The organism is Acinetobacter sp. F-1 (genome assembly GCF_022869025.1).
In the GTDB taxonomy this organism is placed as follows: Bacteria; Pseudomonadota; Gammaproteobacteria; order Pseudomonadales; family Moraxellaceae; genus Acinetobacter; species Acinetobacter pseudolwoffii.
The window spans coordinates 1-114,587 of sequence record NZ_JAJKFX010000002.1 but is presented as its reverse complement, the minus strand read 5'-3'; the positions used below and the strand labels follow the sequence as shown (position 1 = coordinate 114,587).

Sequence of the window (114,587 nt, the reverse complement as noted above, 5' to 3'; positions counted from 1 at the left end):
ATAGTCCAGCGTGAAATGCAGGCCACGAGATTCTTTACGCTGCATGGCACAGCGCACAATCATTTCTGAGACCAGCACCAGATTGCGAAGCTCGATCAGGTTTTTGCTGACCTGATAATCTTGGTAATACTCGGTGATTTCTTTTTTCAGCATTTCAATACGATGCAAGGCACGTTCCAGACGTTTGGTGCTGCGCACAATACCGACATAGTTCCACATGGTCTGACGTAGCTCATCCCAGTTTTGCAGAATCACCACATCTTCATCCGGATTGGTTACCTGTGAGTCATCCCAGATGGGTATGGGCGGAAAGGCATAGTCAGCATTGAAATGAGATTCGATATGCTTGGCTGCACTCATGCCATACACAAAGCATTCTAAAAGTGAGTTACTGGCCATTCGGTTAGCACCGTGCAGACCAGTATAAGAGGTTTCCCCAATTGCATATAGACCTGCGATATCAGTCTGGCTATGTTCATCGACCACAACGCCACCACAGGTGTAATGGGCTGCAGGTACCACTGGAATCATATCTTTGGTGATATCAATACCCAGTTCCAGCAGGCGGGCATAAAGCGTAGGAAAATGTTCTCTAACAAAGCTTTCATCCTTATGGGTAATATCCAGCCAGACATGCCGAATACCCAAGCGCTTAATTTCATAGTCGATTGCGCGTGCGACAATATCGCGTGGTGCAAGTTCGGCGCGCTCGTCAAAACGCAGCATAAAGCGTTCGCCATCGGGCAGACGCAGATAAGCCCCTTCGCCGCGCATTGCTTCAGTGATGAGGAAGGAGCGCGCTTGTGGATGATAGAGACAGGTCGGATGGAACTGGTTAAATTCCATGTTAGCCACCCGGCAGCCGGCACGATAGGCCATGGCAATGCCGTCACCTGTGGCAATATCCGGATTTGATGTATAAAGATAGGCTTTCATGGCACCGCCACAGGCAAGGGCGGTAAAGGGCGCTAAAAAAGTATGTACTTTTTCATTTTTTTCATCCAGCACATATAAACCTAGCGCGCGGTTTTCACCGTCTAGGCCAAGTTTATGTGAACAGATCAGATCAATCGCAATATAATTTTCAAAAATAGTGATATTTGATTTTTCTTGGGCGCGTTGTACCAAAGTAGTCGAAATTGCACGACCTGTGGCATCGGCAGCATGAATAATCCGGCGCTGTGAATGGCCGCCTTCACGGGTGAGATGCAACTGTTCCTGTTCATCCAGGGTAAATTGCACACCGTGTTTTAGCAGAAAGTCAACTGATGGTTTGCCCCCTTCTACCGTCTGTTTGACTGCGTCCATTTCACATAGCTGTGCACCTGCAATCATGGTGTCATCAATATGCTGTTCAATCGAATCCATTTTATCGAGTACTGCAGCAACACCGCCTTGCGCATAAAAGGTGCTGGCATCTGTCAGGGTGGATTTCGCTAAAACTGCAATATTAAAATGGTCCGGGAGCGATAAGGCTAAACTTAAACCGGCACCGCCACTGCCCACAATAATGACGTCAAATTGATGGGTAAGGGATGAATTAGACATGTCCATCAGCTAATTTTAAAAAAAGTTTGGTAATAACAGCGCTTTTTTGTGCAAAAGGCAAGCGTTGAAATGCTCATTTATTAATGAAAAAAATTAATCAAAGCCTTAACTTAGTGTTTTAATGATGAGACATTGTCCAGCGTGAAGCATTGAAACATATTATTACTTAAACTTTACAATGTTTGTGATAAAACCTATTTACATAAATTTATCAACAATTTGAGTGAATAATTTATATGAAAATTCTAGACTTAAAAAAAGGATTATTTGCAGCGACCCTGACCATGAGTGCTGCACAGTTGCAGGCTGTCACACCGGTTGATTTTTCAAATCTGGTCGAGCAGGTCAGTCCTGCCGTGGTCAGTGTCAATGTCGTTAAAAAAATGAGCGAAGAAGAACTCTTACAACAACAAGTTCCGGAAATTCTACGTCGCTTCTTTGGCAATCAGGTGATTATCCCTCAGCAGCGCATGCCACAGGAAAAAACCGGCTATGGCAGTGCATTTTTTATCAGTAAAGATGGCTATCTGCTGACCAACCATCATGTGGTTGAGGATGCATCTAAAGTCACCATTACCCTGAATGATCGCCGTGAAATTGATGCCACTGTGGTGGGAAGTGATGCACGTACCGACGTAGCTTTACTTAAGGTCACAGGTTCGAATTTTCCAGAATTGCGTACCGGGGATGTAGGCCGCTTACGTGTCGGTGAGCCTGTGCTCGCGATTGGTTCGCCATTTGGTTTTGATTATTCGGCCTCTGCCGGAATCGTCAGTGCCAAAATGCGCAACATGATGGGTGAAACAGCAGTGCCTTTTATCCAGACAGACGTGGCCCTCAACCCGGGTAACTCTGGTGGGCCTTTATTTAACCAGCATGGTGAAGTAGTCGGGGTGAACTCGCGGATCTTCAGTGGAACCGGCGGTTATATGGGGCTCTCCTTCTCGATTCCGATTGATGTGGCCATGGAAGTGGCAGAGCAGCTGAAAAAGAATGGTAAAGTGACCCGTTCCTATCTGGGGGTCAGCTTGCAGGATATCGACCGTAATCTGGCAGAGTCTTACAACCTTTCTAAGCCTGAAGGCTCCTTAATTACTCAGGTTGCACCAAATTCACCCGCCGCACGTGCCGGTCTACGTGTCAGTGACGTGATTTTAAAATATAACGGCACTGCGATTTCACGCACCAGTGAATTATTAAACTATCTCAACCGTACTGCACCTCAGCAACAGGTACAGCTGGAGGTTTTACGTGATGATAAGCGCCGTAATATTTCAGCAACCTTAAGTACCGCACCGGATGATACCCCTGCAAAAGCCGGAGCACAGGCGCAGCCGAGCAAAGGACCTGTAATTGGTGTGGCTATTCGTGATTTAAGTTCGCTAGAAAAGGATCGACTGGAGATCAAAGGCGGGGTCATGATTCAGGATGTTCGTTCAGGTGGCATTGCCGCACAGGCGCGTATCATGCCAAACGATGTGGTGACGCATATTAATAACAAGGCAGTATTGAACGCAGAGCAATTTGTACAAGAAGTTTCTGAGTTGAAGAAGGGCAATGTGGCACGCGTTACGCTCATGCGCCAAGGGCAGCGTGCGATTGTCGGAATGCGTATCTAATTCTATTCAGATTTTTAAATATAAAAAACCGCTTTTGATGGGCGGTTTTTTATTATTTGCAATTTACCCAGCCTATAAATTCGGTAGACTCTATTCAGTTGAAAATAATGGAAAGGATAAGAGAAAAGTGACAGCTATTTTTGATCTTGCGTTAAAGGTGCAAGCTGAACATATCGATGGCTTGGGCCATGTCAATAATGTGGTCTATGTACAGTGGATGCAGGAGGTCGCCACAGCCCATATTGAAAAATTGGGATTGGGGTTAAAGGAATATGTGGAACTGAAACATGCCATGGTGGCAGTTGAGCATCAGGTGCAATATCGCAAGGCTGCTTTCGAGGGCGATGAAATTATTTTGCGAACCTGGTTGAACGATATCAATGCACTGTATTCATTTCGCCAATATGCATTTTATCGACCACAGGATCAAAACCTGTTATTTACAGGTAGTACGCAGTGGGCCTGTATTGAAATGGCCACTGGGCGTCCTAAACGCATGTCGCCTACCTTTACCCAAGCCTATCAACCTCTTTCTGATCAGATCAATCCTTATGATTTTTCAATAGTGTATCTAGATCAATAAGCGCTCGCTTCTTTGGCACAGAGTTAGATATTTCAATCAGGTTTAGCAAAAATATGGCGTGATTTTCAAAGCTTCATTGCAGTGATTGAGCTTGAGATCGCTGGACAGGTATTTTGGCAGAGTGGACAAAGCTAAAAATATAATTCTTTTTCTAGATCACCATTCTGCTATAATCCTTCGCAATTTCTATTCGGCTTTTGTTATGTAATATTTTTAAATTACATAGCGCGTTTTTTCTCAAGGTAACCCATGGCGCAAGCTAAAAAATCTGTTGATATTAAAAACATTCGTAACTTCTCGATTATTGCGCATATTGACCACGGTAAATCGACCCTCGCAGATCGCTTTATTCAGACCTGTGGTGGTTTGCAAGATCGTGAAATGCAGGCTCAAGTCCTCGATTCTATGGAGCTTGAGCGCGAACGTGGGATTACCATTAAAGCCACTTCGGTGACGCTAAACTATACCCATCCAAATGGTGAAGTTTATCAGCTGAACTTTATTGATACGCCGGGACACGTTGACTTCTCGTATGAAGTGTCGCGCTCGCTCGCAGCCTGTGAAGGTGCTTTATTAGTCGTTGATGCGGCGCAAGGTGTGGAAGCACAGTCTGTCGCCAACTGCTATACCGCGATTGAGCAAGGTCTGGAAGTACTGCCCGTACTGAACAAGATCGATTTGCCGCAAGCTGAACCTGAGCGTGTGATTCACGAGATTGAAGAAATTATCGGCATTGAAGCGACAGAAGCACCGACATGTTCAGCCAAAACCGGTCTGGGCATTGAAAATGTTTTAGAAACCCTGGTGAATGTGATTCCGGCACCGGTCGGTGATCGCGAAGCGCCGTTGCAAGCCCTGATTGTAGATTCATGGTTTGACAACTACCTTGGGGTAGTTTCTCTGGTACGTGTAAAGCAGGGTCGTGTGCGTAAAGGCGACAAGATGTTGATGAAATCAACAGGTCAAACGCACATCATTACTTCTGTTGGGATCTTTAATCCGAAACATACTGAAACAGGCATGTTGGAAGCAGGCGAAGTCGGCTTCGTGATTGCCGGTATTAAAGATATTTTCGGTGCGCCGGTGGGTGATACCATTACCTTGGCAACCACACCTGAAGTTGCAACGCTACCGGGCTTTAAAAAAGTAAAACCGCAGGTTTATGCCGGTTTATTCCCGATTGATGCCAGTGACTTTGAACCGTTTCGTGAAGCTTTACATAAACTGCAAATTAATGACTCGGCCTTGTTCTTTGAACCGGAAAGTTCGGATGCACTCGGTTTTGGTTTCCGCTGTGGCTTCTTGGGCATGCTACACATGGAGATTGTACAAGAGCGTTTAGAACGCGAGTATGATCTTGATCTGATTTCTTCTGCGCCCACCGTAATTTATGAAGCGGTGATGAAAAATGGCCAGACGATTTATATCGACAGCCCGTCTAAAATGCCGGATGGTTCAACCGTAGAAGATTTACGTGAACCGATTGCCGAATGTCATATTTTAGTACCGCAAGAATATCTGGGTAATGTCATGACCTTGTGTATCGAGCGCCGTGGCATACAAAAAGACATGAAATTCCTCGGCAATCAGGTGTCGATTACTTTTGAAATTCCAATGGCAGAAGTGGTCATGGATTTCTTCGATAAATTGAAGTCTTGTTCACGTGGTTTTGCATCCCTCGACTATAACTTTGTCCGTTTTGAAAGTTCTTCATTGGTAAAAGTGGATGTGCTGATCAATGGGGAAAAAGTCGATGCTCTGGCGATGATCTGTCATCGTAATGACGCGCGTCATCGTGGCATTGCGCTGGTGGAAAAAATGAAAGACCTGATTCCGCGTCAAATGTTTGATGTGGCAATTCAGGCGGCAATTGGTGCGCAAATCATTGCACGTTCCACTGTAAAAGCCATGCGTAAAAACGTATTGGCCAAATGTTATGGTGGTGACGTGTCACGTAAGAAAAAACTTCTGTCTAAACAGAAAGAAGGTAAGAAACGCATGAAGCAGGTGGGTAGTGTTGAAATCCCGCAAGAAGCGTTCCTCGCTGTGTTAAAAGTCGAACGCTAGAAGAATAAGGATATAAGCCCATGGATTTTGATTTTAATTTGATTCTTGTTCCTGCGACGCTGTTTTTTGTCGCACTGTGGTTGCTTGACAAGTTTGTCCTGAAACAAAGACAAACTCGCGGCAAGGGCAATGAAAATTTTATCATTACCTGGGCTTATGACTTTTGGCCAGTACTGATGATTGTACTGGTGCTGCGTTCGTTCTTGTTTGAACCGTTTAATATTCCATCGGATTCAATGGTGCCAACCCTGGAAACTGGGGACTTTATTCTGGTGAATAAATTTGACTATGGGGTGAAACTGCCTATGGTCAACACTAAAATTATTGATACTGGCAGTCCAGAGCGTGGTGATGTGGCAGTATTCCGTTATCCACCACAACCGACCATCAGTTATATCAAGCGTATTATTGGTTTACCCGGTGATCATATTGTCTATGATCATGGTCAGTTGAGCATCAATGGTGAACAAGTAGCGAAAGTTCCAGTGGAATTTAGCCGTGAAAAAGATCGTCTGGATACACCCAATGCCATTTATCATAAAGAAACTTTAGGTCAGCATAGCTTTACCATGCGTGAGCTGGAAGGGGTCAATGTCGCGCGTCAGGCGCCTTATATTAACTTTGTGGAAAATGGTAAATATTCAAGTGAAAATGGTTTATATTGGGAAGTAAAGGTGCCAGAAGGTCATTACTTTGCGATGGGGGATAATCGCGATCAGAGTGCTGACAGCCGTTTCTGGGGGCTTGTTCCGGAAGAAAACTTAACAGGTCGTGCATTCTATATCTGGATGCATAAAGAACCTGGCTTTAAATTGCCATCGTTTGGTCGCAACGGGACAATCGATTAATTGTTTCAATCAGGAAAATAAAAAATGAGACATCAACAAGGTGCTTCGTATATTGGGATTTTATTTGCAATCGTGGGGTTTGCATTTCTAGCCAAAGTAGCGATTGCAGTGTGGGGACCCTACTTTGATGATCGTATGGTCGATGGTGAAATTGAGGCGCTGTTAAAAAGTGCGCCAGCCAATATAACACCAGAAAAATTCCGTCAGCAGATGGATCAGCGTTTATCAATGAATAATATTCGCGATCTGAAGTTTGATGAAATTGCCAAAGTTATCCATACCGATGGTTTGCAGATACACAAGAATTATGAAATTCGTAAAAATTTCATAATGAATATCGATTTAGTGATGAAGTTTGAGAAAAATTTTGATCAAAGCGCAGTCAAAACTCAATGATGAACGTCTTGCCAGACGGATCGGTTATCAGTTTAAACAAGCTGAACTGCTCAAGCTGGCACTGACCCATCGTTCAGTCAGTCATAAACAAAACTATGAACGCCTAGAATTTCTAGGCGATTCTCTTTTAGGGATGATCATTGCGAATTATCTCTTCACTGCCTACCCAAGCGAAAACGAAGGCCGGCTGACGCGTATGCGTGCCACCTTGGTTCGACAGGAAGCATTGGGGAAAATCGCCAATGATTTAAAACTCAGTCAGAGTTTAATTCTCAGTACCGGTGAATTGAAATCTGGCGGTCATCATCGCGAGTCTATACTGGCAGATACTGTAGAAGCCATTATTGGCGCAATCTATGTGGATTGCGCTGATCTCACTGTGTTAGAGCCGATTGTGTTAAAATGGTATGAACCGTATTTGGATCATATTGAGCCGACCGATCAGCTTAAAGACCCTAAATCACGTTTACAAGAGTATCTACAAGCACGTAAGAAACCTCTCCCAGTTTACGAGGTTGTAGATATTCAAGGTGATGCCCCTAATCAGCATTTTAAAGTGGAATGTGAGATTGAGGGATTACCGACCATGCAGGGTGAAGGCGCCAGCCGACGTTTTGCTGAACAAGCCGTTGCGGCAGATATTTTAAAACTTTTGGAGCATAAGTCTTAATGACTACTCATTCCGATCACATTGATGCTGATCACGAGTCGCAAAGCGACAGTCACGACCTGGTAAATCAATTTTTTAGCGCACAAGGCACCGAAATTCCGTCGGATTATCGCAGTGGTTTTGTCGCTATTGTAGGTCGCCCGAATGTGGGTAAATCTACCTTAATGAACCATATTTTGGGTCAGAAACTCTCAATTACCTCACGTAAACCGCAAACTACACGGCATAAAATTGTCGGGATTGATTCGCGTGAAAAGTCTCAGGCGGTATTCGTGGATACGCCGGGGATGCATAAAAAGGAAGTACGTGCCATCAATAAAATGATGAACCGTGCTGCCCATTCGGCTTTACGTGATGTGAATCTGGTTTTGTTTGTGGTGGATGCACAGAAGTGGACGCCGAATGATGATCTGGTACTGGAAAAGCTGAAAAATGCTGAAATGCCGGTGATTCTGGTGATCAACAAATTAGATACTTTTGAGAACAAGAACGAAGCTTTACCACTGATTCGTGAGCGCGAAAAGCTGATGAACTTTGCGGAAATCGTACCTGTTTCTGCACTTCGTGGTGCCAATCTTGAGCATTTACGTGACACGATTGCCAAGTATCTGCCGTTCCAGCCGCCATTGTACTCCCTGGATCAACTAACTGACCGTTCAGAGCGTTTCCTGGCTTCTGAAATTATTCGTGAAAAGATCATGCGTCAGCTGGGTGAAGAACTGCCATATGATTTAACCGTGCAGATTGAATCATTCAAAACTGAACAGCCAGTGATGAATGAAAAGACTGGTCGTATGAAGCCGGCCTGTACCTATATTGATGCTACGATTTTTGTCGATCGTCCAAGCCAAAAAGCCATTGTGATTGGTGAGAAAGGCGTTAAGCTGAAAAAAATCGGTATGGATGCACGTCTCGACATGGAAAAAATGTTCGAACAGAAAATCATGCTGACCCTTTGGGTGAAAGTCAAAGGCGGCTGGTCTGATGATGAACGTGCATTGAAAAGCTTAGGTTATAGCGATATCTAAGTTATAAAATTAATAAGCCCCTTTAAGGAATTTCGTGATGATGAAAGTGTTGGCAGTGCTTGCATGTGTTTTATTCTTGCAAGGCTGTATCCATAAAGTGGTCACGGTTCCTGTCAAGGTGGCTTATAAAACCACAAAAGTCGCAGTCAAAGGCACTGCGGCTGTTGTGGGCGCAGTCATCCCGGATGGAGATGACGACGATGATAAAAAATCAAAAAAAGATAAGGATTAAAGTGTCCGCTTATGCGTAACGAAGTACTGCATGGTTATCTGATTCATCATCGTAAGTACCGTGAGCGCAGCCATATTGTGCATTTATTTACCCAGGAATACGGTCGTATGGATGGCATTCTCCGGCAAACACCGCCGCCGCAATATCAGCCCATCAGTTTGCAAGCCACCGGAAAATCAGAACTCAAAAACTTTACCAAACTGGAAATTGTCAATCAGCCGATTTTCTTTTTTGGCGATGCCTTTTTTTCAGGCTTTTATCTGAATGAAGTCCTGTTGCGTTTGTGCCCCCTAGAAGTGGAAATGCCGCAAACCTTTGCCAAATATGCAGAGACATTAACTGCATTGCAGCAATTATCAGAACAATCTAATCCCAATTTATACTTAAAACAGATTTTGCGGCAATTTGAACATATCTTGCTGGAAGAACTCGGTTATGGTCTGGATTTTTCCCTAGATGCTCATCAGGTACAAATCGATCCGTTACAACACTATTATTTTCAGCTCAATGCCGGTTTTATGCCATCGGCCAAAGCATTACGCTCTACCATGTCAGGTCAGCAGATTTTAAGTATGCTAGATCATGAAAATGGTGGGGATTTTAATCCGGAACAGTTACAATTGTTGACGAAACTGTATCGACAGGTGATCACGGCCTTATTGGGTGATCGGCCATTAAAAAGTCGGCAACTCTGGATTCAAAACTCTCAATCTCAAACGTAGTTAGGAAAAGATTATGGCTGCATTACTTGGTGTCAATATTGACCATGTCGCAACATTAAGACAAGCACGTGGTACAACGTACCCAGACCCAGTCAATGCTGCATTGATCTGTGAGCAGGCCGGGGCAGAGGGCATTACCTTGCACTTGCGTGAAGACCGTCGTCACATTCAGGATGAAGATGTTCGTCGTATGCGTCCTGCACTGAAAACCCGTATGAACCTCGAGCTGGCGGTAACAGATGAGATGGTCGCTTTTGCCAAGGAAATTAAACCGCATCATGTCTGTTTTGTCCCTGAAAAACGTCAGGAAGTCACCACTGAAGGTGGTCTGGATGTGGTGACCCATTTCGAATCAGTCAAAGCAGCTACGCAAGAACTGGCGGCGATTGGTTGTGATGTGTCTTTGTTTATTGATGCCGACTTTGCCCAAATTGATGCAGCAGTTGCTTGTGGTGCACCGACCATCGAGATTCATACTGGGGCTTATGCCGATGCAGAAACGCCTGAAGCCCAGCAGACTGAGCTTGAGCGCATTATTAAAGGCGCTGAATATGCCGCATCGAAAGGTCTGGTAGTGAATGCCGGTCATGGTTTAAACCTCGATAATGTAACGCCAATTGCGGCGATTCCACAAATTCATGAACTTAATATTGGCCACTCATTAATTGCAGATGCTGTATTTGTAGGTCTGGCACAAGCCGTTCAGCAAATGAAAGCTGTGATTAAGTCAGCACGTTAAGATCAGAATCGTTATGTCGAATATTAATTATGATGAACTGATGCAGCCGGTGATTGCTTTCTTGGGGTGTGAAACGCCCAAGGCATGGCTGGATGTGGCGGTCGAAAATCTTGAAATCTTGATGCAAGATCATGCCAACTGTGAAAAAAAAGCAGCCAGCACGGCCATGAATCTGATGTTTCGCTATAGTTACTTTGTCGATTTACAGGTGAAGCTTGCGCAGTTAGTGCGTGAAGAAATGCTGCATTATGAACAAGTGCTTGAACTGATGAACAAGCGCGGTCAGGCCTGGCAGAATTTGAGTGCAGGGCGTTATGCCGGTGGCTTGCGCAAAGAAATCCGGACTTTTGAACCTGAAGCCTTGATTGATGTCTTGGTGATTGGTGCTTTTGTGGAAGCACGCTCTTGTGAGCGTTTCTACGCGCTGGCTTCGCGTGTGGATGATGAGTTGGCACGTTATTACCGTTACTTGCTTAAGTCTGAATCTCGTCACTTTGAGGACTATCTGGCTTTGGCGATGGATGTGGCGACCACGGCAAAATTGAAAAATCCGCAAGAGGATATTCAAAGCCGGATTGATCATATTCGTAACGTTGAAAAGCAGCTGATTCTGACACCAGATGACACTTTCCGTTTCCATAGCGGTGTTCCGGCTCAAGCGGCTTAATTGCAGTGAACATTTAAAAATCCTCCGTTCATGGGGGATTTTTTATATCCAGAGCAAATATATAAATGAGAATTATTTACATCTACAGACTTAATCCATAAAATACAGCAGATTTCTTAATAACGATGATGAAATAATGAATAAGCTGGTAAAAGTCATGCCTTTTTTGATCTTTGGAGTGATCAGCAGTACAGCCTTTGCACACTATCCTTATGTTGCCCCACTAAGTTATCAAACTTTTAACAATCACACTGCGATTGTATCTGGCTTTTATGACAATCCATTTGCCTCGGAAGTGGCGATTAAAAACTTTAAGTTTCATTATCATACGCCTACAGGCCAAAAGATTTATCTTGCAGATGATGCATGGACCAAAACACAAACCCTAAGTAGTTATAGTCTGGAAAATAAACAAGAGGGTACCTATCGGATTCGTGGCGAGAAACAGGGGAATAGCCTAAAGTATGCACAGGTTGCTCAAAAATGGAAAATGGTTCTAAGTGCTGTTCCAAAAGCCAATCAAGCCGCCAATCAAAATGTGATTTATCAGCAAGCGCTGAAGAAAAACATGCCACAGAAAACTGTGCAGACTATCGATATTATTGAAACCTTTGTCTCACGGCGTGTGACGTTGAATCAGGTCATTCAGCATATCCATGCTGGCTTTGATGTTCAATTTATCACGCATCCAAATGCATTTAAAAAATCTCAAGCGATTCAATTGAAAGTACTGGATGATAAAAAAGGAGTTGCGAATTTAAACGTTGAGATTTTGGCACAAACGACAGATTTTAGTCGTGATAAAAAAATCTATAAAGCGCTCACAACAGATGCGCAAGGGTTACTCAACTTTAATATGCAGGAAAAAGGCCAGTACTTAATGAAAATTGATTATCAGCAGCCTTTCGAAATAAAAAAGAATGATTTAAAGCGTTATAAATATACCTTGGCTTTTAATGTAATGGATTAAGCCAAAACGAGCCTGAAATCATTCAGGCTTGTTTTATAAAATATTAAACGAAAAAAAGCCCACTTCGTTATGAGTGGGCTTTTTAGTATTTGGCTCTCCAACCTGGGCTCGAACCAGGGACCTGCGGATTAACAGTCCGTCGCTCTACCGACTGAGCTATTGGAGAATCTGAAAGCGATTATAGAGGGATTTTGACAGGGGTCAAGCAAAAACTGTCATATTTATAACAAATTCAGCCTGTCTGTTTTTAATTTAGACAATTGCATAAATTTTACGAAAAATACTTGTCAGAATAAATTTCACTTGCTAGATTAAAACCATAAAGTCGTTTGACCAAATGGTCAAACAGTGTGGATTTAAACCTACTTGCCAGCACAAAAATGGCTAAACCGGAGACAGCGAATGAATACGCTCAGCATCCCTCAAATTTTCTCTCAACTCACTTATTATCAAGAAAACTATCTGCAGATTATTGCAGATCCAGCACAGTATTATATTCCTGTTACAGATGCTCATATCAAGCTATGGCCCTTGGCGCAACAGTCCTTGTATCTAGGTGATTTGCTGCAATTGTGGTTTGCAGAAAAATGGTTGGTAGAAACTGAACGTCAATTTAGCTTTGAAGTGTTTTTGAATGCCGATTATCTGAAAGAGCAAAGCAAAGAATTATATATCTATGCCATTTCAGGTAATCTTTTGACCGGTACCAATCAATCCAAAGCTTGGCAGGCATCGACAGCGCAAATACAAGATGTAGAGCTGGCCAATGTGTCCAAGCATTATTTTGAGTTTCAGGGCTTAAGCCGACCACAGATCGCTTGTGTTCAAGCCGGACAGACGAAGGGCAATATTGCTTAGGTCATCGATTGAATGCTGGCCATAGGTTCTCTTGGTTATTCAGGGCGAATAATCATACAGGTCGCAGTGGCATGGGCATATAAACGGCCTTCTTCATCCAGAATCCGACCTTCAGCAATACCCAGATTTTTACTGAGGTTAATTGATTGTCCGGTCGCTTTAAGCTGCTGGTCTTGAGGAATCGGTCGGCACATTTTAACATTCAGATCAATCGTGCCATAACCGACCCCTGCTTCGAGTAAAGTATGAATCGCACAGCCTGTCACCGTGTCTAAAACAGTTGCTGCAAAACCACCATGCACGCCACCAAGCGGATTTAAATGCCGGTGATCGGCTTTGACTTTAAATTCTACGTATCCGCTTTGGATAACGGCAGGTTGCATCGACATGGTTTCGCTAATGCTTGGAGCGGGAATTTTCCCATCTCGCATCGCTTGTAATAAGGCCAAACCGTTCATTTGTTTTGGATTCATTCTGCTTTTCCTGTGATTATTCTTTAGCTGTTTCGATTTTATTTAAAAGTGAAACATCAATAATAGCAAGTGACATATTTTGATGTAATGTTGCTCATAGCAATAGTTATATTAGATGGTTAAAAGTTATTGTGGTTAAAATATTTATTTTTTTCAATGCTATTGCAGATAGCAGGAGAGTACTATTTCTACCGGAAATAGAGATACTTTAGATATTCAGGAATTTCGATCAATGCTATGTGTGGCATACACTTTGGCTGCGATCATTTGTTTGATCTGCTTAAAATGCGTTATCAAAAGCATCTTGGAATGGCATAAAAAAACCCGCGATCAACGCGGGTTTTTAAATCAAGCGAGTTGATTATTGTGCCGCTTTTTCAGCTTCGATTGAAGCAATCGCAGCGTCAACGCCTTCGATTGAATCAGCAGCTTTCTTGATGCGCGCAAGTGCATCAACCAACACTTCATCTGCAGTTGCATAAGAAATACGCATGAAACCGCCCAGACCGAATGCATCGCCAGGAACAACGGCAACGCCAGTTTCTTCCAGTAACCAAGCAGAGAATTCTGTGCAAGATTTCAAACCTTTGGCACGAATCAACGGCTTGATGTTTGCGTATGCATAGAATGCACCATCCGCAGGTAAGCAAGAAATACCATTGATGTCATTCAAGCCTTTCACAACCAGGTCATGACGACGTTTGAATGCTTCAATCATTGGCTCAAGAACATCTTGAGGACCATTCAATGCAGCTTCGGCAGCAACTTGTGAAATTGAAGTTGGATTTGAAGTGGATTGTGACTGGATTTTTTTCATCGCACCGATCAGTTTAGCAGGGCCCGCTGCATAGCCAATACGCCAGCCAGTCATTGCATAGGCTTTAGATACACCGTTTAACACGATTGTGCGGTCATACAGGTCTGGTGCAATAGTGGCGATGTTATAGAACTCATCTTCCCAACGAATCGGTTCATACATGTCATCAGACGCGATGAATACTTCAGGGTATTTACGCAGTACCTCAGCCAAAGCAAGAAGTTCTTCTTTGGTGTAGATCATGCCAGTCGGGTTAGAGGGACTGTTCAATACCACTAAACGTGTTTTGTCAGTGATCGCAGCTTCTAGTTGTTCAGGTGTGATTTTGAAACGCTGTTCTTCACCACATTTCACAATCACAGGTACGCCTTCAGCGATGATTACCATATCCGGGTAGCTGACCCAGAAAGGTGCAGGAATGATGACTTCATCACCTTTGTTCAACAAAGCCAAAGACAGGTTAAAGAATGATTGTTTACCACCACAAGAAACCAGAATCTGGTTTGCTGCGTAGTCTAGGTGATTGTCACGTTTCAATTTAGCAATAATGGCTTTTTTAAGACCTGGCGTACCGTCAACAGCGGTGTATTTGGTGAAACCGTTGTTAATCGCTGCAATTGCTGCATCTTTGATGTGTTGCGGTGTATCAAAATCTGGCTCACCTGCGCCCAAACCAATAACATTATGACCTGCAGCTTTTAATTCAGCAGCTTTGTTGGTCACAGCAAGCGTTGGGGACGGTTTGATGGCATTTACACGATCAGAGAGACGTACGTCCACGGCAGTATTCCTTCTTATAGGGATTAAAAAATAAAAAGCACATTATCTTAGCTTAAAATGCGAGGCATGGGGCAAAAGAATTTGGAAAACTTTGAGGAAAAAATGGTGTACTTGCAGAGCTTTATCTTGAACTCCGATGCCAAGGGACAACAGTTAAAAGGCTTGAGTTATCCAGTAAACCCCCATAAGCCAGTCAATATAAACTAAAAATGGCCACTTTATAGTGACCATTTTGTGGTGTTGTCTTGGTACTTATTTATTAAAGCGTGACAGATCTTCATCCGGACGCGCGGTTAAGATTTCAACCCCTGTTTTAGTGACGAGCAGGGTATGTTCATACTGTGCTGACAATGAATGGTCTTTGGTGACCACCGTCCATTTATCACCCAGTAATTTGGTTTTCCAGTCGCCCCCATTCACCATAGGCTCAATGGTAAAAGTCATGCCTTCTTCTAAAATCATCCCGGTATCTGGCTGGCCGTAATGCAATACTTGCGGTTCGTCATGGAAAGTCGTGCCAATTCCATGACCACAATATTCACGTACTACACCAAAACGTTCAGATTCGACATATTTTTGAATCACGTGGCCAATATCACCAATGGTTGACCCTGGTTTTACAGTTTCAATACCCCGGTACATGGCTTCTTGCGCTACTTTACATAGACGGTTAGCAAGAATAGACGTTTCACCACCGACGATGTACATCATGTTGGTATCGCCATGATAGCCATCTTTAATCACAGTGACATCGATATTCAGAATGTCACCTTTTTTCAATTTTTTGCTATCCGATGGAATGCCGTGACACACCACATGATTCACAGAAGTGCAAATCACATGCTGGAAAGCAGGCCGACCTGGTGCTGCACCATAACCTAAGCAGGCTGGAATGGCTTGTTGTTGGTTAACAATATAGTCATGACAAATCGTATCAAGTTCTAGCGTAGTAACACCTGGAACAATATGCGGTTTGATCATATCCAATACTTCTGCCGCCAGTCGCCCTGCCACACGCATTTTTTCAATTTCGTCAGGGGTTTTGATAAGTCGACGTGGCGCTTGGTAAGTGTTGTTCATGATCTCTAAAAACTTTTGGAAATTTGTGTGTGACTATGGTATAAATAGCCGCCCATTTTATCAAATGCTTTTTCGTGAATAAATTTCACGGGCTTTGTGCGATGGGACAAAAAATCCGCACATATATCGACACATTACTCTGGGTGCTTCTAGGGATTGTTGTCACTTTATATGTGAGTTGCGTTGTCAGCTAAAATTTCGTCATGCGAGGCATGAAACGATGGTAATGGTATTCCCTTATCGAGTTTCATAACGAAGTATGAGGGGATTTTAGCTACAACCCTTCGGGACAGGGACGTTTTTTGACGCTACTGCGTTATGAATAGTTTATTTAGAATGTTAAATCTCACTATTCATGCCTTGTATCGCTAAAAAATGTCCTCTGTCGCAACCACTGATAAAATGACAGCAATCCCTTGGGTGGAGAATGCGGGTATATGGAGGCCTAACCCAAACTTTAAGGTAAAGAAAATGGCAGATTACAACGTAGGCATGCGCGACCTTCTACAAGCAGGCGCACACTTTGGTCACCAAACACGTTTTTGGAACCCAAAAATGCGCGATTACATCTTTGGTGCGCGTAACAAAATTCACATCATCAACCTTGAGCACACTGTTCCTGCGTTAAATGATGCTTTGAACTTTGCTAACAACTTGGCGAGCAAAAAGAACAAAGTTTTGTTTGTTGGTACTAAGCGCGCAGCTTCTGCAATCATCCGTGAACAAGCGCAACGTGCTGGTCAACCATATGTTGATCACCGCTGGTTAGGTGGTATGTTGACGAACTGGAAAACACTTCGCCAATCTATCAATCGTCTAAAAGACCTTCAAACTCAATCTCAAGACGGTACTTTCCTTAAGCTAACTAAACGTGAAGCTTTAGAACGTACTCGTGAGATGGAAAAACTTGAACGCGGTCTTGGCGGCGTGAAAAACATGGGTGGTTTACCTGACGCATTATTCGTAATCGACGTTGATCACGAAGCAATTGCAATCAAAGAAGCGAAGAACCTTGGTATTCCTGTAATCGGTATCGTTGATACAAACTCTAACCCAGACAACGTAGATTACGTTATTCCGGGTAACGATGATGCGATCCGTGCAGTAACACTGTATGCTTCTGCTATGGCTGATGCGATTCTTGCTGGTAAAGAATATGCTCAATCACAAGCGAATGCACAAGCTAAAGCAGAAGAAGCTCCAGCTTCTGAGGCTTAATGCGTTTGACGCAAGCTTGTCATTTTTGCGACATGTGATGGTGGCAAAGTAAGCGTTATGTATGCAGGCGGCCCATGAGAACTCCTCTGGGCCGTTTCTGTTCTAAAAAGAATTCATTTTCTACCGAATTTAGGAGATAAACATGACTGCAGTTACAGCAAGCATGGTTAAAGAATTGCGCGATCGTACTGGTCTTGCAATGATGGAATGTAAAAAAGCTTTGACAGAAGCGGGCGGCGACGTTGAATTAGCGATCGATAACCTACGTAAATCTGGTCAAGCGAAAGCTGCTAAAAAAGCGGGTAACATCGCTGCTGATGGCGCGATCACGATTGCTCAAGAAGGCAACAAAGCACTTCTTTTAGAAGTAAACTGCCAGACTGACTTCGTTGCGAAAGATGAAAACTTTGCTGGTTTCTCTGCGAAAGTTGCGGCTGCTGCACTTGCTGCAAACGTAACTGATCCTGCTCAAATCGCTGAATTGAAACTAGAAGATGGTGCAACTGTAGAAGAAGCGCGTATCGCTCTTGTTCAAAAAATCGGTGAAAACATCCAAGTACGTCGTGCGAAAATTGTTGAAGGTGCTAACCTTGCAGTTTACAAACACGGTCTTCGTATCGGTGTTGTTGTTTCTTATACTGGTGATGAAGCAACTGGTAAAGGCTTGGCAATGCACGTTGCTGCGTTCAACCCAGTCGCTGTAAATGCTGAAGGCGTTTCTGCTGAGCTTATCGCGAAAGAGAAAGAAATTGCTGAAGCGAAAGCACTTGAATCTGGCAAGCCAGCAAACATCGTTGAGAAGATGGTTGTGGGTTCTGTCGAGAAATACTTGAACGAAGTTGTTCTTGAGCGTCAAATGTACGTAATCGACAACGACAAGAAAGTTGCTGACGTTCTTAAAGCAACAGGTACTACTGTAGCTGAATTCGTTCGTTTCGAAGTTGGTGAAGGTATCGAGAAGAAAGCTGAAATGAGTTTCGCAGAAGAAGTTGCTGCTGCTCAGGCTGCTGCTCAATAATTCGGTAACGAATTATAAAGAAGCTCCACTTTGTGGGGCTTTTTTTATATCTGCATAAAAATACAATAAGTCGAAAGCGGTAGTTTTTCTTGGAAAATGCGAGTTTGCTTAGAAAGTGCGCGTGATAAAATCAACGAAATTTAAAGAATTGAAAATCATTAATAGCGCATATAAAACCGACATGGGTATTGGGGCGATGATTGCTTATTGATTGCTGTATATCTGTGTTGATACCTAGCAAAACCAGTTTGAGTGGAGCTCCTTAACACAAAGTCAGCCAAGTCGCCACACCGACACTCATTTTGAAGCTATGTCTCAAGATGATCTCAATAAAATTCAGACTGCTTTTCAACATCATCAGGGTGATATTGGGGTTCGATCTTATCGAGCAATGATTGCAACGTTAGGTGATGATCATAAAGGATCACGCTATTAAGAGTTCATGCTTGAATGATCAAATTGTATTGGTGACATATTCGATTCCGCACCCGGCATTGGTTCGATTCAAAAAGATGATATTGTCGAATTTTATAGTGAATATAAATAGCGAGAAGGGGGATGTGGCGCACTGGATGCATCATGATTGTGCCCGAAAACATGTGTATGGCCGGTTAAAACATCAAGGAAGAACCTATCAAGAAGGTTCTTCTCATTAGAAAAAATGAAGAATGCTGCTAAATGCTCTTCATGTCTCGTATCTGGCGACTTTTCCAGGAAGGTGCTACTTTAGCTAAATAAGCATCCATGCACCAAATCGGGCCAATAAGAAGGAATTGAAGGTCTTTAAAGAAAGATGGCTTTTTGCCTTCCACTTTGTGGCCATAAAACTGACCAATCCAGGCAAAAACAAATAGGCCAATATAAAAACCGGCACCGACTGGCAGAATCCAGATTAGCCAGGCCATGATCAATGTTAAAGCAGCCATTGCAACTGCCAAAACAATATCTAGTCGGGCATAGAAAATAAAAGCCAGAGCCAGCAGAAGGGCGGTCAGTAAAGCACTAAAGTGCGCAATAATGCCAATAATCGAAAAATAGATAGTCGGTACGCAGACCCAGTGAATCAGCTTATTGGTTTTGTTTTGATGACTGTCACTATATTCATCCAGCCATTCAGATATTGTTTTCATTATTCGCTCCATTCCATGAATACGTTGTGCTTGCCTGAAAATATAAAGCAGAATCTAGGTTTGGTCAAAAGTTAATCGTGCCAAAACGTGAATTTTATTTGGCGAATTTGCAACATTCAAGCTGTAATGGACAGGTAGCTGGAGATAAGAGGAACTATAGATTGATTGTCATTTTTCTATAACTTGAAGTTAATAAAAAAGCCACATTACTGTGGCTTTTGGTTAAATGTATTGCAAGCTAAATCTTAAGAATTTGGACCAGCGACACGCTCAATACTGACATTGCCAACACCGGCATTGGTAATGCCGAGTTTCTTCGCTGCGCCATAAGATAAATCGACGACACGGTTACCATGGAATGGGCCGCGGTCATTGACTTTAACCACTACGCTTTTACCATTATTTCTATTGGTTACACGAATATAACAGTTCAATGGTAGGCTACGATGAGCAGCAGTCATTGCATTCATGTCAAAGGTTTCACCGCTTGCAGTTTTACGGCCGTGGAACTGGCGACCATACCAAGAGGCTGTACCTGTCTGACTGAACTTGCGTACAGTATTAGAAGCCACGGTATTCAGTTTTTCAATCACTGAAGGCTCTTCTGCAGGAATTTCAATTTTCGCTGCAATGGTTTCACGGCGAACTTTATCGCCAGAACGCTCAGTGATTGAAAGGCTGTTCAAATTGGTGAAATTTGAATTGAAGCTTTGAGCTTCTTTATTTAATACACGCGTTGCAAGGCGCGAATTGTCATTTTCGTGATTAAACGAAGATGACGGAACCATATCTGCCTGCGATTGCGTCAGTGTGACTATCGTGGCAATGGCCATAAAATACTTCAAAATTGAAGAATGCATCGAATCAACTCCTAACAGCATATCGCATGGATTTGTTCATAAGTAACTGAAAAACCATGTAAACACGCCTGATATTTAACTTATGCAACTACATTTAACGAAATGGATAATATTCATGCCTGCAATATCCTGTCTAGTGTTTAATTAAAATAGTTTAAAAAAGAACTTAAAATAAACAATGAGTGATTAAAATATGATCAATATTGTAACATGATATTAAAATTGATCAATATTTGCTCATAATCACTCATAAAAATGTTGACTTTAATAATTTGTATTAAATTCTCATGTTAACGGCTGGTAATTTCTGTACCTAATAACCACAATGCAGTGGCATACATTCGGCTGCGATTATAAGTAGTAATCACTTGAAAATTTGGATAAGTAATATAGTAAATATGCCCATAATTTTCTTGTAATTGAATTACATTGACCAAGTCTAGATCGTCAATTTGAACAATAGGATTCATTGAGCTAATCCCTTGTGTTTTTAACACACCATATGGGCTAGGTTGAGTCAGATCTTTGGCAATTACCGCATCCGGGTTCGAGCCACTATAACGGGCCGGAAAAGCAATCGGTTGATTACGCTGCCAGCCATGCTGGGCTAAATAGTTGGCAATCGAGCCAATCGCATCTACTGCTGAATTACGCAGGTCAATATGTCCGTTACCATCGTAGTCCACGCCGAATTTTGGAATATTACTTGGCATGAATTGTGGATAACCGACCGCACCTGCATAAGAGCCGACGATAGAAGAAGCTGAAACGCCATCTTTATAAGACCAGGCAATTAATGCCGCCAGTTCATCTTGAAAATACTGGGCACGACGCTCATAACCAAAACCTAAGGTGGCCAGCGCATCACGGGTGACAAAAGAACCCTTATTGGTTCCAAAGCCGGTTTCTACCCCTAAAATTCCGAGAATGATTGACTGTGGTACACCAAACTGCTGTTCAGCGCGATTCAGCGTTTCCGCATATTGCTGTTTAAAGCGCACACCGCGTTGAATGGTCGACTCAGCCAGAAAGTTGGTTTTATAAGAATACCAAGGCTTGCTTTCACCTGGACGATTCATAATATTGATGATATTGGGCAGGTTGCGCGCCCCGTTCATGGCTGAATCGACTTGCTGGGCACTCAGCCCATAATTTTGCATGGCAGTCTGTTTAAAACTGGCATAAGAGGGATGAGATTGGAAATCGTTGGCCAGACTGAAACTGCTGAGACCTAATGCGGTCAATGCGATTGAAAGCTGTTTAAATTTTTTATAAAAATTCGATTTCAACATCTTGGTACGATTTCCAATTTTTGATAAGTTGCGGGCAATGTTATTTGAATCATGCCATGAAAAAGATTGAGAAATTTTTTCAATCATGAGGCTGTAAAAACCAGATTAAAGATAACATTCGGATGATTAAGAGACCTAGATGCATATACAAAAATAGTGAAAGACTGGTTATTTTTGCGTCAGTTTGCCTTGTGGAGCTGCTTATCTGTAACAAGCTATTTCATTGAACATAAAAAAGCCTGACCGAAGTCAGGCTAATTTTAAAAAATCACTCTTAGATGATTCTATGCAAACCTATTCTGTATAGAACAAGGTGTCATGATATTCAGCCATGGCGCGAAGCTCATCCTTGTTCAGATTGAGAATGATTTTATCTGCAGCCATATTGATGGCCTTAATTACTGCAGAAGCACCAATATCTGCTGCCTTGCGTTTGATCATGCCGAGATCCAAGGTTTTATTAAAATCGACCATAAAGTGACGTACCGTCGCTTCACCAAACTGCTTATACAGGTTGCTAAACATTTGTTTGTCGATACTCTGACCGGCTTTTAGTTCCGCATAATGATGTTTTAAATTGGTCACCAGATTGGCATCCAGCGACTCACCAATACGGATTTGTCCTTCAGGGTCTTTAAACAGACTACGTTCAGAGAAAGCAATAGATTGCTTCACCACATCATTCGGCGCTTTACTCAATAACTGTTTCAGCAATACCGCCACAGTTGACTTGATATAGCCCGCCAGTTTTTCCGCAGTATCGCGCTTATCACTTGCAGGAAAACGACGCACCAGTTCCGTGAGAATCGCATCAATAATTTCATCATTAATCATCAATGCGGTTTTATCACGGAGTGGGTAAAGCGGCTCATTTGAATTTTTATTTTGTTGTGCAGTCTGAATTGTATTTAAAAGCTCTGCAGAAGGAATAAAACCAAAAAATGGCATTGTTAAACCTCAATGTTTTTATTGTCGCGCTAATCGAATAGGGCGAGGCATCCATGTTAAATCCGATACACGGCAAGGGTTGATATCCAATCCACCACGGCGTGTATAGGTTGCGTAGACCATCAGCTTTTCCGGTTTCAGTTGTTGCCAGAGATCGGCAAACATCTGCTCCACGCATTGTTCGTGAAAACCGTTATGCTGACGATAAGAAATAATATAAGCCAAAATACTCTTATAACAAGGTTTTTTGCCCTGATAGCGTATAAATACTGTACCCCAATCCGGTTGTCCAGTGACTGGGCAGTTACTTCTTAATAAATGTGAATACAGCTGGATTTCAACTTCTTCGGTATGGTTCGCATCCAGAGCCAAAAGACTCGCATCAGGATGATTTTCCAGACGTTCCGGAATTAGTTCATCAATGCAGATGCCTTCAGGCTTGGTAACTTCCAAGTCATCAACCTGAAATAAATCTAACGTAATCTCTGCGCCAGCCGCAGCAGATAAATCTTTTTCCACCGTGGCGATAAAGTCAGCTTGAGATTCAAATTTGGCAAAATTCAAACTATTAAAGTAGAGCTTGAGTGATTTGGATTCAATCAGATTCGGCGAAGAAGCAGGCAGGCTGATCCGTCCAATTGCGACTTGGGGTACGCCGGTTGAATTTAACCAGGAAATTTCAAAAACATGCCACCAGTCGGAGCCTTGCTGAATCGCGTCGACATGCGCGTATTGTTCACGAGCAGGTGCGCGCGAAATCGGAAACAGAACATCCGGCTGATATTCTGTCGGGTAATTGGTGTCTTTACCAAGGAGAGATTGTTCTACACTCATTATTCACGCATTCCTGAACCACGGGAGAGTAAATGATAGGCCAATGCATAGAGCAGGCCGCAACATAAGGTGACCACTGCAAGTGAAACAGTTACATTGACATCGCTATGTCCTAAAATGCCATAGCGGAAGGCATTGACCATATACACCACAGGGTTGATCAAAGATAAATTTTGCCAGAATGGACTTAAGGCAGAAATTGCATAAAACACACCGCCTAAATAAGTCAGTGGCGTTAAAACAAAGGTCGGGATAATCGAAATATCATCAAAAGATTTGGCATAGACGGCATTGATAAAACCACCCAAAGAAAACAGCAGGGAGGTAATCAATACGGTATAAATCGTCACAAACCAGTTGGTAATGTATAGATCTGCAAAAAACAAACTCACGGCACTAACAATAATCGCCACCAGTACTCCACGAATCACACCGCCCAGCACATGTCCCCAAAGAATGGCATGCATCGGTACCGGACTCATGACCAGCTCTTCAATACTCTTTTGAAATTTTGAACTGAAAAAACTGGAAGAGACGTTGGCATAGCTGTTGGTAATCACGGCCATCATGATCAGACCGGGCACAATGAACTCCATATAGCTATAGCCGCCCATGTCTCCAATCCGCGAACCGATCAGATTGCCGAAAATCACAAAATACAAGCTCATGGTGATGGCAGGTGGTAACAAGGTTTGCGGCCAGATCCGCATAAAACGGCGGACTTCTTTATATACAATGGTATATAAAGCTACGCTGAGTTGATTAATGTTCATTGCGCAGCTCCATCCAGATTTTTTTCGACCATTTTGACAAAAAGCTCTTCCAGACGATTGGATTTGTTACGCATACTGCGTACCTGAATATTCTGTGACTCCAATAGCTGGAACAGATCATTCATGCTATGTGCCTTGTCCATGGTAATTTCTAAGGTCATCGGGTCGATTAAATTAAAACGTACCCCGATAATCTCCAGATGCAAAGGTTCAATCGGTGCTGCAAGATCAAAAATAAAGGATTCTTCATTCAGCTGACTTAGGAAGCTCTTCATGCTGGTGTCTTCTTTAATCACACCACGATCAATAATCGCAATGCGGCGACACAGCATTTCGGCTTCTTCTAAATAGTGGGTGGTGAGAATGATGGATGTCCCTTGCTCATTCATCTCGTTCAAAAACTCCCACATTGAACGACGTAATTCGATGTCGACACCCGCAGTTGGCTCATCCAGAATCAAAAGTTTCGGTTCATGCATCATGGCACGTGCAATCATCAAGCGACGTTTCATACCGCCCGACAGCATACGCGCCTGCGTTGAACGTTTTTCCCATAGGCCCAGCTTGGTCAGATAGAGTTCAGCCCGTTGCTGTGCAATTTTTTTAGGAATCCCGTAATAGCCGGCTTGCGTCACCAGAATGTCGAAAGTTTTTTCAAACTGGGCGAAGTTAAATTCCTGAGGAACCACACCTAAACACTGTTTGGCTTGGGAGGGGTGGGTATCCAGGTTGTGACCGAAAATTTCGACTGTGCCGGCGGTTTTTTTTGTTAATGAACTGATAATACCGATGGTGGTGGATTTTCCGGCGCCATTTGGCCCCAGAAGTGCATAAAACTCACCTTCTGGTACATTTAAGTTGATTCCTTTTAATGCCTGAAAGCCATTGCGATAGGTCTTTGACACATCTCTTAAGATCAGTGCATCAGTCATGAATATCTCAAATGGTGAAAAGTTGAGATATTGTGAGTGATCTTGGAAAATAAGCCAAGTGATTCACATGGAATTCTGTGTTGCTGTTTTGGAACATTGTATAAAGTCTAAGCATAAAATGACGAAGTTATAGATAGTTGCTTTACCTTATGATTTTTTTTGTTATGATGTGCATCGCGCGCTCATAGCTCAACTGGATAGAGTACAGGTCTCCGAAGCCTGTGGCGTGGGTTCGAGTCCCGCTGAGCGCACCATTTTCTTATTTCTTACAACATAAAAATCTCTTTAAATTAAATCTTTATACCAGATCGCTTTTCATAAAACTTTTTATTCAGTGCCACCATTAGATTGCATTGCTTAAATCGAATCTCAAACTCTGTCTTTTCACTTTATTCGATACTGCTCAAAAATAATCTTAAAAGTTTTCAGACAAACAAATGACATGCTCATTTTCTTTTACTTATTCTGATTCTATATTTTGAGTTGATACGCTAATTCACAACAGCTTTAGGTGTTTTAAATACGAGAACTGATTGCAATGCAGAGTACGATTCTTGAATATCTTGAGGATGAAATAACTCAAATGTTTTTAATAAACCGATTTTTGAACAGATTATTTGTTGAGTAAAATTCATTAAAATAATTTAAAAGTGAAAATATTGAAGTGAGCATCCTGAAATAGATTATGCTATTCACCAAGCTTGAGTAGCTGATTTCTGTATTTTTTTGGGTAAGCCATATGATAGAACTACGACATTTAAAAACACTGACAGCGCTAAGAGAACATGGATCACTGGTTGCAGCGGCAGGAGATCTCTGTTTAACACCTTCAGCTTTGTCTCACCAATTGCGCGAACTCGATCAATGGTTCGGGGTTGAAGTGGTCAATCGCCGTAGTCGCCCTGTGAGTTTTTCTAATGTAGGTTTACGTTTGTTGAAACTAGCTGATGATGTGCTACCACAAGTACAGATAGCGCAAAGTGATATCACACGTATTGTGCATGGACAGACAGGCCGTATTATATTCTCGTCAGAGTGTCATAGTTGTTTTGACTGGCTAATGCCACTTTTGAATCAGTATCGTATCCAATATCCAGATGTTGATTTGGATTTTGCTTCGGGCTTTGAAGCCAATCCGCATGAATTGTTACAAACGGGCGAGTTTGACTTACTGATTACTGCCGATCCGATTGCACTCAAAGGTGTGGAATATTTCCCGGTATTTGAATATGAATCACGTTTGGTGTTGTCTAATACACATCCTTTAGTACGTGCCCAAGAGATTACGGTGCAGGAACTGGCAGAAGAAACATTAGTAACTTATCCGGTAGATAAGCATCGTCTGGATATCATGTCACGCTTGTTTATTCCTGCGAATATTTTGCCAAAACAGATTCGGACGACCGATTTGACTCAAATGCTGATTCAGCTTGTTGCCAGTGGTCGTGGGATTGCGGCATTGCCAGATTGGGTGGTAAATGAATATGAACAGAAGGGCTGGGTGACTTCGCGCCGTCTGGATTGTGTAGCCCCTGAAGGCTTACGCCGTACTTTATATGCAGGTTATCGAACTGAAGAAAAACAGAAAGATTACTTTGAGGGATTCTTAAAGCAGCTTGACCGATTTTCTAAAAAGCGGGCACAGTATTACACTTGATCCTAATCTCAAAGGAGCAGACTCAATAATATGAATATTAAGGATTCTGTTCCTCTTCATCCTGATGTTGTTGACGGATTTGGTCTCTTTTTACCTGAGGGTCTTTATCTACGCCCAGCTGACCGCGCTGCATCTCTCGATCCTGTTTTTCTTGTGGATCCAATTCCTCTTCTGGAAATTCTTCATTAATTTTTTCATCTGAATGAGTCATCGCAATATACCTTTTTTTAAAATATAGATTTTTTTTTGATCGATTTAAGATCGGGTTTGAGTACATTTGTTTATTGTATATGAGCGACTTTATTACACTGTTGTTTTATAACTGATTTGATTTTATAAATTGTTATGCTTGTAAGTGTGTTTATACAGTACATTTTAAATAAAAATTAGTGCTTTATGTTCAAAATAACAATGGATTATATCTATAAGAAAATTACTTTTAATTCGGCTAATTACAGCGGTTCCTGTAGAGGTTTGCTAATTTTTGAGTAGCGCTTATTATTCTCAATAATTTAAAAAAATAAATTTTAAAAAACTGAATAAATTAATAAAGGATGATGTGAACACATATTGAGCTAAATTAACTTAAATTAAAATTTTATAGAAATCATATATTTATTCTAAAAATATTTCCTTCTAAAAAATAATAATATTGGAAATTAATAAGCCTGAAATATCATAATTTAGTTTTGAAAAATGACAATTTAAATCTTGTATGAGTCTTCTTTTAGAAGTGTAAAGAGGGCTTGTAGGTCTGAAAAATGTTGCTATATTGAACTCATGGTAGGTCGTAAAACCAATAAGACGCTACCGATAAGTTGGACGGATCAATGACAGTTAGTTGAGTTTGATGTTGATCACCAAACAATAAATCTAGCACTAGCCATCCAACACAGAGCTCGCAGCAATGCGAGCTTTTTTAATGTCTGTTATAAAGCTTTGTTTAATGATTCCAGATGATTTCTTTTCTAATTGATTCCTATAAAAAAAGTTTACATTGCCAAATTCGCTAACATCTTGACCCTAAATAAGCGATTTAAGTGTGATATAAAAAATGGAAACTTAGGAAATAGAAAGGAGAGAGAAATGTCAAAGATTATTGATATAAAGGTGAAAGACCAATTTAGCAAGGTCATTGAGGCGAAAGCTTTATTACGTTCATTTGCAGAGCAACATCAGCATGATGCAATTGATCTGGTAAAAAAAATTGAACATATCGTGGTAGATGGCGAAACTATTTTACCGAGTATTGAACTGTTATTTGAAAGTCAAAAGTCTTCAAATATTTATAAAGTCGTAGAATAACTGGATCAATACGTTATACAAAGGTGAAAAAATTGAGTCCATCTATCCGATATTACAGGTTTAGCCATTAAAAACTCACCTTCCTGGTGAGTTTTTAATGAATGCAGAAAAGCAAAATTTATCCCCTATTAATAAAAAAGCCCACCGAGGTGAGCCAGAAATTAGATGTGCTTAAGTTGTACATTCACATCATATTTTTCAAATTCTTGCAGAATCTGTTTTAAGGTTTTCTGAGCGGTGATATGTTCGGGGCTTAAAGAAATTTCCTGACGAGTATTACTGTCAAAACATTCAATGGCTTGAATCAGCCAATGGTGCTCGATAGAGCTTTTTTGAATCACTACACGTCGCGGTTGTAAACTGTCACTGAGCTGGCGGGGCAGTACATAGGTAATTGCCAGTTGCACAAGTTCTAGTTCTTCAGCCGGACTTAAAAAGGTAATGACCCAATTGCCCACCTTGCTCAGTTGCATGGGGTTATCAAACGCATCGAATTCTAAATAATGTGGCATATAGCAACCAAGCGGATTTTAATGATCACTATATGGCGAGATTTTCAGGTTTTTTCTATCCCGCTTAAGTCTGATATTTCAGGATTTAAATTTAGAGATAATATAAATATGATATAAAATCAATTATCTATATTTGAAATCCAAATCTGCTTGATTGCTAAAGTTACTCATTTAAGAGTTTAAAAGACTAAGACATGCTTATTCATGAGCTTGATTTTGCTGTAATTGTGCCAAAGAGAAATTGATCTGTTTTAGAATGTGATTCAATTCTTGCGGAGGAAGTCGGCTTTCCTGCAATGAGGTGATCCACTGTATTTGGCACATTTTTAAACTGCGCACATCCTGTACCTGTAAAATATGCTGAATTTGCTGTTTGGCCATCAAGCCACAATATTTTTGTAAGCTTTCCATCATCAGATATTTGAGGTCTTCAAAAGATAAAGCTTGCGGTTCAGGTAGATGAGGTTGATTGTCTGGATTTGTTTCAATAGATGAATTTTCTTTCAGCTCTTCGATAGGAACTAGGAGGTTTTTGCGGTTCTCGGTTACACAAGGTAGGGGCAGAGGTGAATTTAAGGGACGGTAAATCTCGGAATGCGCCAAATTGATTTTGGTATCGACTTCTGTGCCGGTCTGATGTGGACTGTTTGATATTATGCTGGTGTGAGCCGGAACAATTAAAGCCATTTCACAAAGTTGCTCTAAAAGCTCGGCGGGAGCAAGTTGCTGCTTTAATCTCTCATGTAACAGATCAAAATCTTTGCTGCCGATTAGCACCAATAAGCGGCGTTGGCGTGCGGTCAAGGGGATAGAGCGATTCTGTAGCACCTCGACCCCACGTTGAGTTTTATAAAAATGCATCATAGCTGAATGAGTTGTTCCCTAAATTCAGCTAGAGCATAGTCTGGGATAATTACAATAATATGAAGAATATATTAAAAAACAGATACTTGTTTTAAGGAGTTTGAAGCGTGCTAATCGCTGTATTTTCGAGAGCCTTACGCAAATAAGGATCCAGTTCATCTTGGCGCAATAGCCATTGCACATAGTCGGCAGGAAGCTCTGCAATTGCGCTACCGCGATGTTTACCAAAGTTAATCGTACGTGGAATTCGGGCATCTTCAGAAGCATCGAACAGCTCCTGCATACTGTTAATTTTCAAATGATGCACGATATGCATCAGGATGTTGGCAGTTAAAATAATATCCATATCGGCACGATGCGCTTTACGGATCATTTCACGTGCTCGTTTACTGCCTTTGGTAATCATATAAATCAGTGCAGAAATATTATGTGCTTCTGCATCTGGCCAGACCCGACGTGCTAAAGCCAGTGTACAAATCGCTTTAATTTTCGAGGTATCTACCCCACATTTTTCGACAGCACGAACGTCATAATCAATATTATGACCAATCATATAAATCGTTTCATCTGGCAGGCGAAAGGTACTGTAATGTGGCTGACCTTCCAGGTCAGACTCCAGAATATGATGCACCGCCATGGCGGCAAAAGAAATGGGTTCGTCACATGAATAGAGCTGATCAAACAGGCGGCTTTTATCCATACTGATTTTATGGTCTACAATTGCGACAGGCGCATAGGCAATTTCAATGGGTTGACCATTTAAAGTATGCGTTTCGGTATCAAGAATAATGGCCTGCATGCGTTGAGCACCATGAAAGAAGAGACAGACTCATATTAACGATAAATTGGGAAAAAGATTAGGCTGAATATTAAAAAATATACTTTTTAGCGCAAAGAATGCTGTCAATAAATCCAATCTTGCTGCAGGTTAAGGTTCAGAACTCTCATGCAGGAAAAGAGTTAGCGGTACACCTGAAATGTTCTAGGGATTAACACGAAGTCGCTGCTCTAGGTTTATAGGGGATAAAAAGGGTAAGCAGAACTTAGCTTGAATCTCATTTTAAAATGCTTGCGGAGCGCTCGAGAAAACCAGTCTTTTCACATTTTAAACAAGACTAGATAGTGAAGGAATAAAAAATGCTCAAAATTTTAAAAGTTAAAAACTTTAACGCCAATTCAATAATTTGATTTTACTTAAATTGGTCATGATTTCTAAAGACTGGAGCAATATTTATAAAAAACTGCAGAAAGTTCATGATCGAAAATGCAAAACTTCATGCTACAATACGCGCCAATCTTAGCACGGCTTAAAAGCCCTAAATCAATAGGACCTCGCTAATGTTTGCCAATATCTCTATTGCTGAATTTGATCCAGAATTAGCTCAAGCAATCTCGAATGAAGATGCTCGTCAAGAAGCTCATATTGAGCTAATCGCTTCTGAAAACTACTGCTCACCAGCAGTCATGGAAGCTCAAGGTTCAAAACTCACTAACAAATATGCGGAAGGCTACCCAGGTAAACGCTACTATGGCGGTTGCGAATACGTAGACGTGATCGAACAATTGGCGATTGACCGTGCTAAAGAACTCTTTGGTGCTGATTATGCTAACGTTCAGCCACATGCTGGTTCACAAGCAAACTCAGCGGTTTACTTAGCGCTTCTTAACCCTGGCGATACAGTTTTGGGTATGAGCCTTGCTCACGGTGGTCACTTGACTCACGGTGCAAAAGTAAGCTTCTCTGGTAAAACATATAACGCGATTCAATATGGTTTAAACCCAGAAACTGGCGAAATCGACTATGAAGAAGTTGAACGTTTAGCGGTGGAACACAAGCCACGTATGATCGTTGCAGGTTTTTCTGCATACAGCCAAATCGTAGACTGGCAGCGTTTCCGTGACATCGCGGACAAAGTGGGTGCTTACCTGTTTGTTGATATGGCGCACGTTGCAGGTCTGGTTGCTGCTGGCGTTTACCCAAGCCCAGTGCAAATTGCTGACGTAACAACGACAACGACTCACAAAACACTTCGTGGTCCACGTTCTGGTTTAATCCTTGCGAAAGCAAACGAAGAAATCGAGAAAAAATTACAGTCTGCTGTATTCCCGGGTAACCAAGGTGGTCCTTTGGTTCACGCGATTGCAGCGAAAGCGATCTGCTTTAAAGAAGCGATGGCGCCTGAATACAAAGAATATCAAAAGCAAGTTGTGGTGAATGCAAAAGCCATGGCTGAAGTGCTAATCGCTCGTGGTTATGATATTGTGTCTGGCGGTACTGAGAACCACTTGTTCTTGTTGTCGTTAATCAAACAAGATATCACAGGTAAAGAAGCGGATGCCTGGTTAGGTGCTGCGCACATTACTGTGAACAAAAACTCTGTACCAAACGATCCACGTTCTCCGTTCGTGACTTCAGGTATCCGTATCGGCACACCTGCAGTAACAACCCGTGGTTTCGGTGAAGCTGAAGTACGTGACCTTGCGGGCTGGATTGCTGACATCCTGGATGCGAAAGGTGATGAAACGGTCATTAACGCGGTGAAAGCGAAGGTTGAAACTGTATGTGCTAAATTCCCAGTTTATGCATAATCAGTTTTAATCGGAAAGGAGCTCCCAACCGGGAGCTTTTTTTATAGCTGTTAAAATGACGAGACAAAAATCAGGATTTGGTTTAGCGCAATTCGAGTTGAACTATATCTATATCGCACCATGATTCAGGCTTAATATTTTATAGCTGATGTTGATAGGACAAGAAAATGAGTCATCAACAAAATCATATTGCGTTTTTCTGAATCTGGCTTAAAGTCTTTTATAGACCAATCTCATTTTTAAATATTTAAAAGAACAGATTTATTCATTGCCAGCTTTTTAGATCCACCCTGTACATTCTGCTTAGTACCTGAAAATTTTTATGCAAATTTCAGACGAGTTCAGGTGTTGGTGCAATAAGCGCTATGTATGAGATCATTTTCTTTAAATTTGAACATTGTATTTATAGGAATCATTCAAATATGGGTACAACCTGTATTTGGTGTTCCTGTTGGCTGTTGATTCATTAATTTTTTATTTAGGTATTTAACAAAGGTAATCAGGATGAATAAAACCACTATTATTTTATCTCAGCAGGATTTAGATCGTCTGGAAACCATGCTTGAGCATCAGACCAAGCTGAGCGAAACCATGATTCGTTTGGAAGATGAACTGGCACGTGCTGAAATAGTTGGCCCCGCGGAGATCGCAAGTAATATTGTCACCATGCATTCGCGTGTGTTACTGACTATTGCACCGTCTCCAGAGCCTGTGGAAGTCACACTGGTTTACCCACATGAGTTTAAAGGTGATAAAGGTCAGGTGAATGTGATTGCACCGATAGGCGCAGCCATTCTGGGCTTAGCCGAAGGTCAAACCATTGAATGGCCACAGCCAGATGGCCACACCATGAAAGTGACCATTGAAAAAGTGCTTTATCAGCCAGAGAGTACCGGGGATTATCTCTGATACTGTCTTGAACGCATGCTCAAAAGCCATAGTAATATGGCTTTTTTGATCTATGACTGATGTTCAAGAGTTTCACCTGGCTAAACTAGCAGTACAGCAAAATTTATCAAACACATTTGCTTTCATTGTAAAAAATATAATTAAAATAAAGATAAAACATGGATTTAGTTAAAGTGATGTAACGAATTTCTGGATAAATATACACAACGTGGTCTGTTTTTTTGCTACATTCGTGGATATTCAAGATTTTTATTTAATCTCTCTAAAAGGATACAGTCTCCGTCATGTCGCGATTTGAAGCTTTACCCGCCTTGACTGACATGTCTTTTGATCGTGAAGAAATACTGGCGATCAAACGTAATGAACTTGTGCCTGTACTGAGCCATCAATATGGACTGAATCATTATGCGGATTCTCTGATTCAGGCACAATCGGTGTTATTAAATGGGGTCGATCCGCATTTGACCCAACAGCTGAGCCAGACCATTGAGCAATTGATTCAGGCTTTGGCAGAATCTAAAAAATATCTGAAAAAACGTAAATTTAATGCACTACAAAAATGGCTTGGGATCGATCTGGATTATGGTTCGAGTCAGGTTGAATATTATCAGCGACTGGACCGTTTACTCGATCAAGCCGATCACTTAAGTCGTAAGTTACAGATTGAAATCCAGAAATCTCAGGCCCGTTTTCAGCAGCTTTTGGGTCTACGTGAGCAGATGGCCAAGCATATTGTCGCGGCAGACGAGTTTTTATCAGAATATCCGCTGTTCATCAAAAACCAGCATCCACTGGATAACTTTTCTGAACGGCTTTCCAAGAAAATCAATACACTGCGTACCTTGCAAAGCAGTAATGACATTGCCATTACCCAGATGCAGCTTTCACAGCAGCTGTCCTTTAGCTTATTGGACCGCTTTAAAGAAGCGCAACAGGTCTTGATTCCGGCCTGGCAATATCATGTCCAACAAAGCCAGAGCAAGCACTCGACAAGTGATCTGGAAAAACTTGATAATAGCCGTGAAAGTCTGATTAAAACGTTAAAAAAATCCCTCGAGAAACCCTCGAAAACATAACAATATAAGGTGAACCATGACCAAGTCTGATTTAGTAAATTTACCTGTTGAAAGCTCGAATGAACTGGTCGAACAAAAATTTCAGCAAATGGATCTGAAAGAACTGGGCTTGCAACCTGCTGACTTTCAGGAAGTACTGGCAGCACGTAAAGAATTGCAGGATATGAGTCATAACAGCGTGGCTGAGTATGGTAAAAATATTGCGACCAAAACCTCGACCTATACTGATGAATTACTGAATCTGGTCCAAAATAGAGATCTGGATGCGACAGGACAGAAACTGAATCAGGTGGTGCAGGTGGCCCAGCAACTGAATACCAGCAGCATTTTAAGTCAAAAGAAAAGTTCAGGTTTTTTTGGCAATATCATCAGCAAGTTCAAAGGCGCAAAAGGCAACTTTGATGCACATTTCAATACCACCAAAGAGCAGCTCGATGTGCTGGTCAAAGAAATTGAAACCTCGCAGTCCGGTTTGAAAGCGCGTGTAGATACCCTGGATAAAATGTTTGACGGGGTACAGGATGAATATAAACAGCTCGGGGTACATATTGCTGCCGGCCGTTTACGTGAGCAGGAGCTACAGCAGGAAATCTCCGCTTTAACCGCTTTGCCACAAGATCAAACCACAACACAGAAAATTTATGATCTGAACCATCTGGCCAATAATCTGGAAAAACGGGTCAGCGATTTGCAGGTTTTACAGCAATCTGCCATGCAAACCTTGCCGATGATCCGGATTATCCAGTCCAACAACCTGATGCTGGTCGACAAGTTTTATGCGATTAAAAATATTACTTTACCGGCATGGAAAAACCAGATCAGTCTGGCCATTTCTCTGAGTGAACAAAAGAACAGTGTCCAGCTGGCCAATACCATTGATGATGCCACCAATGAACTGCTGCGCCGTAATGCAGATCTATTGCATCAGAACTCTGTCGATACCGCAAAAGCCAATCAGCGCTCCGTAATTGATATCGAAACGCTTGAACATGTGCAAAACACCCTCATTAAAACAGTCAATGATGTGATACAGATTCAGAAAGAAGGTGTACAAAAACGCACAGAAGCAACCGTGCGTTTAAAGGCTTTACAGGATAATCTGAATCACTTGGTGATTGAATCAAGTACGAGCGGATCAAAGCCCAACTAAATATTGTGGTTGAAGATCTAAAAGGAGTAAAGATTGCCTCCCTTAGATGAATATGCGGTGTCTCCTGGTGAGATCAAGCAAGGTGTGGTTGCGCTCAAGAAACGTCAACGCAATTTGATGTTATTGGGTATCACCAGTTCTACGGTATTTATTGCCTCCATCATTGGTCTGTTTTTTCAGCAGGAACTGGTCTATGGCTTTTTTGGCCTGAGTACCGAAGTGCAGCAGTTACATTTACCGGTCAGTGTAGATGCCACGCTGGCCAGCATTGGTGATAGTCCGGATTATTTTTTTAGTTTGCTGAGCTGGTTTGGCTGGCTGATTATTAAAATTTTTGCTTCTTTTATCGGTGCATTTTTTATCATTGGCCTATTAAAGAAACTGCGTTTCTTTTATGTGCGCTTTCAGTCTTTTGTGCTGAAATTTGTCGCCTGGCTAATTGTCTTTATCGTGATCTGGTCGGGATTAACTTACTGGCAGCATGATTTACGGAATGACCGGGATGATGCTTATCAGCAGGTGGTGTATTACGATAGCAATATCAATGACAGTGAAATTGCACGATACCTCGCCGATTCAGAGATTGCCGCACCGGTAAAATCTTATTTACTGGCACAAACAGCACTTTTGCATAAACCGCAAGATTTATCGGCTGCAAAACCTTATGTATTCAATCTGGTAGAAGCAGAAAAGCAGGATGCAAAATTTGAGCAATATGGCTTTAAGCCAGAACAACTCTGGACCATGCAGCAACAGATCTATGGTCAAGCCATGACACCGGTTGCCAAGAGTGTAAATACGCAAGTACAACAGGCAAACCAGTTGAGTCAGATCACTTATCTGGTGATTATTGGAGTGGCCATTTTATCGGCATTTCTGAGTTTGGTTCTGTTCTTCTTGGCCAATTCAATCAAAGGCCGATCCTTGCGTATCGAGCAACGGATAAATTAATGTTTTAGAAATGCTCCTGTTTAGGAGCATTTTTTATCTGCTGATGAAACAGTATAAAAATTAAAAGCTGAAATACCAAAAATAATTATCAAACCAGTGATCTAAAAAAACGATTTATAATATAAAAACAAACCGTTTTACCTATTTTGATTTATGCACTAATATCGCTTTATCAAATAAATATTTATTCCTTTGGAGACGTTAGCCATGTTAGACCAAAATACTTCAGCCCAATTAAAAACACTACTCGAACGTCTGGAAAGCCCGATTGAACTGGTTGCGACTTTAAATGATTCCGACAAATCTGCAAAAATCAAAGAACTGGTTGAGGAGGTGGCTGCATTATCTGATTTAGTCACTGCACGCTTTGACGGTACAAACCAACGTGCACCAAGCTTTGGTATTGCCAAAGCAGGTGAAGAACCACGTGTCTACTTCGCAGGTCTGCCAATGGGGCATGAATTCACCTCACTGATTCTGGCTTTACTGCAAAGCTCTGGTTATGCACCGAAAGTATCTGCTGAAGTTTTAGAGTCGATTAAAGGCTTAGGAATCAAATCTGATTTCGATGTATTCGTATCACTCAGCTGTCATAACTGTCCGGATGTGGTTCAAGCCTTAAACCTGATTGCAATTTACAACCCGGGCACAACAGCCACCATGATTGATGGGGCATTCTTCCAGGATGAAGTGGAAGAACGCAAAATCATGGCAGTTCCAATGGTGTTCCAGGACAACCAGCATATCGGTCAAGGTCGTATGACTTTGGAAGAAATCGTGGCAAAACTGGACACCAACTCTGCAGCAAAAGAGGCTGAAAAGCTCAATGCCAAAGATGCTTTTGATGTACTGGTGATTGGTGGTGGCCCCGCCGGGAATACCTCTGCGATCTATGCTGCACGTAAAGGCATTAAAACCGGGATCGTGGCTGAACGCATGGGTGGTCAGGTCATGGACACCATGGACATCGAAAACTATACCTCGATTCAAAAAACCCAAGGACCTAAGTTTGCTGCTGAAATGGAAGCACATGTACGGGAATACGGTGTTGACATCATGAACCTGCAACGTGTATCCAACATCAAAGGTGCTTCTGAGACTGCAAATGGCTTGGTTGAAGTCACTTTAGAGAATGGTGCCAAACTGGAATCGAAAACCGTGATTCTGTCGACCGGTGCACGCTGGAGAGAAATGAATGTTCCGGGTGAGCAGGAATACAAAACCCGTGGTGTGGCCTATTGCCCACACTGTGATGGCCCTCTGTTTAAAGGCAAACGTGTTGCGGTAATCGGTGGGGGTAACTCAGGTGTTGAAGCTGCGATTGACCTTGCAGGGATTGTAGAGCATGTGACTTTGGTTGAGTTTGATAGCAAACTGCGTGCGGATCAGGTATTGCAAGACAAATTAACAAGCTTGCCAAACACCACGGTGATTAAAAATGCCTTGTCGACTGAAGTGGTGGGTGACGGTTCACAAGTGACTGCACTGAAATACAAAGACCGTGTAACAGATGAAGAGCACACTGTTGAATTGGCTGGTATCTTCGTACAGATTGGTTTGTTGCCGAATACTGATTTCTTAAAAGCAACAGCGGTTGAATTGTCAAATCGTGGTGAGATCCTGATTAACGAACGCAACGAAACCAATGTGAAAGGTGTATTTGCTGCGGGTGACTGTACTACTGTTCCGTATAAGCAGATCATCATTGCCACAGGTGAAGGTGCGAAAGCATCACTGTCTGCATTTGATTACATCATCCGTTCAGGTCAGTAAAAAATAACACCAAGGTTCCCCAAAACCTTGGTGTTCGATCTCGATTATCTTTGTTATACCTTTTTATAGGAACTCCGGACGCTAACACCAGAGTTCCTTTTTTTATTGTTATATTTGCTTCCTTTTTTAGATCAGCCAGAAGCATCCCCAATTGCTTCTGGCTGTTTCTTTCCTCTGTACTGTTTTTGTTCTGACTCTTATTATTCAGCCTTCCCCAAGGTTGTCTTTATTCAATGCAATATTTATTCCAATGTTTGATCAGTACTTAAGACTGGAACAAATTCAAGACTTTAAATTTTTCTAACAGTTGCTCTTGCGTCTCTACATGCTCAGGATGTGGCACAATGCACTCAATTGGGCATACATCTACACAGGTTTGGCGCTCATAAAAGCCGACACATTCCGTACAACGGTTCACATCAATCTCATAGACTTTCGCACCCTCATAAATCGCATCATTTGGACATTCTGCTAAACACATATCGCAATTGATGCATTTGTCGGTAATCAGCAGCGCCATGTTTAACTCGCCTGATAAGCCAGTGACGATGCCGAAACATCTATAGTCGATGTCGGCAGATTGCGGATGAGCAGTGCATATTGCATATCTACATCTGCCGGAACCGGAATCTCGACGATATGACCTGAGCCTTTAGCCTCAGAAATCAGATTGCCTTTTTTGTCTTTCATTTCGGTTAAAACAAAGCTGATATTGCCTTGCGTCGTCATCAGCTCTAAGGAATCACCCACGACAAAACGGTTTTTTACATCAATTTTGATGGAGTTACCGTTACGTTCTAAGACTTCACCGCAGAACTGTTGATGGTCAAAACTTGAAGAGCCATTTTCATAATTGTGATATTCACTGTGCACATGACGGCGCAGGAAACCTTCGGTATACCCACGATTGGCCAGACCTTCTAATTGCGTCATCAATGCTGGGTCAAATGGTTGGCCCGCAAGCGCATCATCAATGGCCTTACGATAGATTTGTGCGGTACGGGCACAGTAAAAATAGGATTTGGTCCGGCCTTCAATCTTCAAGGAATGTACCCCGACCTTGATCAGACGCTCGATATGTTGTACCGCACGTAAGTCTTTAGAATTCATGAAATAAGTGCCGTGTTCATCTTCTTCGGCAGCAAACATGTCTTCATCATTACGCTGTAATAATATCGGTTCATCAAATTGATGCTGTGCTTGCATATGTGCTTCGTCGGCATCTTGAGAGCAGCAGCCTGAATCCAGATTTTTCACTGGAATCACATCACCAGTTTCATCTTCCTTCGCATCCAGAACTTTGTATTCCCAGCGGCAGGCATTGGTACACGCACCCTGATTGGCATCACGTTTATTCATATAACCAGACAGCATGCAACGGCCGGAATAAGCCATGCACAGCGCACCATGTACGAAAACCTCAATCTCCATATCCGGTACTTGCTGTTTAATCTCAGCAATTTCTTCAATCGATAATTCACGTGACAGAATCACGCGCGTGAGTCCCATATTTTTCCAGAATTTTACCGTTGCCCAATTCACTGCATTGGCTTGCACAGACAGATGAATATCCATTTCTGGAAAATGTTCACGCACCATCATGATCAGGCCCGGATCAGACATGATCAGCGCATCCGGCTGCATCGCCACCACAGGTTCCAGATCACGAATAAAATTTTTCAGTTTGGAATTATGCGGCTGGATATTGACGACCACATAGAATTTTTTACCTAGCTCATGGGCTTCTTGAATGCCAATCGCCAGATTGTCATGATCAAATTCATTATTACGAACGCGCAAACTATAACGCGGCTGACCTGCATAGACTGCATCTGCACCATAGGCGAAGGCATAGCGCATATTTTTCAGTGAACCGGCAGGTGAGAGGAGTTCAGTAACGGTCGTCAGGCTCATGATGGAATCGAAAGACATATAAAAAGTACGGCTTTATTCTAACCATCTAAAATTTGGATTCAACCCAGTAAATTACTCGGAAATAAGCCATTTAGAATAAAAAGAATGTTTTATTTTGAGTGAAATGAAGCACTAAAATTATTCAATATTCAATTATTTTCAGTCTGTTCGAGCATTTTTAAAATCTGACAATGATCAATGGTGGTCGGGACATTACAACTTTTGCGAAGTGCAATCAGCTGTTGTTCGAATAGCTGTAATTCCCTAATTTTTTTGGAGATATCTTCTAAATGCTGGTTGATGAGCTGATTCACTGCACCGCATTCCTGCTGCGGATTCTGTTCGAGTTTAATCAGGGCTTCAATCTCTTTTAAGGACATGTCCAAAGCACGACAGCGTTTGATAAAAAGCAGCCTTTTCAGGGCTTCTTCACCATAATAACGATAGCGATTACTTGCTCGAAAATTCGGCTGTATCAAGCCTTTCTTCTCATAAAAGCGAATGCTATCTGTGCTTAAAGCAGTCTTTTTGGCTATTTCTGAAATTAAATAGACTGACATTGCTCGCTCCTGCTTGACCTTGGAGTTAGTCCATAGTTTCTAATTATTTTAACTCATTTTTTGCACGAAAGTATGGAAGATCAACATGGCCTGTAGCTGTAGTCATGAACCTGCTCCACCCAAACCTGACAGTAAGTTTAGAACGGCGTTATGGATTGCCTTGGTGGTGAACCTGACTTTATTTGTGGTAGAACTGATTGGTGGGGCCTATGCACATTCATCGGCTTTGTGGGCAGATGCCTTGGACTTCTTTGGTGATGCCGTCAATTATGGCGTCTCTTTGGCGGTCATCGGTGCAAGTCTGTACTGGCGCGCAACAGTCGCTTTACTCAAGGGAATGACCATGGCCTTATTTGGCCTGGTGATCATGGGAAAAGTCATTTATGCCTATCTGCAAGGCATTCCGCCAGAGGCACTGACCATGGGCTTGATTGGCGTACTGGCATTGCTGGCAAATGTATTTACGGCAGTCATTCTCTATGCCTTTCGCGAAGGTGATTCCAATATGCGGTCAGTCTGGCTGTGTAGCCGAAATGATGCCATTGGCAATGCTGCCGTGATTCTGGCAGCAGTCGGGGTTTTTGGTACAGGCAGTCTGTGGCCAGATATAATAGTGGCGATGATTATGGCGAGTCTTGGTTTAACTGCGGGTTATCAGATTGTGAAGCAGGCACTGGCAGAACGGGCATTAGGACATGAGTCAGCCTGATTCTGAATATTTAAGTTTAATCCTAAAAAAGCTGCTTAACGGGCAGCTTTTTTATGGCCTGTATATTTTAAATAGATGAAAAATAAAGCTTTACAAATCCACTAATTTTAGAAAGAATCATCCGCGAAATTTATAGAATAGCAATATAACTTAACCATTTAATTTTTATTGTTTTTGAGGGGGGACAATGAACTTCATAAAACTACTTTCACTTGCGGCCATGGTGCTGATGACGGGCTGTAGCTCTATGGTCATCACTTATGATGCCACCGGTCAGGTGATTGGATCATGTAAAGCAACACGCGGTCTGCTTTCAACTGCAAGTGCCCATTGTGGTGGTTCAGGTAATGCGATGGGTGTGAATTACAATAGCGTGGATGCCAAGACGGGTTTGTTGCCAGCACTGCCAAGTCAAAACCAGATTAATTTAAAGCCATAAAGAATACAGGGGAATATCATGAAATTATCAGCACTTATTGCACTGGCACTGGCACTGGTATTAACAGGCTGTGCATCGACAGTGACTACATTTGACTCGCATGGCCGTATGATCGGTTCATGTAAGGCAGAAAGCGGTTTTATCATTGGTGGTGGCGCAGGCTGTTCAGGTTCTGCCAATCAGGAAGGTCGTGATCGTTAATTTTTTAACGCCGATTCAAATAAAAAACCGAAGCTTGAAGCTTCGGTTTTTTTAATTCTGATCATCTAAAATCAGATTTTATTTTTCCACGAATGCACGTTCAATCACGTAATCGCCTAGAACACCCATTTTAGGTGACTCTTTTAGACCGTGTTGGTCTAGAAGTGCAGCAACATCGTCGAGGAAGGCTGGGCTACCACACAGCATAGCGCGATCCGTTTCCGGGTTAAAACGTGGCAGACCAATTTTTTCAAACAGTTCGCCGGTTTCAATTGCAGTCGTAACGCGACCTTGGTTCGGATATTCTTCACGCGTCACAGTCGGGTAGTACACTAATTTTTCTTTTGCACCAAGCTCTGAGAAGAATTCGTGATTTGGTACTTCATTCAAAATCAAATCTTGATAAGCCAGTTCAGAAATGAAACGGGTACCATGCACGATAATGATTTTTTCAAAACGTTCATAAGTTTCAGGATCACGGATGGTCGCCAAGAATGGTGCAAGGCCAGTGCCTGAAGACAGAAGATACAAGTTTTTACCTGGGTTCAGGTCATCTAGCACCAAAGTACCTGTCGGTTTTTTAGAAATCAGGATGTCATCGCCGACTTTTACTTTTTGTAGAATGGAAGTCAGTGGGCCATCCGGCACTTTAATTGAGAAAAACTCTAACTCTTCTTCGTAGTTGGCACTTGCAATTGAATATGCACGCATTAAGGGCTTGCCATTGACTTCAAGGCCGATCATTACAAACTGACCGTTTTTAAAACGTAAAGCAGTGTCACGAGTCGTTTTAAAAGAGAATAAAGTATCATTCCAGTGGTGGACGTGAGTAATCTTTTCGACGTTAAAAGCAGCCATTAAAGGTCTCAATAAGTTATCAAATTAGAACAACTTGCTATTCTAAACTAAATCCATTCTCTATAAACTGAATATATTTAATTGAGCTTATCAAAAAAAGTGATGATGACTGAAATTAAGTTGCCGATTATTGGTTATATGCAATCACCCTACAAAGAAAAATTTGGTATTCCACGGCAGCCCAATCTGGTGCAGGTCGAAAGTTATATCGAAATGGTCGGCCCCTATAATGATTTGCTGGCATTTGAAGGAATTGAGGCTTTTAGTCATCTCTGGCTGATCTGGCAGTTTCATGATAATAAATATCAGGAGAATGCGAAATTCCGTCCTCAAGTACGCCCACCACGTTTGGGCGGCAATCAGAAGATTGGCGTTTTTGCGACACGGAGCATGTATCGTCCAGCACCGATTGGCTTGTCAGTCGTTCAACTCAAAGAAGTCAAGAAGGTCGGCAAGAATGTACGTGTGTATCTAAATGGAAGTGATTTGCTGGATGGAACGCCGATTGTAGATATCAAGCCCTATATTCAGTATTCAGATGCCGTGATTGAGGCACAAAGTGGTTATGCACAGGATGAGCCACAACGTAAATCGGTAATTTGGACAGAAGAGGCGGAGCAGCAAAAACAGCAGTTCATGAATAAGGGAAAAGTTTCTCCACAAATACTGCAAGAACTCGAAGAAGTTCTCTCTTTAGATCCGAGACCTGCTTATCAGGATGATGAGGAACGGGTTTATGGAATGAAGTTTGCGGATTTAGATGTGAGGTTTAAAATAGTCGGTGATAGGGTAAAAATACAGGAACTTTAAGTTCCTGTACCTCCGACTTAGCTATTAATCAAGTAAACGATGAAAACTATTTACTGATCACGTTATTCATTTGTTTTCTAATTTCGCTTGAAGCTACATCATTAAATGCATTACATGCATTTTGAGTCAAATCATAAAGTTCTTGGCGAACTTGTTTCTCATGATTATCTTTTGCAGAAGTTATCAAACTTTGAAGTTCTGATAATAAGTTTTTGAAATCATATTCCTTTCCTGCTGGATGGTAATCCACTTCATAATATTTACTTTTATATTCTGCTAGACCCCATTGCTGATCTTCTCGGAGATCTAAATAAGCAATTGCATCTTTAAAGGTTTTTTTAGAATAGTTTTTACTATCAGTGGATACATCGGCCCATTCTGTTTTTAAGTAATCTTGTATATCTTCTTCAAGTGAATATTTATATAACTCAATATATTCTTTTGAATTTGAAATATCTTGAAATTGAATACATTTTGAGTTTGCTGGGAATTTTGCATTACTTGTTAAGGTGTAGAATTTTTCACCTAACTCCCCCATTGTATAGGTATCAAGTAAATTATATTTAAGTGTTAAATAATTATTGGGACTAAGTATTGGAGCAATATTTTTACCACTAATATCAATTTCTTTAAATTTAATTATAGTTTGAAGATCTTTTGAGTTAATAGAGGAGTAGGGTGCTAGTTGCCATGTAGTGGCATTTGTTTTTATTATTCCATTTAACTGTCCATATTTAGGATGCATATTACCTGTATCGTATAATCCATTTTCGGTTAAAGAGAATGTATTGCTCTCATCCCAACCTGTGGTTTCTTCGACTTTAAAGTATAAGTTTCCTTGATCAAAAGTATTTTGCTCAATTTCATAATCTAAAGTTTCATCAGAATATTCATCAACAAAAAATGTAGTCCATTGTTGAAATGATGGGGTGGTAAGATTAAGGCTACCTGTACCTGTACCAGGGTTTGAATCAGAAGATGAGCCCCCACCACAAGCACTTAGCATGAATGCACTAAAAATTGCGAGTGATAAATTCTTAAATTTCATAAAAATCCCTATAAAAAATCATAGTAATAAAATTGTTTTTTAAAATAAAGCAGACTAATTATAGCGAATAAATATCAAAATTAAATTTGCAAAATATATAAAAATTAACTATTTAAATATATTTAACAATCAAAATACCATCCACCACAAAATACCAATCAACACCGCCATATGCAAAATCTGTACTGGCGCAAAGTACAGAGAAAATTTGAAACCACCCGTTACAGCAGCATTGACTGACTTGGCTACAGCATGTGCGCCCAGCCCCAAAAGCAGGGCATAGATCAGCCGGGTATTGGATGGATCTCCTTGAATGACCACGCTTGCCATTGCGGCATGAATTTCAAATAAAGATGCGAACAAGGTACCTGCCAGCAAACCTGCATCTCCCAGTAATAGCTCTAGCCCATAAATTCCAGCCTGAATCAATGTCAAGGTGACGGCAATAATTACCGCCTCCTTCAGGCTAAACATCTGACTATCTTCTTCCTTTGCACAGTTCTCCGCTGGCTTGGCTTTACGTAATAGCAGAAATGCACAAGCAGCCAAAATGGCCATCGCAACCAGAGAGGGTAAAATCAGAATTTTCAGCCAGCTCCACGACACCCCTCCAACGACAATAAATAACAATATCAGGGTCGAAATACAGGACATGAGTGCTGCGCCTGCATTGGATTTAGCATCGACCTCACCTTTGCGTACCTGTAGACCTAAATGGGCAATGGTCGCAGTACTGGAGACAAAACCTGAAGCGAGGGAGGATAGCAGGAGGGCATTTTTACTGGATAAAAGCCGTTTGGCCACGTGAGCAAGTGCCTGTACCACCAGAATTAAAGTCAATAGTCTCAAGATCAGGTGCGGGTTGAGGACTTCTCCCCATAAAGGCGTGTCGGGTGTTAGTGGCAGGCCGATCAGAATCAGGGCAAGTAATAATAGCCCATCTCTAAACTCTGCTTCGGTAATCCATTGTCCGGCAATATTATGCAGGGAGTGTTTGGCCATCAGAATAGTCGTCAGCATGACCGCGAGCCCTGCGGCCAAGGGGATATTCCAAAGACAGATTGCCCCAATAAAATACGTCATGAGAAAGGCGAGTTCTGTGGTAATGCCAGGATCTTCAGGCTGATTTCGGATTGAAAAAATCACCATGCCACCCACAATCAGCGCACCAGCAAGTCCAATACTCATACCGAACAGGAAGCATAGCGCACCCAATAAGGCACAGATGGCAAAAGAGCGTAAACCGGCAAAACTGGGTTGATGTTCACGTTGTTTATGACGCTCTCGTTCCAGTCCAATTAACAAGCCACAGCCTAAAGCCGCCATCAGGATGGCCAGAAGCTCCTGAAAAGAGCTACTGCTATTCAGGGGTACCGCGCTAAAATCCAAGTTTCACCTCACCCACCTAACAAAACATGCTGTTTGAAATATAGGCGATTCTTCTAGAGCGCGACAAGCTGGAAATACAGTAAAGATTGAATAACGGTCGAGGCATCCCAGTATTTTTAAATCCATTCAGCAAAAGTCACTGACATTGCTAACTGGGTAATGCGAAAAATAACAAAAACTTGTTATAGTGAAGGCAGATTTGGGGATTGATAACAATGAAATTTGACTTTGAAATTGATACTGCCTGGTGTTTAGACCAACTGTTTAAAGATGGCAAAATCAGTGAACGTGACCGGATGCTGGTACAGACCACCCATCGTCAACGTGAACAATTAAAATGGCATCCTTTACAGTGGCTGGCCAACTTCAATCTTATTGATCAATCCCATCCGCAAACCACATTGACCTTGAACCGCTTATGTCAGTGGCTGGCCGAAAAAACCGGATTAATGTTCTATATCATCGATCCTTTAAAAGCCGACGTACAGGCATTGACCCATGTCATGTCACAGGAATATGCACTACGTAACCATATTCTGGCCGTTGAGATTCAGGCCGATAAAGTTCTGATCGCGACCGATCAGCCGTATAAGACTGAATGGGTCTCTAATCTTGAACAGAATATTTCCCCGAAAAAAATCCAACGGGTGCTGCTGAATCCAGAACAGTTACAACGATATATTGTCGAATATTATCAGGTCAGCCGTGCAGTCAGTGGCTCACAAAAATCCTCGGCCTATGACCGGGAAAATAAAGGCGTCGAAGCCTTGCTACAACTGGGTGATTCGCAAAATCCGGATGCCAATGACCAGCATATTGTCAAACTGGTGGACTGGGTGCTGCAATTTGCCTTTGAACAGGGTGCCAGTGATATTCATATGGAACCGCGCAAAGGTACGGGCAAGATTCGCTTTCGAATCGATGGGGTGTTGCATACCATTTATAACATGCCGGCCAATACGCTGACAGCGGTAATTTCCCGGATCAAGATTCTGGGCCGGATGAATGTGGCAGAAAAGCGTAAACCACAAGATGGCCGTCTGAAAACCCGAACGCCGAAAGGACAGGAAACCGAATTGCGTCTGTCGACCTTGCCGACCGCATTTGGCGAAAAACTGGTGATGCGGATTTTTGATCCGGAAGTTCTGGTCAGAAGTTTTCAGCAACTCGGTTTTGAAGGGCATTTACTCAATGACTGGAATAATCTGACCAGTCACAGTCACGGCATCATTCTGGTCACCGGGCCAACTGGTTCTGGTAAAACCACAACACTGTATTCGACCTTGAAGCAGCTGGCGACGGAACAGGTCAACGTCTGTACCATTGAAGATCCGATCGAGATGCTGGAACCGAGTTTCAACCAGATGCAGGTCAATAACGGTATTGAACTGGGCTTCGCCGATGGCGTGCGCGCGCTGATGCGTCAGGATCCGGACATTATCATGGTCGGTGAGATTCGTGATCAGGATACTGCCAATATGGCGATCCAGGCGGCACTCACCGGGCATCTGGTGTTATCTACCCTACATACCAATGATGCGCCGTCGAGTCTGACCCGTTTGCATGATCTGGGCGTGCAACCTTTTCTGACCGCAGCCACCATTCTCGGGGTATTGGCGCAGCGTCTGGTGCGTAAACTCTGCCCACACTGCAAGCAGGAAAGCTTCCTGAATGAACAGGAATGGCAGCATCTGGCGGCAGACTATCCTTTACCGCGTCCGGAATTTGTTTTTAAAGCCGTAGGTTGTGAGGAATGCCGTCATACCGGTTATAAAGGTCGTGTCGGGATTTATGAATTTATGCCCCTGAGTCTGGAAACCAAGCAGTTGATTGGGGCCGATGCCAATTTGAACCAGTTACGCCAGCAGGCCAAAAAAGAAGGGGTAGAACCATTGCGTATTGCCGGCGCACGTAAAGTCATGGAAGGAATGACCACACTGGAAGAAGTCTTGAGAGTGGTGCCCTTAAATTAATTTTTGAAAATGAGGGTTTCTTAAGATTCAGCTCATCTTCGGCTGTTTTAATTGCATTATCGAAACCAAGCACAGATACACATAGAGGTATATGTAATGAAAATGATGATGAATACCGTTTTAGCAGCCACCCTGATGGGTTCAATCGCGACAGCAGCTGTAGCGAGTAACGAAACTGTGAATCAGCCCGTGGTAAATCAGGCCGCTTTTGCTCAAGTCACTACCGTTAAACAGGCTTTGGGCATGAAAGATGATAGCAATGTTCAGCTTAAAGGCTATGTGGTTAAAGCGGTCGGTGATGAAAAATATCAGTTCCGTGACAGCACAGGCAGCATTACCGTAGAAATTGATGATGAACTGTGGCAAGGCAAACCGATTTCAGCCAAAACGCCAGTGACCATTATCGGTGAAGTGGATATTGACTATAAACCGGCAAAACGAGTTGAAATTGATGTCGAGCAGCTTCGTTTCTAATTCTAATATGAGCAGATGAATTGAATCTGAAGCTTGCTCTGGATTCAAAAACTGTAAAAAACCACATGCAAATCATACAAAAAAGCATGTGGTTTTTTTGAGTCTGGAGATTTTTCAGGGCAAGATAGAGAGATTGGCAAAGCGGAGCACAGCATGCGTATTCTTTTGGCAGAAGATGATCAGTCTCAGGCAGAAAGTATTCAGACCTGGCTGGAAATGGACGGCTATGTGATTGACTGGGTCGAGCGTGGCGATCATGCCATTTTGGCCATCGAACAGCATCAATATGACTGCGTATTACTGGATCGCGGACTACCACATGCGACTGGAGATGACATTCTAAAAAGCTTACGCAGCACACAGAAAGATACACCGGTGATTTTTATTACTGCCCGGGACAGTATTGATGACCGGGTTGAAGGTCTGGATTTGGGTGCCAATGATTATCTGGTCAAACCTTTTAGTCTGGAAGAGCTTTCTGCCAGGGTGCGCGCGCAGTTAAGACTGAAACAGCAAACGCCAAATCATATTCTGAAATGGCAGGATTTAAGTCTGGATACCCAGGCCAAGGCCCTGAACAAGGCTGGACAGCCGATTGATCTGACTGCGAAAGAATTTCAGATTTTATATAAACTGATGCAGCAGCCGGAACATGTCATTACCCGCGAGCAACTGGAGGAATCGCTATATGCCTGGGGGGATGAAATTGAAAGTAATGCCATTGAAGTGTTTATTTACCAGTTACGTAAAAAAATTGGCAGCCAGATGATTAAAACCATCCGTGGTTTGGGTTATCGCATGCATAAACCCGAGGCATAAATATGTCTGCACCAGTCTCCCTGCAAACTCGCCTGATCAAGAATGCCATGCTGAGCTCCATGCTGGCAGGATTGTTGGCGTGGTTGCTGTTACTCGGGGTTTCAAGTTATCAAGCCATTCAGCTGCATGATGATTTGATGGAACAGATTTCCGAGCTCTTACTTGGTGATATCAGACAGGCCAAAGGTGATCAGGTCGATGAAATCAGCGAGCAATTCGATATTCAATATGCGCTATTGCTCAATCAGGATATTTTGACCACGTCCATCGATGATGATTTGATTAACAGTGTGCGGGTTAATGAACACAGTGGCTTTCAGTTTGCTTATAAAAATGGCCGTTTTATCCGGATTTTAACTGCTAAAGAGGATGGCTTGCAGGCCAAAGTACTGCAGCCTTTATCGGTACGTTTTAACGAGTTATGGCAAACCACCTTCAGTTTTGCCGGAATTTTACTGATACTCTGGTTATTGCAATGGCTGATTTTACATGTGGTCGTGAAACGTCAATTACAACCTCTAAATAATATTTCCCGCGCCATAGGTTCCAAGTCGGCCGAAGATTTAAGTCCGGTCAACAGTCCAGATCCTGAAATCACGGAATTGCAACCGATTGTGCAGCAGTTAAATGCCATGCTGAACCGGCTGGAAAAATCACTGCTGGCCGAACAGCGCTTTACTGCCGATGCATCGCATGAATTACGCTCGCCGCTTTCTGCCATTCAGATGCGTTTGCAGGTATTGAAACGTCAATATCAGCACGATGCCCAGTTGCCGCAAGCCCTGCAACTGATTCAGAATGATGTCAATCGTGGTACGCAAGTGCTGGAGAATTTACTCTTATTGGCACGTCTGGATCCTGAAAAAGCAGAGCAGTTGCCGCAACAGGCCGTAAATCTGAAAATGATTGTTCAGGAGGTATTACAGGCGTTGCAGCCTTTTGCCGCAGAGAAACAGATCAAATGGCAGCTGAGCATAGACGACGGCCAGATCATGGCAAATGCAGAATTAATTTTTAGCTGCATTCGTAACTTGGTGGATAATGCAATTCGCTATACCCCAGAACGAGGTAGGATTGAGATAAAAACAGATGTTGATGCCGCAGGGCGTTTGCGCTTAGTGATTGAAAATTCGGGAACAGGCATAGCACGGGAAGTATTGGTACATCTGGGAGAACGGTTTTATCGTGCTTTAGGCACACGTACCTCAGGGTCGGGTTTGGGGTTGTCGATTTGCCGTAAAATTATGCAATTACACGCAGCAGAAATTGAGATTGCGGCCTCTGATTTGGGTGGACTGAAAGTTATACTCAGTTTTGCCAAATCTTAATTCAGTTCGCTAAAAAAGCAGTATGCGCTGATTCATACTGCTGGTTCCCACGTTTATTATGATTAGAGTGTTATCGTTATTTTGTGAGGATCAGGCGATTATTACGGGTCAGGCGTAAACGGTATTCTTCACCAGCATGCATAATTCTAATTTCACGCCCAAGTGCGAAAAGATTATTTGAGTGCAGCATGGGTAGTGCATGATGGCTATCGTTATTACGGCTAAACAAGCTAAAAGGTGCGTTCATTCCATCGACTCCGTGGTATCTGTTTTGGATTGATTTAAATGATAATCATTATCGAATAGGTCTGTCAATGAATAATTCTGTAATTTATAAAATAGAGCAATTTGCTTACAATCTGTAAAACTTCGAGTGCAGTAAAATGATGTCTAAACCCAATATTCATGTTGCGATTGCAATCTTATTTCATCAAAATCAAGTTCTTGTGGGGTGGCGAGAGGCCAGTCAGCATCAAGGCAACAAATATGAATTTCCAGGTGGAAAAGTAGAATCGGGTGAGCAACCGGTTGAAGCCTGTCGACGTGAGGTGCTGGAAGAGGTCGGGATTGATCTGGATCAGTGGCATGCATTCGATTTTATCTGTCATGAATATGAAGATGTCATTGTCAACCTACATATATTTCATGCGTCAGTGTCTGAGTCACAATTGTCAGGAATTCAACCACCCTGGAGCTGGTATGCGCGTGAACAGCTGAGCAGTCTGAATTTTCCCAAAGCCAACCAGTCCATGCTACAAAAGCTGCAATGGCCACAACGTATCAAGATCGCAGATGATCTGGCGATTTTACATCAACTTGATCCAGATCAGATGCTATATTGGCGCGTTGAAATCACACCTGAACGGGTCATACAATTACAACAGCTTCCGATTGAACAGCTTTCCAAGCTTATTGTTAATCAGGAACTCTGGTCACAGCTCAATGAATTACAGCAGCAAACGATTCGAAGCATTCACTTGAAACAATCGCAATTAATGGCTGTGCAACCCGGCCAGTTGATGCGAGGTTATCGTTATATTGCAGCCTGTCATGATCTGGCGGCATTACAGCAGGCTGAGCAGGTGGGCTGTGAAGCGGCTTTGCTCAGTCCTGTACTTGCAACACAAACGCACCCGAATACTTCACCACTAGGCTGGGAACAATTTAAACAGATGGCAGCACAGGTACAGATTCCGGTATTCGCTTTGGGCGGGCTGAAAACAGAAGATCTGAGCTATGCGCAGAGCCAGCATGCTTACGGTATTGCCGGTATACGCAATATCTAGGTAAGCTGCTTTCCATTAGTAAGTACTTAGACAGAGACTAAAGTCCTTTTAAAGCCTGCTGGGCGTTTTGAATCGCTTTGGTATTTTTTTGCTGTTGTGCTGCTTTTAAACGGACCTGCCAAAGCTGTTTCTTCATCGCATTGGATTGTGCATAACTCAAGCCACGCAAGGCAAATGCATCTGCACGTGCAGCTTGATTTTTACGATTAGCGATCATACCCAAATACAGGTAAGTTTCAGGTGCTTGAGGTGCCAGACGTTGGGCTTGTACAGCTGAGGTTTCAGCTTGGGAAAATTGCTGTTTGGCGTATGCCTGCTGGGTTTGCTGCATAAGGTGCTTGAAAGCAGGCAGATTACGGCCATCATCAAATTTCTGGTTTTTAGGCTTTTGCTCAGGAATTACAATTTTCTGGCGTTTGATTTCAGGACGGTCATAAGGCGTAATCACGACGCCGTCTGGGGTCTGTGGTTTAGGCTTTTCTGTTGCAGGTTTGGCTGGAGCAGCTGGCTCTGGCTCAGGAAAGCTTTGGCAGCCCACCAAACTGAGGATGAGCAGGCCAGGGATGATTTTTTGTAACATAAACATAGACTCAATTAATGGCTATAACTTCCACTCGAGATAATACGGGTTTCATTCGCGAGATCTCGTTCTATTTCTGTTTCACTTTCTTGTATATAACGACTGATATCGTCCTGTTCGGCATCAGATGACTGAGGTTCTGAATCGATATCGTAAGGTTCAGTCACATATTGGGAGATACCGCAGGCGGTGGCCTGATTTGGCAAGGCATGACGTGAAATCGGAATATACATGGCACCTTCACAACCTTGGGCAGATAAATGACCGGTATAACGATCCAGCCAATGCCATTGAATTTCATTGGGTTGTGGCAGATTGACAGGTTTCTGGCGGAGCTGTTTCATGACATTGATCCAGACCGGAAGAGCACCCGAGGAACCGGTTAGGCCAGTGACTTTATTGTCATCCAGACCGAGCCAGACCACCGTCATATAGTTACCTGAATAACCGGCAAACCATGAATCACGGCTATCATTGGTGGTGCCTGATTTACCTGCAAGATTCAGATTACTCGGCAGACTGTTATAAGCTGCGCGGCCTGTACCACTCGACATGACCTGTTGCAGACCATAATTCAGGGCATAGGCTGAAGCCGGATCAATGGTTGGTTGTACGCTTAAGCTATAACGGTCGAGTATCCGTCCATTGGCATCGACCACAGAACGAATTGACTTGGTTGGATATTTAAAGCCACCTGTGGCGAAGTTACCATAAATATTCATCACCTCCATTGGCGACATATCCACCGCGCCTAAATAAATAGACGGATAGGATGGAATATCAGAAGTGACACCAAATTTTTTCAGATGATTAATGAAGGTAGACAGACCAAATTCTTGTCCTAAACGTACAGTAGACAGGTTATAGGATTGTGACAGCGCTTGTGACATCGGTACGACACCATGTCCACGGCCACTGTAGTTTTTCGGCGTCCAGGTCTTACCATCACTTTGCACACTAATTTCACTGTCTTCAATCGGACTGGCCCAATGGTAACGATTTGATTCCAGTGCACTCAGGTAAATCACAGGCTTTAATAATGAACCCACCTGACGTTTGGCATCTACTGTACGGTTAAAGCCGGTAAAGTCTTGAGTCGAGCCGACTGCTGCAACCAGTTCACCATTTTCCGGATGCGATACCAAAACTGCACCCTGCAAGTCTTTTAAACGGCCCGGATTAGATTTGGTTAAACGTGCGACTGTCTGCTTAAAACTGTCCTGAATTCGGGTTTGAGCCAAAGGATCCAGCGTGGTGAAAATACGCAGACCCTGATTGGTCAGGTCAGTTTCCTGATAGTCAGTGCGTAATTGACGACGCACAATATCCAGGAAGTCCGGGAAACGTGCAGGGCCCAATGTTGGTTTTGAAATCACGTTCAATGGACGTGCGGTTTCTTTTTCATATTGTTCTTGGCTTAGATAGCCCATCACCAGCATATTATTCAGGACGATATCACGGCGTTTTTTCGCACTTTCAGGATTACGCCATGGGTTATATAGACTCGGGCCTTGTACCAGACCGACTAAAAAAGCCTGCTGGGAAATATTCAGTTCACGCAGTGGCAGACCAAAATAAAACTGAGAAGCCAAGCCATAACCATTAATTGAATAGTTACCATTTTGGCCGAGATTCACTTCATTTAGATAAGCTTCCAGAATTTCATTCTTGTCATAATGTAATTCAACCAGCATGGCCATAAAGGCTTCATTGACTTTACGCTTTAAGGTACGCTCAGGCGTTAAATAGAAATTTTTCACCAGTTGCTGGGTTAAAGTCGAGCCACCCTGACGTTTGCCACCGGTAATATTACTGACAACAGCACGTGCAATACCGCGTGGAGATACGCCATGGTGTTCATAGAATTTACGGTCTTCAGTTGCGATGAGCGCTTCGATCAATGGTTTAGGCACTTTATTCAGTTTGATCAGTACCCGGTCTTCGTTATGCTGTGGATAAATTCCACCAATCAATAAGGGTTCCAGTCGGGCAATACCGCTAGAAGATGGCTTGGTGGCGCTGACCTCAGTCACTTGGTTAGCATTAAAACTCACTTTCAGAACTTGTTCCGGTTCAACCCGATCACCAAAATCAAAGCCACGGGTATGTACATATAAAGTATTTCCCGTAGTGACAAAATTGCCCGACTTGGCATAACTATCCGAGTTTTTATAACCGAGTAATTTTAATTCTTGTTGGAAATCCTGCTGACTGACTGGGGCATTGACGTACACTTCCATTGGACGTGCGAAAACTTTCGCCGGAATATCCCAGCGTTGACCTTCAAATTTTTCGCGTACAATATTATCTAATTTAATCAGGTAAATACTAAATACGACAAAGATGGAAATGACTAAAATCGAGAAAATTAAGGCAAAAAACCCCATGCCACGTTCAGATTTCATAAATACTTATAAGATCCTGTGAAATTGTGCTAATCATGCGAAGCTTTTAATCATTTTGCAATATTTAATCAATAAATGCGCTTAAAATTAAAATCAAAGCCCACAATTTCTCCTTAATTCAAATATATTTCAAATAATTTGCGACGAGCTAGCATCCTGTTATAAATTATCATCCAGGTATAGCTTAATGCTATGATATGCAAGATCCGTAGCGGAGCGACGACACTGGTGCAAATTTCCCATAAAACCTTTCGAAATATCGGGTTAATAGGACGTCCTGATAAATCATCGGTGGTTGAAACCTTATGTCTTATTCATGATCATCTTCTGAATTTAGGCTTACATCCTGTTTTTGATGCAGCGACAGCTGAACTCGTTCCATATAACAATACCCAAACTGTCAGTCGTGCTTTACTTGGTGAAGTCGTTGATCTGGTCATTGTGGTAGGAGGGGATGGTTCGCTTTTGCATGCAGCACGCGCACTGGTCAAGTACAATACTCCTGTGATCGGCGTTAACCGGGGGCGTCTGGGATTCTTAACCGACATTAAGCCAACCGAAGTCATCTTTAAGTTGGATCAGGTGTTAAAAGGTGATTTTCAGACTGAGCGACGTTTTTTACTCGAAGTCGAAATTCGCTCCAAAGGCGAAGTGATTTACGATGCGATTGCACTGAACGATGTGGTACTGCATTCAGGAAAATCGGTGCATATGATCGATTTTGAACTGAATATTGACGGACAGTATGTCTATCGTCAGCACAGTGATGGCCTGATTGTATCGACGCCGACCGGCTCTACGGCTTATGCACTTTCTGGGGGCGGGCCAATTGTCCATCCGAGTATGGATGCGATTGCGCTGGTGCCGATGCATCCGCATACCTTGTCTTCACGCCCGATTGTGGTCGGTGGACACAGCGAAATTAAATTACTGATTCGTGAAAATCGCGTACTGCCGATGGTCAGTGCGGATGGACAACACAGTGTGTCTTTGAATGTTGGCGATAGCGTCCATATTCGCAAGCATCCCTTTAAACTGAATCTTCTGCATCCACCGGGCTATGACTTTTATAATGCCTGTCGAACCAAACTGGGGTGGAATCAGGACTTTGATTATTTTAAGCAGGATTAAATCATGAATATTGAACAAATGCTTGCCGTACTCAATCCTGAGATTGTTGAACGCCTAAGAACAGCAATTGAAATTGGAAAGTGGCCAAATGGTGTAGCCCTAACTCAGGAACAACGCCAGACTTGTATGCAGGCAGTCTATGCCTGGGAAATGAAAAACTTGCCTGAAAATGAGCGCAGCGGTTTTATCGATCGCGGTACTAAAGAAGAAGGCGAGGAATGTGATGATGATCATCACAAGAATGAACCGGAATTCAAGCCAATTCGTTTTGTCTAAGCACTGAGGTCGAGTCAGTCGAAAGATATTTAAAAAAGCATTGTTCAATGAAGGAACAATGCTTTTTTTCTACACATTTCAAAGTTTAAACGGTGTGACGATTCACCCATAATTCTTTGGCTTTTTGCATCGCAACTTCATAGCTTTTACATGCACCCATGCTATACAACGCAATGCCCATGGTTTCCGTAACCGCAATCTCGCCATATTCATGGCTTTGCTGACCATCCCATACTGCTTTAAATAAGGCCAGATCCAGTTCTTCCTCAACCGGACTACGATTGTCAGTCAGTTTCGGTAGTTCATATTCGTACAGTTCGCCATCTTTAATACCGCAGATCAGGGTTTTGGCATCCGGATTACGCTCAAATTCGCCCCCTTCACCTTTAATCACCGCACTATTTTTATAACCTAAGCGGAAAGCCGCCTGTTGGTGCGAACCCCGATAAGCCGGATGGAAAATTGCTTGCAGCGTTGCTTTGGCATTAAACGGGTTAATTAAACGAGCCAGCGTATGAATCGGGGAGCGCAGTCCCATTACATTTCGTAGGCCAATCAGATCTGCCAGAATCGGAGAAATCACCTCTAACGGGATATAGGCAAAATGTCGTTGCTGTAATTGCTGCTCCACTTCATCATCATTTTGACAGATTGGATAGCCTAAGCAAGTTAACACTTGTTCGGTATAAACCCGGTTCATGGTATGACCAGCGGCACCATGCATCACAATAGTATAACCATGCTTGGCCAACGTCAGTGCTGCCAGAATAAACCATGGATAATGCTTGCGCTTGCCTGCATAAGAGGACCAGTCCAGATCGACATCCAGCTGCTTAAAGTCAAGCTGGTCGCGTGTGGCCTGAACAAAACCGGCTAACTCATCTACAGACTCTTCTTTGACCCGCAATAACATCAAGAACGCCCCTAGCTGCACATCGAGCACTTCATCTTTCAGAATCATGCTAAAGGCTTGATAGGCTTCATCATAGCTGAGGGAGCGGGCGCCATTTTTTCCTTTCCCCACGATGCGTACATATTGGGCAAAGGGATGTTCGAAATCTTTATAAATATTTCTTTTGGTATTCATAACTTATACAGCTTGCAGCAAATATTGGGGTCAATGAGGAGGGTCTAAAATTAACAAAGCTTTCAGTATACGGAAAACAGGCATTTAAATCTGATTATCGACTAATGTCTAATTCAATGCGAGCAAAAAGCAGGCAATTGCATAAGACTTTATGCACATTTAATGGGATTTTTCAGTAAAATTCAGACAATTTTTAGAGTTTGTTTAAGTTTTCTTAATCTCTTTCTCCCATTTAATACTTTGGTCTGATGCTGCGCGTCAGATTGAATGCGTGGCTGATTTTCATTTTGAACATTCTCTTGAGCCTATTGAGATTTGATCCAGTTCATCTTCAGAGCAGATGAACAGATCAGTGCATTTCTCAAAATGGTCTTTTTATTTTCAGATATCGTTCAAGTAGATTTATTATGGCGAAAAAACCGATTTATAAGTCACTGTATTTTCAAGTGATTGTGGCTATTATTGCAGGTATTCTGGTCGGGCATTTCTCGCCGAGTGGTACGCAAATTATCAATGGTGTAGAACAGTATGTTCCTGGCTTGGGTGAACAGCTTAAACCGCTGGGTGATGCATTTATCCGCCTGATCAAAATGATCATCGCACCGGTGATTTTCTGTACCGTGGTCAGCGGTATTGCGGGTATGGAAAGCATGAAATCAGTGGGTAAAACTGGTGGTGTTGCTTTACTTTACTTCGAAATCGTCTCCACGATTGCGTTGGTCATCGGTCTGGTGGTGATTAACATCGTCAAGCCAGGTGTAGGCATGAACGTTGATCCTGCATCACTGGATACCACGGGCATCAGCAAATATGTCGCTACAAGTGAGTCACAGTCGACGATCGACTTCCTGATGAATATCATTCCAAATACGGTGGTAGGTGCATTTGCGGAAGGCGAAATTCTACAGGTTCTGTTGTTCGCGATCATTTTTGGTTTCGCGCTGCATAAGCTGGGTGATCAAGGCAAGCCAGTCCTGAAGCTCATCGACCAGATTTCACATGTATTCTTCAATATTGTGAACATGATAATGAAACTGGCGCCAATCGGTGCATTTGGTGCGATGGCCTTTACCATTGGTAAATATGGTATTGGTTCGCTTGCTCAGCTGGCACAGTTGATCATTTGTTTCTATATCACCTGCGTACTGTTTATTTTCATCGTACTGGGTTCAATTGCGCGTTTTGCGGGTTTCAGTATCATGAAGATGATTCGCCTGATCCGTGAAGAACTGCTGATTGTACTGGGTACTTCTTCTTCAGAATCAGTATTGCCACGTATGTTGAAAAAACTGGAACTTGCTGGTGCTGAAAAATCAGTGGTAGGTCTGGTGATTCCAACCGGTTATTCATTTAACCTAGATGGAACTTCAATCTATTTGACCATGGCTGCGATCTTTATTGCGCAGGCGACCAATACACAACTTGATTTGTCTCATCAGATTACCCTTCTTCTGGTACTGTTGATTTCATCTAAAGGTGCGGCAGGTGTCACGGGTTCTGGCTTTATTGTGATGGCGGCAACCTTGGCTGCTGTGGGCAATATTCCTGTTGCAGGTCTGGCCTTGATTCTCGGTATTGACCGTTTCATGTCTGAAGCGCGTGCCTTGACCAATCTGGTGGGTAACTCTTTGGCGACTTTGGTTGTTGCAAAATGGGTAGGCCAGCTCGATATGGACAAGCTGAACTATGCATTGGCAAATCCATCAGAAATTGATGAAAAAATGGCGCAAGAAGGCAATAACGCCCATTAATTCTAATGTTTGAAAGAAAAAGGAAGCTTCGGCTTCCTTTTTTATTGACTGCAAAGTTAGTAAAAGATAGATGCCAGTACATGACAGTAAAGCTGAAAGTAGATAGTCTGTAAAACAGGAAATAAAACGATAAACAGTATAAGGACAACCGAATGCTTGCCTACGATGCCGATCTAGAATTATTCCGCGACAATTTTAAACGCTTTATGAATGAACATGTCGCACCGTATTATCAACAATGGGAGCACGAAGGCCTGATGCCACGTTCAGTCTGGAATGCACTTGGTGAAAATGGTTTCTTGTGTGTCGATGTTCCGGAGGAATATGGCGGCTATGGGGTGCCAACCGATTATTCATTGATGCTGATTGAAGAGTCTGCACGTGCCGGATACAGTGCCATTTCTACAGGATTGTCCTGTCATTCGGATATTGCTGCACCCTATATCTTGCACATTGGAACTGAAGAGCAGAAGAAACACTGGTTGCCGAAAATGGTGAGCGGTGAAGTGGTCGGTGCGATTGGTATGACCGAGCCAGGTGCCGGCTCAGACTTGCAAGCCATGCGTACCAGTGCCATCTTGCAGGATGATTACTATGTATTAAATGGCTCAAAAACCTTTATTTCCAATGGTCAGCATGCCGACCTGGTGGTACTGGCAGTCAAAACCGATCCGCAAGCGCGTGCCAAAGGCGTTTCTTTGTTACTGGCCGACACGCATCTGGAAGGCTTTAAAAAAGGCACTAATCTGGACAAGATTGGCCTGCATGCGCAAGATACTTCGGAACTGTTCTTTGACAATGTCAAGGTGCCGAAAGACCAGTTACTCGGTCAACCGGGGCAGGGTTTTACTTATTTGATGCAGGAATTACCGCGTGAGCGTACCGCCATCGCAGCAACAGCCTTGGGTGCAATTCGTGGTTCTATTGATGTGACCACGCAATATGTGAAAGAGCGTCAGGCTTTTGGTCAGGCCATCGGTCAATTCCAGAATACTCGTTTTGTTTTGGCACAAGCGAAAATTGATGAATTGGCGACCGCAGCTTTTTATAACCAGAATCTTGAGCTTTATATGCAAGGGAAACTGGATGTCGAAACTGCAGCGGCATTGAAAAGTTTTTCTACCGATATGCAGATGAAGATTGCTGACAATCTGCTTCAGCTCTTTGGTGGTTATGGCTACATGACTGAATATCCAATTTCACGCTTCTTTGTCGATGCCCGTATTCAACGGATTTATGGTGGTACCAATGAAATCATGAAAGAAATTGTAGCGCGTGGTCTGTTAGGACGTTAATTTATTGATAAAAAAAAGAGTCCTGTTAAGGACTCTTTTTTACAGGCAAAGTATAGCAAAGAGACAGTGATTCTGTTTTAAATTTTATGATTTTAAGACATTCAAACATTCATGAATAAAAATGGGCAAATCGTTGGGCAGGCGCGATGAGATCAACTGGTTATTATCATTTACCAGTTCTACATCATAATAGGTTCCACCCGCATGCTGTACGCGACTCGCATGCGCCCGGATACTGGTAATAATCCGATTTTTCAGCACATCTGCTTCACACAGTAATAAGGATGCATCACATAAACTGAAAATAGCTTTTTTGGCCTGATTGAAGGCATGGATGAACTGTAGCACCCGAACATCGGTAGAGAGAGAAACCGCAGATTCGCCCCCTGGAATCAGCAAGGCATCAAAGTCATCAATACTGATTTGTTCGATGCCACGGTCGATGGTCACGGCAGAACAGCCATGCAGCCCATAGACCACTTTGCCTGCGTTAAGTTCGATATTGCAGACGCTATGATGGGCAGCCAGCAAGGCAGCCACTGGCTCTAGGTATTCTTGGTCTTCAAAATTATTTGTTATAAGTACTGCTATTCTTTTTGGCATGATTGATCCCCCCAACTCATGATTTAAATTAGACTAGCTGTTAAAGGTTGAAAAAACGTCTCTACTTTGTAACAGAGTAGTAATTTCATGTAAAAAATTTAGGAAAATCAATATTAAATAAGAGAGATGAGCGTGAGGAGCGTGCATTTTATTGTGAAAGATATCTCAGATTTTAATAGGTCAAAAAAGACAAGTACAAAGCTATTATTTTAATTTTCTTATGCTTAAAACCGCTATATAGATTAAGAAATAGTGATATTTCATATTCATTAAAATCAGTTAAGATGGACAGGCTAAGTTTACAATTTGATAATGTAAATCAAGCCAAAATGCTGAACTAAATGTTACCAGATATGACTAAAAGCGATGAGTGGTTAAAACCAACTGTCTGTTTTTAAGACTTAATCTAGCAATGTCATATTGCGTAACATTTTAAAGCTCACTATTGTTATACTGAACAGATAAGGTTTATGAAGGGCGACATAACAATGATCAACGACGATCAAAACACCACGACTTCTCTTGATTTGGCAAAAATTCGTGAGGATATCGATTCTGTTGATCAGCAAATCCAGCAATTGATTAACCGCCGGGCACGTTTGGCTGAAGCAGTTGCAAAAGCAAAGTTTGCTTCAGAAGAAAGTCCGCTGTTTTACCGCCCAGAACGTGAAGCACAGGTGTTGCGCAATGTCATGGAGCGTAATGAAGGGCCATTGTCCGACACCACCATGGCACGTCTGTTCCGTGAAATCATGTCCGCTTGTCTTGCGCTTGAAGCTCCGCAAAGTATTGCGTTTCTAGGGCCAGTCGGAACCTATACCCATTCTGCGGTACTCAAGCACTTTGGTCATGATGCGGTGGTTCGACCTTTACCGACAATTGATGAAGTCTTCCGTGAAGTCGAGGCGGGCAGTGCCCATTATGGTTTGGTGCCGGTGGAAAATTCCTCTGAAGGTGTAGTCAATCATACCCTGGACTGTTTTAAAACTTCGAACCTGAATGTGATTGGCGAAGTTGAATTGCCGATTCATCATCAATTTCTGATTTCTGAAAATACCCGTAAAGACAGTATTAAACAGATTTATGCACATCAGCAGACTTTGGCGCAATGTCGTAAATGGCTAGACGCGCATTATCCGGGTGTAGAACGTGTGGCTTTAAATTCTAATGCTGAGGCTGCGCGCCGTATTCAAAATGAATGGCATTCTGCTGCGATTGCTTCTGAAATTGCATCAAGTATTTATAATCTTGAAATTATGCATGGCAATATTGAGGACAATCCGGAAAATACCACACGTTTCTTGGTGATTGGCCGTGAAAAAGTGCCTCAAAGTGGCAATGATAAAACCTCATTACTGATTTCTGCACATGACCGTGCTGGTGCATTGCTGGAAATTCTGGCGCCATTTGCCAAGCACAATATCAGCTTGACCAGTATTGAAACGCGTCCAGCACTTCCGGAAAAATGGGCTTATGTGTTCTTCATTGATCTTGAAGGTCATATTGAGCAGGAACATGTCAAAGCTGCAATTGCAGAAATTCGTCCTTTGGTGAAAGAAGTTCGCGTGCTTGGTTCATATCCTGCCGCTGTACTTTAAGTCAGCTATCCGTGGTCAGGGCGAGGGTGCTGACCACTGTTTTATACCTAAAATTGGAAGTCTAAAATGTCGTTTGTTCCAGCCAATTCAGGCATCTCAAAATTAAAGCCATATCAGCCAGGTAAACCGATCAGTGAACTTGAGCGTGAGTTGGGTCTTACCGATATCGTCAAACTGGCATCCAATGAAAACCCGCTGGGTTGTTCAGATAAAGTCAAAGAAGCAGTCGCTGCGGAAATTGCTGAAATTGGCCGTTATCCAGATGGAGGTGGCTTTATCCTGAAAGATCAGATTAAAACTCAGTTTGGTTTTAATCATGATCAGATTACGCTGGGCAATGGTTCAAACGACTTGCTAGAAATGTTTGCCCGTGCCTTCGTTTCTTCAAGCGATTCTGTGGTATATAGCCAGCACGCATTTGCGGTTTATGCACTGGTCACTCAAGCCATTAATGCACAAGCGATTGAAGTACCTGCCCAAGGTTTTTCACATGACCTTGAAGCGATGGCAGCAGCAATTCAGGACAATACCAAACTCGTCTTCATTGCCAATCCGAACAATCCGACCGGAACCTGGTTCGAAGAAGCTGAATTTGAAGCTTTCATGCAAAAAGTCCCTGCAAATGTAATTGTGGTGCTAGACGAAGCGTATGTGGAATATTTCCCGGAAAATTTCAATAGCCTGAAATTCCTGCAACAATATCCAAATCTGATTGTCAGCCGTACTTTATCGAAGTGCTATGGTCTGGCTGCACTGCGTGTTGGTTTTGCCTTGGCATCGGTTGAAGTGACCGATTATTTAAACCGTATTCGTCAGCCATTTAATGTCAATCATTTGGCCATGGTCGCTGCGGTGGCTGCACTGAAAGATGAAGACTTTATCGCGCGTTCTCGCGAAGTAAATAAAGCCGGTATGGCGCAACTTGAAGCAGGTTTTAAGGCTTTGGGTCTGAACTATGTGCCTTCTCGTGCTAACTTTATTCTGGTTGATGTACAGGCAGACCCCGCAGCAACCTTCAACGGTTTGCTGAAACAAGGGGTGATTGTACGTCCGGTCGGTATTTCCAGCCACATTCGTGTATCGATTGGTACTGAAGCAGAAAACGCGAAATTCTTAAGCGCGCTTGCTACAGTATTGGGTTTAGAGGCAAAAGCTTAATTCATGTCGCAGCCATTGTTTGAAAAAGTTGCATTTATCGGGCTTGGACTGATTGGTTCAAGTCTGGCGCGTGTCATTCAAGCCGAGCACTTGGCCAATGACATTGTGGCATCGACACGTTCGTCCAAGACTTTGGAAGATGCCAAGGCACTTGGTCTGATTTCTGAAGGCTATGCCGATCCTGTAGATGCAGTCAAAGGTGCAGATCTGATTGTTCTGGCTTTGCCGGTACGTGCCACACAAAAAGTACTTGAGCTGATTCAGCCGTATTTGACAGAAAATGTCATTATTACTGATGTGGGAAGTACCAAAGGTAATGTGGTCGATGCGGCTAAAGCGGTCTTTGGTGACCAGCTTCCAGCAGGTTTTGTGCCGGGTCATCCGATTGCAGGTGCAGAGCATACCGGTGTACATGCAGGAAAAGTCGATCTATTTGCCAATCACAAGGTAATTTTGACGCCACTGCCAAGCAGTAGCGATTGGGCCGTGGAGAAGCTGATTCAACTGTGGCAAGCGGCCAAAGCCGAAGTGATTTGCATGGATGTGGACAAGCACGATGAAGTGCTGGCACATACCAGTCATCTTCCGCATTTAATGGCGTTTAATCTGGTCGAACAACTGGCCAAACGTGAAGACAACTTAGACATATTTCGTTATGCTGCCGGTGGCTTCCGTGATTTCTCGCGGATTGCCGCCAGTGATCCACAAATGTGGCATGACATCTTTTTTGCCAACAAAAAAGCAGTTCTGAATGCCGTAGATGGCTTTGAACAGCAGCTCGCGATGATTCGCAAATTGATCGAAGATGAAGATTCCCAAGCATTGATGGGCTTATTGGGTCATGCGCAGGCAGCTCGCCAGCATTTCAACCATATGCTCGCCAAGAAACCTTTCATGGAGAAAAATAAAGTGACACAACAATTTACCATTCAGCCGGGTGCCAAGACATTTCAAGGTAAATTTACCGTGCCAGGTGACAAATCTGTGTCACATCGCTCGATCATGTTTGGTGCCATCGCTGAAGGTACAACACATGTGACTGGTTTCCTTGAAGGTGAAGATGCACTGGCAACTTTGCAGGCTTTTCGTGACATGGGCGTCAGCATCGAAGGCCCTAAAAATGGTGAAGTCACCATTCATGGCGTCGGTATGCATGGTCTTAAAGCGCCACAGTCTGCCATTTATATGGGCAACTCAGGTACTTCAATGCGTTTACTGTCCGGTATGCTGGCAGCGCAGAAATTTGATTCAGTGATGACCGGTGATGCATCCCTATCTAAACGCCCAATGGAACGTATTGCCAAGCCTTTACGTGAAATGGGTGCACTGATTCAGACCACGGGTGAACGTGGAACTCCGCCTGTCTCGATTACAGGTAACCAGCAACTACAAGGCATTCAGTACGATTTGCCAATGGCATCAGCGCAGGTAAAATCAGGTATTTTGCTGGCGGGCCTATGGGCAAATGGCGAAACCGCAGTGACTGAACCTGAACCAACCCGCGACCATACTGAGCGTATGTTGCGTGCATTTGGTTATGAAGTGAAAACTGAAGGCAACCGGATTTCATTACAAGGTGGCGGTAAATTGGTCGGTACTAATATCCAAGTACCTTCGGATATCTCATCGGCAGCGTTTTTTATGGTCGGCGCTGCGATTACTGAAAATTCGGATGTGACCTTAGAGGCTGTTGGTATCAACCCGACCCGTACTGGCGTGATCGAAATCCTGAAACAGATGGGTGCGGACATTACCGTTGAAAATGAACGCATTGCTGGCGGTGAACCGATTGCAGATATCCGTATTCGTGGTACGCGTACGCTTAAAGGCATTCATATGCCTGAAGATCAGGTGCCATTGGCGATTGATGAATTCCCGGCGCTGTTTATTGCTGCTGCCTGTGCCGAAGGTCAGACGATTTTGACCGGTGCTGCCGAGCTTCGCGTAAAAGAATCGGACCGTATTCAGGTGATGGCAGATGGCCTGCAAACCATGGGCATTGACTGTACCCCAACTGAAGATGGCATTATTATCGAAGGGAAGGGCAAATCAGGTGACTGGTCGCCAATCTTTACCGGTGGTGAAATTGAATCGCATCATGATCATCGCATTGCAATGAGTTTTTCGATTGCCGGTTTACGTAATTCGGAGCAGATCAAGATTGTCGGTACGGAAACGGTAGCCACCAGTTTCCCGACCTTTACAGAACTGACCTCAATTGCAGGTTTGCCTATTCAAGTTTCAGAATAATTTTTAAAATTATGTGAAACAGCCAAGCTTTTGCTTGGCTGTTTTGTTTATATTGCTTATGCTAAACCCATACAAGAAAAAAGCCATTAGGATGTAGCGATGCGAAAATTAAAATTCATGGCCAATACACAAAGCCAGCAGCCCCGGGATGGTCAGGAAACCCAGGAATATGTAGCGCATTTTCTTGCCGAAACATTAGGTAAACATGGCTTTCAGACCTTAAGTCAAAGTGGTGCTCAGGTTGCGGTGAGCGTGGATGAACATGCATTGCCCTTATCTGTGAGTTGTGAAACCAGAGATGAGCAGGGGCATCTGGTCTGTGAAATTGCCTCATATCCTGAAGAAGAACAAGATTGGCTCGATCGTATTACCGAACGAAGTCTGCTCAATCAGCTTGCACAAGCAGTAGAAACCTCGCTCAAAGAGCAGGAAAGCTTTAGCGAGTTTGAATGGAAGAACTAATTCATAACTCCACTATAATTTGATCTCAACGCCAAAGTGAGTGTCTGATACTCAGCTAGTTTCGTGCATCAGATGCCTGAGAAGCTTATGCCGCGATTATCCCAAGTTTGACGCGTTTTATGACATGGGGTCTGCCAGAATCTGAACAAGCATTTGCAACAATATGGCAAAAATGGCTAGAGAATATGGCAGCTCATGAAGAATATGTGTTTGTGATACGCCATGCGGAAAGTCTGAAATTTATGGGGCTTTGTGGTTTAGATCGTTTAAAGGATGAAGTGCCATAGCTTGGAATTTGGATCAAGGAAAGCCCGCATGGTCATAAATATGGTTGTGAAACGGTTGATGCTCTGGTTGGTTATGCCCTTGATGACTTAAATCGTCAGCGATTAATTTATCCTGTAGCCGAAGAAAATTGAGCGAGCCGAAAAGTCGTTGAACGTTTGGGTGGAAAGATTGTTGATATAGTACAACAAGCTAAATGTCGGGCAATGATTTATCACTTAGCTGAAAAACTGCTGTGAGAAGCATAAAAAAACCCATCATCTGACGGGTTTTATTATTTAGCCAAGCGCTAAGTAGCGGGTCATTGCAATCCGCAATTGCTTTAAATAGCCAGTAAAGAAATGATTGGCACCAGGCAATACGGTCACTAAATGACGCTGTGGTTTTGCCCATTCAATCATATCCGACAGCAGGGTTACTTCATCACCCTCACCATGAATGAACAGAATATCACCTTTAATTGCTGGCGTAACATAATGGCGAATACCGGCAACTGTTGCAGTTGGCAGGCCACATAAAATAGTTTGTTTGGGTTGCAGTTCTACAGGTAAGGCTGCATAGCTCTTTGCCATGACATGCGCACCAAAACTAAAACCGCCCGCATAAAAAGACAGCCCAATATGCTGACTGCGAGCAAACCGAATGATTTCTAATACATCATCCGTCTCACCGAAGCCCTCGTCGTGTATACCTTCACTTTGACCAGAACCGCGAAAACTCGGACGATACACAACACAGCCACGTTCCATATACATTTGTGCCAATAGAACGGGAACCTTGTGCTGGGGCGTACCACCTTGCAAGGGATGGGGGTGACAAACTACCGCGAATCCTTTCACTTCACCCTGAGGATAATCCACAAAAACTTCAATCTGACCCGCAGGTCCTTGAAGGAAAATTTGCTCGGACATATAAATACCGATGATTAACAGGAGAATCGCGCATTTTAACGATTATGGTGAATAAAAACATGAATTGGAATTAAAATAAGCAGACTGATATAGTTTGATTAATCATTTTTTGACCAGGTTGCCATGCTCGCTTTAATTTCTCCAGCCAAAACGCTCGATTACGATACCCCATTACCCACTGACCAATTTACTCAAGCCAGATTATTAGAACATTCGCAGGATTTGATCAAAGCTTGTCGCACACTTTCTGCAACAGAAATTTCCAGTTTGATGAGTGTCAGTGAAAAAATTGCCAATTTAAATACAGCACGTTTCCAGGACTGGCAACCAGATTTTAATTTAGCCAATGCACGTCAGGCTATTTTTGCCTTTAAAGGAGATGTCTATACCGGTCTGGATGCTTATAGCTTAAAGCAGGAAGATCTGCACTTTGCACAACAGCATTTGCGTATGTTGTCTGGTTTATATGGGCTTTTGCGTCCCTTGGATCTGATGATGCCCTATCGTCTGGAAATGGGAACCAAATTGGCCAATTCTCGCGGGCATAACTTATACGACTTCTGGGCACATCACATCACTGATCTGATCAATCAAGATTTAGCAGCAGCCCAGTCTGAGATCTTGGTGAATATTGCTTCTGATGAATATTATAAATCGGTGAACGAGCGCAAAATTCAGGCAGAGATTATTAAGCCAGTATTTCTGGATCAGAAAAATGGCAAATATAAAGTGATTAGTTTCTATGCTAAAAAAGCACGTGGTTTGATGGCACGTTTTATTGTTGAAAATAGAATTGAACGTGCCGAAGAACTCAAAGCATTCAATACCGATGGTTATTATTTTGATGCCGATAGTTCACTTAAAGGTGAATTGGTATTTAAACGTGATGAACAAATCAGTGCATAAATAACGTTATTCCGCTACCGCATAGAATAATTGGTTTCTAGGCGGTATTGGGAGCTATGAGTATTGAAATGTTATTTATCCAGCTTTAATCGTTTTTTAAATATTGAGTGTCACGGGGGAGTTGATTGGCTGCACTTCGGTACAAATGTGGTTTTTAGCGTCTTTCGCAAATTTTAAGCGAGATAAAAAATTAGAATTATCGCTGAACTCATTGAAATAATGCGTAAAATCTCATTTATCGAGTCGTTTTTTACAGAAAATTGAAACTGATATTTCTGGGAAAAGCTGAATAAAATAGCTCAAGTTAATATATTTTAAATCAGGGAATTTTCATTAATTTTTATATTTTTATATTTTTATTTTCAATAGAAATTTTTATTTAAACAAATAAGTATTTAATATTCAAATATTTAATTTATTAACTTTGGGGAGCATTTAGCGCAATAGATTTTTGAGAAAGAATGAAAAATTAATTAAGTAATAATAAATAAAACGATAGAAAAATATCGCTAAACGGTTTAAGAAGTGCATTCTATCGGGTTAAATGTAAAGTAAGTCACAAGTTTATTAGGTTTTTTGTTAGCATAATTGCACAGTGTTACAAAGCAGAATAATAAAAATGAAAATACATGCTATTCCTGTTTTTGTGTTAATGGTCAGTGTATTAGGATTCTGCGTGCATAAACAGGCAGAAATCAGAAAATACGAAAAAATCCGTCATGTCTTGAATGAAGCGCGTGACTCCAGCAAATTGTTAGACTCTAATCGGCATCGACATTAACACATGCATCAATTTTCTTTTTTTTCAATTTAGCGTAATTAATAAAATTAACTCAATAATAAATATAATAAAATATTAAAAATATTCGAATTAAATAGATTGATTTTAAATAAAGTATAAAATCAAAGAAGCAATCAGAAATCAATGTGTTATAATTTGCCACCTATAAAGATGAAGCAAACTTCATCTTTCTAAGCATTTGATTTATATCATTAAATAGAGCTGCATAAAAGTTATGCAGCTTTTTTGTTTAGATTTTTTGGGGTTTTTATAGCATAGCCCTGGGGCTGTAAGCTGTTCAAACATTTGAACCCGTCAAATGGCTATACTGGCATATTCGTTGCTAACACATCCTCAAAATAAATGAATTTTTTGTGAAATTTCATTTATTTGACGGCGTGCTTGAAGCATAAAGTTTACTCAATAGGGGCTAGGTCATGACGACTCCTAATCCATCTTCAGAAAATATGCTTGAACGTCTGTTTAAACTGAGTGAAAACAAAACCAGTTTCCGTACAGAAGTTCTGGCTGGTGTAACTACATTCTTAACCATGTGTTACATCATTATTGTCAATCCAATGATCTTGTCCGAAACAGGAATGGATCATGGGGCTGTCTTTGTAGCAACCTGTCTTGCAGCTGCGATTGGCTGTTTAGTCATGGGCCTGATTGCGAATTATCCAATTGCGCTGGCACCAGGCATGGGCTTAAATGCCTTCTTTACCTATTCTGTATGTCTGGGAATGGGGGTGCCTTGGCAAACCGCCTTGGGTGCAGTTTTTGTTTCAGGTCTGGTCTTTATTGCCATTAGCCTGTTTAAAATACGTGAAGCCATTGTCAATGCAATTCCAATGTCGCTCAAGCTCGCGATTGGTGGTGGTATTGGCTTGTTCCTGGCATTGGTTGCACTGAAAAATGCCGGAATTATTGTGGATAATCCAGCCACACTGGTGGGCTTGGGTGATCTGAAACAACCTTCTGTATTATTAGCACTTTTTGGCTTTTTGTTGGTTGTGGTAATGCACCAGTTTAAAGTCCGTGGTGCGATTATCATCAGTATTCTGGTGGTGACTGCCATTGCAACGGCACTAGGTTATAACGAATTCCAGGGTGTAGTGGGTCATATTCCATCGCTGGCTCCAACATTCATGCAAATGGATTTTGAAGGCCTCTTTACTGCCAGTTTAATTGGGGTGATTTTTGTTTTCTTCCTGGTCGATCTGTTTGACTCTACCGGGACGTTGGTCGGTGTTTCGCATCGTGCAGGTCTGTTAAAAGACGGGAAATTACCACGTTTGAAGAAAGCCTTATTTGCTGACTCATCAGCGATTGTTGCTGGTGCGGCACTGGGTACTTCTTCAACTACGCCTTATATTGAATCTTCTGCGGGTGTGGCAGCAGGTGGTCGTACCGGTCTAACCGCCGTGGTGGTTGGATTACTATTTATTGCCTGTTTATTCCTGGCACCGCTTGCACAATCAGTTCCGAGTTTTGCCACTGCGCCAGCATTGTTATTTGTTGGTGTGTTGATGATTCAGGGTATCGTCCATATTGACTGGGAAGATATTACTGAGGCAGTACCGGCATTTTTAACCATCGTATTTATGCCATTTACTTATTCGATTGCGGATGGTATTGCGATGGGCTTTATCAGCTATGCACTGATCAAGTTGTTGACTGGTAAGGCTGCGACTGTACCGTATATGGTCTGGATTATTGCCGTTCTATGGACGCTTAAATTCGCACTGTTTGGTGGCTAATTTTTCTACATTCAGAAAGGGTGTAAACTGAGTTTGCGCCCTTTTTTATTATTTAAAGGTTTCACGAGGAGAAGTGATGAACCGTCTTGAGTTGATTCGCGCTTTGCCAAAAGCCGAGCTTCATGTTCATATTGAAGGCACTTTTGAGCCTGAGCTAATGTTTGCAATCGCTCAGCGTAATCAGATTGCCATCCCGTATAAATCTGTCGAGGAAGTTAAGCAGGCTTATAATTTCCATAATCTTCAGTCCTTCCTGGATATTTATTATGCCGGGGCCAATGTACTGATCCATGAACAGGACTTTTATGACCTGGCTTGGGCCTATTTTGAAAAATGTGCCGAAGACAATGTGGTGCATACAGAAATGTTCTTCGATCCGCAAACGCATACCGACCGTGGAATTGCTTTTGCGACCGTCATCAATGGCCTGCAAAAAGCCTGCGATGATGCCAAGGCCAAGCTTGGAATCAGCTCACATTTGATCATGTGTTTCCTGCGTCATTTAAGTGAAGAGGCGGCCTTTGAAACGCTGGAGCAGGCATTGCCCTATAAAGACCAGATTATTGCGATTGGTCTGGATTCAAGTGAAGTCGGGCATCCACCTTCTAAATTTGAACGTGTCTTTGCCAAAGCGCGTGAAGCAGGGTTTTTGGTCGTAGCACATGCGGGCGAAGAAGGCCCGGCAGAATATGTCTGGGAAGCTCTGGATTTACTGAAAGTTAATCGTATTGATCATGGGGTGCGTTCAGAAGAAGATTCTGAGTTAATGCAACGGTTGATTCGCGAAAAAATGCCCTTAACGGTGTGCCCGCTGTCAAATCTGAAGCTTTGTGTGGTCGAGGATATGCAGCAGCATAATATCCGTCGTCTCTTGCAGCAGGGTGTCCATGTTACAGTCAACTCAGATGATCCATCCTATTTTGGTGGCTATATGAATGACAACTTTATTGCCATTGCTGAAGCGCTAGACTTGAGTAACGAGGAATTAAAGCAGTTGGCAACGCACTCCTTTGAAGCGTCGTTTATTCCAGAGGCTGAAAAAGAGAAATGGATCAACCAGATCCGTGCCTTGATTTAAGTTTTTACAAAAGGCAGAGTTCGCTCTGCCTTTATCATTTTTATAGGCCAATATGAAATTGAAAAGTTTAATTCTGCTCCTCAGCATATTGTTGATTTCTGCCTGTTCTAGTGCGGATATGACATTGACACAGCGTACTTTAAAACCTTTGATTGAATATCAATGCAGTAAAGAGCTGCAAAATTCCAAAGTTTGGAAAGTTTCGACCTACTTAATGCAGGACACCAGTAAAGTTGAACTTGAGAAAAATGTGTGTTCATGTGTGGGTGAGCATGCGTTAAAAGATGTGCCTGCCAAAACTTTGTTAAAAGCCACAGTTGATGAAGCAGCCAAAAAAGAACTGACGCAAAAAGCGATTGCAAACAGTCTCAGAAGTTGTCTCAAGGAATTTATTTAATGAAACAGCCTGCAAGCACAGACTGGAAACATTATTTAGCCCATATTAATGGTCTAATTATTTATCCTGCTGGGTCATACTTTTTAATACATGATCTTTATCGATAAAATGATGTTTAAAGGCTGCGGCAATATGGCCAACCAGTAGAACGCCGACTGCCCAGGAAAGCCAGATATGCAAGGGCTTAACAATAGCGGTCACAGCCGAGTTTTCGGCAATGAGGGGTGGCAGGTTAAATAAATACAGCACCGGTGCTGGATAACCCAAACTCCAGCTATACAAACAACCTGTAAGGGGTAGGGCAATCAGCATGAAATACAGCGCCAGATGACCAGCATGTGCCAACGTTTTCATCCGCGGTGACATACTCTCAGGCAGTGACGGTGCAGGATGGGTATAGCGCCAGAAAATCCGAACAACGAGCAGGAAAATAATGGTGGTTGCAATATTTTTATGCAGTGAAATCACATCACCCTTAAAGCTGCCATCAACGTCATAACTTAAAAAATTACCACTATAAAAACCGATGAGCCAGGCCGCAATAAAAATAACCGCCATGATCCAATGCAGCCATTGCGCTGTTCGTGTGTAATACAGTGATTTATTCATCTAGATATTCCGTTGCTCTTCAATAAGGCCGAACCTTAGCAAAGGGTGAATCAATTCAGCAATTCCAAATCTGCAACGCTATGGTGGCTTTCATGCAACATCTATTAAATTGGTTGGCTGTAGATTAAACATGCTTAGTGATTTTTAGATTTCTTATTCAGGTGAATTTCGGCACAATAGCGACAGTCTTCATCTATGAATGAATAAGGAATATATCTGTGAAAAAATTATTGGCTGTACTTGCGCCACTGACTCTGGTTTTATCAGCGTGTACAGCGACAGGCACTTCTGAGGCGCCAAGTACCACTCAACAACTGGGCGGCACTGCGCTTAAAATCGCGATCAATGCAAAATGCACCACTGAACTGAATAATATTCCAGCGTGGCAAACGGCAACACGTTTAATGACCACAACACAAAAGCAAAATATCCAGTCTGAAATTTGTGGCTGTGTCAGCGAAAAAGCACCGCAAAATGTGACAGCGGTTGATTTGGCGACTGCTGCGATTGATCCGGTGGCACGTACCACAATCGTGGGCAATGTGGTTGCAAAAACCATTAACGCTTGTGTGGCTGAAGCTGTAAACTAAGCCAGGATTAAATTGAAATAGGCTGACAGGTTCAGCCTATTTTTTATGGGAAATGACATGAAAATTGCTGGTGTAGATGAAGCAGGGCGTGGACCGCTGGTCGGTTCAGTGGTGGCGGCCGCGGTAATTTTAGATCCAAATAACCCGATTGAAGGTTTAAATGACTCTAAAAAACTGACTGAAAAGAAACGTGAAAAACTTTTTATCGAAATTCAGGAAAAAGCGCTGGCTTGGGCAATTGCTGAGGCGTCAGCAGCAGAAATTGATGAGCATAATATTCTGCAGGCATCCTTACTGGCAATGCGCCGTGCTGTAGAAGCTTTAGCGATTCAACCTAAGCATGTGCTGGTCGATGGCAATAAAGTCCCTCAGGGGCTAACGATGAGCTGTGACGCGATCATTGGTGGCGATGCTTTGCATGCAGAAATTTCTGCTGCCAGTATTCTGGCCAAAGTTACCCGTGATCATCAAATGATTGAGATGGATCTAAAGCATCCACAATTTGGTTTTGCCAAGCACAAGGGCTATCCAACCAAAGCACATTTTGAAGCGATTGCCTTGCATGGGGTGATTGATGAGCACCGTCGTAGTTTTGGGCCGGTAAAAAAGGTAGTTGCAGCATTGCTGGAACAGCAGGGCGCAGAACTTTAATTCTTATTTAATTTAAAGGTTCTGAATATTGAAATGTGTATTCATTAAAGTATAGATCAATTAAAAGCGGCTTCAAAGCCGCTTTATGATTTACACAAAAATTAACGGTTAAAGTTATTTTGTGTTTGGTTTTCATCTTCATACGAAGGTTGGAAATCCTGATCGATATGCTGAAGATGTTCATGCATTGCACGTTCATGCTGGATACGCTGGTAAATCTCTTCACGGTGCACAGAGACTTCTTTCGGAGCATTGACCCCAATACGAACCTGATTACCTTTTACACCAAGCACAGTCACGCTGACTTGGTCTCCAATCATTAAAGTTTCCCCGACACGTCGAGTCAAAATCAGCATGTTTCTCTCCTTGCAAAATGCAAAACCTGCAATCTATTGAATATAAAACAAAAACACAACCAAAAATTAAAAAATAAAATCTGGATAGAAATTCTGTCATCTGGGTGAAAGATTTTAATCTATCTCAGTTTTTCAAAAATCCTCAGGCTTAATATAACAGAGCCACTATAAAAAAAACTATAGTGGCTCTGAATTTTTGTAGAGATTTATAGAATACTGTCAAACAATGACAATATTTTGTCATTCCTCTTAAGCGCGTACGCTTGATTCACCTTGTTCGCGGTCTAGACCGAAGGCGGTATGCAGTGAACGAACTGCAAGTTCCAGATAGTTTTCTTCAATAATCACTGAAATTTTGATTTCAGAAGTAGAGATCATCAGGATGTTAATACCTTCAGCTGCCAGTGCGGTAAACATTTTGCTTGCAACACCTGCATGTGAACGCATGCCTACACCGACGATAGAAACTTTGACGATATCTGAACGGGTAGCGACTTCACGTGCACCAATTTCCTGAGCGGTTGCTTCGAGAATGGCTTTGGCCTTGTTCAATTCGCTGCGGTTGACTGTAAAAGTAAAATCAGTCGTACCATCTTCTTCAACGTTCTGGATAATCATATCCACTTCAACATTGGCATCACCAATCGGGCACAAAATTTTAGAGGCGATGCCCGGTTCATCAGGTACACCTAAAATCGTTAATTTTGCTTCGTCACGGTTAAATGCGATACCGGAGATAATTGGCTGTTCCATATTGTCTTCCAATTCAGTCGTAATAAGTGTACCCACGTTTTGCTTAAATTCTTCGTCGAATGCGCCATCATTGTCATTGTCGAAGCTGGATAATACGCGTAAAGGTACTTGATATTTACCGGCAAATTCAACTGCACGAATTTGCAGGACTTTTGAACCCAGTGACGCCATTTCAAGCATTTCTTCAAAGGAAATACGGTCAACTTTCTTGGCTTTGGGTGCAACACGTGGATCAGTGGTATATACGCCATCAACGTCTGTATAAATCTGGCATTCATCGGCTTTTAGTGCAGCAGCAATCGCGACACCTGAAGTATCAGAACCGCCGCGGCCTAAAGTGGTGGTATTGCCATGCTCGTCAAAACCCTGGAAACCTGCAACTACAAGTACACGGCCAGCATCCAGATTCGAGTTCAGGACTTCAGTATCAATTGATTCGATACGTGCCTTATTGAATGAGCTGTCGGTTTTCATGCCAACCTGGCGACCTGTCAGTGATTTTGCTTCAACGCCAATAGAGTTGAGCGCCATCGCTAACATAGAAATCGTAACCTGCTCACCCGTAGAGACCATCTGGTCTAGTTCGCGTGGGTCAGGGGTTTCGGTAATGGCTTTCGCGAGAGCAAGCAGACGATTGGTTTCGCCACTCATCGCTGATACAACCACAACCACCTTGTGGCCATGGTCATGCCAGCGTTTCACACGACGAGCAACATTTAAAATGCGCTCGGGAGTACCCATAGAGGTACCGCCATATTTTTGAACGATTAGTGCCATAGTTGTTCCATATAAGCCATGACCCTGATAGTCCTATCAGGGTCAGTTACACAAAATTGAAGTTTTATTTTGCTGCCAGCCAGGCAGTTAAATCTGCCATCACCGGAGCAAACTTCTCGTTAAGTGGCGCGCCACCTTGTGCCAAGTCAGGTTTACCACCACCTTTACCACCTAGCTCAGTTGCCAGATGTTTGATGATGTCACCCGCTTTTATAGATGCAGTAAAGTCTTTTGCTACAGATGCGATCAAGCTCACCTTGTCACCCTCTACACCTGCAAGCACAATGACTGCATTTTCTAATTTTGATTTCACACCGTCATGCAGGTTGCGTAGTGCTTTCGCATCCATATTTTCAACGGTTGTAATCAAGGTTACACGACCTGCAATGGTTTGAACTTGGCTTAGAAGTTCACCGGCTTGCAGGCTAGCAAGTTTCTGATTCAGTTGTTCGATCTGTTTTTGCAAGCCAGAGGCAGTATCAACCAGTGCTTCAACTTTTTCTAAAGTCTGGTCTTTTTGCGCTTTGAGCAAACCGTTAATCGTATTGATGTCACGATCGGCTTTTTGTGCAACTTCAACTGCTTTGGTGCCTGTCACTGCTTCAATACGACGTATACCTGCTGCAACACCACCTTCAGAAGTGATCTTGAACAGACCGATGTCACCGGTACGTTTTACGTGAATACCACCGCAAAGCTCGATGGAGAAATTTTTCTCTTCAATCACTGACCCCATTGACAATACACGGACTTCGTCACCGTATTTTTCGCCGAACAGCATCATCGCGCCTTTGGCTTTGGCAGATTCAATATCCAGCAGTTCAGTAGACACCGCAGTATTGGCAATTACTTCAGCATTGACCAGACGTTCAATTTCTTGCAGCTGTTCAAAGCTAACCGGTTGATCATTGGCAAAGTCAAAACGTAACACATCAGATGCGACCAATGAACCCTTTTGTTGTACATGTGAGCCCAGAATTTGACGCAGCGCAGCATGTAGTAGGTGAGTTGCAGAGTGGTTGCGTGCAGTTGCTGCACGAATCTCGGCTTGCACTGTTGCTTCTACATTTTGAGTAACTTTCAAGTTACCCATGGTCACGATGCCTTGGTGTACAAATGCACCACCAGATTTTTTCGTGTCCTGAACTTCGAAAATCCCGGTATAGTTTTTGAAAATACCTGTATCACCGATTTGACCACCGCTTTCTGCATAGAAAGGAGTCTGGTTGAGTACGATTAAAGCTTCGTCGCCTTCAACGACTTCATCTACTTGCTCGCCATCTTTATAGATTGCGATGATTTGGCCTTCGCCTGCAGTTGCATCATAACCATCAAATTGAGTTTCGCCTTCAACTTTGACAACACTGTTGTAATCGATCGCGAATTTACCTGCATCACGCGCACGTTGACGCTGTGCTGCCATTTCAACTTCAAAGCCAGCTTCGTCAATGCTTAAGTCACGTTCACGTGCGATATCCGCAGTTAAGTCCGTCGGGAAACCGTAAGTGTCGTAAAGTTTGAAAACCACTTCACCCGGAATCACAGAACCTTTTAACTGTGCCAATTCGCCTTCAAGCAATTTCAAACCTTGCTCAAGTGTTTTGGCAAATTGTTCTTCTTCTTTGAGCAGTTGAGCTTCGATACGTGCTTGTTGTGCTGCAAGTTCTGGATATGCTTCGCCCATCACTTCAATAAGCGGCTGCAACATTTTATGGAAGAATGAACCGGTCGCACCCAGTTTGTTACCGTGACGCACTGCACGGCGGATGATACGACGCAGTACATAACCACGACCTTCATTTGAAGGATTTACGCCATCAGCAATCAGGAATGAACATGAACGTGCATGGTCAGCAACCACTTTAAGTGAAGCAGGGTATTGTACAGGTGTGCCTTTTTCAGCCGCTTCAGCTTCAAGTGCAGTAGTATCCAGACCAATGATCTCAGCCGCAGATTTGAGTAAGTGCTGGAACAAATCGATTTCGTAGTTTGAGTTGACATGCTGTAAAACTGCAGAAATACGCTCAAGACCCATACCAGTATCTACAGAAGGCGCTGGAAGCGGATGAAGTACGCCATCACTCGTGCGGTTAAACTGCATGAAAACGTTGTTCCAGATTTCAATGAAACGGTCGCCATCTTCTTCAGGTGTGCCCGGCAGGCCACCCCAGATGTGATCGCCATGGTCAAAGAAAATTTCAGAACATGGGCCGCAAGGACCTGTGTCGCCCATCGCCCAGAAGTTATCTGATGCGTATTGACCACCTTTGTTGTCACCAATACGGATAATGCGAGATGCATCTAGGCCGATTTCTTTGTTCCAGATGTCGAATGCTTCGTCATCGGTATGATAAACAGTGGCATAAAGCTTATCTTTAGGTAGCGCTAACCAGTCATCGCCCGTCAAAAAATCCCAGGCAAATTTGATCGCATCACGTTTGAAGTAATCACCAAATGAAAAGTTACCTAACATTTCAAAGAAGGTATGGTGACGCGCGGTATAACCGACATTATCCAAGTCGTTGTGTTTACCACCTGCACGTACGCATTTTTGTGATGATACGGCACGGACATAATCGCGTTTTTCTAGACCTAAGAAGCAATCTTTAAACTGGTTCATACCCGCATTGGTGAACAGTAAAGTTGGATCATTGGCGGGTACTAGTGAACTCGACGCGACACGTGTATGCCCTTGCGATTCAAAGTAACGCAAAAATGCTTCACGAATTTCAGCTGATGTCATAAAACGAGTACTCACAACCAAGTCACTCCATAATTTCCGATTTGGCTAAAACACCACAGTCTGACAAGCACATGAGAGCTCTGCTGCAATGCGGGGCTTAAAAATTTAAAACGCCAAATTATAACGGAAAAAGCGGTATGCACCAATCATTTTAAAACCAATTGCCAAGGAATTATTGACTCGGGTTTAGTGCTGAATTCATAAAATGAATTTTCTATTCAGAACAATTCGGTTATATCCATCTATTTACACAGCATCAGAATTTTAAAAGATCTGAATACTGGGCGATGTATCAGAAATAAAATAATCGAAAATCAATATTTTCACTGAAGTTTTTCATGTACTGCGCAAGAAATCCTTTAACATAGAGGAGTTTTAAAATAGGCATATAAAAGGTTGAGTCATGCAACGAGTGGCAATCAATGGATTTGGGCGTATTGGACGTAATGTATTGCGTGCCTGGTTTGAAAATCCGAAAGATTTTAAATTTGAAATCGTTGCCATTAACGATATTGCTGATGTTGAAACCTTAATTCATCTGTTTAAATATGACTCAACCCATGGCCGTTTTCCGGGACAGGTAGACGTCAGCTATGATGCCGAACATATTTATCTGCATCTCAGCTATCAGGATGCCAGCTTAAAAGTTCAGGTTTTGTGTGAAGCCAACCCGGCGCAGCTTCCCTGGCAAAAACTTGAAGTAGATGTAGTGCTGGAATGTACCGGGCTGTTCCGTTCCCGTGCAGCTGCGACCCAGCATATTGAGGCAGGGGCGAAACGGGTGATTATTGGCGCCGCACCTTTTGATACTGTAGATGCTGCGATTGTGTATGGTGTCAATCATCACGAAGTCAAAGCCACCGACCAGATCATTTCCAGTGTGTCCTGTACCACTCAGGCCTTAGTACCGCTGGTCAAAATTCTCGATGATGCTTTTGGCATCAGCAGTGCGTTAATGACCGAAATCCATGCGGTGACCGCAGATCAATCTGTGCTGGATCAGGCGCATCGTGATTTGCGTCGTGCACGGGCAGCAGGACACAATATTATTCCCACCACATCTAGTGCGCTGGGTGCATTAAAGCGGGTTATGCCAAAAATGGAAGATCGGATTGACGGTTATTCAATTCGGGTGCCGACCATTAATGTCGCAGCAATTGATCTGACCTTTGTTTCCCAGTCACCGATTACCGATCACAAACTGAATGAAGTGTTAATTAAGGCGGCGCGACAGGATTTTGCAGAAATCATGTCAGTAACGGATGAACCTTTGGTGTCGAGTGATTTTAATCATTCCCCTTATTCCTTGATCGTTGACCTGACCCAAACCCTAGTGGTGGGGCAACAGGCCAAGGTCTTTGCCTGGTATGACAATGAATGGGGTTATGCCAACCGCTTGCTGGATTTATGTGAATCTTTTCATTAAGTTTGACTTTGCTAAGCCTGAAAAGTGCCGATATACGGTGCTTTTTTTGCTTTAAACATTCTTGATATGCGTTGTTTTAATAGAATTTGCGCGTAATTGATCGAAAAGCAGCGCGAGTGTTTGAATTATTTGCATCATCTGCATGATTTTTCGTTAAGATAAAGCCAATAAAATGAAATAAGAGCAAGCATATGATGTTGGTTTGGGGATTTATTATACTGCTCACATTGGCAGTGATTTTTCTAATCTGGCTGCAGTTCAATCAGAATGATGGTTCAGGTGTCATGGAGGGCGTGCCGGTAGAAGAGAAAGTCGCGCATCTGGAAGAAAATTTAAAAAAGACCCTGGAAATCATGCAGGACTTGGCTAAAAAAATGCATGTACAGCAGGAAGTGCTGGATCAGACTACAACCAAACTGCAGCAGGTCGAGTTGCAAAATGCAGAGCTGGTCAGCCTGCTCACCAAGGTCGTAGACCCACAGAAATAAACAGAATCCCTTTAGAAATCATATAAAGGATTCTGTTTGAGGGCTAGACAAGAAAAGTTCTTAAGACGGCTGCAGACACCATGCTGATGGCAACTGTGGGGAGCAAGCCAAAACGCGTAGCGGCAAACAGGGTTAAAGCCAAAGCGATCAGATCTGCAGGGTTGTCGCGTACAAAATACGGTGCGATGACTGAAATCAGGACACAGCCGGGCACAACGTCCATGATTTTACGCTGACGTTGTGTCAGCGTTTTATTTTTTAATAAGACATAGCCCAGAATCCGGGTCAGATAGGTGGTTGCCGCAATCAGCAGGATGGCCAGTAATGTACTCATCTCAATCATGCTTCCTCCTCACCAATCAAGAAAAAAGCAGACACAATGCCGGCTAGGGCACCTATCGGCACATACCAGCCAGCAGGCAAATATAAATAAGCCAGGGCAGCACAGATCAGGCTTACTAGCCATGGCCGGGCTGCACTCAAGCCTTTCCACATGCTTCGCATCAACACCAGAAATACAGCAGGAAAGGCCATATCAAAGCCCCAGCGGTTGATATCGCCTAAAACAGGTCCAAGCATCGCGCCCAGTGTGGTAAAACCGACCCACATCAGATAAAGACAGAAACATAAACCGGCATAGTAGGGCATGCTAAAAGCAGCCCGATAACCCCACTGCGCCTGTTTTCTTTGCGCATCCGCCAGACTTAAGGCCCAGCTTTCATCAACCATAAAAAACAGGGCCGGCAATACTTTGCGATTCGGGAGATGTTTTAAATACGGGACTAGGCTTGCACCCATCAGCAAATGCCGGCTATTCACCAAAAAGGTAATAAACAGCAGCATGAATAAATTGGGTGGACTGGTCCAGACTTCCAGAATGGCAAATTCAGAACCGCCGGCAAAATTGAGTCCAGTCAGCAAAGGCACTTCCAGCACACTGAAATTTTTCTGAATCGCAGTCGCACCTAGCACCAAAGCAAAGGGAATAATTCCTAAAAGCATAGGAATAGAATCTTTCATGCCGCGCTGAAATTCGCTGAAATCTGTATGCGCGAGCGCGGGCGTGCTGCTTTGTCTGAGCAAAAGCATGTCAGTGACCTGAGGACTTCAATATTGAACCGTATTTTATAGCGATAATCGGGCTATTTGCTGTTGTAGTGCATGCAATTTAAATTTGATTTGGAATTAAATTGCGCTAAATTGGCTTCAAGGAGTTTTAAATACTAAAGTAACAAGATGGATCAAATTGATAAACGCATTTTGCATGAACTGCAAAAGAACGGAAAATTGCAAAATAATGAACTGGCACAACTGATTGGTCTGTCTGCATCTCCATGTTTAAGAAGAGTCAAGCAACTGGAAGATGATGGGGTCATTGAACAGTATGTCGCCTTACTCAATCCGCAAAAAGTCAATCTGGCAATGAGTGTATTTGCACGGGTTTGGCTTAAATCTCAAGAAGCCGCCGTGGTCGATCAATTTGTTGAAGCGATCAAGGAGATGCCGGAAGTGGTGGAATGCCAGTTAATGGCGGGAGATTGTGATTTCTTTTTAAGAATTGTGGTGGCCGATCTGGATGCCTATCGTAAATTTCAGATTCATCATTTGACTCAAATTCCCTGCATCCAAAGTGTAAAAACCGAAATTCCATTGCAAACGGTAAAAAGTACCACCGCATTGCCATTGGTCTAAAATGATTTTTTGTTTATAGCGCGTGTTGGTCATACACGATAAAACGCTGATAGTTGACGCAATTGTGGCTCATTGCATAAGAGAGTAAAAATTATAAAATTTTGCGATGCACAGCCAAAACTATCGTGCTAGACTAGGAGAAATCGGGTGTGCTCCCGATTTTTTTATGCGGATTCGTTCCGCGCTGACAAGAATTTAGGTTTACAACATGCCCATTTCAGAGACATGGTTATTACCTGATGGTGTAGCTGATGTATTACCAGAACAAGCGCAAGTCATTGAAAGTTTGCGCCGTAAATCACTGGATTTCCTTGCATCTCGAGGTTATCAGTTGGTGTACACGCCATTCATTGAGTACATCGAATCTCTCTCTTCTCTCTCAGAATCGAATCAAGATTTAGACTTAGCCACTTTTAAAGTCATCGATCAGCTTTCTGGTCGTTTGCTTGGTGTGCGTGCCGATATGACACCACAAGTGGCGCGTATTGATGCACATGTACATCCAGTGGAAGGTGTGGCGCGTTACTGCTATGCAGGTACCGTTCTGCATACCAAACCACGCGGTTTTAATACCTCGCGTGCGCCTTTGCAGTTAGGCGCCGAACTGTTTGGTTCAGACAGCATCGATGCCGATGTAGAAATGGTCGATTTAATGATCAGTCTGATTCAGGAAACAGGTCTGGCAGACGGAATCCATCTGGACTTGGGTCATGTCGGCTTATTCCGCAGTCTGGTGGCTCAAGCAGGTTTGAACAAAGTTGCTGAACGTAAACTGTCTGATTTATACCAACGTAAGGCCTTGCCAGAGTTGGAAGAATTTACGGCAGAACTGAAATTTGGTCAGGACTTTTATGCACTGGGCCGCTATGCCAGCGATCTGGACGCATTACAGGCGAATTTAAGTGCTGAAGTGTTGGCGAATCCAGCCTTCAAGCAAGCTTTTGATGCCTTACAAATTACCAAAGATCAGGTTCAAGCCCGTTGGCCAAACTTGAGTATTGGGATTGATGTGGTTGAATTGCGTTCATACCATTATCATACTGGTCTGATGTATGCAGTCTATGCACCGAATCGTGCAGCAGCACTGGCACAAGGCGGTCGTTATGATGGCATTGGTGAACATTTCGGTCGTGCGCGTCCTGCCACAGGTTTCTCTTGTGACTTATATGCGTTAAGCGCAGGTCAGTTTGACGCTGTACACGTGGTAGTTGCACCTAAAGGTGTCGATGCAGAACTTCTGAATGCGATTCAGAGTATTCGAGCACAAGGCTTAAGTGTAATTCAGTTACTCGGTAATGATGATTTAAACTCAATTCCATATGCGACGCACCAGCTGGTGAACGTAGATGGTGAGTGGACAGTCAAAACGATTTAAATTGCTTGGCTCAGTGTTCATGTCACTGAGCGGGGCTTTCAACTTTAACAGCATGATGCAATGAGGCTATTATGGGCAAGAATGTTGTGGTACTTGGTACCCAATGGGGCGACGAAGGTAAAGGTAAAATCGTCGACCTGCTCACAGATCAAGCGGCAGCGGTCGTTCGTTATCAAGGCGGACATAACGCAGGTCACACTCTGGTGGTGGGTGGTAAGAAAACTGTCTTACACCTCATTCCATCTGGTATTTTACGTGAAAACGTATTGTGCTTAATTGGTAACGGTGTTGTTCTTTCTCCTGAAGCGCTCATCAAAGAGATGGACATTCTTGAAAAAGAAGGCGTTCCTGTTAAAGAGCGTTTACGTATTTCTCCAAACTGTCCACTGATCCTTCCAAACCACATCGCACTGGACCAAGCACGTGAGAAAAAACGTGGTAATGCGAAGATTGGTACAACAGGTCGTGGTATCGGTCCTGCATACGAAGACAAAGTGGCGCGTCGTGCAGTTCGTGTTGCTGATCTGGTACGTGGCGGTGAACATCTTACTGCCCAGTTAACTGAGCTTCTGGATTACCATAACTTCCAGCTTACTCAATACTATGGTGTTGAAGCAGTTAAGCTAGAAGACGTACTGGCACTTTGCGACGAATGGCGTAAGGTTGTTGCGCCGTTGGTTGTAGACGTAACAACTGAACTGCATAACTACCGTAAAAACGGTGACAACATCATGTTTGAAGGCGCGCAAGGTTCACTTCTTGACGTTGACCATGGTACATACCCGTATGTGACATCTTCAAACACCACTGCTGGTGGCGTAAGCTCAGGTTCAGGTCTGGGTCCTTTGCACCTTGATTATGTACTGGGTATCACCAAAGCCTATACCACTCGTGTCGGTGCAGGCCCATTCCCAACGGAATTGGTTTATGACGCTGCAAACGATGTGGGTGATGCGGTTGGTAAACACCTTGGTACCATTGGTAATGAATTTGGTGCGTCTACTGGCCGTCAACGTCGTTGTGGGTGGTTCGATGCTGAAATTCTACGTCGTTCAGTAGATGTAAACTCACTGTCTGGTATTTGCCTGACTAAACTTGATGTTCTTGATGGTTTAGAAGAAGTGAAAATCTGTGTCGGTTATGAAGCTGCAGATTCTGGTTGTGTCGGTTCTTCTGATGCGCTTGCATTCGAAACTTTAAAACCAATTTACGAAACAATGCCAGGCTGGTCTGAGTCAACTTTCGGTGCAAAATCGCTGGATCAGTTGCCACAAGCTGCATTGAACTATGTAAAACGTCTTGAGCAACTGATTGAATGTCCAATCGACATCATTTCAACCGGTCCAGACCGTGAAGAAACTATCGTTCTTCGCCACCCGTTTGATGCTTGATCTTCATTTGATTAAAGCTTGAATGATAAAACCCATCTCCGGATGGGTTTTTTATATCCAAAAACTATAAATTTGGCTCAAGACTAAAGTTGCATCGGTGCTGTGACAAAATGTGCTTTAACATAGCCATATATAAAGAAAGAAAAAATGAGCGAAAGGATGCAAAAAAATATATCGGCGACCATGTTTTATTCATTGTTGTTCGCCATGGGCGGGGCACCCACCATCGCTATGATGATTATTCGCGCGCAAACTCAAAATCCTGAGATTATTTATAATGCACTGGTCGGCCTGAGTGTCATTATTGCCTGTGTGCTGGTGCCTGTTATTTTATTGCAAAACGCCTATTTATTTTTTAAACGTAAAGATGAAATTCTGGAACAAAAAATAAAACCCTTAAGCCAGGTTTATCTGGGCTTGAACATTATCTGTCTGATTTATTGGTTGGCGATACAGTACTTGGCTTAAAAATTACAGAATTTATAAGAAGATGGAGTAATTAAGCGTTTAGCTCCTGTATGCTTTCACTTATAATTTTTACAATGTAAATTAAGCTTGGGCTAAGGTAGAGTTGATTATAATGAAGAATAAATTTTTATTGGGTATGGCGGCTGCCACAGTCGTGACATTGTCGGGTTGTACCACTATTGCGGATATTGCCGGGGCTGATTCTGCGACCTTAAATGCATCTGCGACACAAAGCTATAATGCCATGGTCACTGATGCCAGAAATAAAGGTCAACTGGACACCAGTTCAGCGACCTATAAACGTATTAATACCGTATTTAACCGTTTAAAGCCGATTGCGAACCAAATGAACCAGACTGGTACAGCATTCCAGTGGCAATTGGCTGTGCTCAAGTCCGATCAGGTTAATGCCTTTGTTGCACCGGGTGGTAAAGTGGTATTTTATACCGGTATTGTGAATAAGCTGAATCTGACCGATGCTGAAATTGCAGCAATTATGGGTCATGAAATGGTACATGCCTTAGAAGAGCATTCTAAGCAGAAAATTGGTGCTCAGGCGCTCACCGACCTGGCTTTAGGCATTGGTCTGAATGCAGCTGGTGTGGGCCAGGGTGGCGCAGCAGCAGCGCAATTAGGAAGTCAGATCGGGATTGGCCTGCCATACTCGCGTAATCTGGAAAGCCGTGCTGACCAGGGGGGCTTGATGCTGATGGCACGCGCAGGTTATAACCCGAATGCAGCGATTACCTTGTGGGAAAAAATGAACAAACTTGGTGGCAGTAATGGCGCAACCTTCCTGTCTACGCATCCATCGAACAGCCAGCGTATTGGACAAATGCGTCAACAGTTACCAGCAGCCATGCAGATTTATAATCAACGCAAATAATCCAGCGATTATTCTCTAAAGGGATCTCTTGATCGGATTTAAACAGCAGGGCCATGGTCCTGCTTTTTTATTCTCCATTTTAAAATGAATATTTTGGCGGCAATAAAAAAGGCAAAGTTTTCACTTTGCCTTTTTTACACTCGATCAGAAGATCTTAGTGCTGGTGACCACCTGCACCGTGTACATGACCGTGATCTAATTCTTCTTGAGAAGCTTCACGAATCGATACAATTTCAACTTCGAAAGTCAGGTCTTGACCAGCAAGCGGGAAGTTCGCATCTACAACAACATTATCGCCTTCAACTGCTTTAACAGTTACGATTTGCACGCCGTCATCAGTTTGAGCTTGGAACTGCATACCTGCTTGAATGTTGTCTACGCCTTGGAACATTTGCGCAGGAACTTCTTGTACAAGGTCAGGGTTATATTCGCCATAACCTTCAGCAGCAGGAACATTAACAGTGAATTTTTCACCCACAGTTTTGCCTTCTAACGCGTTTTCTAAACCTGGGATGATGTTACCTGCACCGTGCAAATAGGCAAGTGGTTCACCTTGAGATTGGTCGAGAGTTTCACCCTCTGCGTTAGTCAATGTGTAGTGGAAAGAAACCACGAGGTTATTTGCAATAGCAGTCATGTGAATTGATCCATTCAATTTTTTAAGGGTACATCATAAAGTGAAATTGCATTTTTGTAGACTAAAATTAGCAAAAAAACGCAATTTGACAATTTTATTGACGATTTTTTCATTGATTGGGCCAAATTCTGGAATTTCAATGCAATTTAAGCTTTGGAGAAATTTTTCGTGTAACTAAATCTTTTGCAGTCAAAATACCGGCATGGGCATAACCATGAATGGTCGCCTGATGAATCCGGTATAAAGAGACATACATGGTTTTGGCGACAAAGCCTTGCACATTGACCTGACCCAGCAATTCCCCCACAGCTTTATTCTGACTTAAGGAAATCAGGGAGCCTTTGTCAGAAAACTTAAACATTGGCAAATAGCTATCTCCATTGACATGGGCTTTTAAAGCATTGGCCAGAAAGCTGGCTTGCTGGCTGGCCACTTGAGCTCGTGGGCCCAAGACGGGTTGATCTGCTGCGGGCTGGCAATGCGCACAATCACCAAATGCAAAAATACTTGGATCAGATTTGGTTTGCAGCGTGGCATAAACTTTGAGCCGATGAATATGGTCTTTTTCCATGTCGTCGAGTTGTGCCAAGACTTCCGGCGCTTTGATCCCTGCGGCCCAGACTTTGATTTCAGCATCCAGACTGGAACCATCGGCAAAATAAATCTTGTCTTCATCGACCTTGGCCACTCGATGACTGGTCAAGACTTCAATACCGAACTGTTCTAACTGTTTCATGGTATTTGCAGCAACTTTAGGCGAGAGTGCAGTCAGAATACGATCCGCGGCTTCAATCAAGGTGATTTTGACTTTGTTGGGATCGACCTTGTTTAAGCCATATTGAAAGAAATTCTGTTTGGCTTCTACCAGCTCCGCTGCCAGTTCTACCCCAGTCGCACCGGCACCAATAATGGCAATATTCAGCTCACGGCTTGAAGTCTCATGTTGAGCATTTAAATACAGGTGCAGCAGATCCTGCTGAAAGATATCTGCCTGCTGCCGGCTGTCGAGAAAATGACAGAACTGTTTGACCCCTTCGGTATTAAAGTCATTTGAGGTTGAACCTAAAGCCAGTACCAGTGTGTCATAGCCAATGCGCTGATTTTTCTTGGGCTCACTCTTTTTAGAGAAATATTCTGTTTCGACGATGATCTGTTTCGCTTCGCGATCCAGACTGGTGAATGTCCCCAAAACAAATTCATAATGATGCGCGGCAGAATGGGCAAAATAATTGGTTTCTTGCTGATGTGGATTTAAGGTACCTGCGGCGACTTCATGTAGCAGCGGTTTCCAGAGATGTGTCAGTTTTTGATCAATCAAAATAATCTGGGCTTTGCCGTTTTTACCCAGGCTATCACCCAGTTGTGTCGCCAGTTCCAGACCACCAGCGCCACCACCCACAATCACGATTTTATGTACTGTCATGCGTTCTTAACCTGTTTATTTTTTTAATAAAAATAAGAGAAATAGAGAGAAAATATACTATGGCATGTGCTAAATCGCGTCTTGATTAAAATTGTTATACACATTACAAAACGTAGCAATTCTGTGAGAGCGGGTAATAATTGCTGCGTTTCGGGCGGGGTGCCTCATTTGGGATAGATCATGAATCAGCTAGAAGGCTACATCAGCGCTTCTAGCTTGAAGAATTACTTGATATTGAGAGGATTATTGATCTAGAGGATACAGTTTTACGCCGGGTGTTGAGTCTGAAAAGAAACTGAATAAACCTTGCAGCCAGCTAAAGAACTTCTGCAATGGGTTGGCTTCTTCAATTTCGACATGATCTTCAATTTGAATGGTGCGAATTAACTGATTATTTTGATAAATCTGAATCGTGGCCAAAGGCATCATGCTGGCTAAGGGCGCAATGAGTTCAGATGCCTTCATTTCAACATTGATATGGGTCTGGGTTTCCTGAAGTGGCTCGATACTTTTTAAAGCGCCATCACCTGTATTTAGCATGACGCGCTGATGGGCCTGATCAAACTGATTCAGGTCAATGCTATAGCTCTGATCATAAAGCGAGGTAGTAATAATCTGCGGCTGCTTGGTTTGTACCTTAAACATTTTTAAGGTGGATTTAATTACAGGTAATTCAGCCAACAGTTGCTGATCTTTGATCGCGACTTCATTGCGGGTATAGGTATAAGCCAGATTCATCAGTTTATGCGATATCTCAGCGCGCTTTGTGGCGCTTTTAGTGCCTAGCACTACCACAATCAGACGGCGCTTCGGCATTTCAAAGTCTGCTGTAACACGATTGGCTGTCAGCGCCAGGTTATAACCGGCCGCACGGGTAAAACCGGTTTTTAAACCATCTACGCTTGGGTCGACCTGAAGTACACGGTTGGTGGCACGATGGAAATGCTGGTTATAAGTGAAACTTGGCTGTTTGGAATAATACAGATAATCCGGGGTTTCATTCACCACCGCCATAGAGAGTCGGGCCAAATCGGCAGCAGTCGAATAATGCTCGGGCATGGTAATGCCGGCCGGATTCTGGAAATTGCTATGCTGCATGCCCAGTGCTTTGGCTTCCTGATTCATCCGCTCTACAAACTGGGGAACACTCCCCGAGATTTTCTCAGCCAGCGTCAACGCTGCATCATTGGCAGACATGATAATCAAACCCGCCAGAAGCTGATCGACTGTAATCAGATCACCTTCTTTCAGATACATCTGTGACTCATCCCACATGACATTTTTAACCACAGATGTGGCAGTTAAAACTTCATTTTTATCTAATTTTCCGGCCTCAATTTCCTTTAAGGCAATATAAGCCACCATCATTTTGGTCAGCGAAGCCGGCGCACGTTGCACATCGGCATTGTGTTCTGCAATGACTTGACCAGACTGTGAATCCAGAATAGTCCAGGCTTCAGCTTCAACGCTTTCAGGCAGAATATTGAGTAAGGCAGCATGTGAAAATGCAGAAATAAATAAGCTGAATACCGCAATCAGTGAGATGATGTATTTCAAGGATGTTCCTTAATAACCCGTCGGGCGTTGAACGATTAAATTTTCAGGCATGCTATGCCTTTTTTATACAGATAGCTAGTCGTAAATGTAGACAAATAAGACAGCTAAACCATCTTGGCTTAAAAAATGCTAAGCTAAGCTATACCTCATTTATTTTCATTTTATATCGCCCATTATGTTGCATTATCAAATCGAATTTGACGATTATCGTCAGCACCTTATTCACGTGACTGTTCGCTTTCTGGCAGACCCGACGCAGATCTTATCATTACCGACCTGGATTCCGGGAAGTTATTTGATTCGAGAGTTTTCCAAACACATTGAGGCGGTCAAAGCTTATGATGAAGATGGACGTCAACTGCAAATCCAGAAATTTGAAAAGAACAAATGGCGTTTATTCAATACCGATCATGAGCTGATTACGGTTGAATATGATGTCTATGCCTACGACCTGTCTGTTCGTGGTGCATATGTGGATCAAAACCGTCTCTATGTCAACCCGGCCTGTGCATGCTTGGGGCTAGAAGGTCAGGAAAATAAAGAGATTGAATTAGAAATCTTCCTGCCAGATGAGTTAAAGCATTTCCAACTGGCAACCGGCATGCAATCCAAAAGTCTGGTCAAGGGCCGTTTCACCCTGAAAGCCAAAAACTATGCTGAATTGATTGATGCACCGTTTGAACTGGCAGAGCAAACCCGTTTCAGTTTTGAAGCGAATGGTATTCCGCATGAGTTTGTGGTGTCCGGCAAGCATGCGATGAATGCAGCACGTATGCAGCAGGACATTGAGAAAATCTGTAGCACAGAAATCTCCATGTTCGGTTCAGCGCCATTTGCTGACTATACTTTTATGACCATGGCAACCGGAAATAGTTATGGTGGTCTGGAACATCCAAACTCGACCAGCCTGATTTCACCGCGCGATGACTTGCCGAAGGCCAATGAGCCTGAAGAACCTTCCAAAGATTATCAGCGTTTCCTCGGCCTATGTAGCCATGAATATTTCCATTCTTGGTTGGTGAAATTTATTCGCCCTGAAAATTTTGTCAATTATGATTTGAACCGTGAAGGCTATACGTCTTTGCTGTGGATCTTTGAAGGCTTCACTTCTTATTATGATGATTTGATTTTGCTACGCAGTGGCGTGATTAACCAGGAATCATATATTGCTTTATTAAAAGCGCAGATTGATCGTTACTTGCAGAATCCGGGTCGTGCGATTCAGTCGGTGTCTGAATCCAGTTTTGATGCCTGGGTGAAATTCTACCGTCAGGATGAAAACTCGAATAATGCCGGCACCAGCTATTACAACAAAGGTTGTTTGGTTGCATTGTGCCTAGACTTAGGTTTGCGTTTACGCGGTTCAAGTCTGGATGCCTTGATGCGCCGTTTGTATGAAAATGCACAAAAGGGTGTTCAGGTACATGAGCGGACGATCTTTGAATTATGCAAAGAGCTGACCGGTGATGATTGGTCAGAGCAGATTAATCACTTGATTAATACCACAGATGAATTGCCACTGGATCAGTTATTGCCTGAGTTTGGTATCGGTTATAACCTGAAAAATGACAAGTCATTGCCTTTCGGTTTAAAACTGGTAGATAAGCCGGAAGGTGTACTGGTTCAGTCGGCGCGTCGTGATAGTACTGCTGTAGTAGCTGGCCTTTCTGCCAATGATGTGATTATTGCCGTTGATGGTTTAAAAGCAACGATGAAGTTAATGGAAAGTTATGCAAAACAGGAAGGTGTTTATACCATGCATGCTTTTCGTCGTGACGAGCTGATGAGTTTTGACGTTCAGGCAGCTGGTTCTGAACTGACCGAAGTTGAACTGAAAATTGAAGATCAGACTAAAGCTGAAAAGTGGTTGAAAGCTTAATTAAATTTCAAACTTTAAAAACCGATGCTTAGGCATCGGTTTTTTATTGCATCAAGTTTTGAAAATTATCTGATGATCAGTCGAGACGTACCGCGGAACTCTGCCACAATTTGATCATGCTGATTTATCACCTGAATATCGTAAATTCCGCTACGGCCACTGCTGGCCCTATGTTCTGCTACAGCAGTCAATGTATCGCCAAGAACTCCTGATTTTAAATAATGAATTCCACAATGCTGACCAACAGCCGGATGTTCACCTGTATTACAGGCAATGGCAAATGCCGCATCTGCAAGTGCGAAAATCACTGCGCCGTTACAGGTCTTGTGACCCTGTAAATGTTGTTCAGTGACTTTCAGCGAAATTTTTGCGTGATTGTGACTATAAGCAACAAGGTGTGCACCAAGATGCTGGATTAATCGATCCTGATTAAACATCTGGTTGACTTGCTGATCCATTGCAAAGCTCCTTGTTTGAGATACGTTTTATTTTTAAATTCATTTAATATGAGTCATGAATAGCATTCCAGCACAAGAATAACAAGTAAAAGAATAAGGCCCAATAAGATGGGCCTTAAGTGAAAGAGCTTAGTTACCGCGATAAGTCGAATAACCATAAGAGCTCAATAACAGTGGAATATGATAATGCTCTAAAGCACCATCAATCATAAAGACCACCGGTACTTCAGGGAAGAATGTCCGCTGATTATTGGCCTTAAACCAGTCACCCGTTTTAAAGGTCACTTTATAAATACCCTTTTGCAGATTGGTATCTTTTGGATATAGCTCTTTAATACGGCCATTTTGATCTGTTTCAGCTTCATTGAGCTTGACCCATTTCTCACCTTGCTGTGCTTCCAAAGTAACTGCAATATTTGCGGAAGGTAAACCTGTTTCCTGATTCAGAACATGCACACTAAGTGGATTCTGTGCAAAGGAAAGCGTGGCTGCGGTGCTCGCAAGGGTTGCTAGCAGGATTTTTTTCATGTTGTATTCCTCAGTAGATGGATGAAGTAATATTGAATAAAAGAAACCAATAAGACTTATTTAAATAGATTAAAGCTGTTTTAAAGTGCTTTGAATGCCGCTATTGGCACATTGATGATCCTGTTCCGAACCGCCTGCACCCGCAACACCTACAGCACCTAAAATATGATTCTGGTACATAACAGGTACACCGCCGCCCAGTAACAGCAGTTCAGGCAAACTATTCAGGTTCTGTGCGTCCGGATTGTTCTGGGCATTGCGCATAAAATCCAGCGTACTGGTTTTCGTTGAATACGCGGTAAAGGCCTTGCGTTCTGCTGCGATCAGGTTGTGAATGCCGACAGATTCATGGCGTTGACTAGCCAGCAGATTACCACCCTGATCCAGAACCACGACTGCTGCGGGCTTGGCCTGTTTCTGGCAGGCCAACATGACATTGCTGGCCATAAGCTTTGCTGCTTCTAGCGACATGACTGGTGCTGTTTTTAATTCTGCATGTGCCAGTGAGCTGAGTAGTAATGAGCTGCTGAACAAGGCTAGGGTTGTTTTGGTGATTGAATTTTTCATACTTGTCATTCATGCAATTGAATACTGTTGCTATTGTAGAAAGAAATACGCCAGTGCAGCATGACAATCAGATTACCAATTTGTAATCTAGGCATAGCTAAAAACAGCTAAACTACTGACATGCATATTTTAATTGTAGAAGATGAAGTCAAGATTGCTGAATATCTGGCAAAAGGACTGAGTGAGTCAGGTTATAGCACGGCCATTGCTGAAAATGGCGTGTTGGCATTGGCGTGTTTACAGCAACAGTCATTTGATCTGGTACTGCTGGATGTAATGCTGCCAGATCTGGACGGCTGGCAGGTGCTGAAAACCTTGCGAACTTTTAGCCAGATTCCGGTATTGATGCTCACTGCACGCGATCATGTGCTAGATCGGGTAAAAGGCCTGGAGCTTGGCGCCGATGATTATCTGACCAAGCCTTTTTCCTATATTGAGTTACTGGCCCGGATCAAAAGTCTGTTGCGCCGTGTGCCGCGACTGGAGCAGGAGGCCTATCAGGTTGCTGGTCTGGTATTGAACCGCCTAAGGCATGAAGTATATCGTAATGAACAAAAGATCGAATTAAGCCAGAAAGAATTTGCGCTGTTGCAACTGTTGATGGAGCATCAGGGGCAGGTGATGACCCGGAGCCAGATTGCTTCCATGGTTTGGAATATCAATTTTAATACCGATACCAATGTGGTGGATGTGGCCATTCGCAGGCTGCGGAGCAAAATTGATGATCATTACACGCCAAAACTGATTCATACCGTACGCGGTATGGGTTATAAACTTGACGAATACCCATGAACAATCCTATCTTATTACCGCTGGCAACACGCTTGAGTATTGCGTTTGCATTGGTGTCCTGCGTGGTTTTTTTGAGTGTGGCGTTACTGTCTTATCAAAATATGCAACAGATGATTCAGGCTCAGCAGGATCAGGCACTGGCTGCACGTATTTCCCGAATTGAAATATTTCTTGAAGATGCCCAGAGTTTTGAGCTTTTGGTTCAGCATCCCAAATTATATGAAAACATGCTGGGGCAAGAAGATAATCTACTGCTGCTGCAACATCAGAATAATCGCTTGATTGAAATCAATCCTTTGCAGATTCATATTCCGGCATTGCACTATACTTCTGCCTTACAGTTTCAGAATAATCAGGCTGAACAGCCTTCGACACGACTGGCTTTTAAACAGGTGCAGTTTGATGGTCGCAGTTATCAACTGGTGGCTGGTAAGCAGCTGGCAGAGGGACAAAGGATACTGGCAAGCTATTTATCAAAACTGGTGCTCTATAGTCTGCTTGGTATACTGCTCTCGACCTTGATGGCCTGGCTGGCAGGACGCTATATTCTCAAGTCCATGCGCCAGTTGATGCTGGCTACAGCACAGGTCAATATTCAGCAGCCCAATCAGCACATCGATGTTCAGAGTAATACGCTTGAGGTTCAAGAGCTGCGTCAGGCCATGAACGATATGCTCGCTAATATTCAGGCTGCGTATCAGCAGCTGGCACGTTTTTCTGAGGATATTTCACACGAACTTCGCACCCCATTAAACAATTTAATCGGGCAGACACAGATTCTGTTATCGCGGTCGCGCGAACCTGCTGAGCTGGAAAATCTGCTCTATTCCAACTTGGAAGAATACGAACGCCTGAGCCAGATGATTGAAAGTATGCTGTTTATCGCCCGGGTAGAACATGGCGGATATGCGATTGAAAAACAGCGTTTCAATCTAAATGACATGCTGCAAGAATTGCTTGAGTACTTCAGCTTTCTGGCCGAAGAGAAGCAGATGCATTTAAAAGTGGATGTTCCACCAGATTTAAGTCTGACAGCCAGCACCGTATTGTTACAGCGCGCAGTCGCCAATCTGATCAGCAATGCCATTACTTATGGTCAGCCTGGGAGTGAGATTATTGTGTCTGCACAGCGACTCAACCACAGGATTAAAATATCAGTGTTGACGCCAGAAGTCTGGATTGCAGAGCAGCACCATCCGCATTTATTTGAGCGTTTTTATCAGATCGATGACAGCCGGCACGAAAAAGCCCAGACGGGTGGTCTGGGCCTTGCCATTGTACAGTCGATCATGCAGCTCCATCAGGGGCAGACAACTGTAGAAAATACACCGTCTGGCGTGATCTTTAGCCTGTCCCTACCTGATGAGCAGACTGGGTTTTAACCACGACCGCGTCCGCGACCACGAGGTGCTTTGGTATTTGGACGAGTTGTACCATTGGTACGACGTTTCGGCTTTTCGCTTTCGTCCATTTGCCAGATACGTTTGGTACCTGATTTTTTCACTGAACCATCTTTGTTCTTGCGAACCATTGGCTTACCACCCGTACCACCCGGTTTTTTCACATAAGAACGTGAACGGTATGGCTCTTCAGCAGGAACATTCTGGAAATCTGGATAAAGTAAAGGTTCAATTTCTTTGGTTTCACCCGGTTTAATATCCATACGTACAAGGTCAATATCACCAATTTTAGTACGGATTAAACGCAGTGTAGGGAAGCCCACCGCAGAGGTCATACGACGAACCTGACGGTTACGGCCTTCACAAATTGAAATCTCAACCCAAGACGTTGGGACAGATGCACGGAAACGTACAGGAGGATTACGCTCCCACAACCATTCCGGTTCAGATACTTTTTCAGCTTTGGCTGGAAGGGTCATGCCATCTTTAAGTTCCACACCTTTACGAAGCTGCTCAAGTGCTTCTTCGGTGACATCACCATCAACCTGCACCATATAGGTTTTAAACTTTTTATTGGCAGGATTGGTGATGTACTGGTTCAGACCACCGTGATCTGTTAAAAAAACCAGACCTTCTGAGTCCATGTCCAGACGACCAGCAAGACGTAAATCTTTGTCGTCGATGAAATCAGCCATGGTTTGGTGTTTTTCATCTGGGCGGAATTGGGAGAGGACGTCATAGGGTTTGTTTAAAATGACGATTTTCATAGGAAATAACTTCTATAATTACATAAACTTAAAAAATGTAGAGGCTTATTTTAAAGGGAAATTTGGTTATTTCCCGTATAAATCTCAAAAACAACGAATCTGGATTAGAATATTATGCGTTAAGAACAGTTGAAAGTATTGCCTAATTGGCAATTATTTTTAGGTTTGTCAGTAGCATTCGGAAAAATATGAAGAATAGAATATCAAAAGATCGTAGTACCTGCGGATGGTGCCAAATTACCGTTAATGCAGACCTGTCACTCAACCTAGCAAATAATCCAATTGTCCCATGTATCAAAGGGAATGAAATTGGTGCTGATATTACACCAACAATACAGGCTGTGGTAGATGTTACAGTTTAAAAGTATAGAGTAGTAAGCCCTCAAATGCTTGGATCAGATAGATATCGAATCTGTCAGAAGTAAAAAAGGTTATTAAGTTAATCAAAGAGAAAAATGGACATGACTAGAATCACCTTGAACTAAATTGTGCGTTAAACATGAACTACTAGAAAGAAGTCCTGACCTGATCATAAAGAAGATTTTAGCTATAAAAATAGCCAAAGAGCGAACATTCACGCAGTCTTGCGCTGGAGGTCAAGCGCAAGACTGCGAGCTTTTTTTGAATTTGATCATCCTACTATTGCAGATATACTTAACTCATTAAAGCCTGATTCTCCTAATTAAAACCTATATTAATCGCAGGTTTCTCAGGGGAATTAAATTTTCTTAAATTCTGATTGATAAACGCCCAAAAGTTAAAATGAGTATCAAGCTGCAACTTTGCGTAAAGATTGTAGTGAGCCAGAACAGGATTTGTTCTGAGTTGAATCACTTAGCCAACCTATTATTACATTGACGCATTTGGATACAGCTCGATGATTGGCATATTTTCCAAAAACGTTAGAGTGATCAATGGAACTTCCAGTGATAGAGACGTTTCTCCGAAGGAGTACATAATATGGCCAAATCTAAAGCGAAACATAAGCAGGTCCAACAAAAGGACAAGCAGGACAGCGCTCAGACTGAAGAGCAACAACAGCAACAGCAACAACCAGCGAAACCCTCCCGTGCAAAAAAACGTAAGTAATTCCTAGCTACCTTCCATAACAACGCCCTTAAATAAGGGCGTTGTTATATCATTGATTTTATAAAAATATCATTCAAAAAATTACAAGATTACGACTTTAAATTGTGCTGTTCTGCTTAAGATAAAAACCATCTTTCTAAAATAAATGCGAATAATATTGGTGAAATTTTTTCGGATTTTAAGCTTAATTTTATCTGTATGCTTTGTCTTGACCGCCTGTCAGCCACCACCTTCAGGTGAAGCAGCAGGATGGAAAAGTCCTTATCTTTATTGGCAACTGAAAAAGACTCAATTAGAAGCACCGTTACAGATTCCGGTCGAAGGTATTACAGTCCGTCAAATTAATGATACGTGGGGAGCTGCGCGCAGTGCAGGCCGTAAACATGAAGGGACAGATATTTTTGCTCGGCGTGGCACACCTGTCTTAAGTGCCACCCAAGGTATTGTACGTAAAATTGGCACCAATAATCTGGGCGGGAAAGTTATCTGGGTGACAGGTCCTGATATGAGTCAGCATTACTATGCGCATCTGGATGATTATGCTGAGCATATTCAGGAAGGCGACTGGGTGGAAGCGGGCGAAGTGATTGCCTATGTCGGCAATACTGGAAATGCTAAAAATACTCCGCCACATCTACATTACGGGATTTATCTGAGCGGGCAAGGGGCGACCAATCCATATCCTTATTTAGTGCCTTCTCCTTGAGCAGAAACTGGATGGGGTTGTGTTTCAGGAGTGAATCTGGCAGGACGGGTACACCAGAATAATTGTAATGTTCCTAATAAAAGAACAAATGCAGCTAATATGAACTGTTGATGATAGCTCAAGCCAAAATATTGCAGCGCACTAAAACTGAGTCCGCCAATCAGCTGAACAGAGGCGAAACACAAGGTGGCAATGCTCCAGAGTTTTTTATACGCCAGCCCATACAGTTGCAAAATGGTATAAGAGGTCAGGAAGACCACAGCAGGGTTTAGCATGCCGGTCAAAAAGGAAGAGCTCAACGTGAGCAATGCTTGGCCCTCTAGAGTCGCAATAAAAATAGCCACAATATAAAGACTATAAAGAATTTTCAGGGCAGCAAAGTTACCGAATTTTCTGGCCAGTGCATAAGCACTGAAGGCACCTAAAGCACTACCAAATCCATAAAGAATCCAGTTGAAGTTAATCCAGAACAAGCTCAATTCCAACTGCTGGCTTAAATAATCAATCCAGAAGAGCGAATGCGGTATATAGGCAAAGGCGCTACACGCGTAGACAGCCAGTAAGCTATAAAAGACGCTATTCAAAGATATCTTGGAGGTAGTCGAAGGTGCTTGTACGGACAAATAAGGCTTAAATTTTTGGATAAGTCCACTTAAACATAGACAAATGAGCAGGGCAAAGCCACATAAGATCAGCCAGGCAGTCTGTATGGAAATCTGATCCAGATAAGGCAGAAACAGGGTTGCAATTAATACACCTAATCCGATTCCGCTAAAACCGATAAAGTTGATTTTAAGACGATCCTGAAGCTCACAGCACTGCGCGACTACACTCGGCGATAAGATCATCATCAGCCCGCCGCTGATTCCTGAAATCACGCGCCAGACGATATACCAAACTTCAGAGAAACCAGAAAATGCACAGCATATCAGACTGAACATACCGGCAAAAGCTGAAATTTGAATATACCTGCTCATACTGCGGTCTTGAGGCAGACGCATGGCGGTATAGGCACCGATTAAATAGCCCAGTAAATTGGCACTGCCCAAAAGCCCGGCAAAATCTGTACTCCAGCCAAAGGCTTCTCGTGTACCCGGTAACAGCGCAGTATAAGAGAAACGAAGAATGCCAATCCCCAAGCACATACTAAGGCAGAGAAACAGGCTGAGTTTAATTGTGTGTGAGGACATCCGTGTACTCATAAAGTTTTATATTTGGTTAAAAAATAACATGAATCTTCGTGATTAAGGAGAAATCACTTGATAAGAAACCGTTGAGTGCAGGAATTTGTGCTTCAGGAAGTCTTTGTACTTTTTAAAATGTTATAAGTCGAAACTTTGAATATGGAGAGAAATAAAAAACCGCATTCAGAAATGCGGTTTTTTATGTTGTCTATTTCAGGAATTAACGCATCTTGGCCAGGAAACGGCCAACACGGGTAAGGGCTTCACGCAGTTCATTTTCAGCCGGCAGGAACACCACACGAAAATGATCCGGTGTCGGCCAGTTAAAGCCTGTACCTTGAACCAGAAGTACTTTCTCGGCACGTAACAAGTCCAGCATCAGCTTTTCATCGTCCTGAATTGGATAAACGTTCGGATCCAGTTTCGGGAAGCAATACATCGCACCCTCAGGCTTGACACAGGACACCCCAGGAATCTCGTTTAGCATTTCCCAAGCGATATTACGCTGTTCATACAAACGGCCACCCGGACGAATCAGGTCATTAATGGACTGATAGCCGCCCAGCGCAGTCTGAATTGCATATTGCGCCTGATGGTTGGCACACAGGCGCATAGATGCCAGCATGTCCAGACCTTCGATATAGTCTGCTGCACGTGTTTTATTGCCAGTAATGGCCATCCAGCCAGAACGGAAGCCAGCAATACGATAAGCCTTTGATAACCCGTTAAATGATACACAAATCTGATCACCTGCCAAGGCAGCTACAGCGACATGCTCGATACCGTCATAGATGATTTTGTCATAGATTTCGTCAGCAAATAAAATCAGGTCATACTTCTTGGCCAAGTCCACGATCTGTTGCAAGACATGACGCGGATAAACCGAACCGGTCGGGTTGTTTGGATTAATAATCACAATACCACGGGTATTTGGCGTGATTTTACTTTCCATATCGACAATGTCTGGATACCAGTGATTTTCTTCATCACATTTATAATGAATCGCCGTACCGCCAGACAGATTGACTGCCGCAGTCCAAAGCGGATAATCCGGCATTGGAATCAGCATTTCATCGCCATCATCCAATAGACCCTGCATGGCCATGACAATCAGTTCAGAGACACCATTACCGATATATACATCATTGACGTGCATATCCAAAATGCCTTTTTGCTGGTAATACTGGCAGATCGCCTTACGTGCCGGGAAAATCCCTTTAGAATCTGTATAGCCAATGGCATTTGGCAGATTTAAAGCCACATCATTGATGATTTCTTGTGGTGCTTCAAAACCGAATGGGGCGGGGTTACCGATGTTCAGTTTGATAATCTTATGACCCGCTTCTTCCATCTCGATGGCCGCTCGTAACACAGGCCCGCGAATGTCGTAGCAAACATGCTCGAGCTTAGACGATTTCTTAATTTCGCGAGGGGTTTGGAGAGTGTTCGGCATTTTGATGTTCTCGGAAAGAGTGGAGGTCACTTTTGCATAACGGTATAAATAACTTTTAAATGTCTCAGTTGTTACCAGATCGAGATGATGTTCATCTCTGAGTAAAGCAACAATTCTTTCATGGGTAAATCCTAGCTGTTGATACTGTCTGATCACAGGAAGTAAATTCTGAAAAATTACGCTCTTTTTTTGCGACATTTTTTAATCCTGAGCAAGAATATGACTAAGCTTAACACTAAATTTGCTCACAAAAAAGCATTTAGTACATAAGTTGCTTACTTTGTTTCTGTATATTTGCTTACTTTTTGCTTTTTTGGCTATTATAGGTCTTTTGTAAATTGTTAAATAAACACTAGAATTTTTAAATTGAATCACGTAAATATAGGATTATCCTATTTTAAATAGCAAGATAAAAAGGTACGCAATCATGGGAAAACTCAATAAAACAGACAGAGAATGGCAAAGAGAGTTATCACCTGAAGAGTTCCGTATTACACGCCAAAAGGGAACCGAACCTGCATTTACCGGGAAATACTGGAATACCAAACAAGATGGTGTTTACGTATGTCGCTGTTGTGGTGAACCTTTATTTACTTCAGAAACCAAATTTGACAGTGGTTGTGGCTGGCCAAGCTTTTATCGTCCCCTGAGCAGTTCAGTCATAGAAGAATTACCTGATACTTCACACGGGATGGTCAGAACTGAAATTGTTTGTCATCATTGTGACGCACATTTAGGGCATGTTTTCCCTGATGGTCCAGAACCGACGGGCTTACGTTATTGTGTAAACTCGGCTTCTTTAGAATTAGAAACACAAGAAAAAAATGATGAGGAAACCTATCCATGACTAGCATTTATCAGTTTGAAGCTGAATTGTTAGATGGTAAAAGCAAACAGCTTGCAGATTATGAAGGTAAGGTACTTTTAATCGTGAATACAGCAAGTAAATGTGGCTTTACCCCACAATTCTCAGGATTAGAGAAGCTTTACGAGAAATATAAAGATCAAGGTCTGGAGGTCTTAGGATTTCCATGCAACCAGTTTGGTGGCCAAGATCCTGGTTCCAATGAACAGATTGGTGAGTTTTGCCAGAAAAATTACGGGGTATCTTTCCCGATGTTTTCCAAAGTGGATGTTAAAGGCCCTGAAGCGCATGCCATCTTCCGTTATTTGACCAATAATTCCAAAGGTATTTTAGGGAATGGGATTAAATGGAACTTTACCAAGTTTCTGATTGGACGTGATGGTAAGGTTTTGAACCGTTTTGCACCGACGACCAAGCCTGAAGATCTTGAAGTTGAAATCGAAAAAGTACTCTAAACTTTATTTTGAGACATGAAAGAATTTTTGAGTGCTGGATTAAAATTGATCGTATTGCATTTTTATAAAAAAACCACTGTATTTACAGTGGTTTTTTTGATTATGACTTAAATCTAGAGAATCGCTTTTAGACGTTGAATGACTTGTTCACATTGTGCCAGATCAGCAACCAGAGCTAAACGTACATGATTTTCACCCGGATCACCTTGTTGCGTATCACGAGACAGATAACGGCCCGGCAGAACTTTAATATGGGCTTTTTCCATCAGCATTTTGGCAAAGGTTTCATCATTGTCGACTTTGAGCCAGTAGTAGAAACCGGCATCCGGTTTTTTCAGTGGCAGCAGGTGACCGAGTTCTTGCTGGAACAAATCAAATTTGGCGCGGTATTGCACCCGGTTGTCTTCCACATGGGCTTCATCGTTCCAGGCAGCAATAGAAGCCAGTTGGTGCTGTACCGGCATCGCTGCACCGTGATAAGTACGATACTGCAAATACGGTTTTAGTAAAGTTGCGTCACCGGCGACAAAACCTGAACGCATGCCCGGCAGGTTGGAACGTTTAGACAGCGAGTGGAATACCACACAGTTTTTATAGTCATCACGACCGATTTCAGCACAGACTTCCAGTAAACCCGCGGGTGCCTGATCAAACCACAATTCCGAATAGCATTCATCTGAAGCAATGACAAAGTTGTATTGATCTGACAGCGCAATCAGCTTTTTAAACTGTTCTTTAGAGAGTACGGCACCCGTTGGATTGCCCGGCGTGCAGACAAATAATAATGCGGTTTTTTCCCAGACTTCTGCCGGAACGGCATCAAAGTCACCGAGGTAATTATTTTCCTCAGTACAGTTGATGAAGTAAGGTTTGGCACCTGCGAGCAGCGTCGCACCTTCATAAATCTGGTAGAACGGGTTTGGCATGACCACATAAGGCGATTCTTCACGGTTCACCAAGGCTTGTACAAAAGAGAAAATTGCTTCACGTGTACCGGAAACGGGCAGGATATTGCTGTCTGCACTGATGCTATTCAGCTTAAAGCGGCGGCTTAACCAGTTGGCAATACTTTCACGTAGTTCGGGCAGACCTTTGCTGTTGGGATAAGTCGATAAATGTTTGAAGTTATCAATAATCGCCTGTTTCACAAACTCCGGTGCAGGATGCTTTGGTTCGCCAATCGACAGGGGAATTAATGGCATATTTGCAGGCTGGATATCCGCAAAAAGCCGATTTAACTTTTCAAAGGGATAAGGGTGCAATAAAGACAAGCTAGAGTTCATGAAATGTGTTACCGAGCAGAGTGTTAGTGTTGACCGCTGACCTGATGTGAAGCCTCATCCAGGGCAGCTTTGAGTGCAGCTGCAAATTCTTGAGACTCAGTCGGGCTCATCGGGATGCCATTTTTTTTGGTGACAAAGAAAATATCTTCAGCACGTTCGCCAAGTGTGGCAATTTTGGCAGAGTGGATATCCAGCCCTTGCATCATAAATAAACCGCCAATTTTGGCAAGTAAACCAGGATGATCCAGAGTCGCAATTTCGACCATATTCTGATCCAGAGCCGCATTCATCGTAATATCGACTGTATTTTCAATATCGAAATGACGGAGTTGACGCGGAATGCGGCGTTGCATCAGACCCGGATATTCATCTGAATGGCTCAAAGCGTCTTTCAGGGCTTCAATGACGGTGGCTTCCCGTTCAGGGTCGGTGAGTAAGGTACCAAAGCGATCCAGCACCACATAGGTATCCAGACTAAAAGCTTTGGTCGCGGTAATAATCCGCGCATCTTGAACATCCAGATTCATACGATCCAGAATGGCAACTGTGGTCGCAAACAGGTTCGGTTTATCCTGAGTATAAATAAAGATCTGTACCGCATCCTGAGCATATTTTCGATGCGCCCGCATCAGCACCAAAGGCGCAGGATTATCGCCATGTTGTAAAATGGCGCGGGTATGCCAGGCAATTTCATCCGCGGTTTCTTTCAGGAAATAATCATCACCCAGTTCCTGCCAGACTTTTTCAACATCATAGAGCGAGAAATGCTCGACCAGACGTTCACTGGCTTCAAACTTGGTGTCTTCAATCAGCATCTGATAATCGACCGGACGGCCGAGACCAGAACGGATCACATCACGCGCCTGCGTATAGAGCTGACGCATCAAGGATGCGCGCCAGGTATTCCAGAGCTTGGGATTGGTGGCATTGATATCCGCAACTGTCAGGGTATACAGATAGTCCAGATGCTCCATATCGCCCATTTTTTCTGCGAATTCTTTGACCACATCCGGGTCGGAAATATCTTTTTTCTGCGCAGTCACAGACATCACCAGATGATTCTGGATCAGCCAGGCCACCAGATTACTTTCGCGTTCGGTAAAGCCATGGCTACGGCAGAATTTAATGGCATCGGCTGCTCCAAGCTCACTATGATCACCGCCACGACCTTTGGCAATATCATGAAAAAGAGCTGCCAGATATACAATGTCACGACGGGTCAGGCGCTGGAACACTGAACTGACCACAGGAAATTCCTTGGCAAATTCAGGTGCTTTAAAGCGATTTAAATTGCGTAGCAACAATAAGGTATGTGCATCGACCGTATAGATATGGAACAGGTCATATTGCATCAGGCCCAGAATTTGCCCAAAGGCCGGGATGTAATTACCCAGTACGCCATAACGCTTCATCGTCACTAGGGTATCGTAGAGCCGATGCGGTGAGCGGATAATCGCCATAAACAGCGCCTGATGCACCGGATTATCACGAAAATCCTGATCAATGCGTTTTCCTGCCAAGGTCAGCAGGCGTAAGGTACGCGCACGAATGCCCTGAATTTCAGGACGATTGGCCAACAGGTAGAAAATTTCCAGAATCGCGCTTGGATTTTCCGAGAAAATCTTGTGATGCTGAACTGCTAACTTGCCATCGACCAGTTTGAAATTTTCATTAATTTCCTCAATCTGGCGTTCATATTGCGGTAAACGTGGGGTAATCACAGATTCATTGAAGTAGGCCAGCAGCATTTCATTGAGTGTAGAGACTTGCTGTGCGCTGCGATAATAGCGCTTCATAAACTGTTCAATTGGATAGTTCGGATGATGCGCCTCATCACGCACATAGCCGAATTTAGCCGCAATATCACGCTGATAATCAAACAATAAGCGGTTTTCATCGCGCTTGGTCAGGCGGTGCAGATGATGGCGAATTTCCCAGAGAAAACTTTCAGCTTCTTCGAGCACGCCCAGTTCAAATTCAGAAATAAAACCCAGATGTACCAGATCATAAATCCGGTTGACGCGGAAATGTCGTTTGGCAATCCAGCCGATCTGGTTGATGTCGCGGATACCGCCCGGTGCATTTTTAATATCCGGTTCCAGATTGCTTTCGGTATTGTTGTGCTGAGCATAGCGTTTATGCTGCTCATCCATTTTGGCATCAAAGAAGGTTTTATCGGTCCAAGTGCGTGACACGATGCGCCGTGGCCATTTGCACAGGTTCTCATTGCCAATAATCAGGCGTGCTTCGATTAGCGTAGTGGCAACAGTGAGATCACTACTGGCCTGACTGACACAATCATTGATGGTACGCACGCTGATCCCCGGTTTGAAATTACCGACATCCCAGAGTAATGAAATGAAGGTAGAAATCAGCTGTTCCTGCTCTGGACTAATCTCGTCTTCTGACAGGATCATGAGGTCGACATCAGAATAAGGCAGCATTTCACGGCGACCATAACCTCCGACAGCAAACAGGGCCAAATCGGTTTGATCCAGTTCGGCATATTTCCAGAGAAATTGCAGTGCTTCATCAATCAGATTGGAACGTGCCAGAATAATATCCCGAATAGACTGTCCATTTTCAAAACTCTCCTGTAGCTGATTTTCGACATCACTACGCCATTGATTGATGGCTTTAATGTCATGGTTACTTTTAATGTAATTCAGCAGAGGTAAGGTATTGATCATGAACAGTGGTCCGTTGGTATTTCAGCTTAGTTTTGATTAATGCTAACTTGATTTGCGACCTGAAGTGCCAGTTCGCGTGCCAGTTCAATGCTTTCAGCACGTGCAGTCGCAACGCCCATGCGACGCCGTTCGAAGCCTTCAGGTTTGCCAAACAGGCGCAAATCAGTATTGCCGTCTGCTAAAGCAAGATTCAGGCCAGAAAATGAAAGATTACGATCATCTACCCCGGCATAAATCACCGCGCTGGCAGCCACACTATGCCGTGTGGTATTGACCGGCAGGCCTAAAATCGCACGTGCATGCAATTCAAATTCGCTTTGGAATTGAGAGGCAAGTGTTACCAGTCCGGTATCGTGTGGACGAGGAGAAACCTCACTAAACCATACTTGGTCGCCTTTGACAAAGAGTTCTACACCAAAGATTCCGCACCCCCCCAGTGCTGTGGTGACTTTGTGGGCAATGCGTTTAGATTCCTCTAGCGCTGCCGGAGTCATCGGCTGAGGTTGCCAGCTTTCGACATAATCGCCCGAGTCCTGACGATGGCCGATCGGATCGCAATAAGAGGTTTCGATCTCGCCGGTTGCCGGATTTTTTGCACGAACAGTCAATAAGGTAATTTCAAAATCAAAGTCAATTTGCGATTCGACAATCACCGTACCCTGATTGACGCGTCCACCAGTTTGCGCATATTCCCAAGCCGCGTCTACCTCTGCAAAGCTTTTTACCCGAGACTGGCCTTTGCCAGAAGAGGACATGACCGGCTTGACAAAGTTTGGATAGCCGACATCATCACAGGCAGCACGGAAGGACTCTAAACTGTCAGCAAATCGGTACGCTGAAGTTGGCAGCCCCAGTTCTTCTGCGGCCAGACGGCGAATGCCTTCGCGGTTCATGGTCAGATTGACCGCTTTAGCCGAAGGAATGACGGTCGCAATATTTTGTTCTTCAACGTCAACCAGTACTTGTGTGGCAATGGCTTCAATTTCAGGAACGATTAAATGCGGCTGGATTTGATGGATCAATTGTTTTAATTCTTCAGCATCGGCCATATTCAAGGTATAGGAATAATGCGCGACTTGCATGGCAGGTGCATGCTCATAACGGTCAGCAGCATGAACTTCGACCCCAAGACGTTGTAGTGAAATCACCACTTCCTTGCCCAGTTCACCAGAACCCAATAATAGAACTTTATAGGCAGAAGCTTGCAGGGGAGTACCAATAGTCACGCTCATGTGTGTCATCCATGCTTGATTTTATGGACTTTTAGCATAGCAGAACTGAGCCGGCAGTTAAGCCAAGATTCATACAAAATTGTGATATTGTCCAACAGTTTTATTTATAAAGTTTTTCTGGATGTAAGTAAGGCGTAATTGTCATGTCACTGGTCTGTCAGACTGATTTGAAGACGGTATATCCTATTTTGGTAATAGCTTTTTTCTATCTACAACTGGTCGAGTATTAAAAAAGTATAAAAGGATATGGAAATGATTTTATTTGAGCTTTTTCTTTCAGGAAAAATGATAGGGATTAGCTAATTATTTTTATATAATAAAGACCTATGCTATTCCATATAGCATAAGTCTTTATCTTGATTGATCAGTCAGTTTAAGCTTAAAACGTCATCGGCACATAAGTATAAACCAGACCATAGGTCAGTGCTGCGGTCAGGGTCGCCATCACGATGCGTTTGAATTTAAAATAAAGCGCAGTGAGTACGATAAATCCGACCAGCATCGCAATACTTTTATTCGGTGTTTCTAATAATGGCGGTAAGGTAGCAACTACCAGCATGGAGCTGATTGCCGCAATGCCGATTGAACCCAAGGCAATTTTTAGCCACAATGCTCCGCGTTTTTGTGAGCCTTGCTGAAATTTCTGAATCACAAAAAAAGGCCCGAAGCGTGAGACGAAATTAGCGATCCCGACGACAATGCCGACCAGAATAATCTCTAGATTCATGCTTGATCTCCTGCATGTTCAGGATCTGGCTGTTTCAGAATATAGTGCTTGAACAGGCCGGCAAAAATACCAGAACTGATGCCAATGAAAATCGCGGCAGACAGATCAATAAAGTAACAGGCCACAGCAGAAACCAGAATGGTGACAGCCACAACAAAAGTATGTTTCTTCTCAAAAGCAGCCAATAGGAAACTCAGGAACAGCGCAGGTAACAGGAAGTCTAGAGCCGCTTGCAAGAATTGCGGCAGATTGCTGACCTGATCGGCAAATAAACCACCGAGAAAAGATCCCAATGCCCAGGACATCCAGCTAAACAGGCTTAAACCCAGCATCCAGGATTCAGACCATTCCTGACGCCGTTGCGAGAGCTTGATCATGCCGGAAGCAAAAACCTCATCGGTCAGACCCCAAGACCAGATCGCGGTTTTCTTTAAATTCAGCCGGTCTTGAATCAGGTTTTGCAGCGCAGGGCCATAGAGCAAATGCCGAATGTCTAGGGCAATCACCGTTAATGCCGTCATCCAGATAGATGTGCCACTGCCTAAAAGTGCGACCACAAGGAACTGGCTGGCACCTGCATACATCGAGCAGGAAAGAAACAGCGCTTCCCAAGCCGTAAAGCCAAACTGAGTGGCTGAAACGCCAAAAGCAAACGACACTGGTAAATAAGTGAAGATGATCGCTTGGCTATCTTTTGCACCTTGCCAGAAGCCAGCAGGTTGCGTAGCGAGTTGATTCTGTTCAGACACGACACACCTTGAAGGAGAGTTGAACGATGGGTCAAATGAAGATTGTGTATTCTACGTGAATTTAATAGCATAGTGCCGAAATGTTTAAATTGGCGAGCCTGATATGTGGATGTTCAAGACACGTACGATGCTGACAGCTGCTTTAATGAGCACTGCATTGTTGTTACAAGCGTGTGGGAATGACAGTCAATCGACTGATAAGCCAGAAATTAAACCGGCACCTAAATTGACTAATGATGCGACCACCTATGCCAATGCGGCATGGCAACTGATCAATAAAGTCGATCCACTGGTTTATAATAAAGAAGTGGATCAGCTGGAAACCCAGGTGCGTCAACCGGCACGTAAGCTGAGCACAGACTGGCGTATTAATGTCAAAATGACCGATTCGGTGACTGAAGGTAAATATGCTCTGTGTCGTAAAGCCTTAACCAGTCTGGAAATCTGGGCGCGTACCGTGATCGACAATGGCAGCAGTCTGGAACAAAAGCAGGCGGATTATGAGCGGGATAAACTGCAATGTCAGAATGCGATTGATAATCCTGAATTGGGAAATACTGATCCCAAACAAAAAGGCACCGCGATTGCTAATATGCAATAAACCTTTAGCCATTTAGTTATAAGCATAAAAGCCAGTCATTCAGACTGGCTTTTTTAGGATGAGACAACAGCAAGACTCTAAAAAGAGGGTATCCACACATGTTCTAATAAAATCACAAATACACCACAGATCAGGAGTGTGCTGCCAATTATGCGTTTAATCAGAATAGGTGTAGACATGATCGATCTCCTTAAATATTTAAAGCTAAAGCGTGTTCAATGCTTCCAGATAACGACGATTCACTTCTTGCCAGTTCACGACATTGAAAAAAGCCGAGATATATTCCGGACGACGGTTTTGATAGTGCAAATAATAGGCATGTTCCCAGACATCCAGACCTAAAATGGGAATATTGCCATGCATCAGTGGAGAGTCCTGATTGACGCTGCTTTCTACAATAAGTGTTTGATCTGGCGCAACACTCAGCCAGGCCCAACCGCTACCAAAACGGCTCAGTGCTGCCTGGGTAAAGGTGTCTTTAAATGCCTCGAATCCGCCTAATTCATGTTCAATGGCCTTTGCAATTTCAGCTTCTGGATGGCCGCCACCGTCTGGACTCATGACTGTCCAGAACAGGGAGTGATTGGCATGTCCACCGGCATTATTGATCACGTTCTGTTTTAATTGCTGCGGTACTTCATTGAATTTGCTAATTAAGGCTTCGACCGATAAATCTTCCCATTCGGTTCCTGCGATCCCTGCATTGATATTATTAATATAGGTTTGATGATGCTTGCTATGATGAATTTCCATGGTCTTGCTATCGATATGAGGCTCTAGGGCATCATAGGGATATGGCAGTACAGGCAGGGTATAGCTCATGGTCAGGATTCCTTTGCTAGAATGAAATCATATTATTTTTCATTAGATTTAACATACGCCTGAATTTAATATTTTTATATGAGAATAATTATCATTATTGTTAATATGTGTGAATTATGCGTTGCCTGTAAGTTTTCTACGCTCGGTCATCTTATTTCCTAGGTAATAAAAAAGCCCCAGAAGGGGCTTTTTCACACAGCAAATACTTAGACGTTAAAACGGAAATGTAAAACGTCGCCATCCTGAACGATATAGGTTTTACCTTCTAGACGCCATTTACCGGCTTCTTTTGCACCCGCTTCGCCGTTGTACTGCACGAAATCATCATAAGCAATACATTCTGCACGGATAAAGCCTTTTTCAAAGTCGGTATGAATTACACCAGCGGCTTGCGGTGCAGTTGCACCAATTTTCACAGTCCAGGCACGAACCTCTTGTACACCTGCGGTGAAGTAAGTTTGTAAGCCAAGTAGTGAATAACCTGCACGAATCACCACGTTTAAACCAGGTTCTTCCATGCCCATCGCTTCCAGGAATTCAGCACGGTCTTCATCTTCAAGCAATGAAATTTCCGCTTCAATCTGGTTGCAAAGAGGTACGACAATTGCATTTTCTTCAGCAGCCAATTTTCTCACTGCATCCAAATGCGGGTTATTTTCAAAACCATCTTCAGCAACGTTGGCAATATACATGGTTGGTTTAAGCGTCATTAAGCCAAAGCCACGTACCAGTTTACGTTCGTCATCATCCAGATCCGCTGCGCGAGCCGGTTTGCCTTCATCGAGTAAAGGCTGGATTTTTTCTAATACTGCTTTAGTAGCAATTGCTTCTTTGTCACCACCTTTGGCAGATTTAGTCAAACGGGTAATCGCTTTCGCTACCGCGTCCAGGTCTGCAAGCGCGAGTTCTGTATTAATCGTGGCGATATCATCCAGTGGATCAATACGACCATTCACATGAATGACGTTTTCATCTTCAAAACAACGTACCACGTGAGCGATTGCATCAGTTTCGCGGATGTTGGCCAGGAACTGGTTACCTAAGCCTTCACCTTTAGAAGCACCAGCGACCAGACCTGCGATGTCCACAAATTCCATAGACGTTGGAATCACGCGCTGCGGTTTAACAATTGCTGTCAATTTGTCTAAACGTGGGTCAGGAACAGGCACGATGCCGGTATTTGGTTCAATGGTACAGAACGGGAAGTTTTCTGCAGCAATAGCAGCTTTGGTTAAAGCATTGAAAAGTGTAGATTTGCCAACGTTCGGCAAGCCGACAATACCGCAATTAAAACCCATGAAATAACTCACAAAAGCGTTATATAAAAATTGCCCCCGATTTTACATGAAAGCACGGCTAAAGTCAGGTCATGCACTTGTGGTTTATTGCAATCAAATGCTTCTTATAACTTAAAAGCTCCGCTGAGCTTTCCCGGATTTATTATGAGTCCGCCGAATATAGAGGAATAATCAGCCAGTATTGTACTTTTGGATAAAAATCACATTGTTTTTCTAAAATTGAGTGACTAAAGTATCTGAATAAAACAGCGGCCTATACGCCCTGATCCAATAACGATAAACATGGAGCATGCATGCGAACTTTATACCAGTTTCCTTTATCTCACTTTTGCGAAAAAGCACGTTGGATGCTGGACCATAAAGAGCTGTACTATGTTGCTCACAACCTGATTCCCGGCGTACATCGGGCTTTTGCCCGACTGAAAACAGGACAGAATCGTCTGCCTATTTTTCGCGATCAGGACAAATGGATTGCAGATTCAACCCAGATTGCGCTTTATCTGGATGATACTTATCCAGAACATCGTTTATTGTATGCTGAAGGACATTTTCGAAATAAAGCCTTAGAAATTAATGAAATTACTCTGGAGCTGGGTCGTCATGTCCGCCGCTGGATGTTATCTCAAGCGCTGACTTCCGATCATGAATCTCTCGATATTTTAATTGGTGAGCAGGGCTATTTGCGCCAGTTTGAAAAATTTTCTAAACCTTTATTAAAAGCGATGGTCGCCAAAGGTTATGCATTGAATGAGGAAACTGTGGCGGAATCCAAACAGCATATTGATGTCACTGTACAGCAACTCAATCAGATGCTGGTTAGTCAAGGTGGACATTATTTTGTCGGAAATCGTTTAGGTCTGGCGGATATTGCTGTCTGTTCTATGCTTGCTCCATTATTGGCGATTCCGGGGACGCCATGGGAAAAAGAAAATTTTGAAACCTTGTCCGAAGAATATCGTGATTATCAGCAGCATTTAAATGCGTTGCCTCTGGGTGAATATATTTGTCGTATTTACCGAACCGAACGCAATGCGCGAGTAGACTGGCGTGGTGTATAAGCTTCAAGGCAAATCCTAAAATTAAAAACGCGCATTTGCGCGTTTTTAATGAGATGATGATTAACCCCAAGGATTATTTGGGTCGATATCAATATTTTTACTAAAGTGATTGAACAGTGAACCAAAATCAAAGCTGGATGAACCACCACCACTGCTGATATTTTGAATCGTATCTTGAATGTCAGGCAGAATAGCAGACAAGTCAATATTGGAATCTGTGGCACCCACATCTTGGACCAGATCACCTGGATCGGGTAATTCAATCGAAGAGCTATTATCAATCAATTGCCCAATGCCTCCGGCAATGCTCCCTGGATCAAACCCGTTTGAAGCAGAGGAAATTCCTTCGATCAGAGTACCCAGATCCAGATCACTATCTAGATTGAGATGACCCAATAATCCTCCTAAATCTATGCCATTTGAGCCATTCGCGATCAGGCCGCTGAGTAAATCGGTAAAGCCATCGAGATCAAAATCCCCCGCTGCATTCTCACCGACAAAACCGCTAATTAAATCTGTGATAGCACCGATATCAAAATCATTGCCTGTATTGCCGCCGATTAAACCGCCGATCAGATCTGCAATCGCGCCGATGTCGATATCACCTAGTGCACCAGACCCACCAATCAGACCACCAACCAGCTGAACGATTTGTGCAATATCAATCTCGCCATTACTGCCGATGAGGTTGCTGACCAGATCTGCAATCGCAGCAATGTCGATGTTGCTTGAACCACCGATGAGACCACTCACCAGTTGGGCAATTTGTGCAATATCAATCTCGCCATTACCGCCGATGAGGTTACTGACCAGATCTGCAATCGCAGCAATGTCGATGTTGCTTGAACCACCGATGAGACCACTCACCAGTTGGGCAATTTGCGCAATATCAATCTCGCCATTACCACTGATGAGGTTACTGACCAGATCTGCAATTGCAGCAATGTCGATGTTGCTTGAACCACCGATGAGACCACTCACCAGTTGGACAATTTGAGCAATATCAATCTCGCCATTACCACCGATGAGGTTGCTGACCAGATCTGCAATTGCAGCAATGTCGATATTACCTAAACCACCAGAACCGCCGATCAGGCCGCTGACCAGCTGAACGATTTGTGTAATATCAATCTCGCTATTACCGCCGATGAGACCGCCGACGAGTTTGGAAATAGCACCAATATCCAGATTGCTGCTATTGTTCGCCATTAGGCCATTCAACAAGTTGGTGATCTGGACAATATTAAAACTGCCTTCATTGGATTGGGTTAAGCTGCTGATCAGACTCTGAATATCTAACTTCGAAGCATTTGAACCAGACAACTGAATTAATAAATTGCTCAGATTTGCGCTGTTCAGACTATGTCCAGAGAGAAGGCTGTTTAATAATGAGCTCACGGAAGGTTGTGAATTAGAGCTGTTTAGACTGCCAATGAGATTGCTAAGCGTACCTGAGGCTGTTCCAGCGAATAAGCCACCTAACAGGCTTTTAGTTTGTGTTTCAGCCGTTAAGACAGGACTCACCTTGGTTTTAATCAAACTTAAAATTTTAGAAGCCATGAGCATTCCTTATTTAACCCGAATCCTGCTTAAGCCGATGATTCCTTAATTTGAATTGTTGGCTTATTTTGATGAGTGAGTTGATATGCATATAGTGAGGTGTAAATTCCACTCAGAAACCCATGAAGACTACGTGCTTTACTCGTCACTAAATTGTATTGCCCCTTCAATAAGCTGAATAATGTTTCTATC

The 114,587-nt window shown here is 43.0% G+C and carries 114 protein-coding genes, 2 tRNA genes and 2 pseudogenes (1 of these 118 running past the window's edge); 66 read left to right on the top strand and 52 right to left on the bottom strand.

Translation table 11 applies throughout. The features are described 5' to 3' along the window. A protein-coding gene (gene nadB / locus LOZ91_RS02460) for an L-aspartate oxidase (RefSeq protein WP_244782610.1) crosses the window boundary here: on the bottom strand, positions 1-1,548 show its 5' portion. It extends 81 nt beyond the left edge of the window; only the first 1,548 of its 1,629 coding nucleotides appear in the window; its start codon is at positions 1,546-1,548; its stop codon lies beyond the left edge, outside the window. 236 nt (positions 1,549-1,784) lie between these two features. Here nadB and LOZ91_RS02455 point away from each other — a divergent pair, with 236 nt between their 5' ends. The 12 genes from LOZ91_RS02455 (at position 1,785) to LOZ91_RS02400 (ending at position 12,089) form a co-directional block, all read left to right on the top strand. After that, positions 1,785-3,167, top strand: coding sequence for a Do family serine endopeptidase (locus LOZ91_RS02455; RefSeq protein WP_005097559.1), 1,383 nt, complete (start codon positions 1,785-1,787; stop codon positions 3,165-3,167). 127 nt (positions 3,168-3,294) lie between these two features. Next, positions 3,295-3,750 carry a thioesterase family protein gene (locus LOZ91_RS02450; RefSeq protein WP_100355707.1) on the top strand — a complete coding sequence of 152 codons (456 nt, stop codon included), beginning with the start codon at positions 3,295-3,297 and terminating at the stop codon, positions 3,748-3,750. Positions 3,751-3,999: 249 nt separating this feature from the next. Then, positions 4,000-5,817, top strand: coding sequence for a translation elongation factor 4 (gene lepA / locus LOZ91_RS02445; protein ID WP_005097556.1), 1,818 nt, complete (start codon positions 4,000-4,002; stop codon positions 5,815-5,817). Between the two features lie 20 nt (positions 5,818-5,837). Further along, the gene (gene lepB / locus LOZ91_RS02440; protein ID WP_244782609.1) at positions 5,838-6,665 is read left to right on the top strand and encodes a signal peptidase I; all 828 of its coding nucleotides are present in this window, start codon (positions 5,838-5,840) and stop codon (positions 6,663-6,665) included. 24 nt (positions 6,666-6,689) lie between these two features. Next, positions 6,690-7,061, top strand: coding sequence for a DUF4845 domain-containing protein (locus LOZ91_RS02435; RefSeq protein WP_005170117.1), 372 nt, complete (start codon positions 6,690-6,692; stop codon positions 7,059-7,061). Then, entirely contained in the window at positions 7,033-7,731 is a 699-nt protein-coding gene (gene rnc / locus LOZ91_RS02430) for a ribonuclease III (RefSeq protein ID WP_005097550.1), read from the top strand. Before LOZ91_RS02435 ends, rnc begins: the two co-directional genes overlap by 29 nt. Then, entirely contained in the window at positions 7,731-8,759 is a 1,029-nt protein-coding gene (gene era / locus LOZ91_RS02425; RefSeq protein ID WP_005097549.1) for a GTPase Era, read from the top strand. The genes rnc and era overlap by 1 nt, the downstream gene beginning before the upstream one ends. Positions 8,760-8,796: 37 nt before the next feature. Further along, complete coding sequence (locus tag LOZ91_RS02420; protein WP_005097547.1) at positions 8,797-8,991, top strand: NF038104 family lipoprotein; 195 nt, start codon at positions 8,797-8,799, stop codon at positions 8,989-8,991. Positions 8,992-9,002: 11 nt separating this feature from the next. Then, a complete protein-coding gene (locus LOZ91_RS02415; RefSeq protein WP_074383331.1) occupies positions 9,003-9,713 on the top strand; it encodes a DNA repair protein RecO C-terminal domain-containing protein in 711 nt (236 codons plus the stop codon). A 13-nt stretch (positions 9,714-9,726) separates the two neighbouring features. Next, positions 9,727-10,452 (top strand): pyridoxine 5'-phosphate synthase, encoded by a 726-nt coding sequence (gene pdxJ / locus LOZ91_RS02410; RefSeq protein ID WP_159516068.1) that lies wholly within the window; start codon positions 9,727-9,729, stop codon positions 10,450-10,452. A gap of 13 nt (positions 10,453-10,465) precedes the next feature. After that, entirely contained in the window at positions 10,466-11,119 is a 654-nt protein-coding gene (locus LOZ91_RS02405; RefSeq protein WP_005097541.1) for a tRNA-(ms[2]io[6]A)-hydroxylase, read from the top strand. Positions 11,120-11,255: 136 nt separating this feature from the next. After that, the gene (locus tag LOZ91_RS02400; protein WP_244782608.1) at positions 11,256-12,089 is read left to right on the top strand and encodes a DUF4198 domain-containing protein; all 834 of its coding nucleotides are present in this window, start codon (positions 11,256-11,258) and stop codon (positions 12,087-12,089) included. Between the two features lie 90 nt (positions 12,090-12,179). Here LOZ91_RS02400 and LOZ91_RS02395 read toward each other — a convergent pair. After that, positions 12,180-12,255: transfer RNA gene (locus tag LOZ91_RS02395), tRNA-Asn, on the bottom strand. Positions 12,256-12,491: 236 nt separating this feature from the next. Between LOZ91_RS02395 and LOZ91_RS02390 the strand changes: the two genes are divergently transcribed. Then, positions 12,492-12,947, top strand: coding sequence for a hypothetical protein (locus LOZ91_RS02390; RefSeq protein WP_005170144.1), 456 nt, complete (start codon positions 12,492-12,494; stop codon positions 12,945-12,947). A 35-nt stretch (positions 12,948-12,982) separates the two neighbouring features. On the opposite strand, the gene LOZ91_RS02385 is transcribed toward LOZ91_RS02390, so the two are convergent. The 3 genes from LOZ91_RS02385 to map form a co-directional block, all read right to left on the bottom strand. Beyond that, complete coding sequence (locus LOZ91_RS02385; RefSeq protein WP_244782607.1) at positions 12,983-13,420, bottom strand: PaaI family thioesterase; 438 nt, start codon at positions 13,418-13,420, stop codon at positions 12,983-12,985. Positions 13,421-13,781: 361 nt separating this feature from the next. Then, positions 13,782-15,017: a pyridoxal phosphate-dependent aminotransferase gene (locus tag LOZ91_RS02380; RefSeq protein ID WP_244782606.1), complete on the bottom strand. Its 1,236-nt coding sequence runs from the start codon at positions 15,015-15,017 to the stop codon at positions 13,782-13,784. Between the two features lie 252 nt (positions 15,018-15,269). Next, positions 15,270-16,097 carry a type I methionyl aminopeptidase gene (gene map, locus LOZ91_RS02375; protein WP_005097535.1) on the bottom strand — a complete coding sequence of 276 codons (828 nt, stop codon included), beginning with the start codon at positions 16,095-16,097 and terminating at the stop codon, positions 15,270-15,272. A 471-nt stretch (positions 16,098-16,568) separates the two neighbouring features. On the opposite strand from map, the gene rpsB reads away from it, so the two are divergent. Both rpsB and tsf read left to right on the top strand, forming a co-directional pair. Then, positions 16,569-17,315, top strand: a complete 747-nt coding sequence (rpsB, locus tag LOZ91_RS02370; RefSeq protein ID WP_005097534.1) for a 30S ribosomal protein S2 — start codon at positions 16,569-16,571, stop codon at positions 17,313-17,315. A 142-nt stretch (positions 17,316-17,457) separates the two neighbouring features. Next, on the top strand, positions 17,458-18,333 hold the full coding sequence (gene tsf / locus LOZ91_RS02365) for a translation elongation factor Ts (RefSeq protein ID WP_005097533.1): 876 nt from the start codon (positions 17,458-17,460) through the stop codon (positions 18,331-18,333). A gap of 674 nt (positions 18,334-19,007) precedes the next feature. Here tsf and LOZ91_RS02360 read toward each other — a convergent pair. The 7 genes from LOZ91_RS02360 to LOZ91_RS02330 form a co-directional block, all read right to left on the bottom strand. Continuing rightward, the gene (locus tag LOZ91_RS02360; RefSeq protein WP_005170152.1) at positions 19,008-19,463 is read right to left on the bottom strand and encodes an Mpo1-like protein; all 456 of its coding nucleotides are present in this window, start codon (positions 19,461-19,463) and stop codon (positions 19,008-19,010) included. Positions 19,464-19,708: 245 nt separating this feature from the next. Further along, a complete protein-coding gene (locus LOZ91_RS02355) occupies positions 19,709-20,323 on the bottom strand; it encodes a septal ring lytic transglycosylase RlpA family protein (RefSeq protein WP_005097531.1) in 615 nt (204 codons plus the stop codon). 290 nt (positions 20,324-20,613) lie between these two features. Further along, the gene (gene mltB, locus LOZ91_RS02350) at positions 20,614-21,615 is read right to left on the bottom strand and encodes a lytic murein transglycosylase B (RefSeq protein ID WP_244782605.1); all 1,002 of its coding nucleotides are present in this window, start codon (positions 21,613-21,615) and stop codon (positions 20,614-20,616) included. A 294-nt stretch (positions 21,616-21,909) separates the two neighbouring features. Continuing rightward, positions 21,910-22,563, bottom strand: a complete 654-nt coding sequence (locus tag LOZ91_RS02345; RefSeq protein WP_005097528.1) for a hypothetical protein — start codon at positions 22,561-22,563, stop codon at positions 21,910-21,912. A gap of 18 nt (positions 22,564-22,581) precedes the next feature. Next, positions 22,582-23,397, bottom strand: coding sequence for an NADPH-dependent 7-cyano-7-deazaguanine reductase QueF (gene queF / locus LOZ91_RS02340; RefSeq protein ID WP_244782604.1), 816 nt, complete (start codon positions 23,395-23,397; stop codon positions 22,582-22,584). After that, a complete protein-coding gene (locus tag LOZ91_RS02335; RefSeq protein WP_005097525.1) occupies positions 23,397-24,170 on the bottom strand; it encodes an ABC transporter permease in 774 nt (257 codons plus the stop codon). The genes queF and LOZ91_RS02335 overlap by 1 nt, the downstream gene beginning before the upstream one ends. Continuing rightward, positions 24,167-25,102 carry an ABC transporter ATP-binding protein gene (locus LOZ91_RS02330; protein WP_244782603.1) on the bottom strand — a complete coding sequence of 312 codons (936 nt, stop codon included), beginning with the start codon at positions 25,100-25,102 and terminating at the stop codon, positions 24,167-24,169. The genes LOZ91_RS02335 and LOZ91_RS02330 overlap by 4 nt, the downstream gene beginning before the upstream one ends. A gap of 178 nt (positions 25,103-25,280) precedes the next feature. On the opposite strand from LOZ91_RS02330, the gene LOZ91_RS02325 reads away from it, so the two are divergent. Further along, positions 25,281-25,356: transfer RNA gene (locus LOZ91_RS02325), tRNA-Arg, on the top strand. A gap of 485 nt (positions 25,357-25,841) precedes the next feature. Beyond that, the gene (locus LOZ91_RS02320; protein WP_005097509.1) at positions 25,842-26,759 is read left to right on the top strand and encodes a LysR family transcriptional regulator; all 918 of its coding nucleotides are present in this window, start codon (positions 25,842-25,844) and stop codon (positions 26,757-26,759) included. Between the two features lie 37 nt (positions 26,760-26,796). On the opposite strand, the gene LOZ91_RS02315 is transcribed toward LOZ91_RS02320, so the two are convergent. Further along, positions 26,797-26,970, bottom strand: coding sequence for a hypothetical protein (locus tag LOZ91_RS02315; protein WP_167381264.1), 174 nt, complete (start codon positions 26,968-26,970; stop codon positions 26,797-26,799). An 875-nt stretch (positions 26,971-27,845) separates the two neighbouring features. Here LOZ91_RS02315 and LOZ91_RS02310 point away from each other — a divergent pair. Then, complete coding sequence (locus LOZ91_RS02310; RefSeq protein WP_005097507.1) at positions 27,846-28,064, top strand: hypothetical protein; 219 nt, start codon at positions 27,846-27,848, stop codon at positions 28,062-28,064. Positions 28,065-28,225: 161 nt separating this feature from the next. On the opposite strand, the gene LOZ91_RS02305 is transcribed toward LOZ91_RS02310, so the two are convergent. From LOZ91_RS02305 to LOZ91_RS02295, 3 genes are all read right to left on the bottom strand, one after another. Next, on the bottom strand, positions 28,226-28,576 hold the full coding sequence (locus LOZ91_RS02305; protein ID WP_005170170.1) for a hypothetical protein: 351 nt from the start codon (positions 28,574-28,576) through the stop codon (positions 28,226-28,228). Between the two features lie 198 nt (positions 28,577-28,774). Further along, the gene (locus tag LOZ91_RS02300; RefSeq protein WP_244782602.1) at positions 28,775-29,440 is read right to left on the bottom strand and encodes a hypothetical protein; all 666 of its coding nucleotides are present in this window, start codon (positions 29,438-29,440) and stop codon (positions 28,775-28,777) included. A 91-nt stretch (positions 29,441-29,531) separates the two neighbouring features. After that, entirely contained in the window at positions 29,532-30,239 is a 708-nt protein-coding gene (locus LOZ91_RS02295; RefSeq protein ID WP_244782601.1) for a 3'-5' exonuclease, read from the bottom strand. 539 nt (positions 30,240-30,778) lie between these two features. Between LOZ91_RS02295 and glyA the strand changes: the two genes are divergently transcribed. From glyA to ahpF, 6 genes are all read left to right on the top strand, one after another. Beyond that, on the top strand, positions 30,779-32,029 hold the full coding sequence (gene glyA / locus LOZ91_RS02290) for a serine hydroxymethyltransferase (protein ID WP_005097502.1): 1,251 nt from the start codon (positions 30,779-30,781) through the stop codon (positions 32,027-32,029). Between the two features lie 504 nt (positions 32,030-32,533). After that, positions 32,534-32,938: a nucleoside diphosphate kinase regulator gene (gene rnk / locus LOZ91_RS02285; RefSeq protein ID WP_005097501.1), complete on the top strand. Its 405-nt coding sequence runs from the start codon at positions 32,534-32,536 to the stop codon at positions 32,936-32,938. 284 nt (positions 32,939-33,222) lie between these two features. After that, the gene (locus tag LOZ91_RS02280; RefSeq protein WP_005097500.1) at positions 33,223-34,014 is read left to right on the top strand and encodes a hypothetical protein; all 792 of its coding nucleotides are present in this window, start codon (positions 33,223-33,225) and stop codon (positions 34,012-34,014) included. A 16-nt stretch (positions 34,015-34,030) separates the two neighbouring features. Further along, entirely contained in the window at positions 34,031-35,164 is a 1,134-nt protein-coding gene (locus LOZ91_RS02275; protein WP_005097499.1) for a toxic anion resistance protein, read from the top strand. A 33-nt stretch (positions 35,165-35,197) separates the two neighbouring features. After that, positions 35,198-36,115 carry a hypothetical protein gene (locus tag LOZ91_RS02270; RefSeq protein WP_100357384.1) on the top strand — a complete coding sequence of 306 codons (918 nt, stop codon included), beginning with the start codon at positions 35,198-35,200 and terminating at the stop codon, positions 36,113-36,115. A 207-nt stretch (positions 36,116-36,322) separates the two neighbouring features. Next, positions 36,323-37,888, top strand: a complete 1,566-nt coding sequence (gene ahpF / locus LOZ91_RS02265; RefSeq protein ID WP_100357747.1) for an alkyl hydroperoxide reductase subunit F — start codon at positions 36,323-36,325, stop codon at positions 37,886-37,888. A gap of 265 nt (positions 37,889-38,153) precedes the next feature. Here ahpF and LOZ91_RS02260 read toward each other — a convergent pair whose 3' ends face one another. The 3 genes from LOZ91_RS02260 to LOZ91_RS02250 all read right to left on the bottom strand — a co-directional run bounded on the left by LOZ91_RS02260 (position 38,154) and on the right by LOZ91_RS02250 (position 40,362). Then, on the bottom strand, positions 38,154-38,408 hold the full coding sequence (locus tag LOZ91_RS02260) for a YfhL family 4Fe-4S dicluster ferredoxin (protein WP_005097495.1): 255 nt from the start codon (positions 38,406-38,408) through the stop codon (positions 38,154-38,156). A gap of 2 nt (positions 38,409-38,410) precedes the next feature. Then, positions 38,411-39,820, bottom strand: coding sequence for a tRNA 5-hydroxyuridine modification protein YegQ (gene yegQ, locus LOZ91_RS02255; RefSeq protein WP_100534818.1), 1,410 nt, complete (start codon positions 39,818-39,820; stop codon positions 38,411-38,413). Between the two features lie 131 nt (positions 39,821-39,951). Next, positions 39,952-40,362: a Cd(II)/Pb(II)-responsive transcriptional regulator gene (locus LOZ91_RS02250; protein ID WP_244782600.1), complete on the bottom strand. Its 411-nt coding sequence runs from the start codon at positions 40,360-40,362 to the stop codon at positions 39,952-39,954. 85 nt (positions 40,363-40,447) lie between these two features. Between LOZ91_RS02250 and LOZ91_RS02245 the strand changes: the two genes are divergently transcribed. The 3 genes from LOZ91_RS02245 (at position 40,448) to LOZ91_RS02235 (ending at position 41,711) form a co-directional block, all read left to right on the top strand. After that, positions 40,448-41,071 carry a cation transporter gene (locus LOZ91_RS02245; RefSeq protein ID WP_100329024.1) on the top strand — a complete coding sequence of 208 codons (624 nt, stop codon included), beginning with the start codon at positions 40,448-40,450 and terminating at the stop codon, positions 41,069-41,071. A 187-nt stretch (positions 41,072-41,258) separates the two neighbouring features. Then, positions 41,259-41,510 (top strand): hypothetical protein, encoded by a 252-nt coding sequence (locus LOZ91_RS02240; protein ID WP_005097487.1) that lies wholly within the window; start codon positions 41,259-41,261, stop codon positions 41,508-41,510. Between the two features lie 18 nt (positions 41,511-41,528). Then, entirely contained in the window at positions 41,529-41,711 is a 183-nt protein-coding gene (locus LOZ91_RS02235) for a hypothetical protein (protein WP_244782599.1), read from the top strand. Positions 41,712-41,789: 78 nt separating this feature from the next. Here the strand turns inward: LOZ91_RS02235 and LOZ91_RS02230 are convergent, their stop codons facing one another. Continuing rightward, positions 41,790-42,569 carry a ferredoxin--NADP reductase gene (locus tag LOZ91_RS02230; RefSeq protein ID WP_005097483.1) on the bottom strand — a complete coding sequence of 260 codons (780 nt, stop codon included), beginning with the start codon at positions 42,567-42,569 and terminating at the stop codon, positions 41,790-41,792. Positions 42,570-42,674: 105 nt separating this feature from the next. Here LOZ91_RS02230 and tsaA point away from each other — a divergent pair, with 105 nt between their 5' ends. Then, entirely contained in the window at positions 42,675-43,379 is a 705-nt protein-coding gene (tsaA, locus tag LOZ91_RS02225) for a tRNA (N6-threonylcarbamoyladenosine(37)-N6)-methyltransferase TrmO (RefSeq protein ID WP_100329189.1), read from the top strand. A 46-nt stretch (positions 43,380-43,425) separates the two neighbouring features. On the opposite strand, the gene LOZ91_RS02220 is transcribed toward tsaA, so the two are convergent. Continuing rightward, the gene (locus LOZ91_RS02220) at positions 43,426-44,427 is read right to left on the bottom strand and encodes a hypothetical protein (RefSeq protein WP_244782598.1); all 1,002 of its coding nucleotides are present in this window, start codon (positions 44,425-44,427) and stop codon (positions 43,426-43,428) included. A gap of 129 nt (positions 44,428-44,556) precedes the next feature. Beyond that, positions 44,557-45,816 carry an MgtC/SapB family protein gene (locus tag LOZ91_RS02215; protein WP_244782597.1) on the bottom strand — a complete coding sequence of 420 codons (1,260 nt, stop codon included), beginning with the start codon at positions 45,814-45,816 and terminating at the stop codon, positions 44,557-44,559. A 215-nt stretch (positions 45,817-46,031) separates the two neighbouring features. On the opposite strand from LOZ91_RS02215, the gene LOZ91_RS02210 reads away from it, so the two are divergent. The 4 genes from LOZ91_RS02210 to LOZ91_RS02195 all read left to right on the top strand — a co-directional run bounded on the left by LOZ91_RS02210 (position 46,032) and on the right by LOZ91_RS02195 (position 50,410). After that, positions 46,032-47,789, top strand: a complete 1,758-nt coding sequence (locus tag LOZ91_RS02210; protein WP_100329022.1) for a GspE/PulE family protein — start codon at positions 46,032-46,034, stop codon at positions 47,787-47,789. 96 nt (positions 47,790-47,885) lie between these two features. Then, the gene (locus tag LOZ91_RS02205; RefSeq protein ID WP_005097478.1) at positions 47,886-48,263 is read left to right on the top strand and encodes a NirD/YgiW/YdeI family stress tolerance protein; all 378 of its coding nucleotides are present in this window, start codon (positions 47,886-47,888) and stop codon (positions 48,261-48,263) included. Between the two features lie 153 nt (positions 48,264-48,416). Next, positions 48,417-49,082 carry a response regulator transcription factor gene (locus LOZ91_RS02200; RefSeq protein WP_100534809.1) on the top strand — a complete coding sequence of 222 codons (666 nt, stop codon included), beginning with the start codon at positions 48,417-48,419 and terminating at the stop codon, positions 49,080-49,082. A 2-nt stretch (positions 49,083-49,084) separates the two neighbouring features. Further along, on the top strand, positions 49,085-50,410 hold the full coding sequence (locus LOZ91_RS02195; protein WP_244782596.1) for an ATP-binding protein: 1,326 nt from the start codon (positions 49,085-49,087) through the stop codon (positions 50,408-50,410). A 76-nt stretch (positions 50,411-50,486) separates the two neighbouring features. Here the strand turns inward: LOZ91_RS02195 and LOZ91_RS02190 are convergent, their stop codons facing one another. Next, the gene (locus LOZ91_RS02190) at positions 50,487-50,657 is read right to left on the bottom strand and encodes a hemin uptake protein HemP (protein ID WP_005170213.1); all 171 of its coding nucleotides are present in this window, start codon (positions 50,655-50,657) and stop codon (positions 50,487-50,489) included. 139 nt (positions 50,658-50,796) lie between these two features. Between LOZ91_RS02190 and LOZ91_RS02185 the strand changes: the two genes are divergently transcribed. Continuing rightward, positions 50,797-51,696, top strand: a complete 900-nt coding sequence (locus LOZ91_RS02185) for a thiamine phosphate synthase (RefSeq protein WP_244782595.1) — start codon at positions 50,797-50,799, stop codon at positions 51,694-51,696. Between the two features lie 37 nt (positions 51,697-51,733). Here LOZ91_RS02185 and LOZ91_RS02180 read toward each other — a convergent pair whose 3' ends face one another. Together LOZ91_RS02180 and mrcB are read right to left on the bottom strand one after the other, a co-directional pair. Then, entirely contained in the window at positions 51,734-52,276 is a 543-nt protein-coding gene (locus LOZ91_RS02180) for a tetratricopeptide repeat protein (RefSeq protein ID WP_244782594.1), read from the bottom strand. Between the two features lie 14 nt (positions 52,277-52,290). Beyond that, complete coding sequence (mrcB, locus tag LOZ91_RS02175) at positions 52,291-54,681, bottom strand: penicillin-binding protein 1B (protein WP_100355683.1); 2,391 nt, start codon at positions 54,679-54,681, stop codon at positions 52,291-52,293. A 192-nt stretch (positions 54,682-54,873) separates the two neighbouring features. On the opposite strand from mrcB, the gene LOZ91_RS02170 reads away from it, so the two are divergent. Both LOZ91_RS02170 and LOZ91_RS02165 read left to right on the top strand, forming a co-directional pair. Beyond that, positions 54,874-55,812, top strand: a complete 939-nt coding sequence (locus tag LOZ91_RS02170) for an NAD(+) kinase (RefSeq protein WP_005097467.1) — start codon at positions 54,874-54,876, stop codon at positions 55,810-55,812. A gap of 3 nt (positions 55,813-55,815) precedes the next feature. Continuing rightward, positions 55,816-56,088: a DUF1315 family protein gene (locus tag LOZ91_RS02165; RefSeq protein ID WP_005097466.1), complete on the top strand. Its 273-nt coding sequence runs from the start codon at positions 55,816-55,818 to the stop codon at positions 56,086-56,088. 85 nt (positions 56,089-56,173) lie between these two features. Here LOZ91_RS02165 and LOZ91_RS02160 read toward each other — a convergent pair whose 3' ends face one another. Next, on the bottom strand, positions 56,174-57,175 hold the full coding sequence (locus tag LOZ91_RS02160; RefSeq protein ID WP_074383310.1) for a glycosyl transferase family protein: 1,002 nt from the start codon (positions 57,173-57,175) through the stop codon (positions 56,174-56,176). A 407-nt stretch (positions 57,176-57,582) separates the two neighbouring features. On the opposite strand from LOZ91_RS02160, the gene LOZ91_RS02155 reads away from it, so the two are divergent. Further along, the gene (locus LOZ91_RS02155; RefSeq protein WP_244782593.1) at positions 57,583-58,926 is read left to right on the top strand and encodes a dicarboxylate/amino acid:cation symporter; all 1,344 of its coding nucleotides are present in this window, start codon (positions 57,583-57,585) and stop codon (positions 58,924-58,926) included. 152 nt (positions 58,927-59,078) lie between these two features. Then, a complete protein-coding gene (locus tag LOZ91_RS02150; RefSeq protein WP_005097463.1) occupies positions 59,079-60,221 on the top strand; it encodes an acyl-CoA dehydrogenase family protein in 1,143 nt (380 codons plus the stop codon). Positions 60,222-60,305: 84 nt separating this feature from the next. On the opposite strand, the gene LOZ91_RS02145 is transcribed toward LOZ91_RS02150, so the two are convergent. Beyond that, positions 60,306-60,824: a DJ-1/PfpI family protein gene (locus LOZ91_RS02145; RefSeq protein WP_005097462.1), complete on the bottom strand. Its 519-nt coding sequence runs from the start codon at positions 60,822-60,824 to the stop codon at positions 60,306-60,308. Positions 60,825-61,312: 488 nt separating this feature from the next. Here LOZ91_RS02145 and pheA point away from each other — a divergent pair, with 488 nt between their 5' ends. The 6 genes from pheA to LOZ91_RS14620 all read left to right on the top strand — a co-directional run bounded on the left by pheA (position 61,313) and on the right by LOZ91_RS14620 (position 66,711). After that, entirely contained in the window at positions 61,313-62,422 is a 1,110-nt protein-coding gene (pheA, locus tag LOZ91_RS02140) for a prephenate dehydratase (protein WP_005170229.1), read from the top strand. Between the two features lie 66 nt (positions 62,423-62,488). Continuing rightward, positions 62,489-63,580, top strand: coding sequence for a histidinol-phosphate transaminase (hisC, locus tag LOZ91_RS02135; protein ID WP_180000418.1), 1,092 nt, complete (start codon positions 62,489-62,491; stop codon positions 63,578-63,580). Between the two features lie 3 nt (positions 63,581-63,583). Further along, positions 63,584-65,830, top strand: a complete 2,247-nt coding sequence (locus LOZ91_RS02130; protein WP_159516053.1) for a bifunctional prephenate dehydrogenase/3-phosphoshikimate 1-carboxyvinyltransferase — start codon at positions 63,584-63,586, stop codon at positions 65,828-65,830. Between the two features lie 99 nt (positions 65,831-65,929). Further along, positions 65,930-66,292: a hypothetical protein gene (locus tag LOZ91_RS02125; RefSeq protein WP_180190969.1), complete on the top strand. Its 363-nt coding sequence runs from the start codon at positions 65,930-65,932 to the stop codon at positions 66,290-66,292. 119 nt (positions 66,293-66,411) lie between these two features. Further along, positions 66,412-66,579, top strand: coding sequence for a hypothetical protein (locus LOZ91_RS02120; protein ID WP_227523637.1), 168 nt, complete (start codon positions 66,412-66,414; stop codon positions 66,577-66,579). 6 nt (positions 66,580-66,585) lie between these two features. Continuing rightward, complete coding sequence (locus LOZ91_RS14620) at positions 66,586-66,711, top strand: hypothetical protein (protein ID WP_345788758.1); 126 nt, start codon at positions 66,586-66,588, stop codon at positions 66,709-66,711. Positions 66,712-66,855: 144 nt separating this feature from the next. Here the strand turns inward: LOZ91_RS14620 and LOZ91_RS02115 are convergent, their stop codons facing one another. Further along, the gene (locus tag LOZ91_RS02115) at positions 66,856-67,488 is read right to left on the bottom strand and encodes a hypothetical protein (protein WP_005097454.1); all 633 of its coding nucleotides are present in this window, start codon (positions 67,486-67,488) and stop codon (positions 66,856-66,858) included. 123 nt (positions 67,489-67,611) lie between these two features. Between LOZ91_RS02115 and yaaA the strand changes: the two genes are divergently transcribed. The 4 genes from yaaA to LOZ91_RS02095 all read left to right on the top strand — a co-directional run bounded on the left by yaaA (position 67,612) and on the right by LOZ91_RS02095 (position 72,410). Then, positions 67,612-68,394 carry a peroxide stress protein YaaA gene (gene yaaA, locus LOZ91_RS02110; protein WP_005097452.1) on the top strand — a complete coding sequence of 261 codons (783 nt, stop codon included), beginning with the start codon at positions 67,612-67,614 and terminating at the stop codon, positions 68,392-68,394. A gap of 1,218 nt (positions 68,395-69,612) precedes the next feature. Continuing rightward, on the top strand, positions 69,613-70,935 hold the full coding sequence (locus LOZ91_RS02105; protein ID WP_005097450.1) for an NCS2 family permease: 1,323 nt from the start codon (positions 69,613-69,615) through the stop codon (positions 70,933-70,935). A 76-nt stretch (positions 70,936-71,011) separates the two neighbouring features. Beyond that, on the top strand, positions 71,012-72,013 hold the full coding sequence (locus tag LOZ91_RS02100) for an adenosine deaminase (RefSeq protein ID WP_100329011.1): 1,002 nt from the start codon (positions 71,012-71,014) through the stop codon (positions 72,011-72,013). Positions 72,014-72,065: 52 nt separating this feature from the next. Next, complete coding sequence (locus LOZ91_RS02095; protein ID WP_074383303.1) at positions 72,066-72,410, top strand: hypothetical protein; 345 nt, start codon at positions 72,066-72,068, stop codon at positions 72,408-72,410. Positions 72,411-72,467: 57 nt separating this feature from the next. Here the strand turns inward: LOZ91_RS02095 and LOZ91_RS02090 are convergent, their stop codons facing one another. Beyond that, entirely contained in the window at positions 72,468-73,019 is a 552-nt protein-coding gene (locus LOZ91_RS02090) for a cytochrome b (RefSeq protein WP_100357721.1), read from the bottom strand. Between the two features lie 218 nt (positions 73,020-73,237). Here LOZ91_RS02090 and LOZ91_RS02085 point away from each other — a divergent pair, with 218 nt between their 5' ends. After that, entirely contained in the window at positions 73,238-73,609 is a 372-nt protein-coding gene (locus LOZ91_RS02085) for a hypothetical protein (protein WP_005097446.1), read from the top strand. Between the two features lie 57 nt (positions 73,610-73,666). After that, the gene (gene rnhB, locus LOZ91_RS02080; RefSeq protein ID WP_244782592.1) at positions 73,667-74,260 is read left to right on the top strand and encodes a ribonuclease HII; all 594 of its coding nucleotides are present in this window, start codon (positions 73,667-73,669) and stop codon (positions 74,258-74,260) included. 101 nt (positions 74,261-74,361) lie between these two features. Here the strand turns inward: rnhB and csrA are convergent, their stop codons facing one another. The 3 genes from csrA to alaS all read right to left on the bottom strand — a co-directional run bounded on the left by csrA (position 74,362) and on the right by alaS (position 78,904). Beyond that, the gene (gene csrA, locus LOZ91_RS02075) at positions 74,362-74,616 is read right to left on the bottom strand and encodes a carbon storage regulator CsrA (RefSeq protein ID WP_005097444.1); all 255 of its coding nucleotides are present in this window, start codon (positions 74,614-74,616) and stop codon (positions 74,362-74,364) included. A gap of 249 nt (positions 74,617-74,865) precedes the next feature. Next, positions 74,866-76,146, bottom strand: a complete 1,281-nt coding sequence (locus LOZ91_RS02070; RefSeq protein ID WP_005097443.1) for an aspartate kinase — start codon at positions 76,144-76,146, stop codon at positions 74,866-74,868. A gap of 64 nt (positions 76,147-76,210) precedes the next feature. Continuing rightward, positions 76,211-78,904: an alanine--tRNA ligase gene (alaS, locus tag LOZ91_RS02065; RefSeq protein WP_244782591.1), complete on the bottom strand. Its 2,694-nt coding sequence runs from the start codon at positions 78,902-78,904 to the stop codon at positions 76,211-76,213. Between the two features lie 388 nt (positions 78,905-79,292). Between alaS and gap the strand changes: the two genes are divergently transcribed. Then, complete coding sequence (gap, locus tag LOZ91_RS02060) at positions 79,293-80,315, top strand: type I glyceraldehyde-3-phosphate dehydrogenase (RefSeq protein ID WP_180097040.1); 1,023 nt, start codon at positions 79,293-79,295, stop codon at positions 80,313-80,315. A 191-nt stretch (positions 80,316-80,506) separates the two neighbouring features. Beyond that, on the top strand, positions 80,507-80,803 hold the full coding sequence (locus LOZ91_RS02055; RefSeq protein WP_180075041.1) for a hypothetical protein: 297 nt from the start codon (positions 80,507-80,509) through the stop codon (positions 80,801-80,803). A 43-nt stretch (positions 80,804-80,846) separates the two neighbouring features. On the opposite strand, the gene LOZ91_RS02050 is transcribed toward LOZ91_RS02055, so the two are convergent. After that, positions 80,847-81,146 carry an AzlD family protein gene (locus tag LOZ91_RS02050; RefSeq protein WP_005170250.1) on the bottom strand — a complete coding sequence of 100 codons (300 nt, stop codon included), beginning with the start codon at positions 81,144-81,146 and terminating at the stop codon, positions 80,847-80,849. After that, positions 81,143-81,892 carry an AzlC family ABC transporter permease gene (locus LOZ91_RS02045; RefSeq protein WP_074383298.1) on the bottom strand — a complete coding sequence of 250 codons (750 nt, stop codon included), beginning with the start codon at positions 81,890-81,892 and terminating at the stop codon, positions 81,143-81,145. The genes LOZ91_RS02050 and LOZ91_RS02045 overlap by 4 nt, the downstream gene beginning before the upstream one ends. A gap of 147 nt (positions 81,893-82,039) precedes the next feature. On the opposite strand from LOZ91_RS02045, the gene LOZ91_RS02040 reads away from it, so the two are divergent. The 5 genes from LOZ91_RS02040 to LOZ91_RS02020 all read left to right on the top strand — a co-directional run bounded on the left by LOZ91_RS02040 (position 82,040) and on the right by LOZ91_RS02020 (position 86,615). Further along, positions 82,040-82,495: an Lrp/AsnC family transcriptional regulator gene (locus tag LOZ91_RS02040; protein WP_005097437.1), complete on the top strand. Its 456-nt coding sequence runs from the start codon at positions 82,040-82,042 to the stop codon at positions 82,493-82,495. Between the two features lie 208 nt (positions 82,496-82,703). Then, positions 82,704-83,870 carry an ATP phosphoribosyltransferase regulatory subunit gene (locus tag LOZ91_RS02035; protein ID WP_005170256.1) on the top strand — a complete coding sequence of 389 codons (1,167 nt, stop codon included), beginning with the start codon at positions 82,704-82,706 and terminating at the stop codon, positions 83,868-83,870. A 71-nt stretch (positions 83,871-83,941) separates the two neighbouring features. Beyond that, positions 83,942-85,261, top strand: coding sequence for an adenylosuccinate synthase (locus LOZ91_RS02030; protein WP_005170258.1), 1,320 nt, complete (start codon positions 83,942-83,944; stop codon positions 85,259-85,261). A gap of 159 nt (positions 85,262-85,420) precedes the next feature. Further along, the gene (locus tag LOZ91_RS02025) at positions 85,421-85,729 is read left to right on the top strand and encodes a hypothetical protein (RefSeq protein ID WP_074383295.1); all 309 of its coding nucleotides are present in this window, start codon (positions 85,421-85,423) and stop codon (positions 85,727-85,729) included. A 112-nt stretch (positions 85,730-85,841) separates the two neighbouring features. Further along, entirely contained in the window at positions 85,842-86,615 is a 774-nt protein-coding gene (locus tag LOZ91_RS02020) for a M48 family metallopeptidase (protein WP_005170263.1), read from the top strand. A gap of 154 nt (positions 86,616-86,769) precedes the next feature. On the opposite strand, the gene slyD is transcribed toward LOZ91_RS02020, so the two are convergent. The 3 genes from slyD to LOZ91_RS02005 form a co-directional block, all read right to left on the bottom strand. Then, positions 86,770-87,252, bottom strand: a complete 483-nt coding sequence (gene slyD, locus LOZ91_RS02015) for a peptidylprolyl isomerase (RefSeq protein ID WP_005097432.1) — start codon at positions 87,250-87,252, stop codon at positions 86,770-86,772. Between the two features lie 136 nt (positions 87,253-87,388). Further along, the gene (locus LOZ91_RS02010; RefSeq protein WP_244782590.1) at positions 87,389-88,675 is read right to left on the bottom strand and encodes an NAD(P)/FAD-dependent oxidoreductase; all 1,287 of its coding nucleotides are present in this window, start codon (positions 88,673-88,675) and stop codon (positions 87,389-87,391) included. Positions 88,676-88,918: 243 nt separating this feature from the next. Further along, the gene (locus LOZ91_RS02005; RefSeq protein ID WP_005170266.1) at positions 88,919-90,232 is read right to left on the bottom strand and encodes a D-alanyl-D-alanine carboxypeptidase PBP6B; all 1,314 of its coding nucleotides are present in this window, start codon (positions 90,230-90,232) and stop codon (positions 88,919-88,921) included. Between the two features lie 175 nt (positions 90,233-90,407). On the opposite strand from LOZ91_RS02005, the gene LOZ91_RS02000 reads away from it, so the two are divergent. Continuing rightward, complete coding sequence (locus LOZ91_RS02000; RefSeq protein ID WP_244782589.1) at positions 90,408-92,111, top strand: M61 family peptidase; 1,704 nt, start codon at positions 90,408-90,410, stop codon at positions 92,109-92,111. Positions 92,112-92,176: 65 nt separating this feature from the next. Here the strand turns inward: LOZ91_RS02000 and paaI are convergent, their stop codons facing one another. The 3 genes from paaI to LOZ91_RS01985 all read right to left on the bottom strand — a co-directional run bounded on the left by paaI (position 92,177) and on the right by LOZ91_RS01985 (position 93,664). Further along, positions 92,177-92,569: a hydroxyphenylacetyl-CoA thioesterase PaaI gene (gene paaI / locus LOZ91_RS01995; RefSeq protein WP_074383292.1), complete on the bottom strand. Its 393-nt coding sequence runs from the start codon at positions 92,567-92,569 to the stop codon at positions 92,177-92,179. A 129-nt stretch (positions 92,570-92,698) separates the two neighbouring features. Then, complete coding sequence (gene uraH / locus LOZ91_RS01990; protein WP_100355846.1) at positions 92,699-93,097, bottom strand: hydroxyisourate hydrolase; 399 nt, start codon at positions 93,095-93,097, stop codon at positions 92,699-92,701. Between the two features lie 69 nt (positions 93,098-93,166). Beyond that, positions 93,167-93,664: a heme-binding protein gene (locus LOZ91_RS01985; protein WP_244782588.1), complete on the bottom strand. Its 498-nt coding sequence runs from the start codon at positions 93,662-93,664 to the stop codon at positions 93,167-93,169. A gap of 120 nt (positions 93,665-93,784) precedes the next feature. On the opposite strand from LOZ91_RS01985, the gene LOZ91_RS01980 reads away from it, so the two are divergent. Continuing rightward, positions 93,785-94,456: a heavy metal response regulator transcription factor gene (locus LOZ91_RS01980; protein ID WP_100355844.1), complete on the top strand. Its 672-nt coding sequence runs from the start codon at positions 93,785-93,787 to the stop codon at positions 94,454-94,456. Beyond that, positions 94,453-95,838 carry a heavy metal sensor histidine kinase gene (locus LOZ91_RS01975; protein WP_100357729.1) on the top strand — a complete coding sequence of 462 codons (1,386 nt, stop codon included), beginning with the start codon at positions 94,453-94,455 and terminating at the stop codon, positions 95,836-95,838. The genes LOZ91_RS01980 and LOZ91_RS01975 overlap by 4 nt, the downstream gene beginning before the upstream one ends. Here LOZ91_RS01975 and LOZ91_RS01970 read toward each other — a convergent pair. Beyond that, on the bottom strand, positions 95,835-96,623 hold the full coding sequence (locus tag LOZ91_RS01970; RefSeq protein ID WP_005170277.1) for an rRNA large subunit pseudouridine synthase E: 789 nt from the start codon (positions 96,621-96,623) through the stop codon (positions 95,835-95,837). The two genes, LOZ91_RS01975 and LOZ91_RS01970, sit on opposite strands and share 4 nt — an antisense overlap. Before the next feature lie 195 nt (positions 96,624-96,818). Here LOZ91_RS01970 and LOZ91_RS01965 point away from each other — a divergent pair. From LOZ91_RS01965 to LOZ91_RS01960, 3 genes and pseudogenes are all read left to right on the top strand, one after another. Beyond that, positions 96,819-96,973 (top strand): annotated as a pseudogene (locus LOZ91_RS01965) (NADP-dependent isocitrate dehydrogenase); the annotation flags it as partial. Positions 96,974-97,583: 610 nt separating this feature from the next. After that, on the top strand, positions 97,584-97,712 hold the full coding sequence (locus LOZ91_RS14585; RefSeq protein WP_005097413.1) for a hypothetical protein: 129 nt from the start codon (positions 97,584-97,586) through the stop codon (positions 97,710-97,712). A 145-nt stretch (positions 97,713-97,857) separates the two neighbouring features. Further along, positions 97,858-98,418: a M23 family metallopeptidase gene (locus LOZ91_RS01960; protein WP_244782587.1), complete on the top strand. Its 561-nt coding sequence runs from the start codon at positions 97,858-97,860 to the stop codon at positions 98,416-98,418. Here the strand turns inward: LOZ91_RS01960 and LOZ91_RS01955 are convergent. Both LOZ91_RS01955 and LOZ91_RS01950 read right to left on the bottom strand, forming a co-directional pair. Further along, on the bottom strand, positions 98,397-99,608 hold the full coding sequence (locus LOZ91_RS01955) for a YbfB/YjiJ family MFS transporter (RefSeq protein ID WP_244782586.1): 1,212 nt from the start codon (positions 99,606-99,608) through the stop codon (positions 98,397-98,399). The genes LOZ91_RS01960 and LOZ91_RS01955 overlap by 22 nt on opposite strands. Positions 99,609-99,822: 214 nt before the next feature. Beyond that, positions 99,823-101,253 carry a pyridoxal phosphate-dependent aminotransferase gene (locus tag LOZ91_RS01950; RefSeq protein WP_005170285.1) on the bottom strand — a complete coding sequence of 477 codons (1,431 nt, stop codon included), beginning with the start codon at positions 101,251-101,253 and terminating at the stop codon, positions 99,823-99,825. A 229-nt stretch (positions 101,254-101,482) separates the two neighbouring features. On the opposite strand from LOZ91_RS01950, the gene msrB reads away from it, so the two are divergent. After that, on the top strand, positions 101,483-101,902 hold the full coding sequence (msrB, locus tag LOZ91_RS01945) for a peptide-methionine (R)-S-oxide reductase MsrB (protein WP_005097408.1): 420 nt from the start codon (positions 101,483-101,485) through the stop codon (positions 101,900-101,902). Continuing rightward, the gene (locus LOZ91_RS01940) at positions 101,899-102,375 is read left to right on the top strand and encodes a glutathione peroxidase (RefSeq protein ID WP_005170286.1); all 477 of its coding nucleotides are present in this window, start codon (positions 101,899-101,901) and stop codon (positions 102,373-102,375) included. The genes msrB and LOZ91_RS01940 overlap by 4 nt, the downstream gene beginning before the upstream one ends. Before the next feature lie 113 nt (positions 102,376-102,488). Here LOZ91_RS01940 and dapC read toward each other — a convergent pair whose 3' ends face one another. The 5 genes from dapC to LOZ91_RS01915 all read right to left on the bottom strand — a co-directional run bounded on the left by dapC (position 102,489) and on the right by LOZ91_RS01915 (position 109,056). Then, complete coding sequence (dapC, locus tag LOZ91_RS01935) at positions 102,489-103,658, bottom strand: succinyldiaminopimelate transaminase (protein WP_244782585.1); 1,170 nt, start codon at positions 103,656-103,658, stop codon at positions 102,489-102,491. Between the two features lie 23 nt (positions 103,659-103,681). Then, complete coding sequence (glnD, locus tag LOZ91_RS01930; protein ID WP_005097404.1) at positions 103,682-106,348, bottom strand: [protein-PII] uridylyltransferase; 2,667 nt, start codon at positions 106,346-106,348, stop codon at positions 103,682-103,684. A gap of 26 nt (positions 106,349-106,374) precedes the next feature. After that, complete coding sequence (purT, locus tag LOZ91_RS01925; protein ID WP_171294138.1) at positions 106,375-107,589, bottom strand: formate-dependent phosphoribosylglycinamide formyltransferase; 1,215 nt, start codon at positions 107,587-107,589, stop codon at positions 106,375-106,377. 370 nt (positions 107,590-107,959) lie between these two features. Further along, on the bottom strand, positions 107,960-108,307 hold the full coding sequence (gene ygaH / locus LOZ91_RS01920) for an L-valine transporter subunit YgaH (RefSeq protein ID WP_005097402.1): 348 nt from the start codon (positions 108,305-108,307) through the stop codon (positions 107,960-107,962). Further along, on the bottom strand, positions 108,304-109,056 hold the full coding sequence (locus tag LOZ91_RS01915) for an AzlC family ABC transporter permease (protein ID WP_159138591.1): 753 nt from the start codon (positions 109,054-109,056) through the stop codon (positions 108,304-108,306). Before LOZ91_RS01915 ends, ygaH begins: the two co-directional genes overlap by 4 nt. Before the next feature lie 103 nt (positions 109,057-109,159). Between LOZ91_RS01915 and LOZ91_RS01910 the strand changes: the two genes are divergently transcribed. Then, the gene (locus tag LOZ91_RS01910; protein WP_005170291.1) at positions 109,160-109,657 is read left to right on the top strand and encodes a hypothetical protein; all 498 of its coding nucleotides are present in this window, start codon (positions 109,160-109,162) and stop codon (positions 109,655-109,657) included. A gap of 204 nt (positions 109,658-109,861) precedes the next feature. Here LOZ91_RS01910 and LOZ91_RS01905 read toward each other — a convergent pair whose 3' ends face one another. Continuing rightward, the gene (locus LOZ91_RS01905; RefSeq protein WP_074383280.1) at positions 109,862-110,479 is read right to left on the bottom strand and encodes a superoxide dismutase; all 618 of its coding nucleotides are present in this window, start codon (positions 110,477-110,479) and stop codon (positions 109,862-109,864) included. A 206-nt stretch (positions 110,480-110,685) separates the two neighbouring features. Continuing rightward, the gene (ychF, locus tag LOZ91_RS01900) at positions 110,686-111,777 is read right to left on the bottom strand and encodes a redox-regulated ATPase YchF (protein ID WP_005170292.1); all 1,092 of its coding nucleotides are present in this window, start codon (positions 111,775-111,777) and stop codon (positions 110,686-110,688) included. Between the two features lie 293 nt (positions 111,778-112,070). Here ychF and LOZ91_RS01895 point away from each other — a divergent pair, with 293 nt between their 5' ends. Then, positions 112,071-112,835 (top strand): glutathione S-transferase, encoded by a 765-nt coding sequence (locus LOZ91_RS01895; protein ID WP_244782584.1) that lies wholly within the window; start codon positions 112,071-112,073, stop codon positions 112,833-112,835. Between the two features lie 60 nt (positions 112,836-112,895). Here the strand turns inward: LOZ91_RS01895 and LOZ91_RS01890 are convergent, their stop codons facing one another. After that, complete coding sequence (locus tag LOZ91_RS01890; RefSeq protein WP_244782583.1) at positions 112,896-114,395, bottom strand: hypothetical protein; 1,500 nt, start codon at positions 114,393-114,395, stop codon at positions 112,896-112,898. Between the two features lie 29 nt (positions 114,396-114,424). Then, positions 114,425-114,587: pseudogene (locus tag LOZ91_RS01885) on the bottom strand (IS982 family transposase); the annotation flags it as partial.

What these genes read in the sequence shown, in the direction of transcription:
- LOZ91_RS02455 (WP_005097559.1), top strand. Translation starts at nt 1,785, where the DNA reads ATGAAAATTCTAGACTTAAAAAAAGGATTATTTGCAGCGACCCTGACC.
- lepA (WP_005097556.1), top strand. Translation starts at nt 4,000, where the DNA reads ATGGCGCAAGCTAAAAAATCTGTTGATATTAAAAACATTCGTAACTTC.
- lepB (WP_244782609.1), top strand. Translation starts at nt 5,838, where the DNA reads ATGGATTTTGATTTTAATTTGATTCTTGTTCCTGCGACGCTGTTTTTT.
- LOZ91_RS02435 (WP_005170117.1), top strand. Translation starts at nt 6,690, where the DNA reads ATGAGACATCAACAAGGTGCTTCGTATATTGGGATTTTATTTGCAATC.
- era (WP_005097549.1), top strand. Translation starts at nt 7,731, where the DNA reads ATGACTACTCATTCCGATCACATTGATGCTGATCACGAGTCGCAAAGC.
- LOZ91_RS02420 (WP_005097547.1), top strand. Translation starts at nt 8,797, where the DNA reads ATGATGAAAGTGTTGGCAGTGCTTGCATGTGTTTTATTCTTGCAAGGC.
- LOZ91_RS02415 (WP_074383331.1), top strand. Translation starts at nt 9,003, where the DNA reads ATGCGTAACGAAGTACTGCATGGTTATCTGATTCATCATCGTAAGTAC.
- pdxJ (WP_159516068.1), top strand. Translation starts at nt 9,727, where the DNA reads ATGGCTGCATTACTTGGTGTCAATATTGACCATGTCGCAACATTAAGA.
- LOZ91_RS02405 (WP_005097541.1), top strand. Translation starts at nt 10,466, where the DNA reads ATGTCGAATATTAATTATGATGAACTGATGCAGCCGGTGATTGCTTTC.
- LOZ91_RS02400 (WP_244782608.1), top strand. Translation starts at nt 11,256, where the DNA reads ATGAATAAGCTGGTAAAAGTCATGCCTTTTTTGATCTTTGGAGTGATC.
- LOZ91_RS02390 (WP_005170144.1), top strand. Translation starts at nt 12,492, where the DNA reads ATGAATACGCTCAGCATCCCTCAAATTTTCTCTCAACTCACTTATTAT.
- LOZ91_RS02385 (WP_244782607.1), bottom strand. Translation starts at nt 13,420, where the DNA reads ATGAATCCAAAACAAATGAACGGTTTGGCCTTATTACAAGCGATGCGA.
- map (WP_005097535.1), bottom strand. Translation starts at nt 16,097, where the DNA reads ATGAACAACACTTACCAAGCGCCACGTCGACTTATCAAAACCCCTGAC.
- rpsB (WP_005097534.1), top strand. Translation starts at nt 16,569, where the DNA reads ATGGCAGATTACAACGTAGGCATGCGCGACCTTCTACAAGCAGGCGCA.
- tsf (WP_005097533.1), top strand. Translation starts at nt 17,458, where the DNA reads ATGACTGCAGTTACAGCAAGCATGGTTAAAGAATTGCGCGATCGTACT.
- LOZ91_RS02360 (WP_005170152.1), bottom strand. Translation starts at nt 19,463, where the DNA reads ATGAAAACAATATCTGAATGGCTGGATGAATATAGTGACAGTCATCAA.
- LOZ91_RS02355 (WP_005097531.1), bottom strand. Translation starts at nt 20,323, where the DNA reads ATGCATTCTTCAATTTTGAAGTATTTTATGGCCATTGCCACGATAGTC.
- mltB (WP_244782605.1), bottom strand. Translation starts at nt 21,615, where the DNA reads ATGTTGAAATCGAATTTTTATAAAAAATTTAAACAGCTTTCAATCGCA.
- LOZ91_RS02345 (WP_005097528.1), bottom strand. Translation starts at nt 22,563, where the DNA reads ATGCCATTTTTTGGTTTTATTCCTTCTGCAGAGCTTTTAAATACAATT.
- queF (WP_244782604.1), bottom strand. Translation starts at nt 23,397, where the DNA reads ATGAGTGTAGAACAATCTCTCCTTGGTAAAGACACCAATTACCCGACA.
- LOZ91_RS02335 (WP_005097525.1), bottom strand. Translation starts at nt 24,170, where the DNA reads ATGAACATTAATCAACTCAGCGTAGCTTTATATACCATTGTATATAAA.
- LOZ91_RS02330 (WP_244782603.1), bottom strand. Translation starts at nt 25,102, where the DNA reads ATGACTGATGCACTGATCTTAAGAGATGTGTCAAAGACCTATCGCAAT.
- LOZ91_RS02320 (WP_005097509.1), top strand. Translation starts at nt 25,842, where the DNA reads ATGATAGAACTACGACATTTAAAAACACTGACAGCGCTAAGAGAACAT.
- LOZ91_RS02315 (WP_167381264.1), bottom strand. Translation starts at nt 26,970, where the DNA reads ATGACTCATTCAGATGAAAAAATTAATGAAGAATTTCCAGAAGAGGAA.
- LOZ91_RS02310 (WP_005097507.1), top strand. Translation starts at nt 27,846, where the DNA reads ATGTCAAAGATTATTGATATAAAGGTGAAAGACCAATTTAGCAAGGTC.
- LOZ91_RS02305 (WP_005170170.1), bottom strand. Translation starts at nt 28,576, where the DNA reads ATGCCACATTATTTAGAATTCGATGCGTTTGATAACCCCATGCAACTG.
- LOZ91_RS02300 (WP_244782602.1), bottom strand. Translation starts at nt 29,440, where the DNA reads ATGATGCATTTTTATAAAACTCAACGTGGGGTCGAGGTGCTACAGAAT.
- LOZ91_RS02295 (WP_244782601.1), bottom strand. Translation starts at nt 30,239, where the DNA reads ATGCAGGCCATTATTCTTGATACCGAAACGCATACTTTAAATGGTCAA.
- glyA (WP_005097502.1), top strand. Translation starts at nt 30,779, where the DNA reads ATGTTTGCCAATATCTCTATTGCTGAATTTGATCCAGAATTAGCTCAA.
- rnk (WP_005097501.1), top strand. Translation starts at nt 32,534, where the DNA reads ATGAATAAAACCACTATTATTTTATCTCAGCAGGATTTAGATCGTCTG.
- LOZ91_RS02280 (WP_005097500.1), top strand. Translation starts at nt 33,223, where the DNA reads ATGTCGCGATTTGAAGCTTTACCCGCCTTGACTGACATGTCTTTTGAT.
- LOZ91_RS02275 (WP_005097499.1), top strand. Translation starts at nt 34,031, where the DNA reads ATGACCAAGTCTGATTTAGTAAATTTACCTGTTGAAAGCTCGAATGAA.
- ahpF (WP_100357747.1), top strand. Translation starts at nt 36,323, where the DNA reads ATGTTAGACCAAAATACTTCAGCCCAATTAAAAACACTACTCGAACGT.
- LOZ91_RS02260 (WP_005097495.1), bottom strand. Translation starts at nt 38,408, where the DNA reads ATGGCGCTGCTGATTACCGACAAATGCATCAATTGCGATATGTGTTTA.
- yegQ (WP_100534818.1), bottom strand. Translation starts at nt 39,820, where the DNA reads ATGTCTTTCGATTCCATCATGAGCCTGACGACCGTTACTGAACTCCTC.
- LOZ91_RS02250 (WP_244782600.1), bottom strand. Translation starts at nt 40,362, where the DNA reads ATGTCAGTCTATTTAATTTCAGAAATAGCCAAAAAGACTGCTTTAAGC.
- LOZ91_RS02245 (WP_100329024.1), top strand. Translation starts at nt 40,448, where the DNA reads ATGGCCTGTAGCTGTAGTCATGAACCTGCTCCACCCAAACCTGACAGT.
- LOZ91_RS02240 (WP_005097487.1), top strand. Translation starts at nt 41,259, where the DNA reads ATGAACTTCATAAAACTACTTTCACTTGCGGCCATGGTGCTGATGACG.
- LOZ91_RS02235 (WP_244782599.1), top strand. Translation starts at nt 41,529, where the DNA reads ATGAAATTATCAGCACTTATTGCACTGGCACTGGCACTGGTATTAACA.
- LOZ91_RS02230 (WP_005097483.1), bottom strand. Translation starts at nt 42,569, where the DNA reads ATGGCTGCTTTTAACGTCGAAAAGATTACTCACGTCCACCACTGGAAT.
- tsaA (WP_100329189.1), top strand. Translation starts at nt 42,675, where the DNA reads ATGACTGAAATTAAGTTGCCGATTATTGGTTATATGCAATCACCCTAC.
- LOZ91_RS02220 (WP_244782598.1), bottom strand. Translation starts at nt 44,427, where the DNA reads ATGAAATTTAAGAATTTATCACTCGCAATTTTTAGTGCATTCATGCTA.
- LOZ91_RS02210 (WP_100329022.1), top strand. Translation starts at nt 46,032, where the DNA reads ATGAAATTTGACTTTGAAATTGATACTGCCTGGTGTTTAGACCAACTG.
- LOZ91_RS02205 (WP_005097478.1), top strand. Translation starts at nt 47,886, where the DNA reads ATGAAAATGATGATGAATACCGTTTTAGCAGCCACCCTGATGGGTTCA.
- LOZ91_RS02200 (WP_100534809.1), top strand. Translation starts at nt 48,417, where the DNA reads ATGCGTATTCTTTTGGCAGAAGATGATCAGTCTCAGGCAGAAAGTATT.
- LOZ91_RS02195 (WP_244782596.1), top strand. Translation starts at nt 49,085, where the DNA reads ATGTCTGCACCAGTCTCCCTGCAAACTCGCCTGATCAAGAATGCCATG.
- LOZ91_RS02190 (WP_005170213.1), bottom strand. Translation starts at nt 50,657, where the DNA reads ATGAACGCACCTTTTAGCTTGTTTAGCCGTAATAACGATAGCCATCAT.
- LOZ91_RS02185 (WP_244782595.1), top strand. Translation starts at nt 50,797, where the DNA reads ATGTCTAAACCCAATATTCATGTTGCGATTGCAATCTTATTTCATCAA.
- LOZ91_RS02180 (WP_244782594.1), bottom strand. Translation starts at nt 52,276, where the DNA reads ATGTTACAAAAAATCATCCCTGGCCTGCTCATCCTCAGTTTGGTGGGC.
- mrcB (WP_100355683.1), bottom strand. Translation starts at nt 54,681, where the DNA reads ATGAAATCTGAACGTGGCATGGGGTTTTTTGCCTTAATTTTCTCGATT.
- LOZ91_RS02170 (WP_005097467.1), top strand. Translation starts at nt 54,874, where the DNA reads ATGATATGCAAGATCCGTAGCGGAGCGACGACACTGGTGCAAATTTCC.
- LOZ91_RS02165 (WP_005097466.1), top strand. Translation starts at nt 55,816, where the DNA reads ATGAATATTGAACAAATGCTTGCCGTACTCAATCCTGAGATTGTTGAA.
- LOZ91_RS02160 (WP_074383310.1), bottom strand. Translation starts at nt 57,175, where the DNA reads ATGAATACCAAAAGAAATATTTATAAAGATTTCGAACATCCCTTTGCC.
- LOZ91_RS02155 (WP_244782593.1), top strand. Translation starts at nt 57,583, where the DNA reads ATGGCGAAAAAACCGATTTATAAGTCACTGTATTTTCAAGTGATTGTG.
- LOZ91_RS02150 (WP_005097463.1), top strand. Translation starts at nt 59,079, where the DNA reads ATGCTTGCCTACGATGCCGATCTAGAATTATTCCGCGACAATTTTAAA.
- LOZ91_RS02145 (WP_005097462.1), bottom strand. Translation starts at nt 60,824, where the DNA reads ATGCCAAAAAGAATAGCAGTACTTATAACAAATAATTTTGAAGACCAA.
- pheA (WP_005170229.1), top strand. Translation starts at nt 61,313, where the DNA reads ATGATCAACGACGATCAAAACACCACGACTTCTCTTGATTTGGCAAAA.
- hisC (WP_180000418.1), top strand. Translation starts at nt 62,489, where the DNA reads ATGTCGTTTGTTCCAGCCAATTCAGGCATCTCAAAATTAAAGCCATAT.
- LOZ91_RS02130 (WP_159516053.1), top strand. Translation starts at nt 63,584, where the DNA reads ATGTCGCAGCCATTGTTTGAAAAAGTTGCATTTATCGGGCTTGGACTG.
- LOZ91_RS02125 (WP_180190969.1), top strand. Translation starts at nt 65,930, where the DNA reads ATGCGAAAATTAAAATTCATGGCCAATACACAAAGCCAGCAGCCCCGG.
- LOZ91_RS02120 (WP_227523637.1), top strand. Translation starts at nt 66,412, where the DNA reads ATGACATGGGGTCTGCCAGAATCTGAACAAGCATTTGCAACAATATGG.
- LOZ91_RS02115 (WP_005097454.1), bottom strand. Translation starts at nt 67,488, where the DNA reads ATGTCCGAGCAAATTTTCCTTCAAGGACCTGCGGGTCAGATTGAAGTT.
- yaaA (WP_005097452.1), top strand. Translation starts at nt 67,612, where the DNA reads ATGCTCGCTTTAATTTCTCCAGCCAAAACGCTCGATTACGATACCCCA.
- LOZ91_RS02105 (WP_005097450.1), top strand. Translation starts at nt 69,613, where the DNA reads ATGACGACTCCTAATCCATCTTCAGAAAATATGCTTGAACGTCTGTTT.
- LOZ91_RS02100 (WP_100329011.1), top strand. Translation starts at nt 71,012, where the DNA reads ATGAACCGTCTTGAGTTGATTCGCGCTTTGCCAAAAGCCGAGCTTCAT.
- LOZ91_RS02095 (WP_074383303.1), top strand. Translation starts at nt 72,066, where the DNA reads ATGAAATTGAAAAGTTTAATTCTGCTCCTCAGCATATTGTTGATTTCT.
- LOZ91_RS02090 (WP_100357721.1), bottom strand. Translation starts at nt 73,019, where the DNA reads ATGAATAAATCACTGTATTACACACGAACAGCGCAATGGCTGCATTGG.
- rnhB (WP_244782592.1), top strand. Translation starts at nt 73,667, where the DNA reads ATGAAAATTGCTGGTGTAGATGAAGCAGGGCGTGGACCGCTGGTCGGT.
- csrA (WP_005097444.1), bottom strand. Translation starts at nt 74,616, where the DNA reads ATGCTGATTTTGACTCGACGTGTCGGGGAAACTTTAATGATTGGAGAC.
- LOZ91_RS02070 (WP_005097443.1), bottom strand. Translation starts at nt 76,146, where the DNA reads ATGGCACTAATCGTTCAAAAATATGGCGGTACCTCTATGGGTACTCCC.
- gap (WP_180097040.1), top strand. Translation starts at nt 79,293, where the DNA reads ATGCAACGAGTGGCAATCAATGGATTTGGGCGTATTGGACGTAATGTA.
- LOZ91_RS02055 (WP_180075041.1), top strand. Translation starts at nt 80,507, where the DNA reads ATGATGTTGGTTTGGGGATTTATTATACTGCTCACATTGGCAGTGATT.
- LOZ91_RS02050 (WP_005170250.1), bottom strand. Translation starts at nt 81,146, where the DNA reads ATGATTGAGATGAGTACATTACTGGCCATCCTGCTGATTGCGGCAACC.
- LOZ91_RS02045 (WP_074383298.1), bottom strand. Translation starts at nt 81,892, where the DNA reads ATGCTTTTGCTCAGACAAAGCAGCACGCCCGCGCTCGCGCATACAGAT.
- LOZ91_RS02040 (WP_005097437.1), top strand. Translation starts at nt 82,040, where the DNA reads ATGGATCAAATTGATAAACGCATTTTGCATGAACTGCAAAAGAACGGA.
- LOZ91_RS02035 (WP_005170256.1), top strand. Translation starts at nt 82,704, where the DNA reads ATGCCCATTTCAGAGACATGGTTATTACCTGATGGTGTAGCTGATGTA.
- LOZ91_RS02030 (WP_005170258.1), top strand. Translation starts at nt 83,942, where the DNA reads ATGGGCAAGAATGTTGTGGTACTTGGTACCCAATGGGGCGACGAAGGT.
- LOZ91_RS02025 (WP_074383295.1), top strand. Translation starts at nt 85,421, where the DNA reads ATGCAAAAAAATATATCGGCGACCATGTTTTATTCATTGTTGTTCGCC.
- LOZ91_RS02020 (WP_005170263.1), top strand. Translation starts at nt 85,842, where the DNA reads ATGAAGAATAAATTTTTATTGGGTATGGCGGCTGCCACAGTCGTGACA.
- slyD (WP_005097432.1), bottom strand. Translation starts at nt 87,252, where the DNA reads ATGACTGCTATTGCAAATAACCTCGTGGTTTCTTTCCACTACACATTG.
- LOZ91_RS02010 (WP_244782590.1), bottom strand. Translation starts at nt 88,675, where the DNA reads ATGACAGTACATAAAATCGTGATTGTGGGTGGTGGCGCTGGTGGTCTG.
- LOZ91_RS02000 (WP_244782589.1), top strand. Translation starts at nt 90,408, where the DNA reads ATGTTGCATTATCAAATCGAATTTGACGATTATCGTCAGCACCTTATT.
- paaI (WP_074383292.1), bottom strand. Translation starts at nt 92,569, where the DNA reads ATGGATCAGCAAGTCAACCAGATGTTTAATCAGGATCGATTAATCCAG.
- uraH (WP_100355846.1), bottom strand. Translation starts at nt 93,097, where the DNA reads ATGAAAAAAATCCTGCTAGCAACCCTTGCGAGCACCGCAGCCACGCTT.
- LOZ91_RS01985 (WP_244782588.1), bottom strand. Translation starts at nt 93,664, where the DNA reads ATGAAAAATTCAATCACCAAAACAACCCTAGCCTTGTTCAGCAGCTCA.
- LOZ91_RS01980 (WP_100355844.1), top strand. Translation starts at nt 93,785, where the DNA reads ATGCATATTTTAATTGTAGAAGATGAAGTCAAGATTGCTGAATATCTG.
- LOZ91_RS01975 (WP_100357729.1), top strand. Translation starts at nt 94,453, where the DNA reads ATGAACAATCCTATCTTATTACCGCTGGCAACACGCTTGAGTATTGCG.
- LOZ91_RS01970 (WP_005170277.1), bottom strand. Translation starts at nt 96,623, where the DNA reads ATGAAAATCGTCATTTTAAACAAACCCTATGACGTCCTCTCCCAATTC.
- LOZ91_RS14585 (WP_005097413.1), top strand. Translation starts at nt 97,584, where the DNA reads ATGGCCAAATCTAAAGCGAAACATAAGCAGGTCCAACAAAAGGACAAG.
- LOZ91_RS01960 (WP_244782587.1), top strand. Translation starts at nt 97,858, where the DNA reads ATGCGAATAATATTGGTGAAATTTTTTCGGATTTTAAGCTTAATTTTA.
- LOZ91_RS01955 (WP_244782586.1), bottom strand. Translation starts at nt 99,608, where the DNA reads ATGTCCTCACACACAATTAAACTCAGCCTGTTTCTCTGCCTTAGTATG.
- LOZ91_RS01950 (WP_005170285.1), bottom strand. Translation starts at nt 101,253, where the DNA reads ATGTCGCAAAAAAAGAGCGTAATTTTTCAGAATTTACTTCCTGTGATC.
- msrB (WP_005097408.1), top strand. Translation starts at nt 101,483, where the DNA reads ATGGGAAAACTCAATAAAACAGACAGAGAATGGCAAAGAGAGTTATCA.
- LOZ91_RS01940 (WP_005170286.1), top strand. Translation starts at nt 101,899, where the DNA reads ATGACTAGCATTTATCAGTTTGAAGCTGAATTGTTAGATGGTAAAAGC.
- dapC (WP_244782585.1), bottom strand. Translation starts at nt 103,658, where the DNA reads ATGAACTCTAGCTTGTCTTTATTGCACCCTTATCCCTTTGAAAAGTTA.
- glnD (WP_005097404.1), bottom strand. Translation starts at nt 106,348, where the DNA reads ATGATCAATACCTTACCTCTGCTGAATTACATTAAAAGTAACCATGAC.
- purT (WP_171294138.1), bottom strand. Translation starts at nt 107,589, where the DNA reads ATGACACACATGAGCGTGACTATTGGTACTCCCCTGCAAGCTTCTGCC.
- ygaH (WP_005097402.1), bottom strand. Translation starts at nt 108,307, where the DNA reads ATGAATCTAGAGATTATTCTGGTCGGCATTGTCGTCGGGATCGCTAAT.
- LOZ91_RS01910 (WP_005170291.1), top strand. Translation starts at nt 109,160, where the DNA reads ATGTGGATGTTCAAGACACGTACGATGCTGACAGCTGCTTTAATGAGC.
- LOZ91_RS01905 (WP_074383280.1), bottom strand. Translation starts at nt 110,479, where the DNA reads ATGAGCTATACCCTGCCTGTACTGCCATATCCCTATGATGCCCTAGAG.
- ychF (WP_005170292.1), bottom strand. Translation starts at nt 111,777, where the DNA reads ATGGGTTTTAATTGCGGTATTGTCGGCTTGCCGAACGTTGGCAAATCT.
- LOZ91_RS01895 (WP_244782584.1), top strand. Translation starts at nt 112,071, where the DNA reads ATGCGAACTTTATACCAGTTTCCTTTATCTCACTTTTGCGAAAAAGCA.
- LOZ91_RS01890 (WP_244782583.1), bottom strand. Translation starts at nt 114,395, where the DNA reads ATGGCTTCTAAAATTTTAAGTTTGATTAAAACCAAGGTGAGTCCTGTC.